This window comes from Micromonospora sp. IBSANI012 (assembly GCF_052814045.1).
The window spans coordinates 4,135,692-4,251,034 of record NZ_CP199933.1; the positions used below are offsets into that span (position 1 = coordinate 4,135,692).

The following is a 115,343-nucleotide window of genomic DNA, read 5'->3' on the forward strand; positions in this document are numbered from 1 at the left end:
GGCGGGCGATGGTTGTGCTCGCCTCAGCTGGCGGGAACAGTGTGCCGGTCATCGCCCGGCTCGTGCAGGCCGACGAGGATTCCGTTCGGCAGGTGATCCACCGGTTCAACGAGATGGGCATGGCCAGCCTGGACCCTCAGTGGGCGGGTGGCCGTCCCCGCCGAATCAGTAGCGACGACGAGGCGTTCATCGTCGCGACGGCCAACACCCGTCCCGTCAAGCTGGGACGGCCGTTCACCTGCTGGAGCGTGCGCAAGCTCGCCGAATACCTCGCTGACAACCCTGATCGGAGGGTGATCATCGGGCGGGAACGACTACGGCAGGTGCTGCGCCGCCACCAGATCACCTTCCAACGCACGAAGACGTGGAAGGAGTCCACAGACCCCCAGCGGGAGCAGAAGCTGGCCCGTATCGAGCACGTGATCGAGCACTTCCCGCACCGCACCTTCGCGTTCGATGAGTTCGGGCCGCTGACGATCCGCCCGCACGGCGGCGTCGGCTGGCAGCCCAAGAGCCGCCCACGCAGGCTCGCGGCGAACTACCACAAGCTGCACGGCGTGCGGCAGTTCCACGGCTGCTACTCGATCGGCGACGACACCCTCTGGGGTGTGGTCCGCAGACAGAAATCGGCGACGAACACCCTCGCCGCACTCAAGTCGATCCGAGCCGCCCGCCCTGACGGCGCCCCGATCTACATCATCTTGGACAACCTGTCCGCGCATAAGGGCTTCGCGATCCGACAGTGGGCGGCCCGGAACAAGGTCGAGTTGTGTTTCACCCCGACCTACGCCTCCTGGGCAAACCCGATCGAGGCGCACTTCGGGCCGCTACGCACCTTCGTCATCGCCGGCTCGGACTACCCCAACCACACCGTCCTGGCCCGCGGCCTGCACGCCTACCTGCGCTGGCGCAACGCCAACGCCCGCCACCCCGACGTCCTGGCCGCCCAACGCCGCCACCGCGCCAAGATCCGCAGCGAACGACACCGCCGCTGGGGTCAACCCGCGAGCCGAGCCGCATGACCAACCCGGCCAACGTTTGTGGTCAAGGCACTAGCCGCCCAGACCGGCGCGTTCAGGTCGACGCTCCGGTGGGGTTTGCCGTGCCGTCGGCAGCCAGCGCGAGAACATCCCGCGCCACGGGCAGCGCGGCCTCGCGGTGTGCCGGGACGAGTCCGATCCGGGTGCGTCGGTCGAGCAGGTCGTCGACGGTGAGGGCGAGTTCGTGGCGGGCGGCCCAGAGCAGTTCGGCGCCGGTGACCGGGATGTCGGGGCTGATCGGCCGGCGGAGGTCGGCCGGCGCCTCGGCCAGCACGGCGACCGCTTCGGTGCCGTACCGCTGAACAAGCCGGCGTGGCGCGGGGACCCGGGCCAACTGGGCCCTGCTCGCGGCGCCTGGCAGCGGGAGGCGGCGGGTGCGGCAGGCGCCGGCGGCGAGGCCGCGCCGGCGGACGGCGGTGTCGACGGCGTCCTCCGCCATCCGTCGGTAGGTGGTGAGCTTGCCGCCGACCACGCTGATGATCCCGTCCGGGTCGTCGATGACGGCGTGTCGTCGGGAGAGGTCGGCGGTCCGGGCGTCCGCGTCGGCGAGCAGCGGGCGGAGTCCCGCGAAGGCGCCGAGCACGTCGGCGGGTCGCAGGGGCTGGTCGAGGACGCTGTTGAGCACGTCGAGCAGGAATGCGACGTCGGCGTCGGCGGGCTCCGGCACGTCCGGCACCGGTCCGTCCACCGCTTCGTCGGTCAGTCCGGCATAGACCAGACCGTCGGTCTGGGGCAGGGCGAAGACGTAGCGGGTGAACTGCCCGGGTACCGGGATGGTCAGTCCGGTCCAGAGCCCGCCCAGGCGGGCGGCGGACAGGACGATGTGGGTGCCGCGGGACGGGCGCAGGCGTACGTGCGGCGTCAGGCTGCTCGCCCACACACCGGCGGCGTTGATCACGGAGCGCGCGGTGACGTGCAGGCGGGCCCCGGTGAGGGTGTCTTCGATGGTGGCGCCGTCGCGGTGCAGTTCGATGGCGCGACAGCGGGGCAGGATGCGGGCGGATCGTGCCGCGGCGGCGCGGGCCAGGCCGACGACCAGTCGGGCGTCGTCGCAGAGCTGGCCGTCCCAGGACAGGTGCGCTCCGCGGAGCCCGGCCGGGCGCAGCGCCGGCGCCATCGCGCTCGCCTCGGCCGCGCCGAGCCTGCGGGTGCCCGGCAGGGTCCGGCGGGATGTTCCGGCACAGGTGCGCAACAGGTCCCCGGCGCGGAGGCCGGCTGCCGCGGCGCGGTCCTGCCAACCGGTGGTGTATCCGGTCGCGGCAAGCAGCATCGGCAGGGGGCGCGTCAGGTGCGGGGCGGTGCGGGTCAGCAGGACGTGGCGTTCGACGGCGCTCTCGTAGGCGATCCCGAGCTGGCCGTGGGCGAGGTAGCGCAGGCCGCCGTGGACGAGCTTGGAACTCCACCGGGAGGTGCCGTGAGCCAGGTCGTTGGCGTCGACGGCGACCACGGACAGGCCGCGGCTGGCGGCGTCGAGCGCCACCCCGGCGCCGGTGACGCCCAGCCCGACGACGAGGACGTCGACGACGTTGCCGGCGGCCAGCTCGGTCAGGTCCCGCTCCCGGCCTGCGCCGGTCAACGATGTGCGCACACACCCTCCTTGCGCTCAAGTGACATCTGATGTAACTCTGTCACACATGGATGTACGAGGGGAAGCGTCGACCGCCGGCTGGGCCCGTTGGGGAACTGAGAAGGACGTGAAGCTGCCGGATTCCGCGTCCCGCCTGCTGGCGCAGGTGCTCGACCTGACGCCCCCAACGCCGGCCGTGCCGCTGGCAGCGGTCGCGGTGCCGGACTGCGAGCTGGACGGTGCGGTCCTCGACGCGCTGCGGCAGGTGGTCGGCGACGGGCACGTGGTCACCACCGGAGAGTGCCGGGTACGCCACGCGTCGGGGATGTCGACGCCGGACCTGTTGCGGGACCGACGCGGTGAGGTGCGCCTGGCCCCGCAGGCGGTGATCCGCCCGGCCGACCACCGTCAGGTGGTGTCCGTCCTCGACATCTGCTCCCGGTTCGGGGTGGCCGTGGTCCCCTTCGGTGGCGGCACCTCGGTGGTGGGTGGGCTGACCCCCGCCGCGGCTCAGCACGTCGCCCTCGACCTGGGACGGCTGAACCAGGTTCTCGCCGTCGACCCGGTGTCCCGGACCGCCACCCTGCAGGCGGGGCTGCGCGCCCCGCAGGCCACCGAACTGCTCGCCGAGCACGGATTCACCCTCGGCCACGTCCCCCAGTCCTACGAGTACGCCACCATCGGCGGATTCGCCGCCACCCGCTCGTCCGGCCAGGCGTCGGCCGGTTACGGCCGCTTCGACGACATGGTGATGGGGTTGACCGTCGCCACGCCCCGGGGCACCGTCCAGGTGGGCCGGGCTCCCGCCTCGGCCGCCGGTCCCGACCTGCGACAGCTCTTCCTGGGCAGCGAGGGGACGCTCGGCGTCATCACCGACGTCACCGTGCGGGTACGTCCGCTGCCCGCCCGGTCACACTACGAGGGCTGGCGGTTCGAATCGTTCGCCGACGGCCTGCACGCGGTACGGCGGCTGGCGCAGGACGGGCCGCGACCCACGCTGCTGCGGCTCTCCGACGAGATCGAGACCATGATCGGGGCCGCCGGCTCCGGACGCTCGGAGGGCGGCTGCCTGCTGATCGCCGGGTACGAGGGCGAGGAGGTCCTGCCCACCGTCGAGGCCGCCGCCGATGTGCTGGCCGCGCACGGCGGGGTGCCGCTGGGTGAGGAGGCCGGGCAACAGTGGGCACGACACCGCTTCGACGCCCCCTACCTGCGGGATGCGCTGCTGGACGCCGGGGCGTTCGCGGAGACGCTGGAGACCGCGGCGTACTGGTCGGCGCTGCCGGAGGTGCACGCCCAGGTCCGCCAGGCGATCCTCGACGCGCTGCCCGACGGGGCGCTGGTGCTGGGCCACGTCTCCCATGTCTACGAGACCGGCGCGTCGCTGTACTTCACAGTGATCTGCTCGCCCGGATCGGACCCGATCGGCCGCTGGCGGACGGCGAAGGCGGCGGCCAGCGAGGCGATCGCCGTCACCGGCGCCACGATCAGCCACCACCACGGAGTCGGCGCGGACCACCGCGCCTGGTACGCCGCCGAGATCGGAGACGTGGCCGTCGACCTGCTCCGCGCGGTCAAGCAGCAGCTGGACCCGGCCGGCATCCTGAACCCCGGCATTCTGGTGCCGTGAGGTGCGCGCCTTCACCGTGATCCTCGGGCCAGCCGCGCGCCGAGGACTGTCCCGCGTGATGCCGGTGGCCCACCAGCTCCGCGCCGCCGGCGCGCGGATCCGGGTGGAGTTCACGCAGACCGTTGAGCAGGCCCGCCACCGCGCCACCGCCGCGGTGCAGGACGACGAGGTGGTCGTCGCCGCCGGCGGTGACGGCACCATCCGGCTGCTCGCCGGCGTGGTCGCCGACCTCGGCGGCGTGCTCGGCGTCATCCCGGCCGGGCGCGGCAACGACTTCGCCCGTCAGTTGCGGTTGCCGCACTCCCCCGATGCCGTCGCCGACCTGCTGCTGCACGGCCGGCTCCGGCACCTCGACGTGCTCCGCGTCGCCGGGCAGACAGTCGTCGGCAGCGTCTACACGGGCGTCGACGCGGCCGCCAACGAGCTGGCCAACCGGTCACGCCTGCCCGCGTCGCTGGTGTATCCCACCACCGGGCTGCGGGCGCTGCTGCGGTGGCCGCGGACCCGGTACACGATCACCGTGGACGGTCGGACGGAGGAGCTGCACGCCTACACGGTGGTGGTGGCCAACTGCGGGTACTACGGCCGCGGGCTGCACATCGCCCCGACGGCGCGGCCCGACGACGGAGCGCTGGACGTCGTCGTGGTCCGACACGCTCCGAAGCTGCTGTTCCCGGTCGTGTTGCGACAGATGCGCGCCGGCTGGCACCTCGGACGCCGGCAGGTCACGACCTACCGCGGCAGCTCGGTCACGGTACGTGCCGACCGGCCGGTGGTCGCGTACGGGGACGGCGACCCGATCGGCCGGGGCGACCAGGTGCACGTCACGCTCCGCCCGCGCGCGCTGCGGATCATCTGCGGCTAGGGCCCTGTCGAAGTCGGCCACCCCACCCGTTCACGTCTCCGGCGGCCGTACTGCGGACACAGCGACTTGGACGCAGGCCTAGTCCGGCCGCAGGTAGCCGTCGACCAGCCGGGCCAGCTCCCGGTCGAACTCGGCGACCGGCACGTCATCGGCGACTGTGCGGAGGGACAGCACGAAGGACTGCGTGGTCAGGTAGACCATGCGGGCCAGCACCTCGGCCTCGTCGGCACGGACCGAGCCGTCCTCGTGGCCATCGACCAGCGCCGCCACGAGAAACCGCAGCATCTCGTCCTGGCCGTTGCCGCGCCGGTCGAGCAGGTACGGCAGCAGCACCTCCGGATCGACGTCGCGGATCTTGCACAGCAACGGGTGACTTCGTAGCACCCGGGCCGCCGCCACCACCCGCGAGACCAGGCGGGACCGGGCCGAGCCCGCACGCCCGTCGTCCGCGGCCTCCACCAGCACCTGATGCCACTCCCGGCTCATCAGGTCCCCGATCAGCGACTGCACGTCCGGCCAGCGCCGGTAAACCGTCATCCGCGAGACCCCGGCACGTCGCGCCACGTCCGTCAGCGTCGTGCGACGCACCCCGTAGGCGAGGACGCAGTCCCGGGCAGCGTCCAGGACCGCGTCGTCGACGCTGCGCTCGCCGGGCTGGCTCACCTCCACCACGCGGAATGTCTACCACGCTCCCTGCCCCGGGCACCCCGGGCGTGGACGACCATGCGATCGCGGCGACCGCGGGCCTCGTCGCATCGCCCCTCATGTGACAGGCGACGACCTACCCCCTCGCGACCGGGGGGCGGGCGTCAGCCGATGCGGTACTGGTCGCCGTAGACGGCGAAGACCAGCGGCGTGTTCAGGTTGAAGTTGCCGTTGTTGAGGAAGACCCGCTGGGCGGTGTCGACGCGGGAGGTGTCCGAGTGAGCCGCCTCCTTCCTCATCTCGGCGACCCGCTCATCAAGAAAGGCGTTCAGCCAGGTCCGCTCGTCGCCGCCCTGCGCCGGCGGCTTCGCCCGGGTGAGCGCGCGGCTGCGGATCCCCCGCATGCCCTCGTAGCCGTGCATCACCGCCGCGTCGTAGTAGGCGAACTGCCCGAGCGCCCGTACCCCGTCGGCCTTGCCGTCGCGTACCGAAGGGTTGAAGTACACCCGGTCCCGCTCGGCCTCCTGCGCGGCCCGGAACACCGGGTCCGCGGCGGCGGTCCGCCAGTCGCGGGGGAAGTACGGGTCGAGGCCGGCGTGCGAGTCGGTGCCGTCGACGGCGCGCAGGGCCGGCAGGTACCCGGCCAGCACGTTGCCGGGCTTGGTCCTCGTGTAAGCCTCCACCAGTGCGAGCATGTCGCCCGTGCCGGAGCAGAAACCGATGATGCCGGCGGTGTAGCCCCGCCCGTCGCCGATGTCCTCGATGTAGGAGAACTGCGCGCGCCAGTCGAGCGAGGAGTTCTCCGCCGCCGAGACGAGCTGCATGGCGACGTCCTTCTTCGCCGGGTCGTCGAGGGGGGCGCCGGCCGGGGCGGACGGGCTGGGCGTGGCACCGCCGCCGGGCAGGACCCACCGCTGGTTGGCGCTGCCGGAGCAGCTCCAGATCTGCAACCGGGTGCCGTTGGCCGTGCTCCAGTCCGTGGTGTCGAGGCACTTGCCCGAGCCGGTGTTGACCAGCGCACCGTTGCTGACGGCCCACTTCTGGGCGCCGGTGCCGTTGCAGTCGTGCAGCTGCACCTTGGCGCCGTCTGCGGTCGACGCGGCCGTGACGTCCAGGCACTTGCCGAGCGCGCGGACCGAGCCGTCCGCATTGCCGACCGTCCATGCCTGGGCCGCGGTGCCGTTGCAGTCCCAGAGCTGGACCGGCGTGCCGTTGGCCGGGTTGGCGCCGGCCACGTCGACGCACTTCCCCCCGAGGCCGGTGATCGGCCCGGCCGACGCGGCGCTGGCCGACGACAGGCCGTAGCCAACCGTCGCGGTGGATACCAGCAGAGCCGCTGAGAGGTGGGCGACTGTCCGCTTGCGAAGCATGGGCTCTCCTCGGATGGGGGGTGCGGGGCTACCGCCCTCCGGTTGGTGGCCTGCGCCGCTTCGGACGGTCCCGGTTACCGCCGTGACGCATTAGATAACCTTATTAACAGATACCAGTACGTCTATGTGCTGTCAATCTATCGAGGTGCCGCCGCCGGCTGTGGTGGCGTGCAGGTACCGCATGCCGATGGGCCGTCGGGGCGCGGATCGCGCCCCAACGGCCCGCCGTTGTCAGCAGTCGTCAGCCGTTGTCGATCAGGCTGGCGATCTCGTTGTAGATCAGATGCGCCTTTGCCCCCTGGTTCGAAGGGCAGCCGCCGAGGTGGTGCAGGGCGATCACCCGGTGGCTGGCGTTCAGCACCGGCGAGCCCGAGTTGCCGCCAGAGGTGTCACAGCTGTAGCTGATGTTCCAGGTGTTGTAGTTCGCGTTCCGCACGGTGCACGTCGTGCCACCTTGGGTGTTCTCGTAGATCGACAGGCGCTTCGGGCTGCCGTCACCGTGCCCCGGGATGTACATCCGCGTGCCGGTGCTGGTGGCGGTCGTCGCCAGGTACAGCGTGCCGAAGCTTTGGATGTTGGTGAAGTTGTTCACCGAGTACAGGGTGTAGTCCAGTTCGCCGGAGCCGCCGGAGCTTACCTTGTAGAGGGTGGCGCCGCTTACCTTGGTGCCGGGCCCAGGGTTCGCGCCGCCACAGGTGGCGCACTGGTAGTTGAACTGCATCTCGCTGCCGCTGACGGCGGACTGCGTCGAGAAGCAGTGCTTGTTGGTCAGCATGCGGTTGGTGTTGCCGACCCGCCAGGTGGTGCACAGCCCACCGCCGCTGATCAGCAGCCGCGCCACCGCGTTGCCGCGGGCGTACTCGCTGGGGTGGCTGCTCTGGTAGCAGACCACATCGCGGCGAGCGTCGGTGCTGCAGACGGAGAGCGTGGAGAAGTTGTGCTGCGTGATCTCCGTGCGGTCGTAGCCGCGCCAGAACCGGTCGATGATGGCGGCGCCGCCACGGGAGCGGCGGCTGCTGTGCAGCGTCACCACTGCGGTGTCACCCTCCACCGACATCGCCCAGAAGCCCGGCCGCCCGTCGATGGTGTAGTCCGAGCCGGTCGCCCGGTTCAGGTGGCGGTCGTATCGGTAGCTCTCCTCGCCGTCGGGGCTCGACACCGTGACGTATTCGCCGTGGGCCAGTCGCAGTGAGCTGAAGTGCACCTTGACGTACGCCGCGCCGGGGTGCCGAATGATCTGCGTCCGGCCGCCCCGGGCGTAGGACAGGGAGCCGTCGACGGTGCGGAGTTCACCAACCGTGGTGACGCCCTCGGCCGAGAACTGATCCGATTCGGGCGCCCGCTCGGAGTGTGGTGCGAGAGGTCGCACCGAGTACGCCTCGGCGGCGGGTACCGACAGCAGGCTCAGCCCAAGTGTGCAGGCGCCGAGCGCGACCGCCGCCGTTCGCAGGCGGCGCAGGGCATGTTTCATCGTCGCTCCTCCCCGGAACCAGCATCCGGACGTGCCTTTGAACCTTCATACACGAATTAGATTGAGACATGCAAGTGTGTGAATGTCTTTGGTTCCGCGGAGTGGGCTCGGGTCTGACGAACCCTCGAGACCCGGGTGGGCGTCGTCGCGGCGCCTGCGGCCACGGCGGCCTGGCTCCACGTGGGTGTAGCTTCGGCTCCGTGCGAAACGTCTGCGTGGTCGGGGCGGGCGCGGTCGGTGGGGTGATCGGCGCGCGCCTGGCCCTGGCCGGGCTCCCCGTGTCGGCCCTGGCCAGGAACGAAACGCTGGCCTCGTTGCGTACGCACGGCTGGTTGTTGAGCCCGCGCGACGGCGGGCCGCAGGCCGCCCCGGTGGCCGCGGCCACCGACGATGCCGCGGCACTGGGCCCACAGGACGTCGTGATCCTCGCGGTGAAGGCGCACCACCTGCCCGCGCTCGCGCCCGCGCTGGTGCCGCTGCTCACCCCGGAGACCGTGCTGGTCCCGGCGCTGAACGGGGTGCCGTGGTGGTTCTTCCACGACTTCGGCGGCCCACTGGCCGGCACCGTCCTGGACGCGGTCGATCCCGGCGGCGTCGTCTCGAAGGCGCTGCCACCTGAGCAGGTGATCGGCTGCGTGGTCCACCTCGCCGCTCGCACCCTCCGGCCCGGGCACGCCGTGCACACCGCAGGTGACCAGCTGATCATCGGCGAGCCGTCGGGCGTGGCGTCCCCGCGGGCGGCGGCGGTGGCCACGCTGCTGCGCCGCGGCGGGTTCACGGTGACGGTTTCGGAGTCGATCCAGCGGGACGTCTGGTACAAGCTCTGGGGCAACATGACCATGAACCCGATCTCCGCGCTGACCGGCGCCACCGCCGACCGCATCCTCGACGACGCGCTGGTCAACACGTTCGTACAGCGGGTCATGACGGAGGCGGCCGAGATCGGTGTGCGGATCGGCTGCCCGATCTCGCAGAGCATCGCGGAGCGCACGGAGGCCACCAGACGGCTTGGAGCCTTCAAGACCTCCATGCTCCAGGACGCCGAGGCTGGTCGCACTATCGAGCTGGACGCCCTGGTCACCGCCGTCGGTGAGATCGGCGCGCTGACCAGCGCGCCCACCCCGCACCTGGACGCGTTACTGGGTCTGACCCGCCTGGCGGCCCGCGAGCGCGGCCTCTACTGACCGAGGCCCGCGGCAAGGCACTCGCGTTCGCGGTTCAGCAGGTGCCGGATCCCGCAGCGGCACCTCCCGTCCCGTGAGTCCCGACCTCATGCTTTGCCCCTTATGTGCCGATACTCGGGTTTTGCGGGATTGCTGCTACTAGCATCGCTTTAGTCGGTTTCGCGCTGACCGACGATCCCCCTGCTGGACAGAACCGGGACCACTGAGCGCTATCGCATCGACAATCATCGATCTTGATACGGGGACCGCAAGTGCACGTGCAGACTTCGGGGAATCGGCGAGCCGGCGGGCGTCGTCGGGCGGACGCATCCGGTACGGAAGACTCCGGTCGGCACTACCGTCTCGGCGCGGGCGTCCGGCGATCGGAAAGATCGCCGGAGATCTGGGCCGGGCAGCGGGCACGGACCGCGGCATGAGCGCTCCCGCTCGGCCAGCATTCGAGACGCTCGAAACCGAGATCCGGAATCTCTCGGGCGGCAAGGTCCTACACGCCGGGCCCGGTGGACCGACCCTCGCGCCCTTCCGGCACCGGCGCGTCACCCGGGCAGCCACCTTCGTATCGGCCCTGCGCCGGCGCGACCGGGTGGCCGTCGCCGGGCTGACCGCCGGCTGGGCGACCTGCTTCGTGGCCTTCTGGCTGTGGTGGTGGCAACCCGCGCACCGCGTCGGCTGGGCGGGACTGGCCCTGAACAGTCTGCTGCTGCTGTATCTGACCGGGCTGCCCGCCTACTACCTCCTCGCCGTCTCGCGATTGCGGCAGGTCAATCCCGCGCTCGGGGTGCCGCGGCTGCGGGTGGCCTTTGTGGTGACGCGCGCACCGTCAGAACCCTGGTCGCTCGCCCACCGCACCCTCACCGCGATGCTGGCCCAGCAGTTTCCCTACCCGTACGACGTCTGGCTCTGCGACGAGGACCCGTCCGAGCAGGCCCTGCGATGGTGCGCCGCGAACGGGGTCTGGGTGTCCAGTCGACGTGGCGTCACCGCCTACCACCGGGCCACCTGGCCTCGCCGCACCCGCTGCAAGGAAGGCAACCTCGCCTACTTCTACGACCACTGGGGTTACCGGGACTACGACGTGGTCGCCCAGCTCGACTGTGATCACGTGCCCCAACCGACCTATCTTGCCGCGATCACGCGACCGTTCGCCGATCCCGCCATCGGCTACGTCGCCGCGCCGAGCGTCTGTGACGCCAACAGCGGAAACTCGTGGTCGGCGCGGGGACGGCTGCACCGCGAGGCGACCTTTCACGGCCCGGTGCAGCTGGGCCACAACCGCGGCCTGGCTCCCCTGTGCATCGGCTCGCACTACGCCGTACGGACGGAGGCGCTGCGCGACATCGGCGGTCTCGGCCCCGAACTGGCCGAGGACTTCTCCACGACGTTCCTGCTCACCTCCGCCGGCTGGCAGGGTGCCTTCGCCATCGACGCCGAGGCGCACGGCGACGGCCCGCTCACCGTCGCCGACATGCTGATCCAGGAGTTCCAGTGGTCGCGCAGCCTCACCGTGCTGCGCTACGACCTCGCGCCGGATCACCTGCGGCGGATGGGCGCCGCGTTGCGGCTGCGCTTCGCGTTTCAGCTGTCCTACTACCCGCTACTGGCGATCGCGACCGTCGTCGGCCTCGCCCTGCCGCCGTTCGCCGCGGTCACCGGGCTGCCGTGGGTCAACGTCAACTATCTGGAATTCCTGGCCCGCCTGGCTGCGGTGTCGCTGTGGCTGCCGCTACTGACTTTGCTGCTCCGCCGGCGCGGGCTGTTACGCCCCCGATCCGTGCCCGTCTTGAGCTGGGAAGGTGTCCTGTTCGCCCTGACCCGTTGGCCGTACGTCGTCTGGGGCGTCCTGGCCGCGACGCGGCTGAACGCGCGGCCCAAGCAGGTCTCGTTCAAGGTCACCCCCAAGGCGCGCACCGGCCTGGAGCCACTCCCCACCCGACTCGTCCTGCCCTATGCGGCGATCACCGTGGTGCTGTCCGCGGCCGCCCTGCTCGGCGAGCGGTCGGCACACACTCCGGGGTACGTCTTCCTCTGCATTCTCGGCGCACTCTGTTACGCGGCGGCGGGCCTCGCCGTACCCGCCCTGCATGTGGTGGAGGCAGCCCGGGCCGCCGGGCTGCGCGTACGGTCAGCCGTCTCAACCGCCGCCGGACCCCTGCTGGTCGGCGTGCTGGCGCTCCTCCCGCTCGCGGCGGCCATCGCCGACTACTCCGGCCCCGCCGTGTTGCTCCATACCCGTTAACGCCCCGCTGCGCGGACTTACTGGAAGGAAGTTCTCATGTCTGGCCCGAAGACTGTCCTGGTGACCGGCGGCGCCGGCTTCATCGGGAGCCACACCTGCGTCGAGTTGCTCGAGCATGGCTACGAGGTGTGCGTTGTCGACAACTACTCCAACAGCTCACCAGCGGCACCGGTCCGGGTCGAGAAGGTGGCGGGCCGTCCCCTGCTGAGCGTCTACGAGGCCGACGTCCGTGATCGTCAGGCGCTCTCGGCGATCTTTGCGGAGAACCCCATCGATGCGGTCATCCACTTCGCCGGGAGGAAGGCTGTCGGCGAATCGGTGTGGATCCCCGTCGACTACTACGACACGAACGTCGGTGGCACGACGAGCCTGTTGCGAAGCATGCGGGAAAACGGCGTGCACCGCCTGGTCTTCTCCTCATCCTGTTCCATCTACGGGGAGGCGGCCCGGATCCCGATCGACGAGCAGGCCCCGGCACGGCCGACGAACCCGTACGCGAGATCGAAATGGATGTGCGAACAGATCATCGCCGATGCTTGCCGGCAGCACCCGGAGCTGGCGGTCTATTCGCTGCGATACTTCAACCCGGTTGGCGCACATCCCAGCGGGTTGCTCGGCGAGGACCCCCGCGGCATCCCGCAGAACGTGATGCCCTACCTGATGCAGGTCGCAATCGGCCGGCTCGAACGGCTGAGGATCTTCGGCCGCGACTACGCCACCGCGGACGGTACGGCGGTGCGCGACTACATCCATGTCATGGACGTCGCCCAGGCGCACCGCATCGCACTGGAGCGTCTCGACGAGGTGACGGGACTGGAGACCCTCAATCTCGGCACTGGCGTCGGGACGTCAGTCCTGGAGCTCGTGCGGGCGGTCAGCGCGACCTGTGGGAAGTCCCTGCCGTACGACATCGTCGAACGGCGGCAAGGTGATGTGGCCAGACTGGTTGCCGACCCTGGCGCGGCGGCCCGGAAGTGGGGCTGGCGCACGACCCGGAACCTCGCCGCGATGTGCCGGGACGCGTGGCGCTTCCAGCTGCTGAATCCCGCCGGATTCGACGACGACCTGACGAGGTCGGCCGCCATCCCGACGGCGCGATCGCTCGATGCGGACGCGATGCCGAGATCACCTGCACCCGACCATCGTTGACCATCGCTCAACGGCGGCGATCACCGGCTACGAACGCCCCTCAGCCAAGGGTTGAATCGGCTGCCTTGGCGGCCCGCTCGATCTCCACGCGTCTGGCTTCCCAGAAGGCCGCGTCGCGCTGGGCGTTGGCGTCCCAGGCTGCTGTACCTGTCGAGCCGTCGAGCTGTTCGCGCAGGATGTCGGCGTGTCCGGCGTGCCGGCTCGTCTCGGTGAGGATGTGGACCAGGATGGTGAACAGCGTGACCTGTGGGCGCGGCCACCAGGGCACGTAGCCGGGTGAATCGATGGCCAGGGCGCTGATCGTCGCGTCTGAGTGCTCCCACACGCGACGGTAACGGTCGATGATCTCCTCGCGCGTCTCGTGCTCGGTCGCCCACATGTCGCTGGCACGCGCCTCGGCGTCGTCCCAGCGGCCCAGGGGTTCGGGAAACGGCCGCCCGAAGACCTCGCCGAAGTACATGGCCTCCCAGACCGACAGGTGCTTCACCAGGCCGAGAAGATTCGTGCCAGTCGCGGTCAGGGGGCGGCGGATGTCGTACTCGCCGAGCCCGTCGAGCTTCCAGAGGATCGCCTCGCGAATCTCCCGCAGATCGCTGTGCAGGTGCGTCTTCGCGAAGTCATCGATCATGGGGCATGAGCCTGCCACGTGCTCCCGGCGACCTCAACCTGCGACCACCACAAACGGCCAAGCCGGACCGACGTCGTTTGCCGACCGCCACGATGGGCTGACCCCCTACGCCGTCGACAACGGTGTCCCGCCGAGTGGCGAGACGTCGCTCAGGCGACGGGCTGGATGGCCCCGACGGTGCCGGCCCTGACGAGCGGCCGGCCGAGGAAGTCCACCGGTCCCGGATCGACATTGAAGCGCGACCGGAGGTTGAGGGCGCGGCCGGCCAGCGGCGAATCGCGGCGCGGCGTGAGCGCTTTCGCCCGTTGGGCCGGCGAGCCGGAGCGATCGGCCCTCCCGAAACGCGGGTCGGCGCTCGATCCGCTGACCCTCGCCCCGAGGCGTTCCTGCCCGCTCGCCGCGCGCCAATCTTCCAGGTTGCCATAGGACGCGCCGGCCCACGATACGGCCCAGGCTCCTGATTCGGCGAAGAAGTTGTTGCCCTGCAACAGGACGTTGGCCGTCGAGAACTCATCGGCGATCACGAGGTTCGTCCCGCCCGAGACGATCAGGTTGTTGCGCAGGACGACGTTGGACAGGCCACCAAAGAACTTCTGCAAGCGGACGGCCGCGGGGGCCCAGCCCTTCGCCTCCATCACCACGGTGTTGTGGTAGACCTCGGCGTTGTTGACCGACCCGGCCAGGTGGATGCCCGCGTACTCCGGCAGCTTGCGGGCGTCGTTGATGCTGATGTTGAAGCGGACGACGTTGTCGGTGTGCGCGGCGTTGGACTGGCCGCTGTAGAGCAGGTACCCGGCGCCGTCGTTGTCGTAGGACAGGTTGTACTGCAGGACCGACGAGGACACGTTCTGGTCCATGTCGAAGCCACCGCCGTCCTTCTGGCCGGCCGTGTGGTTGCGGAACGAGACATTGCGCTCCATGACCACGGCGGTCGAATCCCAGGTCCAGATGCCGACCGGCCCTTCGGGCGCCGCAGCCGACGCCCCGTTGTCGTGCGCGCTGGACCACTCGATGCGCCCGCCTCGCACACTTCCGAGCGCGATTCCGCTGCCCGTGTTACTGAAGTGATTGGTCGGGTCTCCTAAGTTGTGGTGCGCCTCGACCTCCGACACGACGACGTCCTCGTGCGCATAGCGCGGCGCTGCGGCGTCGAAGCGAGGTCCGAAGCTGATCAGTCCATTCTCCGTGTTGCCGTGCAGGTTGGCAGCACGGATCCGTACGCCACGAAAGCCGGTGGAATTCGGGCCGGCGGCGATCTGGATTCCGTTCTTGAATCCGCTCACCTCGACCCGGGAGATGTCCACGCGGTCGAGTTTCCGGCCGTCGGTCACGTCGGAGTAGAGTTCGATCCCACCGGTGGTCCTGTTGTCCGCGCCGCCGCCGACGATCACCAGATCGCGAATCTCGACGCCGGCCGTGTTGTGCACCCTGATCCCCGCGCCGCCGGCGGCCTCGATCGTGGCACGGCCGCCGTTGTACGTGCCGACGACGACCGGATTTGCCGCGTCACCCGCCTCGCCGGGCCCGAAGGTCAGGCTCCCACGAAAGTGCGCACCCCCTTCGAACAGGAGTTTGTCTCCCGGCTTGAAGGCGAAGGCGGCGGCCTTGTCCAGCGATCGCCATGCTGTGGCGGGCGAGGAGCCGTCGAGGGCATCGTCACCGGTCGGGCTGACATGGAACGTGTGGATCACGGGCGGAGCGGCTTCCCGTTTCGACCTGAGCTCGAGAACATGCGCAACCAGGGGGAGGAACACCGCCAGCGCCAGCGTCAGCACCGCGACGATTCGCCGACGTGAACGCCGGGTGGCTGGCGCGCCTGACAGGGCCTGCAGATCAACCTCGCTCTGTTGCCCATCTGTGCCGGCTAGCAAGAACTCCTACCGCCCTTCCACAAACCCCTACATACCCCCAAACGTCTTATATCGGAATTTTAGGCGACTCTGGTACTTGCTCGTCGTCATCCGCCCGGACTGCGCCGGATTCACGTACGGGCTCCTGACACACGTCCGCTCCTGGCCCGAGCACGGCTCACGCCCCGGCCCCAGGACCGGGTCGAGGTCGAGTGCCACCCGTCTCGGCAGGTGGGGCCTACCAGCCAGAACGCAAACGGTGCGCGCTGAAGTGGATCTCAGCGCGCACCGTCGGATATTCCTTTAGGTACGAGGACTGACGTCGAGCCCCGGTCGATCGCTGGTGGATCGACCGGGGCTCGACGGCTGGAGCCGGTCAGGCGAGGTCGAACCGGTCGAGTTCCATGACCTTGGTCCAGGCTGCGACGAAGTCGGCAACGAACTTGTCGCGCGCGTCCTGGCTGGCGTAGACCTCCGCGAGGGCCCGTAGCTGGGAGTTGGACCCGAAGATGAGATCTACCGCGGTGGCGGTCCACTTCACCTCATCGGTGGCCAGGTCCCGGATCTCGTATACGTGCTCGTCCGACTCCGACGCCTTCCACCGGGTGCCCGGGGAGAGCAGGTTGGCGAAGAAGTCGTTGGTGAGCACGCCGGGCCGGTCGGTGAGGACGCCGTGCCGCGTGCCGCCGACGTTGGCCCCGAGGGAGCGCAGGCCGCCGATGAGGACGGTCATCTCGGGCGCGGTCAGGCTGAGCATGTAGGCACGGTCGAGAAGCAACACCTCCGGCTGGGTCTTCTCGCCGGGACGCAGGTAGTTGCGGAACCCGTCGGCGCGCGGCTCGAGGACCCGGAAGGACTCGACGTCGGTCTGCTCCTGAGTGGCGTCGGTGCGGCCCGGGTGGAATGGCACGGTCACCTCGACGCCGGCGTCGTGCGCCGCCTTCTCGACGGCGGCCGAGCCGGCCAGCACGATCAGGTCCGCCAGCGAGATCTTCGCGCCGCCGGCGGAGTTGAACTCCCGCTGGATGCCCTCGAGGGTCTGCAGGACCGTCGTGAGCTGCTCGGGCTGGTTGACCTCCCAGCTGCGCTGCGGCTCGAGACGGAGCCGGGCGCCGTTGGCGCCGCCGCGCTTGTCGGTGGACCGGAAGCTGGCGGCGGAGGCCCAGGCGGTGGAGACCATCTGGGCGGTCGTGAGGCCGGATTCCAGGACCTTCGCCTTGAGGGCGGCGACGTCGGCGTCACCCACGAGCTCGTGGTCGACGGCCGGCACCGGGTCCTGCCACAGCTGGGGCTCCGGGACCCACGGCCCGAGGAAGCGGCTGACCGGACCCATGTCCCGGTGCAGCAGCTTGTACCAGGCCTTGGCGAACGCCAGCGCGAACTCGTCCGGGTTCTCCAAGAAGCGGCGCGAGATCTTTTCGTACGTCGGGTCGACGCGTAGCGCCAGGTCGGTCGTGAGCATCGTCGGCTTGTGCTTCTTCGACGGGTCGTGGGCGTCCGGGATGATCGCCTCGGCGTCCTTGGCAACCCACTGCTTCGCACCGCCGGGGCTCGTGGTGAGTTCCCACTCGTGGCCGAAGAGGATCTCGAAGAAGCGGTTGCTCCACTGCGTCGGCCGGTCGGTCCACGTCACCTCGAGACCGCTGGTGATCGTGTCTCCGCCCTTGCCGCTGCCGTAGGTGCTCAGCCAGCCCAGGCCCTGCGCCTCCAGCGGGGCGGCCTCGGGCTCGGGGCCCACGTGGTCGTCGGCGACGCCGGCGCCGTGGGTCTTGCCGAAGGTGTGACCACCGGCGATGAGGGCGACGGTCTCCTCGTCGTTCATCGCCATCCGGGCGAAGGTCTCGCGGATGAAGTGCGCCGCCGCAGCCGGGTCCGCGTTGCCGCGGGGGCCCTCCGGGTTGACGTAGATGAGACCCATCTCGGTCGCCCCGACCTCGGCCGCCATCTCCTTCTCGGAGACGTAGCGCTCGTCGCCGAGCCAGGCGTCCTCCGGACCCCAGAAGATCTCCTCGGGCTCCCAGACGTCCTCCCGGCCGAAGCCGAAGCCGAAGGTCTTGAAGCCCATCGACTCCAGAGCCACGTTGCCGGCGAGCACGAGCAGGTCGGCCCACGAGACCTTCTGGCCGTACTTCTGCTTGACCGGCCACAGCAGCCGGCGGGCCTTGTCGAGGTTGGCGTTGTCCGGCCAGCTGTTGAGCGGGGCGAACCGCTGACCACCGTCGCCGGCGCCGCCGCGACCGTCGTAGATGCGGTAGGTGCCTGCGGCGTGCCAGCTCATCCGGATCATCAGGCCGCCGTAGTGGCCGAAGTCGGCCGGCCACCAGTCCTGCGAGGTGGTGAGGACCTGGGTGATGTCCTGCTTGAGAGCCCCGACGTCGAGCTTGGCGAACTCCTTGGCGTAGCTGAAGCTCTCCCCCAGCGGGTTGCCCTTGGACGAATGGACATGCAGCACCGAGAGGTCGAGCTGGTTGGGCCACCAGTCCCGGTTGGTGTGCGGACGACCACCGGTCTTCGGGGTCGGCGAGTCGATCGCCGGGTTCTCGCTCTCGCTGCCGTGCGCGGTCACGGAATCGTGCGCGACCGGGCAGCCGGCCGCCGCCTTCTCGTCCACGCCCTGCGCGCTGGAGGGCCTGTTGTCCTGGGTGTCGCTCATCTACTTCCTTCCGAACTGGCGGATCACTGGGAGGTGCGTTCGGTCGCACAGTCGGGGCAGGTGCCCCAATACACAACCTCCGCCTCGTCGAGCACGAAACCGTGGTCATCCGAGGCGGTGAGACAGGGAGCCTGGCCGACAGCGCAGTCGACGTCGGCGATCGCGCCGCAGGAGCGGCACACGACATGGTGGTGGTTGTCCCCCACCCGCGACTCGTACCGGGCCGTCGCACCGGCAGGCTGGATGCGCCGCACCAGACCGGCGTCGGTGAGCGCACGAAGCACGTCGTACACCGCCTGGTGGGAGACCGTGGGCTGATCCGCCCGTACCAGCGCGATCACCGTGTCGGTGTCGACGTGCGGATGGTCGCGCAGCGCTGCGAGCACCGCCAACCGGGGCCGGGTCACGCGCAACGAGACCGCCCGCAGCTGAGTCTCGAAGCCGGACGTCATGTGACGAACATAGTCCACTTTTCTGGAACGAATCAAGTATTCGCCGGACTCCACCCGCACACTTTTCGACGCCGACCTGGTCGAGCAGACCCGAGCGGCCGGGTCGCAGCTGACCGGCGATGGCGAGCTGCTGCAGCCGCTCACGAAGCGGATCTTGGAATCAGCGCTTGAGTGCGAGCTCACCGACCACCTGGGCCATGACAAGGGCGACCCGATCCGACCCACCTCCGACGACGCCGTCCGGGAACTCGCCCAGCGGCTGCGCCGCGCAGCCCCACCGCGCTGACCACCCGCTCGACCCGGTGGCCTCTGCTGGCGCGGCTGGACCACGCGGCCGACCTCAATCGTTACCGTTGCGGCGACCGCTGGAAACCATCCCGAGCGCGGCTGCCGGAAACGTGAACGGGTTCTATGTCCGAGACCGGAGAGGCAGACCCTGCGAATGGACGAGCATCTGCGGCGCAACCAGACGTACGGGGTCGAGCCCGTGGAGTTGTTCTTCGACCTTGTGTTCGTGTTCGCAGTCTCCCAGCTCACGCACCACCTGCGGGACCACCTGTCAGCGCGCGGCGTCGCGGAGACCGCCGTGATACTGCTGGCCGTATTCACCGTTTGGTACTACACCAGCTGGGAAGCGACTCTCGTAAGGATCGAACGTAACCGCACCGTCGCCATGATGTTGACGGTGCTATTCGTCGGCCTCTTCATGAACGCGGCCGTGACCAGCGCCTTCGCCGGCTCGGGATGGACCTTCGCCGTTCCGTTCCTACTCATTCAACTCGGCCGCGGCCTGTGGACTCTACTGAACGCTCCGAACGAGATATGGCGCGACCACTACCGGCGAACGATTCTGTGGCTGCTCACCAGCTCACCCCTGTGGGTGGTCGGTGCCGCCGTGGACCCCGTACACCGGTTGTACTGGTGGGCCGCGGCCGCGGCCCTCGACCTGCTCGGCACCTGGCTCGGACACCCGGGGCCCGGGCGCAGACTCCACACGCAGAGCGTCGGGCTCGCCGAGGGTGGGCACATGCTGGAGCGATGCCGACTGTTCCTGATCATTGCCCTGGGCGAGACGATCCTGTCCACCGGGGTAGCCATCGTCGCGGTCCCGATGACGGTGATGACAGTGGCGACCGGCTCAGCTGCCCTGGTCGTCACGGCGGCCCTGTGGATGATCGCCTATGGCGGCCCCGGTCGCCTGGTCGTGCGATACGTGGAGGACACCCGTGACCCGATCCACGCCACCCGGATGGCGGGCAACGTCCTGACGGTGATGGTGGCCGGACTCATCGCCGCGGCCGCGGCCTTCGAGATGGTCATTATCCATCCCCACGGCCAGCCGTCCGCCGCACTGGGCCTGCTGCTGTTCGGCGGACCGATACTCTTCCTGCTCGCCCAAGGCTGGTACCTGTGGGCGGTGCCGAGGATCAGCCCGCGACGGTGGCTGCTCGGCAGCGCGGCGTTGGCGCTGGCCGGCGCGGCGGCGGGCGCGCTGGCACCGCCCTACGTCGCGCTCCTGGGGGCGGCGGCAGCCCTGGCTGCCGTCGCGACGGTTCTCACCCGCTTCGCGACCGGTCGCGCCTGACAGCAGCGAGCGTGCCGACGGCCGGAACGGCCTCGGACGCAGCGTCTCGACAGTCCCGGCCCTCCGCACGCTCTGCGCTGCGGTCAACCGGTCGTCGGCCGCAGCTTCCGACGGCCTCGTGCGGCTCGGCCAACCCGGCCGCGGCGAAAGGGCTGCGCAGCACCTGCTGACGCGGCATCTGAGGTTGCCATAGCTGCTCGCTGATTGACGACGTCTTGTGCCCCGCATTGCCCAGACGCGGAGCGACGCGAACGTCAGCCGTGGAGAGCCCTCAAGCTGCCCCCGGCGTCCCCGGGTACCCCAGATGCTCACCGGCCCAACCGATGCCCCCCGGTGGCTGCTTCCACTCGCTGGCGCGCCTCTTTGAGATCGACAGGTGCGGCCATCGTTTACGTGCCGCTTGCCGGCTGGCGCCTACCGCTGCTCCGAGCTCGGGATAGCCCGCACCGTACTGCACCGCTTCCTCTGCATTGGCCGATACGAGGTCCGCGAGAAGGCTGCGCATCTGCTCGCCTGCCGTCATGCGCGCGAGGTGAGTTCGCATCCTCTGCGCGGAACTCGGCTGGTGGTCTTTCCTCCGCCGGGCGTCCGCATCGACGTCATTCAGCCGCTGCGCCCAGTGAGCGGTGACAGCACTCAGTTCCCGCCGTAGTTCCTGCCGCTCGTCCGGCGTCAGATCCCGCATGACCCCACCCCCTCGCCAGTGACCTCGCCTTCAGCATCCGCTCGACAACCAAGGTTGTCAACCATTGCACGCACGTCATTGTCCCTGGTGGCCCGACCTTGCGGTGAGGAGCGAGCGACTGAACCGTGCACCTTGCGGCTGTCCCAGCAGTTCCACGCGACGGCGCGTACCTCGGATGCGGCGATCGGCGAACGCCACGGTCCGGGGCGGCGGCACGCAGCCGCCACCCCGGACCCACGTGGGTCAGGCGATCCGGTAGGCCCGCTGGATCGTCTGCGTCACCGTGTTGCCGGCGGTATCGGTGGCTGCCACGCGCAGCGAGACGAAGCCGGGCCGCCGCGGATGGCTGATGAGGGCGACGCCGCGTTGCACCGGCAACGCGACCCACGTCCGCCCGTCGTCGAACGAGGCCGAGACGTCGAGCGTCCGGCCGGGCGCGGCCGCCGAGCCCGCCAGCCGGTCCAGCGCCACGGGTACGGCCATCGTCGTGCCGGCCCGTGCCGTGTTGGTGTCGTCGAGTGCGGGCATCAGCCGCGCCGTCGTCAGGGGCAGCCGCTCCGGCGTCGACGTGTGCGCCGAGGTGAAGGTCCAGGCCACCGAGACCGATGTCGACAGCGTGTCGGGCGCGCCACGGGTGACGGTCGCCTCCAGGCGGTACGCGGCTCTGGCGGCGGGCACCGGGAACTCCGCGAACTGGCCGTCCGCGGTGCCGATCTCCTCACCGTCGCGCAACAACCGGAAGTGGACCTGCAGGTCGTCGCGGCTGGCGGGGCGGCCGGTCGCGTCGCCGAACAGGGCCGGCTGGACCGAGATGGTGTCGCCGTCGCGGCCCGCGTACGCCAGCGGCGCCAGCGCCGGTGCCCCGCCCACCGTGGGGCCGAAGGGTGCCGCGTTCCAGGTCTGGGTGTAGGTCCTGCCCGGCTGGAAGGTGTTCTCCTGCGTGGTCAGGTTGTCGCCCTCGACGAACGTGGACGTCCAGACGAGGCCGCCGTCGGTGTTGTAGTACTCGGTCGCGTGGAACGGTAGGTCGAACGACACGTTCGACCCGATCGGGCCCGGGCCGCCCTGCGACGCCGCGCGGTGGAAGCGGACGGCGGTCGCGGTGGTGGACTGGCTCCGGTAGGTCGCCTTGACGGTGGCGAGATTTCCCGGTGACAGCTTCCTGGTCAGGCCGGTGAACATGTCGCCGGGACGGACGTACGCGAGGTCGTACGTGTAGGGGCTGTTCCGGAACGTTCCGTCCGGGCCCGGACGGGCGAGCCCGATGCCCAGCGTCGCGGTGAACTCGGGGGCGGCGACGGCGGGCCCGATCCGGCCGAAGAAGACCTCCGCGAAGGACACCGCGCTGAGCTGGACACCCGGGTAGCGGAACCCGTCGTTCCAGTTCGCGCTCACGTTGATCGCGAGCGGTGCGGCGTCCCGCTGGGGCACGGTCAGCGAGACCGGCCGGGCCGTGCGGGCGTCGAGCGCCTCGGTGACCGGGCCGCGTACGTCCAGGACCGGCTGCACGAGCAGGGTCGACACGTCGCCCTCGTGGATGGTGCTGTACAGCGCGTAGCGACCCTTGGGCAGCCGCAGGGTACCGCCACCCGGTTGCCCGACGAGCTTGCTGAACTCGCCGGTGCTCAGGTTCGCCGCCACGGTCTCGTACTCCGTGGCTTGTCCGCCGTCGCGTCGGGTGTGGTCGAGCCGGACGTCGTAGCTCTCGATCTCGCGGTTGAGCGCGAACGGCGTCCGTACCCGCAGGTCCCCGGCGCCCGTGGCGATCAGCGCGCCCTGGTAGACGCCGTCGGGGGCGTCCACCCGGGTGTCCACGGTGATCGTCGCCTCGGCGCGGCCGCCGGCCGGCACCACCAGGGTGGCCGGGCTGACGGTGATCATGCCGGCTGGCGCCGGGGTGACGGCCAGGGCGAGGGTGACCGGGGCGGTGCTGGTGTTGCGGTAGCCGATGACGCGGGAGAACGGGGTGTCATCGGCGTGGGGCCAGCGCTGGACCGGGAAGTCGATCGCGCCGACCTCGGCGGCGATCGGCTGGGCGACCGCCCGGCCGATGTCCACCCGGCCCGCGCCCTGCTCGTAGAGGCTGTCGTCGCCGGCCGGCCTGGTCGAGTCCATCAGCGCGGCCTTGAGCTGCGGGCCGGACCAGTCCGGGTGCTGTCCGGCGAGGATGGCGGCCGAACCCGCCACGTGCGGGGTGGCCATCGACGTGCCCGACATGGTGTCGTAGCCGCCGCCGGGGGCAGCCGCCACGATGTCGACGCCCGGGGCGCTGATCTCGGGCTTGATGTGGTCGTCGCCGATCCGGGGACCCCTGCTGGAGAAGTACGCCCGCTGGTCGTCGGCGTCGACCGCGGCGACGGCGAGGGCGTCGTCGGCGGTGGCCGGCGAGGAGACCGACTTCGGCTTGCCCTCGTTGCCGGCGGCCACCACGAAGAGAGTGCCGTACCGGTGACTCAGGTCCTGGATCGCGGTCTCCAGCGGGTCGAGACCGGGCGCGTCCGTGCCGCCCACGCTCAGGTTGACCACCCTGGCCTGCGACGCGACCCACTGCATCCCGGCGATGATGTCCGAGTCCTGGCACTCGTAGGTGGCGCAGACCTTGCCGACGACCAGTTTCGCGCCCGGGGCCACACCGCGGTACCTGCCGCCGGAGGCGGCGCCGCTGCCGATGATGGTCGACGCCACGTGGGTGCCGTGGCCGACCGTGTCGCCGGGGTCGTTGCCGCCGGTGAAGTCCCGGACCGCGGCGAGGTGCCCGGCGAAGTCCGGGTGGGCCGCGTCGATCCCGGTGTCCAGGACGCCGACCGTGACGCCGGTGCCGTCGAAGCCGGCGTCCCAGGCCGCCGGCGCACCGATGTGCGGCACGCTGCGCTCCAGGGAGACCCGGCGCTTGCCGTCCAGCCAGACGTGGGTGATCCCGGTGGCGAACGTGCGTCCCGACGACGTGCCGCGGGTGAGTGACGCCCAGAGCGTGGCCCGGTCGTCCAGGTCCGCCCGGACGGCCAGCGCGTGGGCGGCGGACAGATCGGCCCCCACCCGCGCGGCACCCGCGACCGCGGCGGACCGCGCCTGCGCCGCCATCTGCTCCGGGTACGCGACCAGCAGCGGCAGCTCGGCCCTGCGGTCGTCGTAGCCGAACTGGCCCAGCGCCGTGAGGTCGAACAGCCGGCGGTCGAGTCGCCCGGCGCGCAGCAGCGGCACCGCGTCCACCGGGACGACGTACCGGTGGCCGCCCTCCTGGCTGCTCACGAACCGCATGCCGGCCCGCCCCGGCCCCCGCTGGATCTCCGGACGGCCGTCCGCGTCCAGCGACACCCGGTCCCCGGTGATCAGCGTGAAGGTGCCGGGCGTGCCGGGGAGCGTGGCCTGGGGCCCCTCCTGCGCGTCCGCCGGGTGAGCCGTCAGGCCCACCGCGGCCAGCGCGGTCGCGAGCAGCCCGGCTGTCAGGGCGCGTCGTTGCCGTCGTCGCACATCGTCCTCTCCGCCACGGGTCTCTCCCGGGACGGCACGATGACGCCTGGCCCGACAGGCGGGTTGATCTTCCGGAGTGTGACAACGGCCACAATCGTGACCCGTGCCGGCGCGCCCGGTTGCCCCTGCCATGTTGCATTCCCCGGTGACCGCGGGACGAGGCTTCGGGGGGCACCGGACAGATGCGTGACGCCGAGGAGTTCGACGCCTTCTACGCGGCCTGTGCGGGACGGGTGGTGGGACACGTCTACGCGCTGACCGGTAACCGCGGCGAGGCGGAGGACGCCGTCGCTGAGGCGTTCATGCGGGCCTGGCAGCGCTGGTCGACCGTGCGGGACGCGGACAGCCCGGAGGCGTGGGTCCGCCGGGTGGCCTCCCGGATCGCGGTGAGCAGCTGGCGCAAGACGATCAACCGCATCCGCGCGCACCACCGGGCCGCCGTCGACCAGAGCGTGCCCGCACTCAACGAGGACCACGTCGCCCTGCTGCAGGCGCTGCAGCGGCTGAGCGCCAACGAGCGCCGCGCCGTCGTGCTGCACCACCTGAACGATCTCAGCGTCGCCCAGGTGGCAGCCGAGATGCAGGCGCCCGTCGGGACCGTCAAGACGTACCTTGCCCGCGGCCGGAGAGCGATGGCCGGGCTGCTGACCGAGGCGCACCAGGAGGAGACCTCCCATGGCTGATCCGCACGACGCCCTCACCGCCATCGCCGACGAGGTCCGGCGAGTCACGACACTGCCCGCCGCGCAGACGTTGCGCCGCCGCAGCGACCAGCGCCGGCGACGGCGGGCGGCCGTCACCGGCGCGGGGCTGGCCGTGCTGGTCGTGACCGCCGGCGCCAGCCTGCTGCCGGCGCGGGACCACGTGGACACGCCGGACCGGGGTGTCAGCCCAGCGGGCGAGGTCCCGCCTTCGGTCGTCGCGTCCGTGACCGCCTCGGCGGGACCGCAGGAGATCCTCGGCGGCCGGCGGCAGGTCCTCATCGTGGTGCCCGGCATGGGTGGAGCCGCGCTGGCGATCGGCCGTGACGACGACCGGGTGCGGGCCACCACCGAGCGGGGCAGCAACGACCGGGCGCTGTGGGTCCTGCGCCCCGAGGGGGACAAATTCCGGATCATGCTGGCAACGCCACCCGGAGCCAGCCAGCAGTGCATGACCGTCGTGCACGACGCCGCGCCGGGCAGCGTCCGCGGCCAGGTGTGCGACCCGGCCGCGCAGACACAGCTCTTCAGGATCGAGCAGGTCGCCGGCGGGAGCTATTCGATCTTTCAGGGTCGGCGCTACGTCCAGGTGGTCGACGGCACGAATGCCCTGGTCCCTGACCTGCCCGAGGGCCTGACCACCACCTACGAGTTCGAGGACCGCGGTCCCGCCGCCGGGAGCGGTTAGACGACGGGCGCATCAGCTCCGCGGCTCATCGGCGGTCCTGCCAGCGGCTGTCGGACTTCCCCTCACCCCCTGCTGACGCCTACGGACTCCTCGCCGGCACGCCGGGTGGCATGATGTCCGCCGTGTCTGTCCCCCGTGACCCGCGCAGCGCCGACGTGGCCCCGCCCACCAGTGTGTTACCGCTGGTCCGCCCGGCCGGCAGCCGGCATCGAGCCCCGGACGACGGCCGCCGGCTGATGTGGCTGGCCACGGGGGGAGCCGCCGCCGTGATGGTGGCCGCCGTGCTGGTGGTGGTCTTCGCCGGTGGCGAGGAGGCCGGTCCCGCCACCGGTGGCACCGTGGCGATCGGCACGTCCGCGCCCGCCGAGCCCAGTGAACCCGTGACCGGCGAGGTCTCGCCCACTCCCACCAGCTCGTCATCCCCGACGTCGCCCGCTCCACGGTCGGCCAGCCCGGCGCAGCTCGTGGCGGGTCTACGGACCAGCGTCGACGGGCTCATACGGCAACGGCAGCTCTCCCGTGGCGAGGGCAACGAGCTACGGAAGCGGCTGCGTGAGGTGGCGGAGAAGATCGCCGACGGCGAGGCGGACAAGGCGCGGGAGAACCTGCGCGAGTTCGCCGAGAAGCTGGTCAACCTGCGCCGCGAAGGCAAGATCAGCGCCAGCGGTTACGAGGCCCTCGCCGCCGGGGCGACGCAGCTCGGCCAGGCGCTGCCCGGCCGCTGAGGTCGGGTCCGCCCCGCCGGCCCGCCGCCCGGTGTCTCCCGGCGCGCCGGTCGGGGCAGCGCATCGTGGATGCCGGGTCGCTGCTAGCGGAGGACCGTCGCGGCCTCGCCGCACCGCATGCCGCCCGCCGACGGCGGCCGGTGGGTGGACAACCAGCGTCGAAGAGGCTCGGGACGCCCGCAGCACACCTGCCAGCGGCAGTCGGGTACGCCGTTGCGTACTGCGGCGCCGGCCCCCCATTTTGCCGTTCGTTGCTCCAGGCCAGGGCGACGTCGGTGGTGCCCGACGATCTTGCCCCATCGCGTCCACCGATGCGGGCCGGGTCGGGGAGACTGGACCTGCGACCTGAAGGCGGCGTTCACCCGGCGGCCGGCAGATCGGCGATCCGTGTGCCGAGGTCCAGCTCCAGCGGTCCCCGGGTCTGAAAGCCCCGGCCGAACAACTCCTTCGACCGGTCCTGCACCTCTGGGGCGGCGACCAACTTTTGGAACCGGCGGCCGTCGGCGCGTACGGCCTCGGCCGGTGGCAGCGTCAGCTCGTTGATCGCCTGCTTCGTGGCCTGAATCGCCGCCGACGGAAAGGACGCGATCCGTCGGGCCAGCGCGGCCACGAACTCATCGAGCTCGGCGTCCGGCAGCGCCCGGTTGATCCACCCATATCGCTCCGCGAGGTCGGCGTCCGCGTCCTGCGCACCGAGGATCATCTCCATGGCCCGTCCTCGGCCGAGCAGGCGCGCCAGGTGCTGTAGGCCACCAGCCCCGGGTGCCACGCCGAAACCGCACTCGGGTTGGCCGAGCAACGCGTTCTCTCGCGCCGCGAAGCACATGTCGCAGGCGAGCACGAACTCGCTGCCCGCTCCCCGGGCCCGTCCGCGCAGCTTCGCGATCGTGACGACCGGCACCTCGCTCAGCTTGCGTAGCACCACCCCGAGAAAGGCGTCCTGCGGACCCCCGCCCGCCTTGGCCGCCTCGGCCGAATACTCGGCGACCTTGGTGAGATCGACGTGAGAAATGAAAAAGTCCGGGTCGGCGCTGTCGAAGACGACCACCCGCACCTCTGTGGTCCTGGTCAATCGGTCAAGCAGGGTGACCAGGTCCCGCACCAACTCCGGGCCGACCATGTTGATCGGCGGCGCGTCCAGCGTCACCGTCAGGACACCGCCGGTCAACTCAGTACGCAGGGTCTCGAACGAGGCGTTCACCCGCCTGCTCCTCTCCGTCGCGCGACCGAAGCCGCGGGCAGCGGCGGTGGGACCCGCGGGGCGCCCAGCGCCGGGGCCCCACGTCACCCGACGGGTCGGCGCCCGATGGCCGCTGTCGATCGTACGAACTGGCTCCGTCCGGCCGTGGCGCTTCGCCGGATCCCATGCGCGCACCGCGACCCTGTTCAGGCACTCGTAGAGCCAGTGCCTGTTCCGGAGCCGGCCTGTGTCTCAGGGGCGGGCGTCGAGGAGGCGGTCGAGGCTCACGGCCGTGCCGATCAACGAGAGGTGGCTGAACGCCTGCGGGAAGTTGCCGGTCTGCTCACCGGTGGGTGCGATCTCCTCGGAGTAGAGGCCGAGTGGACTGCTGTAGGTGAACATCTTCTCCAAGGTCAGCGTGGCGTCGTCGAGCCGTCCGGACTCGGCGAGGGCCCGGACGTACCAAAAGCTGCACATGGTGAAGGTGCTCTCCTGGCCGGGAAGGCCGTCGGGCGAGGCGGCCGGGTCGTACCGGTAGACCAGGCTGTCGGATACGAGGTCCGCGTCCATCGCCCGCAGCGTGGACTGCCACATCGGATCCTTTGATGAGACCAATCCGACGCCGGGCATGGCGAGCAGCGACGCGTCCAGGACGTCGGTCGCGTAGTGCTGGACAAAGGCCCCTCGTCCGGGGTGGAAGCCACGGGCCATGATCTGTTGGTAGATCAGGTCTCGGTTACGTACCCACCGGTCGGTGTCGGCCGGTCGTCCGCGGCGGTGAGCGAGTCGGACAGCCCGGTCGAGGGCTACCCAGGACATCACGCGCCCGTAGGTGAAGTCCTGGCGGCCGCCACGGGTTTCCCAGATCCCGTCTTCGGGCTGGTCCCAGTGCTTGCAGACCCAGTCCACCAGTCGCACGGTGTTCAGCCACAGCTCGTGAGAGGGCTGCAGATCATGGCTGTCGGCCTCGTGGAGGCCGTTGAGTATCTCGCCGTAGATGTCCAGTTGCAGCTGGTTCGCGGCGCCATTGCCCACCCGCACGGGCGCTGATCCGCGGTAACCCTCGAAGTGGTCGAGCACCTCCTCGGAGAGATCGGGTGAGCCGTCGACGCGGTACATGATCTGCAGCGGCCTCTCCCGTTCCTTGGCCTCCCGGACCCGGTCGTCGACCCAGTGCATGTACCGCCACGCTTCGTCGGTGAAGCCCAGCTTGAGCAGGGTGTGTACGGAGATTGACGCGTCGCGGATCCAGGTGTAGCGGTAGTCCCAGTTGCGCTGGCCGCCGATCTGCTCCGGCAGCCCGGCGGTGGGGGCGGCGATGAGCGCGCCAGTCGGCGCGTACGTCATGAGCTTGAGCGTCATCGCCGACCGCTCGACCATCTCCCGCCAACGGCCGGTGTAACGGGAACGGCCCAGCCAACGCCGCCAAAAGTCGCGGGTCTGCTCCAGCAACTCCTGCACCTCGCCCGGGGTGTAGAAGCGTGGCCGGTCAGGCGACACTCCTGTTTCCAGAACGGCACCCCCGGCCTCGCCCTCGCTCAGCGTGGCGATGGTCCATATGCCACCCTCCCTACGCTGGACTCCCTGCTCGCCGGGCCGGGTTTCGGGGTATCGAACGAGGCTCACAGCGAGGGAGAGCGCAGGGCTGCGGAAAACGTGCCCCTCCGGGTGCGCGTCGAGCTCGTGCGGATCCCGCCCATAGTTGAAGCGGGGTTGACAGTCGACCCGGAACCGCATCGTGCCCCGGACCATCCGCAGCATCCGCACCAGGCGGTGGCGGTCGGTCGCCTGGTCCCCCGCGACGGGCATGAAATCCACGAGTTCACCCACGCCGTCCGCGCTGAGAAACCGGGTGATCAGGATCGGCGTGCCGGGCAGGTACAACTGCTTGCTCACGTACTCGACGCCCTCCGGCGACACCTGAAAGTGCCCACCCCTGCGCCGATCGAGCAGCCCCCCGAACACGCTCGGCGAGTCGAACCGAGGGGCACAGAACCAGTCCAGCGTCCCGTCCATCGCCACCAGCGCCGCGGTCTGCAGATCACCGATCAAGCCGTGGGCCGCCACCGAAGGGTACGAGTCCACCCAGCCCTCCCCACCTCATCTCAGCTCCACCAGATTACCCTCTATCGGGCGAAACGTGCATAACTACTCATAACCTACAAAGCCCACGATGCTCAGGGTCGGAGCTCGAAACGCAGGGTGCGGTAGGCATGCCGCCAGCCGCTGATTGGCTCTCGACCCGGAACGGCCCGCCAGGGAGATTGCAGATCCGATGCCTACGTGAGGGAGTTGTGATGCAGGTAGCCGTGGTGACCTTCGACGGGTTCAACGAGCTCGACAGCTTCATCGCTTCCGCGCTGATCAACCGGTGCCGTAAGGACGGCTTGGAGGCCTTCATTACGACGCCGACGCCGGTGGTCACATCGATGAACGGCGTCGAGGTGACTGGGCAGCGCCCGATGGAGTTCGTGACCGAGGCCGACGTCGTGCTGATCGGTAGCGGGGTGAAGGCGCGGGACGTGGTCGCCGACGACCGGCTGCTCTCCAGGCTGCTGCTCGACCCTTCGCGACAGCTGATCGGTGCGCAGTGCTCCGGCGCGCTGGTGCTCGCCCGGCTCGGGTTGCTGGCTGGCATGCCGGCTTGCACGGACATGACGAGCCGGCCCTTTGTCGAAGCCTGCGACGTCACCGTGCTGGACGCGCCGTTCCACGCCGAGGGGAACGTCGCTACGGCGGGCGGTTGCCTGGCGTCCCAGTATCTCGCCGCGTGGGTGATCACCCGAATGCTCGGGGAGGACGCCGCGCGCGACGTCATCGACTACGTGGCTCCGGTCGGCGAAAATCAGGAGACTGTCGAGCGCGCCGTGCGTGCCGTCCACGCGGGTGAGGTTGCACTGCGCTGACGCCCCGCGATGATCCGTTCCGGGCCGCCTGCAGTCATGGCCGCGACTCCTGAGCGCATTGAGAGCGTGGCATCGTCTGAGGTACGCGCGAGCATGTTGCGGCGCCCTCGCCTGGCCGGGCCCGCGCGGCTCTCTCGCAGCCTGTCTTCACGGGCATCTCCCGTCGACACCTGAGACGGCTTGAGGGCCTGGTCCGGGGATGGAGGGCGCCCCGCCTGTTGCGAGACCCCGTCGCCGATGGCGGGTCGGAGACCGACAGGGTTGGCCAAAGTTCGGAGTCCCGGACCCGCGCGGCGTACCGGTTGGTATGCCTGTGAGGTGACGAAGCGTGCGAACCACGAGCAGCCGACGCCAGGCGGCCAGGGACCAGGAGAGGACGCGGGGTCCCAGCCATCGCCGGCGGGCCACCCGAGGGCGGGCGTGGGCTTGTTGCTGGGCGCGTTGGGGGTGGTGTACGGCGATATCGGCACGAGCCCGCTGTACGCGCTGAAGACAGTCTTCACTCTGGACCGCAGCCTGACACCGGACACTCCCGACGTGTTCGGTGTGATCTCGTGGGTCTTCTGGTCGATCATCCTGATCGTGTCGGTCAAGTACATCATCTTCATCCTGCGGGCCGACAACGAAGGCGAGGGTGGGGTGATGGCCTTGGCCGCCCTCGCCCGAAGGGCGCTGCTCAAAGTCAGTGAAAGGCGCGCCGCAACCGTGCTGGCGCTTGGGGCGCTCGGCGCCGCCCTGTTCTACGGCGACAGTGTGATCACCCCGGCGATCTCGGTGTTGTCGGCGGTGGAAGGGCTCGAGGTCATCTCCCCACGGTGGGAGGTGGTCGTGCTGCCGGCGTCGGCGGTGATCATCACGCTGCTGTTCGCCATCCAGCGCTGGGGCACCGGACGGGTCGGGGCCGTGTTCGGGCCAATCATGCTGCTCTGGTTCGCCTGCCTGGGCGTCGCCGGCGCGGCCGAGGTGATCCGTCACCCGGACGTTCTGGCCGCGCTGTCACCGACGTACGCGGCTCTGTTCGTCGTCGACCACCCGATCATCGCGTTCATCGCGATGGGCGCCGTGGTGCTGGCGATCACCGGTGCCGAAGCGCTCTACGCCGACATGGGGCACTTCGGCCGCGCCCCGATCCGCCGAGCCTGGTTCGCGATCGTCTTCCCCGCTCTGACCCTGAACTACCTCGGCCAGGGCGCACTGATCCTTCGGGCACCGGAGAGCCGGGACAATCCGTTCTTCCTGCTGCTACCAGGCTGGGCGCAACTGCCGATGGTCGTCCTGGCCACCGTGGCCACCGTGATCGCGTCCCAGTCGGTGATCTCGGGAGCGTTCTCGGTGTCCCGGGAAGCCATGCGGCTGGGCTTCCTGCCGCACCTGCGCATCCGGCAGACCTCCCGCCGCCAGTACGGACAGATCTACGCCCCAGGAGTGAACTGGAGCCTATTCGCCGCAGTCCTCGTGGTGGTGTTCGCGTTCGGCTCGTCCACGAACCTTGCCGCCGCTTACGGGGTCGCGGTCACCGGCACCTTCCTGATCACCACGACCCTGTTCCTGGTCGTCGCGCGAGCGCGGTGGCACTGGACAACCTGGCGGCTGGCGCTGTTCGGGCTCGTCTTCGGCAGCATCGAGCTGACCTTCTTCACCGCGAACCTGGCCAAGGTCACCCACGGCGGTTGGCTGACGCTGCTCATCGCGATCATCCTGTTCACGGTCCTGCTGACGTGGCGACGCGGAGCCGAACTGGTCACCGCCAGGCGGATCGAACGGGAAGGACCTCTCCGCGACTTCATCGACACCCTGCACGCCACGAACATCCCCTGGGTGCCGGGCACCGCGGTGTTTCCGCATCCGAACAAGGAGACGACGCCCCTGGCACTGCGCGCGAACGTCGCGCACTACCACGTCCGGCACGAAAGAATCGTGATCATTACGGGCCGCACCGCCAACGTCCCGCACATCCCCTGGAATCAGCGCCTCACCATCGATGACCTCGGCGACCCGAACGACGGCATCATCCACATCGACGCCATCTTCGGCTTCCAGGACCCCACCGACTTCCCCGAGGTAGTTCGCCGCGCCGCCGCCCACCCCCTCGCCGAGGGAATCAACCTCGACCTCGCCCAGGTTTCCTACTTCGTCTCAAAGATCACTCTGCGTTGCACCCGCCAGCCCGGCATGGCCATCTGGCGTAAGCGCCTGTTCATCGCCCTCGCCCACAACGCCGCCAGCCAGGCCGAGTTCCTCCACCTGCCCGAGGAACGCACCATCGTCCTCAGCGCCGAAGTCGCGGTCTGAACCTGTCTCGATCAGACTGGCTTGAGGGCCTGGCGTACAGCAGCTGAACGAGGGCCAACCCCACCCAGTGCTGCGACCTGCCGCCACCGGACAGGATTTGCCCGGCCGACAGCGGGTAGGCCCAGCCGTGGTCGGTGCGGGTCCGCCGGAAGAGCGCAGCGGGATGCGTGCCGACCATGAGCGTGCGACGGCCGCACAGTTGTCCCGTCGCTCGGCCGGGGTCCTGCGCGATCGGCTGCGCCGGGTGCGGGCCGGTGCCGGCCTGGCCGCCCAGGCCGGGCTGGCAGCGGGCCTGTCCTGGTGGACCGCCGACACCCTGCTCAACATCCCGCAGGCGTTGTTCGCGCCGATCTCGGCGGTCGTCACGTTGGCCGCGTCGGTCGGTCAGCGGCTGCGCCGGACGATCGAGCTGGTCATCGGCGTAGCGGTCGGCATCCTCATCGGCGACCTGCTGATCTACCTGCTCGGCGCGGGCCCATGGCAGCTCGGCCTGATCGTGATGCTGGCCGTCCTGGTGGCCGCGTTCGTGGGTCGCAGTCCCGCGCTGGTGGTCCAGGCAGGGGCGACGGCGGTCCTGATCGGCACGGTGACGCCTTCGGTACCGAACGTTGAGGCAGCCCGGTTCGTCGACGCGCTGATCGGCGGCGCGGTGGCCCTGGTGGTGACCGCGGTGCTGTTGCCGCTGAACCCGCTCCGGACGATCAACCGGGCCGCCGGGCCGGCACTGGACCTGCTCATCGACCAACTCGACGCCACTGCCACCGCGCTGCGGCAGCGGGACGCCGCCCAGGCGCAGGAGGCCCTCGAAAGGCTCCGGAACAACAAGAAGGAGCTCGGCTCCTTCGGCGAGGCGGCGCAGGCCGCCCGGGAGGCGACCACCCTCTCCCCGGTGTTCTGGAGCGCCCGGGAAGGACCACTCGGCCGGTACGCCCAAGCCGTGGACCCGATCGACCGGGCCATGCGGAACAGCGGCACCCTGATCCGCCGGGCCGTCACCCTGATCGAGGACGGCGAGCCGGTACCGGAGTCGATGCCGGCGGCGGTGTCGGCGCTCGCCGAGGCGACCCGGACGCTACGCCGTGAGTTCGCGCGCGGGGCGGCGGAGGCCGACCGGACTCGGGAGCGGGCGTTGCGGGCGGTGGCCGAGGCCGGGCGCGCCTACCGGAGCGGGGTGGGCTTCTCCGGATCGGTCGTGGTCGCCCAGGTCCGCACGGCGGTCAGTGACCTGCTGGTAGCCACCGACCTGGCCCAGGACGACGCGAATCAGCTGGTCCGGCAGGCCTTCGGCCCACTCACTCCGACTGGGGAACAACGTCAGGCATAGACCGGACATGTGCGGACAATCGCCGTGCGGCCTTTCCGCTACACGATGCTGACGCCCCGGCAGGCAATTTTCCTCGCATTTTCCGGACGCAGCGGGCCCGTGTGGAAACGGTGTCAAATTCGGCGGGCGTGCGTAGCAGATCTGTGAAGGTTGTCGATGGTAAACGGCCGGTGGGACTGGTATGGCCTCAAGGCGGGCCTGAGCGTGCGGGCCTCCCACTGTCGCCCGGAGGCGTGCTGTGGCTGTCGATCGACGTCAGGAAACTCCGACGGTCGGGGAGCCCCCATCGGGATCAGGATCGCGGGCGGCGCGGCGCTGGTGGTCGGGGCGGCAATACTGGGGGCGGCGGCCCTCGCACAGACCGAACTGCCCGCCCGGACCCTGCTGGTCGCCGTCGTGGTCGGCGCGTACGCGTCGGTGGTGGCCGACCTGCGGGCGGTCGCGGCGGCTCATCCACGACTGGATGCCGCGGACGCGGCCGCGACGGACCGCCTGATAGTTCGGGCGCTACCCGCTCGTGGACGGTCGGAGGCTGAGGGGGAGGTCCAGCCACGCCGGCCTTCGGCGCCGAGTCACAGCCATCCGCGGCGTTTGAAGATCAGGTAGAGAGTGCCGCAGACCAGGGCCATCAGGGCGAGGGCGAACAGGTACCCGTAGCGCCAGTTCAGTTCCGGCAGGTGGGTGAAGTTCATGCCGTACACGGTCCCGATCAGGGTCGGCGCGAACAGGATCGCCGCCCAGGAGGAAATTTTCTTGATCTCTTCGTTCTGGGCGTAGCTGGCGGCCGTGAGGCTGCGCATCTCCTCGTTCTGCGCCTGGGTCACGAGGGTGGTGTTCACGGTGAGGATGTTCTGCAGCAGGTGCCGGAACCCGTCGACACGTTCGACGACCTGGGTGAGGTGGTCGGCCACGTCGCGCAGTCGGCGGCGCAGCTCCTCGTCCGTACCGTAGGTGTCGAACCCGGCGGTGAGCGCGTCGAGCACCTTGACCAGCGGGCGGGCGGCTCGCTGGAACTCGATGACCTCGCGGCTGAGTGAGTAGATGCGACGGCTGGCGTTGGGGTCGCCACCGAAGACCTGGGTCTCGATCTCGTCGATGTCGTTCTCCAGTCCGGCGACGACGGGGGCGTAGCCGTCGACGACCTGGTCGAGGACCGCGTACAGGACAGCTTCGGGCCCGAGTGCCAGGACCTGCGGGTCGGCCTCCAGCCGGCGGCGGACGGCGGCGAGGTCGGGCGCCTCGCCGTGGCGGACGGTGATGACGAAGCCGGGTCCGATGAACAGGTGCAGCTCGCTGAACTCGACCTCCTCGCGGTCGTCGAGGTAACGCGCGGCGCGTAGGACCACGAACAGCGTGTCGCCGTAGCGTTCCAGCTTGGGCCGCTGGTGGGCGTTGATGGCGTCCTCGGCAGCCAGGTCGTGCAGCTGGAACTCCTGGGCCAGGGATCGGATCTGTCCGGTTCCCGGCCGGTAGAGGCCGATCCAGGCCATCGCCCGATCGAGTTCCTGGAGGCAGCGGTAGGTGTCGGCGAGGGTGCCAGGGGAGGCCTGGCGGCGGCCCCGGACGTAGACGGCGCTGTCGACCACTCGGCTCCGGGTCGGCTCTGGCCGCGCGTCATCCGGCTGATGCTCGTCCAGGCGGCGTCCGAAGCCTCCCGTCCGGGGAGGCCACTCCTTTTCGCCCATCGCTCTCCCGGAAGTCGTCCGCGGAGCACGACGCCGTCGCGCGGCGCTGGTGCTGCCGCCGGTTCCCCCACCCGATCGGGGTGAAACCCGGCCCGGGCGGCGCCGGCAGGCCCGGAATGGCGGCGGGAGACGGGTGTCGGTGCTGGCTGCTGGCCCGACGGTGGCGCAGCGCATACCCGCGGCGACCATGGCGAGTTCGGGAGGCACGATGAGCGTCGGCACGCGTGATCGGGCGCGGACCCGGGAGAACGTCCGCTGGGCGACTGGCTGCTGTCGGACATGTCCGCGCGGCCCGCCCAGACGGAGGGCTCGTACGCCCGGCCGCCCGAGCAGCGCCACCACTCCTGGTGGAAGGTCATGTGTCTCACCGGCGTGGACTACTTCTCCACCCTGGGCTACCAGCCAGGCATCGCCGCGCTGGCCGCCGAGGTGCTCTCCCGATTGCCACCCTGGTACTGGTGCTGCGAGATCGCCCCAGTCATCCGGGAGATCCTGCGCCGGCAGGAGCCGGACCGGTCGCGCCGACCGCACGTGCACGCTGGCTGACCCTGCCCGGCCGGACGGGCCGGATGGCCCTGCGCCGGCGCTGGCGGCCGCGCGAGGATGAGGGTGTGCGCGGAGATGTGCCGCCACGTGAGGGCGAGCGACGGAAAGGTGGAGAGCGGTGGATCCGAACCGGGGTACGGACCGACGTCACCGTCATGCCCACCGGCCGCCGGCGCTGGTCAACCGGGCGACGTTGGCGATCCTGCGCTCCCCACGCTGGCACCGGCTGTTGGACGCTCAGCTCTGCGAGTTGCGCTACCGGGCCAATGACGGTCGGGACATCAGCCTGCCGGTGCTGTACGCCGCCACCGACGACCGGTACGTGGTGCTGGTCGGCGACGCCTCCGACAAGCGCTGGTGGCACCACTTCCGGCGGCCCGGTCCGGTCGAGGTGCGTCGGGGCGGTCGGTGCCGCACCGGCCTCGGCCGGATTCTGTCGCCGGAGGATCCGACGTTCCGGGTGGCGGCGGACGTCTACGCCCGGCGGCACGGGGTGCAGGTCGGGCCGGACGACCAGCTCCTGACGGTCGAGCTGGCGCCGCAGGGACCGGCTGACCGGGAGGGGTGACGGACCCGCCGTAAACACCCGTCGTGGGGCTCGTTGCCGGTGATATCTCCGCCCCGGGCGGTCAGGGCCGGTACCGGTAGCCCATGCCCGGTTCGGTGATGAGGTGGCGGGGGCGGGCGGGGTCGTCCTCGAGCTTGCGCCGCAGTTGGGCCATGTACTGGCGTAGGTAGTTGGTTTCCTGCTGGTACTCCGGGCCCCACACGTCGTGCAGCAGCTGGCGCTGGCTGATGAGCTTGCCCGGGTGGCGCAGCAGCTTTTCCAGCATCGCCCACTGGGTGGGGGTGAGCTTGACCTCGGCGCCGTCGTCGCGGGTGACGGTCCGGTCGGCGAGGTTGATCGTGTGCCGACCGACCCGTGGAGCGACCACGGAGGCGGCGTCGGCCGGCGTGGCGGAGAGGCGACGGGTCACCGCCCGGATGCGGGCGAGGAGCTCGTCGACGCCGAAGGGCTTCGTGACGTAGTCGTCGGCCCCGGCGTCCAGGGCGGCGACCTTGTCCTCGCTGCCGGCCCGGCCGGAGAGCACGATTATCGGCACGGTGGTCCAGCCGCGCAGGCCGCGGATGACCTCGACGCCGTCGAGGTCGGGCAGCCCCAGGTCGAGCACCACCAGGTCCGGGGGGCGGGCGGCGGCGGCCTTGAGCGCCGCGGTGCCGGTGTCGGCGACCTGGACGTCGTAGCCGCGGGCGCGCAGGTTGATCCGCAGGGCGCGCAGGATCTGCGGTTCGTCGTCGACGACCAGGATGCGGGTCATTCCTGCGGTCCTTCCGTCGCGGTGTTGGTGGCGGCCGGCAGCCGCAGGACCATGGTGAGGCCGCCACCGGGCGTGGTCTCCGGGGTGATGCTGCCACCCATCGCCTCGGCGAGGCCGCGGGACAGGGCGAGGCCGAGCCCGACGCCGGTCTGGTTGTCCCGGTCGCCGAGGCGCTGGAACGGCAGGAAGACGTGCTCCCACCGGTCCTCGGGGATACCGGGGCCGGTGTCGATGACCCGCAGCTCGACCTGCCCGGCGTGGGCGCTGGCGGTGACGGTGGGTGGCTGTCCGGGCGGGCTGTGCCGCAGCGCGTTCGCGACGAGGTTGACCAGCACCCGCTCCAGCAGGCCCGGATCGGCGGTGGCGGCGGGCAGGTCGGCGGGGATGTCGGTGCTGACGTCGGCCGCCGCCGGACCGAGTTCGTCCAGGGCACGGGGTACGGCGTCCTCCAGGCCGATCGCGGCGTGGGTGACACCCAGCGCACCGGCCTGGAGGCGACTCATGTCGAGCAGGTTCGCCACCAGCCGGCCGAGCCGGTCGAGGGACTCGTCGGCGGTGGCCAGCAGTTCCTCCCGGTCGTCTGCGTCGAACTCGATGTCGGGGCTGCGCAGGCTGCTCACCGCGGCCTTCGCCGACGCCAGCGGCGTACGCAGGTCGTGGCTGACCGCGGCGAGCAGCGCCGTGCGCATCCGGTCGGCCTCGGCGAGCGGGCGGGCGGTGGCGGCTTCCTCGGCGAGGCGCTCCTGCTTGAGGGCGACGGCGGCCTGGGCGGCGAAGGCCTCGACGATGCGCCGGTCGGCGGCCTCCAGCCGCCGGCCGCTGAGCACCACGGTGAGCCGGTCGTCCACCGGTACCGTGGTCTCCCCCGCACTCGGGCTGCACGCCGGCCGGTCACCGACGCTGGCCACCACCCGCCAGGCGCCCTCGTCGCGGGCGCGGTCGGGTCGTCCCTCGGCGTCGGCGGCCAGTTCCAGGACGCTGACCGCGCGCAGTCCGAACGTCTCCCGGAGCCGGTCGAGCAGGGCCGGCAGCGGCCGTTCGCCGCGCAGCACGCCGCCGGCGACGGTGGCCAGGGTCTGTGCGTCGGCGGAGGCGCGCGCGGCCTCCCGGGTCCGCCGCGCGGCGACGTCGACGACCCAGCTGACCGCGACGGCGACGCCGACGAAGACGCCGAGGGCGAGCAGGTTGTCCGCCTCGGCGATGGTCAGCGTGTAGAAGGGCGGGGTGAAGAACCAGTTCAGCAGCAGGGAGCCGCCGAGCGCGGCGACCAGGGCGGGCCACATCCCGCCGACCAGCGCCACGCCGACGACGCCGGCGAGGAAGAGCAGGATGTCGTTGGTGAGGCTGAGGTCCGGCAGCGCCCACAACAGCAGGGTGAGCAGCGGCATGCCGAGCCCGGCCAGCGCGAAGCCGAGCAGCCGGCGTCGCCGGGACAGTGCCGCCGGTACCGCGGCGGCGCGCCGGCCCCGCCCGGCCTCCGGGTGGGTGACCAGGTGGACGTCGATCGGCCCGGACAGCGCGGTGGTGGTCACCCCGACGCCGCGCGCGAACAGTTGCGCGAAGCGGCCGCGCCGGCTGGCGCCGAGCACGAGCTGGGTGGCGTTGACGCCGCGGGCGAAGTCGAGCAGCGCGGCGGGTACGTCGGTGCCGAGGACTTGGTGGTAGGTGCCGCCGAGGCTTTCCACCAGAACCCGCTGCCGGGCGAGTTGGGCGGGGTCGGCGTCGGCCAGCCCGTCGCTGCGGGCGACGTGCACGGCGAGCAGGTTGGCGCCCTTGCTCCGGGCGGCGATCCGGGCCGCACGCCTTATCAACGTCTCGCCCTCCGGCCCGCCGGTGAGCGCGACCACCACCCGCTCACGCGCCTCCCAGGTCTCGGAAATGCCCTGCTGGGCGCGGTAGCGGTCGAGCTGGTCGTCGACCTTGTCGGCGAGCCAGAGCAGCGCCAGCTCACGCAGCGCGGTGAGGTTGCCGACCCGGAAGTAGTTGCCCAGCGCCGCGTCGATCTTGTCGGGCCGGTAGATGTTGCCATGGGCCATCCGGCGGCGCAGCGCCTCCGGCGTCATGTCGACCAGTTCCACCTGTTCGGCGGCGCGGATGATCTCGTCGGGGACGGTCTCCCGCTGGATGGTGCCGGTGATCTGGGCGACGACGTCGTTGACCGATTCCAGGTGTTGGACGTTGACGGTGGAGAGGACGCTGATGCCGGCGTCGAGGAGCTCCTGAATGTCCTGCCAGCGCTTCTCGTGCCGGGAGCCGGGGACGTTGGTGTGGGCCAGTTCGTCGACGACGGCGACCTCGGGCCGGCGGGCCAGCACGGCGTCCAGGTCCATCTCGGTGAATCCGGTGCCGCGGTAGGTGATCTCACGCCGCGGCACGACCTCCAGGTCGCCGATCATCGCGTCGGTGTGCGCGCGGCCGTGGGTCTCGACCAGGCCGACCACCACGTCGGTGCCGCGTGCGGCGCGACGCTGGGCCTCCTCCAGCATCGCGTACGTCTTGCCGACGCCGGGGGCGGCCCCCAGGTAGATCCGGAGTTCTCCTCGTGGCACGCAGAACATCCTTCCTGCTCGGGAGCCGCCACGACACCGACCTCGGTCGGTGTCGTGGCGTGGGGGGCCGGCGGCACGGGCGAGGCCGGTCGGGTCCGACCTCGCCCGTGGTGGTGGATCAGCGGGCCGGGAACTGCCGGTCGAGGGCGAGGTTGAGTTCCAGGACGTTGACGCCCGGCGCACCCATGAAGCCCAGCGACCGCCCGGTGGTGTGCTGGTCGACCAGGCGGCGGACCGCCGCCGGGTCCGCGCCCCGCTCGCGCGCGACCCGGTTGACCTGCAACTTCGCGTACGCCGGGGAGATCTGCGGGTCGAGGCCGCTGGCGCTGGCGGCGACCGCGTCGGACGGCACTGCAGGGTCGGCGGGAGCGTCACCACGCATCGGGGTGATCAGGCCGCCGGCCGCCACGTAGTCCTCGCCCGGCTTGGCCAGCTCGACCGGCACGCCCTCGTACGAGGCGACGAACGGCGTGGCCGGGGCGGTCTGGTTGACGCTGACCACCCGGGTGATCCGGCCGGTGAGGCCGTCGGCGCGGAACACCGCGAGCACCGCGCCGACCCCGTCGGACGTGCAGTACGGCCGCCGCCCGTCGACGCCCTCGAGTTCCCCGACGGCCTTGCCGCGGGCGCAGACCTGGGTGAGCAGGCTCGGGGTCGACTCGGCCGGGTCGGTGGCGATGGTGTCGACGACGCTCTCCGGGCCGAGGTTGCTGGCCGCGGTGGAGGTGGGGTCGTAGCCGTCGCCGGCCGCCGACGGCCGGGACTGGAAGTAGCGCGGGACGGGGTTGCCGTCGGCGTCGGTGAAGGACTGCCCGATCAGCGCGCTGCCGACGGTCTTCCCGTTCGCGGCGAGCAGCGAGCCGTCCGCCTTGTCGTTGAGGCCGGGCAGCCGGCCGACCGCGACCAGGGCGAGCGGGTACGCCAGCCCCAGCAGGACGGTGAAGACGAGCAGCGCGCGCAGGGCGGCGAGGTGTTGGGCGAGCCAGGTGGGTAGGCGCATCACGAGATCCCTGGGATGAACTGGATGAGCAGGTCGATGAGCTTGATGCCGATGAACGGCACGATGATGCCGCCGAGGCCGTAGACCAGCAGGTTGCGGCTGAGCAGCTTCGACGCGGCGGCGGGCCGGTAGCGCACGCCGCGCAGGGCGAGCGGGATGAGCGCGATGATCACCAGGGCGTTGAAGATGACCGCCGAGAGGATCGCCGACTCGGGGCTGGCCAGCCGCATGACGTTCAGCGCGTCCAGGCTCGGGTACAGCCCCGCGAACATGGCCGGGATGATCGCGAAGTACTTCGCGATGTCGTTGGCGATGCTGAAGGTGGTCAGCGCCCCCCGGGTGATCAGCAACTGCTTGCCGATCTCCACGATCTCGATCAGCTTGGTCGGGTCGGAGTCGAGGTCGACCATGTTGCCGGCCTCCTTGGCGGCCGACGTGCCGGTGTTCATCGCGACGCCGACGTCGGCCTGGGCCAGGGCGGGGGCGTCGTTGGTGCCGTCGCCGGTCATCGCGACCAGCCGGCCGCCCTCCTGCTCCTTACGGATCAGGGCGAGCTTGTCCTCCGGGGTGGCCTCGGCGAGGAAGTCGTCCACGCCGGCCTCGTCGGCGATCGCCTTCGCGGTACGCGGGTTGTCACCGGTGATCATCACGGTCCGGATGCCCATCCGGCGCATCTCGTCGAACCGCTCCCGCATACCCGTCTTGACGACGTCCTTGAGGTGGATGACGCCCAGGGTGCGGGCCGGCTCCCCGTCGAGGTGCTCGGCGACCACCAGCGGGGTGCCGCCGATGCCGCTGATCTCGTCGACCAGCTGGCCGACCTGCTCGGTCGGGTGACCGCCGTTCTCGCGTACCCACTTCATCACCGCGGCGGCGGCGCCCTTGCGGATCCGGCGGACCCCGCCGGCGACGCTCTCCGCGCCGAGGTCCACGCCGCTCATCCGGGTCTGCGCGGTGAACGGCACGAAGGTGGCGTGCGGCATCACGCCGGGCTCGCGCTCCCGCAGCCCGAAGTCGTTCTTCGCGAGCACCACGACCGAGCGCCCCTCCGGGGTCTCGTCGGCGAGGCTGGACAACTGGGCGGCGTCGGCGACCTGCTCGGCGGTCACGCCCTCGACGGGCAGGAACTCCGCGGCCTGCCGGTTGCCCAGGGTGATCGTGCCGGTCTTGTCGAGCAGCAGGGTGTTGACGTCCCCGGCGGCCTCGACCGCCCGGCCGCTCATCGCCAGGACGTTGCGCTGCACCAGCCGGTCCATGCCGGCGATGCCGATGGCGGAGAGCAGCGCGCCGATCGTGGTGGGGATCAGGCAGACCAGCAGCGATACCAGGACGACGCCGCTGACGCCCGCGTCGGTGATCGCGCCGCTGTCCGGCGCGGCCGCCTGGTACCCCTTGGAGAAGATCGCCAGAGGCTGGAGGGTGACCACGGCCAGCAGGAAGATGATGGTGAGCGCGGCGAGCAGGATGTTCAGCGCGATCTCGTTCGGGGTCTTCTGCCGGTTGGCGCCCTCCACCAGGGCGATCATCCGGTCGATGAAGCTCTCCCCCGGCTTCTGGGTGATCTTGACGACGATCCGGTCGGAGAGCACCTTCGTACCGCCGGTGACCGCGCTGCGGTCGCCGCCGGACTCCCGGATCACCGGGGCGGACTCGCCGGTGATGGCGGACTCGTCCACGCTGGCGATGCCCTCGACCACGTCGCCGTCACCAGGGATGATCCCGCCCGCCTCGACCAGGACGACGTCGCCCTGCTTGAGCGCGGGGGCCGGCACGGCCTCGTCGCGGTAGGTGTTCGCCGCCGCGCCGGGCGTCCAACCGATCAGCCGGGTGGCGATGGTGTCCCTCTTCGCCTGCCGCAGGGCGGCGGCCTGGGCCTTGCCCCGGCCCTCGGCCACCGCCTCGGCCAGGTTGGCGAAGAGCACGGTCAGCCAGAGCCAGACGGTGATCGCCCAGGCGAACACCGACGGTTCGGTCACCGCCAGGACGGTGGTGAACGCGGCGCCGATCTCGACGATCAGCATCACCGGGTTGCGCCACAGCGTGCGCGGGTCGAGCTTGCGCAGCGCGTCCGGCAGCGACCTGATGAGCTGCTGGGGGTCGAGCAGACCACCGCCCCGGTTGCCGTGGGTGGCCGGGGTGCCGGCGGTCGGCTGTTCTTCGGTCCCGGATGTCACTGGCGTGACGGACATGTTCTTGTTCCTCATGGTGGTCACAGCCCTTCGGCGAGGGGGCCGAGAGCGAGTGCGGGCAGGAAGGTCAGCGCGACGAGGATCAGCGTGACGCCGACGACCATTCCGACGAACAGCGGTCGGTGGGTCGGCAGGGTGCCCTCGGAGGCGGGGGTGGGTGCCTGGCGGGCGAGCGAGCCGGCCAGCGCGAGCACGAAGATGATCGGCAGGAACCGGCCGAGCAGCATGCACAGGCCCAGCGCAGTGTCCCACCAAGTGGTGTTGACCGTGATGCCGGCAAAGGCGGAGCCGTTGTTGTTGCTCGCCGAGGTGAACGCGTAGAGCACCTCGGACAGCCCGTGCTGTCCGACGTTGAGCGCCGTCGAGTTGTTTCCGGTCGCGAACGCGGCCGCGGTGCCGACCAGCACCAGCGCCGGGGTGATCAGGAAGTACAGCGAGGCGAACTTGATCTCCCGCGATCCGATCTTCTTGCCCAGGTACTCCGGGGTCCGGCCGACCATCAGGCCGGCGACGAACACGGTGATCACCGCCAGGATGAGCAGGCCGTAGAGACCGGAACCGGTGCCGCCGGGCGCGACTTCGCCGAGCATCATGTTGACCATCGTCATCATGCCGCCGAGCGAGGTGAACGAGTCGTGGAACGAGTTCACCGCACCGGTCGAGGTCAACGTGGTGGCGGCGGCGAAGGTGGCCGAGTTCGACACGTCGAACCGCACCTCCTTGCCCTCCAGCGCCGCCCCGACCGCCTGCGGCACGGTGCCGTGTCCGGCGAGCTCGAAGACGTTGGTCAGGGCGATGCTGACGAACGCCAGGATCCCCATCACGGCCGCGATCGCGTAGCCCTGCCGGTTCTGCCCGACCATCCGGCCGAAGACCCGGGGCAGGCTGAACGGGATCACCAGGAGCAGGAAGATCTCCAGCCAGTTGGTCCAGGTGGTCGGGTTCTCGAACGGGTGCGCGCTGTTGACGTTGTAGAAGCCGCCGCCGTTGGTACCGAGTTCCTTGATCGCCTCCTGGCTGGCGACCGGGCCGCCGGTGACGGTCTGGCCGCCGCCGGTCAGGGTGGTCACGTCGGTGCCGCCGGAGAGGTTCTGCACCGCGCCACCGATCATCAGGGCCAGCGTGGCCAGCACCGCGATCGGCAGCAGGATCCGCAGCACGATCCGGGTCAGGTCGACCCAGAAGTTGCCCAGCTCGCCGGTGCGGCTGCGGGCGAAGCCGCGGACCAGCGCGACCGCGACCGCGATGCCGACGGCGGCGGAGACGAAGTTCTGCACCGCCAGCCCAGCCATCTGCACCAGGTGACCCATCGTCGACTCACCCGAGTACGACTGCCAGTTGGTGTTAGTCACGAACGACACCGCGGTGTTCCAGGCGCCATGCGGCACGACCGCGGGAAACCCCAGCGACAGCCACAGGTGCTGCTGCACCCGCTGGAACGCGTACAGGAACAGGATCGAGATGGCGGAGAAGGCGAGCACGCTGCGGGCGTACACGCCCCAGGACTGCTCGGCGGCCGGGTTGACCCCGACCAGCCGGTAGATCCCCCGCTCTACCCGGGACTGCCGGGTACCGGAGACCACCCGGTACATGTAGTCGCCGAAGGGTTTGTAGACCGCGACGAGCGCCGCGATCAGGGAGAGGATGAAGATGACGCCGGCTGTTGTCGTGGTCATCAGAAGCGCTCCGGGAACAGCAGGGCGACCACCAGGAACACACCCAGGCCGATCGCCAGCACCAGGCCGACGGCGTTGACGGCGCTCACAGCTTCTCCACCGCCCTTACCACCAGGGCGAGCGCTGCGAACAGCGCCACCGTTACCAGCACGAACACCACGTCAGACACAGCTGACTCCTCATCGCGGATTCCTTCGTCACGACCGCCTTCCGGTCGCGCCGGGCAATCAAAACGCCACACCCCCTTAAAGGACAGGGGCTATAACGCGACCATGACGGGTAACCACCGTTTCTTGACGTGCTTTTGACGCAGGCCCCTAATCGGGTGACGACGGTCACCGCATGCCAGCGGTCAGCGGCACGCACCCCAGGACGGGAGGATGGGTGGCAGGTCCGCCCGGACCGCCGCCGCGCGCCGGGATGAGCCGGCGGGGGCGGCGGGGAGGGTCCGTCCGTACTGGTCCGGGACCACACCCCAACCGTGCAGCGGGTACGGCGTCCGCGACGCCGCCTCCCAGCGGTCGTCGACGCGGCGGGCGGTGCACAGGTGCGTCCAGTCCTCGCCCAGGTCGAACACGTAGGCGAACGAGGCGCCGGGGGCAGGAGGTGATCCAGGTCCCGGCGGCCGAAGGCGACGTCGATCGCCTCCGCGAGGTCGGCGAAGGTGTGCGCCGTACTGGCCGCGAAGACGCGACCCGGGCGTGGCCACCAGTCCTGGCCACGCCCGGTCACCAACTCCACGGCGATCGACAGGCCGGCGCCGGCCGCACCGGTCGTCCCGTCCTGGGCAGCCTCGGCGCGGTCACGCCGCACGAGGACCGTCCGGCGCGTCGTCCGGGGGCGCGACGACGCTGGTACGGGGCCCGACCACCGACGGATACCGAGACGCCTCCTGGCCATCGGCCGAGGCCATCGCGCGCAGGCGCCGGTAGCCGGTGCCGAGGACCGCGGCGAACGCGATCAACGCCGCGTAGGTCCAGGCGCCACCGCCACCGGTCAATTCACCGAACCGGTGCGCGAGGAACCCGACGAACGTGGCCATCGCCAGGGCCGTCACCGCGGCGACCGCCCGCAGGTCAGCGACCAGCGCCGCGTACGCCCCGGCGGCGACGGCGACGAGGAGCGCCCGGGCCGGGAGGTCCACCGGCGGGAACACGGCGGCACCCAACAGCACCGTCCCGACCATCACCGCCCAGCCCACCGCGACGCTGATCCCCGCCGGGGTCCGCTCCCCGTACGTCCCGGCTTCCTGATCTCGATCGACAGACACAGCACGCCTCCGGCGACAGCACGGGCCCGCACTTCAGGCCCGCCTCCGGCCATACCAGTCCGGCCGGCAGCCACCGTCGATGGCTTTCACACGTTCGCTACGCCCGGCGGAAGATTTTTGACATCGCTTTGACGGCCCGGCGGCAGCCACCGGGACGCCAGCCCGCGGCCGATCGTCTCGCGGTCCTGCGGCCACCCCGGTGCAACGCAAACGGTGCGCGCTGCAATGGATCGCAGCGCGCACCGTGGGGCAATTGTTTGTGTCCGAGGGGCGAGTTCGACCACAAATCCATGATCCTCGTCCGTGGTGAAATACAACTGGCAGCCGGGTGACGACAGCAGTCAATTTCGTGATGCCGCCGTCGGCGTCTACTGACTCAGGCGCGACGGCGGCATCGCCGTCGGCGCGTCAGCCCGGTTGGCTCGCAATGTCCGACTCACCACGTAGAGCGAATCGAGTTCAAGCCATAACCGGTCTCCTTGTCCAGGCTGCGCCGGCAGGGTGACCCACCCTGCCGGCGTGCCAACGTCGGCTTGCGGAATAGGAGGCGAGAGCCTCACGACCCGCACCGGCTGTCAGGGCTTGAGGATCAGCCGGATCGGGCTCCCTTCCTTCTTCACCAGCCGTTCGACGCCCCGGGGTGCCTCGGACAGCGGGAGCACATCGCTGATCGACCCGGAGAGGTCGAGGCGGTGATGCCCCACCAGGGAGACGAGCTGCTCGACGTGCTCCGGAAGGCTGCCGTAGTGCCCACGGATCTGCTGCTTCAGGTAGCTGAACAGGGTGGTCTCGTGAATGGTCAGCGGTTGGGGTGCCAGTCCGACCAGGACCAGCCGGCCCTCGTTGGCGAGGACGGTCTGGGCCTGGGTCCAGACCGGCGGGGCGCCGGCCAGGTCGAAGGCGACGTCGAGGCCGCGCCCGCCGGTGAGCCGGCGTACCTGCTCGTCGAAGTCGGCGGCGCGGGGGTCGAGGGCGTGGTCGGCACCCAGGGCGAGGGCCCGGGCCCGGGCATCCGGGATCGGATCCACGGCGACGATGGGGGCGGCCCCGACGAGACGCAGCAACTGGACGGCGTGGGCGCCGAGACCGCCCAGCCCCCACACGCCGACGGCCTGGGTGGGGCGTACCTCACCGGTGCCGACGATCGCACCCCAGGGGGTGGAGACCGCGTCGGGGATGATCGCGGCCTGCTCCAGCGGAAGGTCGTCGGGGACGCCGACCAGGGTGAAGTGCTCGGCGATGGCGTACTCGGCCCAGCCGCCGTCGTAGTCGACCCCGCGGGTCAGCGGGTGCTGGCAATGGCCGACCCGCCCCAGGAGGCAGGGTGGGCAGGCGCCGCAGGGCTGGCCGGCCTGCAGCAATACGCGCCGCCCGACCTGCCATTCGGCGGGTACCTGCGCACCGACGGTGTCGATGACGCCGGCCACCTCGTGCCCCAGGGTCACCTTGTCGACGCCGGTTTCCAGCCGCAGGCTCCCGTCGATGAGGTGGACGTCGGACAGGCAGATGCCGGCCGCGGCGACCTTGATCCTCACCTGGCCCGGTCCCGGCTGCGGGACGGGTACCTCCTCCATCGCGAACCGCCCCGTCTTGTAGTCGAGCCGGCCGGCGAGCATGGTGGACATGACATTCTCCTTGTCTCGCGGTGCGTGCGGTCGCCCCCACCGCGCGGGGCATGGGTGTCGGATGCGGCGGTCCGCGCCGCACCGTCGAACCGGCGATCAGGCGAAGACGTCCTGCTGGTAGCGCCCGTCGGCGTCGAGCTGGTCGAGCCACTTCTCGGCGTCGTCGGCACTGCCGCCCGTGTGGCTGCGGTAGATGCCGGCCAGCGCCTGGCGTACCGACGGGGCCATCCGCCGGCCGTCGCCGCAGACGTAGAGGTGGGCGCCGTTCTGGATCGCGTCCCAGATGGCGTCGCCGTCGGCGGTGATGGCGTCCTGGACGTACCTGTGCGGGTGATCGGGCACGGTGGAGAACGCCAGGTGCACCTCGGCGAGGCCGGCCTGCTGCCAGGCCTGCATCTCGTCGCGGTAGAACCAGTCGTGCTCCGGGTGCCGGCAGCCGTAGAAGACCTTCGACAGGCCGACCTCGACACCGCTGGCCTGCTGGGCGGCGCGCTCCTCGAGGAAGCCGCGCAGCGGGGCGAAGCCGGTGCCCGGACCGACGAGGATCATCGGCGTGGTCGGGTCGGCCGGCGGGTGGAACGGCGGGGCCGGGACGCGGACGTACCCGAAGAACACGTCGCCGGGCCGCAGCCGGGCCAGGTACTGGGAGGCCAGGCCGCGGTACTCCCCGTCGCCGGACAGTGCCGGACCCTCCACCAGGCCGACGGTCAGTCGCGGCCGGTTCGGCTCGACCATGGCCGCCGAGGAGATGGAGTAGAAACGCGGCCGGATCGGCCCGGCCAGCTCCAGAAAGACGGCCAGCGGCAACTCGACGGCGGGAAACCGCTCCAGCAGGGCGAGGGCCGAAACTCGCTTCGCGAGGATCTCGTCCTGGTAGCGCTGGCGCGCCTCATCGGTGTCGTCGAGGTACCCCTGGAGCTGGCCGGCGGTCCACGGGCACTGGGTGTGCTCGGCCAGCGCCCGCAGGTGGGTGCGGGTGGCCACCTCCTGCAGTTCGACGAACTCCGTCAGCAGTAGCTCCGCGGTCACAGGCACATCGATCGGCAGGTGGGTGCCAGCACTGGCGTCCTCGCGGCGCAGCCGGACCACCTGGTCGCGGGGTACCCGCAGCAGCCGCAGCGCCCGCGTCACCAGCTCAGGGTCGTTCTTGCCGAAGACGGCCAGGTGGTTGCCGGTCTCGTAGCCGACCCCGTCGGGCAGCTCGACGGTGATCGACAGCGCCTGCGGGCGAGGTGCCTCCATGCTGAAGTCCCACAGCCCGGTCGGGTCGCCGACCAGTTCCTCGCTGGCCACGACGGTGATCGGGTACGCCTTCTCGGAGACCACCGCCGGGCGCACCTGCGCCTCGGTGAGGACCTCCAGCGACAGGCGTGGACCGGTGGTGGCCGTGGTGTCCGCGCCGTACTCCGCGGCCAGCGCCGTCCACAGCGCGTCCATCCACGTGGTCGCCATGCCGTCGAAGTCGCCGTTCGCGTCGACCTCGCCGCGCGGCACGATCGGCGTGGCGCCGGCCGCCAGCAGCACCGCCTCCACCCGCTTGGGGAAGGCCTGGTAGGTGATCCAGTGCGTGTTGCCGGTGCCGAGCAGCGCGAACCGCACCTTCGACATCGATCCCGCCGTCAGGCCGCCGGCGGCGGCGAGGTCGTCGAAGCGCTGCGCGTTGTCGGGGGCCTTGCCGTTGTAGCTCGGCGTGACCACGACGAGGATCCCATCGTTGGGCGGGTTGTCGGCCAGTTCGTCCAGCGTCAGCACAGTGGTGTCGAAGCCGGACTGCTCGGCCCGGCCGGCCAGCTGCCGCGCGAGATCCTCCGACGCGCCCAGGTTCGAGCCGTACGCGACGCGCAGCGTGACGCCGACGACGTTCACCGCGGCCGCCGCCGCAGGCGACTCCGGCACCGCCCGCACCTCGCTGTCGAATCGCTCGTACGGCTGGCGGGAGCGCACCCGCAGCAGGAAGTTGTCCGGCTTGCGGGTGAGCGTCTCCTTGACCTTGATCTGGTAGTCGTTCGGGTCGGTGATCGCGAAGTTCTGCAGGACCAGGGCCAGGGCGAGCCGGGCCTCGGTGAGGGCGAACTGCCGGCCGATGCAGGCCCGCTCGCCGTTGCCGAACGGCTTGTAGGCGTGCGGGTGGTGCTGGGCGATGTTCTCCGGCAGCCACCGGTCGATGTCGAACTCGGTCGGCCGGTCCCACGCCTCGGGGTGCTTGTGCAGCGCCGGGATCACGACCATGACCTGCTGGTCCTTCGGCAGCGCGTAGCGGCCACCGAGCACGGTGTCCTCGTACGGCGCCAGGGCGATCGCCGGGATGGGGCCCCACAGGCGCAGGGTCTCGTCCAGGACCCGCGGGATCACGTTCAGCTTCATGATCGTCTCGTAGGTGGGCACCGTGTCACCGGGCAGCAGCCGGTCGACCTCCGCGTACGCCTGGGCCAGCACGTGCGGGTTGCGCAGCAGCTGGTACAGGGCGTACGACAGCAGACCGCTGGTGGTCTCGTGCCCGGCGATGAGGAACGTCACCACGTTGTTGCGGATGTTCTCGTCGGACAGCGGCTCGCCGGTCTCGGGGTCGACCGCGTTGAGCATGAGGCTGAGCAGGTCGCGGCGGTCATCGCCCCCACCCGCGCGGCGCTCGCGGATGACCTCCTCGACGAGCGAGTGCATGACGCGGACGTTCTCCTCGAACGTCCGGTTCTGCCGGCGCCGCATCGCGGTGACGAAGGGTGGCTGCTTCAGCCGCCCCATGGCCTCGTGCAGAGAGTCCGCCAGGGCCTGCAGGAACGGGTGCACCTCCTCGCTGCCGAAGGAGTCGAACCGGTAGTCGAAGCCGGTGATTCCGATCGTGTCGAGGGTCAGGCGGGTCATGTCGGCGACGACGTCGAGGTCCTTGCCCTCGTCGCGCCGCCACTTGCCGACCAGCGCATCGGCAACCTCGAGCATTTCCGGGAAGTACGACTTCATCGACCGCTGACTGAACGCGGGCATCAGGATCCGGTGCGCCTTGCCCCAGTTCGGCTCGTCCCCCCGCGCGGTGAACAGGCCGTCCCCGGCGATCGCCCGCACGTCGCTGTGCGGCTTCTCGATCGGCTTGTAGAAGCGCGACTCGTCGCACAGCTCCGCAACCAGGTCCGGGTCCGATACCAGGACGAGCTCGCGGCCGGGCAGCGCGAGCCGGTAGATGCCCTCGGGGAACTGACCGGCCGTCTCCTCGAAGAACGCCGCCGGTCCGTCGGACGGGATCTGCAGCGCGTTCCCGACGATCGGAACCCCGCGCGGGGCGGGGATGGTCGTGAGGTTGCTCGACACGTGGACTCCTTACCTGAGGTTGCCGACGGTGACCGGCCGATGGATCCGGGTGCCGGACGTCAGCCATACGCTGTATGGCTGCTGCTACCATACGGTGTATGGCTACGACTGGACAGGCCGCAGGCGGCCGGGGAGACGCACGTCTCAGCGAAAAGGGCATCTACACCGCGGCGCTCCGACTCATCGACGCCGACGGGGTGGGCGCGCTGAGCATGCGGAAGCTGGCCGCGGTGCTGGGCGTCAACCCGATGTCGCTCTATCACCACGTGCCGAACAAGGCCGCGCTGCTACGCGGCGTCAAGAACCTCGTCGCCGCGCAGTTCCAGCCCCGGGTCGACGGTGGGACCTGGCAGGAACAGCTGCACCGGTTCGCGAGTGACTTCCGAGCGCTGGCGCACCGGCACCCCAACCTGATCGTGCACAGCCTGGCCAGCCCGGACTTCATCGAGCCGGAAGACCCGTTCTGGACCGGGCTGACCGGCGTCCTCACCAGCGCAGGCGTGCCTGCCACGGAGGTCGCCCCCGTCGGAGCGGTCCTCGCCAGCCTCTTCTCGGGCTTCCTCCTCGCCGAGGGCAACGGAACCCTGGGTCGCCTCGCTGCGCTGCAACCCACGCCCGCAGCAGGGCCGGCCACCGCGTCGACCGCAGACGCAGGCGGCGACCGCAGCTTCACGTTGGCGATCCAGACCCTCATCGCGGGCATCGAGGCTCACCTTCCCCGATGACCTCCCGCTGAGCTGGACCGCGCGTGCCAAGGTCCCATCCCCGCCAACGTCCCGGCGGGCAGGTGTGCGCCTAGCACTTCATCCTGGCCAGGGCCATGTTCGGCTCAGGGCGCGGACCGTGCGGTGCTGGGCGTTGAGGACTTTCTCTAAGGCCAGCAGCGCGCTGCCTCACCGAGAGAACCGCTACTCGACCGCAGCAGGCGCCTGGGACGAGTCTTCACGGACGCGGTGAACCCCGCTCGACCAGGGTTTCGAACGGAGCGCGACACGGTGCCGGTGCAGCGTCCATGAGTTGATCGAGGGTCATCGCGGCCCTGATCAGTGCGAGGTGGCTGAAGGCTTGGGGAAAGTTGCCGAGCTGGTCGCCGGTCGGGCCGATCTCCTCCGCGAAGAGACCGAGGTGGGTGCTGTAGGTGAGCATCTTCTCGAAAGTGATCAGCGCGTCGTTCAGCCGTCCCGAGCGGGCCAGGGCTTCGACGTACCAGAAGGTGCACATGCTGAAGGTGCCCTCGTTGCCGGGCAGGCCGTCGGGCGATGCGGTGGGGTTGTACCGGTAGACGAGGCTGTCCGAAACGAGTTCGTCGTCCATCGCCCGCAGTGTGGACTGCCACATCGGATCGTCGGGCGCGATGAACCCCACGCTCGGCATGGTGAGCAGCGCCGCGTCCAGGACGTCGCTGTCGTAGTGCTGCACAAACGCCCGGCGCGCGGGGTGGTAACCCCGGTTCATGATCTGGTGGTAGATCCGGCCGCGCTCGGTGCTCCAGCGGTCGATCTCGCCGGGTACCCCGTACCGCTGAGCGAGGCGGATGGCCCGATCGACAGCCACCCAGGACATGACGCGGCCGAAGGTGAAGTCCTGGCGGCCGCCCCGGGTCTCCCAGATCCCTTCATCTGGTCTGTCCCAGTGCTCACAGAGCCAGTCGATGGACTTCACTGTGTTCAGCCACGCCTGATAAGAGCTGCGCAGTCCGTACGAGTCGGCGAAGTAGATGGCGCTCAGCGCTTCGCCGTAGATATCAAGCTGGAGCTGGTCGGCAGCGGCGTTGCCGATCCGCACCGGGCGGGAGCGTCGATAGCCCTCCAGGTGATCGAGGAGTTCCTCGTCGAGGGCGGTCGAGCCGTCGACGCGGTACATGTGGTGCAGCGGCGTCGCCCGGTCGGCCGCCTCGCAGATCCGATCGTTGAGCCACAGCAGGTATCGGCGCGCTTCCTCGGTGAAGCCGAGACCGAGCAGGGCGTAGACCGAAGCTGAGCCGTCGCGGATCCAGGCGTAGCGGTAGTCCCAGTTCCGCGTCCCGCCGATCTGCTCCGGCAGGCCCGCGGTCGGAGCGGCGATCAGGGCGCCGGTCGGCGCGTACGTGAGCAGTTTCAACGTCAGGGCGGAGCGCTCCACCGCTTCCCGCCACCGTCCTCGATAGCAGGAGCCGCTGAGCCAGGTCCGCCAATAGTCCCGGGTCTGCTTGTACAAGGCCCGTATTTCCTCAGGCCCGATGAGCCGGGGTGGCTCACCGGAGCCGGTTTCGACGAGGAACCCGCCGGTGGCACCCTCGCGAAAGGTGGCGAAGGCGCGCACCCCGTCGCCGTCGCGTTCGATCTCGATTTCGTCCGGGGGCTGGTCGGCGGGGCGGACCCGATGCACCGTCATACTGAGCGTCGGGCTGCGGAAAACGGTGCCGTCGGCGTACATCTCGATCTCGTGCCGGTCGCGCCCATAGTTGAATCGCGGCTGGCAATCGACCCGGAACCGGATGGTGCCCCGCACCACGTTGACGAGCCGGACGAGGCGATGACGATCGGTCGGCGTGTCGCCGGCGACCGGCATGAAGTCGATGACTTCACCCACGCCGCCGGACGTCAGGAACCGAGTGATCAGGATCGGTGTCCCCGGCAGGTACAACTGCTCCTTTCTGACGTTCTCGGCGCCATCGGGTGCGATACGGAAATACCCGCCCCTCTTGTGGTCGAGCAGTCCGGCGAACAGGCTGGGCGAGTCGAACCGCGGCGCGCAGAACCAGTCAAGGGTGCCGTCGTCCGCGATCAGCGCCGCTGTCTGCAGGTCCCCGATCAGGCCATGTGACTCGATGATCGGATACGACTCCACTCACCGGCCTCCTGCCCGGACACCTGCAACTGCTCTCACCGTAAGTGCTGGCGGGAGTTCAGCGGCGCACATTGGTCAGGACCAGCGCGAGGTCGGACGGCGGGCAGGGTTCGACGCCTCGCGTCGAGCCCGTTCACCTGACGGCACGCCCAGAGATCGAAACTGCTCCGATGGTGTTTCGGGTGTTTCGCGGAGGGTAGCCGCGCCGGATGAGCAACGCCGACGACCGGTCCACGGCCCGCCAGGCGCTGATTGTCATCGGACTGGTCCTCGCCACCCTGGTCGGGCTGGCGATGGTGTGGGAGACCCGGCGGGTGTTGATCTGGGTGGTGGTGGCCGCGTTCTTCGCGGTGGCCCTGAATCCCCTGGTGGACCGGGTGCAACGACGGATCGTCCGGCGTCGGGCGGCGGCCACGCTGTTGGTGTTCCTGGCCGCCTTCGTGGCTCTCGCCGCGCTCGGCGTACTCATCGTGGTGCCCCTGCTGGACGAGCTGGCGCGGTTCGCGGACCGGGCGCCGGACCTGTTGCGCGAGGCGCGGGCCGGGCGCGGGCCGGTCGGTGAGCTGCTGGAGCGGTTCCACCTGCGGCGGCAGGCCGAGGCCCATGTCGACCAGATCCAGCGCTTCGGCGGCCAACTCGGCCGGTCGACGGTCGGCTTGGTCCGTGGGACGGTTCAGGGCGTCGCCGGAGTGTTGACCGTGGTGGTGCTGGCGTACCTGATGGTGGTGCAGGGGCCGCGGATCACCGCCGGGACGCTGGCCCTGGCCGGCGACGCCCGGGCCGAGCGGCTACGCCGCATCGGCCGGGCGTCGGCGCGCACCATCACCGGCTACCTGAGCGGAAACCTCCTGATCAGCCTCATCTGTGGCCTGGCGACCTTCGTGGTGCTCGCGCTCACCGGCGTGCCGTTCGCCGCCGTGATCGCCCTGTTGGTCGCCATCGCGGACCTGATCCCGCTGGTGGGGGCGACCCTCGGCGCCATCGTCGCGGGCGGCGCGGGCTTCCTGCACTCGCCCACCGCCGGGGTCGTCGTGCTGGTCTTCTTCGTGATCTACCAGCAGGTCGAGAACCACCTGCTGCAACCGGTCATCATGTCCCGCGCCGTCCAGCTGAACCCACTGACCGTGCTGGTCAGCGTGCTGCTCGCCGCGGAGCTGGGCGGCCTCCTGGGAGCCCTGCTGGCCATCCCGGCCGCCGGCATCGCGCAGATTCTGCTGCGTGAGTTCGTCCCCGCCAACCGGCGGGCCGGCTCCGTGCCGGCAGCGACCGGCCCCACGGACCGCGCGGGGGGCGGCGGCCCGGATCAGCCGGCGGGCGACCACCCGAGGGACGGTGGGACGGCCGGCAGCCGGCACTCCGGTCACCGGGACCGGCCACGGGCCGCCGACTGACCGGGCTGACCGGCGCGTGCCGCCAGCTCAGGCGCGCGCTCGGTCCACGTGGAAGCGCTGGGCAGAAACGGCAGAAATGGGCGACCGATGACGACCGGTAGGGCGGAGCAGCTGCTGCGAAAACCCGAGCAGGGGCGGTCGGCGTTCCTGGAACTCTTCTTCGACCTGGTGTTCGTCCTCGCGTTCTTCCGCCTCTCGCAGGAGCTGGTGGAGCAGCTGAGTTGGACCGGCGCGTTCCAGACACTGGTGTTGCTGCTCGCCGTGCTGCATGTCTGGGCCTATGCGGCGAGGTTCACCGACCTGTTCGACCCGCGGCATCCGCTGATACAGCTGCTGGTCATCTCGATGATGTTCGGCGTCCTCGTGATGGCGGCTGCGGCGCCTGAGGCCTTCGGCCGCAACGGCCTGGTGTTCGCAGGTGCCTACGTCACCGTCCGGGTTGGTGTCCTCGCTGTCGGGGTGCTTCTGCTGCGTGGCCACGAGGGACAGCGCAACGCCGTGCGGCTACTGTTCTGGGTCGGCGTGGCTGCGGTGCCATGGGTGACCGGTGCGTTCCTACCCGGTGGGGCACGTGGAGCGCTGTGGATGACGGCGGCGGCCGTGGAGTACGTGGGGATCGCACTCGGCTTCCGCACGCCGGGGCTGGGCCGCGCGGGTACCCGTCGTCGAGCCGACATCGTGGTCGTCGAGGAGCACGTGGCCGAGCGGTACCAGCAGTTCTTCATCATCGCGCTCGGCGAGCCGATTCTGGTGACCGGACTGGCGCTCGGTGCCGGTGAGTTCACGGCCGACCGCAGCGCCGCGACCCTGGTGGCGTTCGCCACCACAGCGCTGCTGTGGCGCATCTACATCCACCGCGCCGGAGCACTGCTGGCCGACGCCATGGGGGCGGCCCCCGACCCGCGCCGTGTCGCCGTCCTGACGATCTACTCCCACGTGATCATGGTCGCCGGCATCGTCGTTGTCGCCGTCGGCGACGTGCTTGTCATCCAGCATCCGCTCGGCCACACCGACCCGGCCTGGCTCCCCGCCATCCTCGGCGGACCCGCCCTGTTCCTCGCCGGACGGGCCACCTTCGAGTACGCGGTGTTCGGGCGCGTGTCTCTCCCCCGCGTGATCGGCGCGCTCGCCCTCGTCGCCCTCACCCCAGCGATGAGGCCGATGCCGCCCCTCGCGGTAGCCACCGCCGCCGCACTCGTCCTGGCCAGCGTCGCCGTAGCCGACGCCGCCCGCACTCGAAGACTCCCATCCGAGCCGCCGTCACCACCCGGCTGAAACGAGCGGTCCCCCCTGGTTCTGGTGCTGCCGCAACGGCTCGGCCCGGCATCGTGGATGACCTGAGGGGGTCGCTGTCGGCTACAGCCTGCCCGCCGTCGCCGAGCGCATGGCCACGGGAGCGGATGCAGCCGAATCGCCTCGACAGGGAGAACGGGTCGCAGGTTTGTGCGGGTCCGGCGGGGTAACCCCCGCCATGGCCGCTGACCGGAGCCCCCTGCCCCGCCCTGAGGAGGTGGTCGAGCAGGCCAGAGACCTGGCGACGCAGGCGGCCCGCCGCGGTGGTAAGGCCGGCAGGCTGCGGCTGCGTCAAGTCGAGATCATCCTGGTCATCGCGGCTCAGTGCGGGCTCGCCGCCACCCTGGCCTGGGGGCTCGCTCACGAGGTGGCGGGGCGTCCCGCGCCGGTCTTCGCGCCCAGCGCGGCCGTCGGCACGATCGTCGCCGCGCTCGGACAGCGCGCCCGACGTACCGCCGAACTGATGCTCGGCGTCGGGCTGGGCCTGCTCATCAGCGACCTTTTACTCCGTTACGTCGGGTTCGGGGCCTGGCAGATCGGGGTGGTGGTAGCGCTGGCCATCGCCGTCGCCCTGCTGATGACCGGGCACAGCGGCGCGCTGGTCGCTCAGGCCGGCAGCACCGCCGTGCTGCTCGCCACGCTGTCACCGGTTCAGCGCAACCTCGAATGGGAGCGGATCGTCGAAGCCGGGTCGGGTGCGGTCGTCGGGCTGGCGGTGGTCGCGTTGCTGGTGCCCATCGACCCGATGCGCACTCTCCAGCGCGCCGCCGCACCGCTGACCGAGACACTCACATCGCAGCTTCGGGAGGTCGCACACGCGCTGAGACAGCGGGACGCGGACCGCGCGGTGCGGGCACTCGACCGGCTTCGCGGTATGGACGGCGACCTCAACCGGCTGCACGAGGCCCTGGGTGGCGCCGAGGAGGTGACGATGATCTCGCCGGTCCGGTGGCGGCGGCGCCGCGATGTCGAGCGCTACCAGCGCGGCATCCAGTACATGGATCGGGTGGCCCTCGAGTGCCGGGGGATAGCCCGCTGGGCGGCGACCTCGCTGCAGTACGACGAGCCGGTGCCGGAGGAACTCATTGCCGCCGTGGACCGGCTCGCCGAGACGATCGGGGTGCTGCAGCGGGAGGCACGAAAGGCTGGGCCCTTGGAGCAGACCCGCCAAGGGGTACTGGACATCGCGCGGCTGGTCGGCCAGGCATGTCGAAAAGGCCTGAAGTCGTACGGGAGCGCCATGGTGGTCCAGCTCCGCACGGCGGCGAGTGACCTGCTCCGGGCGACCGGGTACGAGCCGGAGACGGCCAACCGGATGGTGCGCGAGGCCGTCAACCTCTAGGCCGCCGAGGGCCCTCTCGGCCAGGACGGGCAGAAACGGCAGAAGCGGGCGACGATGACGACAGGTAGAGCGGGCGTACTGCTGCGAAGACCCGAACAGGCGCGGCCGGCATTCCTGGAACTGTTCTTCGACCTGGCGTTCGTCCTCGTGTTCTTTCAGCTTTCGCAGCACCTGCTCGATCAGCTGAGCTGGACTGGCACGTTCCAGACACTGGTGCTGCTGTTCGCCGTGATGCACCTCTGGTCCGCTACGACGAGGTTTCTGGACGCGTTCGATCCGCGACATCCGCTGGTACAACTGCTGATCATGCCGATCATTCTCGGCACCCTCGTGCTGGCGGCCGCGACGCCTGAGGCGTTCGGCCGCAACGGCCTGGTCTTCGCCGGTGCGTACGCCACCATCCGGCTTGTTGGCCTCGCTATGGCCGTCTTCTTTCTGCATGGCCACGAGGCGCAGGCCAGCGCGGTGCGGCTGCTGTTCTGGGTCGGCATGTCCACGGTGCCCTGGATCGCGGGTGCGCTCCTGCCCGTCCCAGCGCGCGCGGCGCTGTGGATGACGGCGACGGTCGGGGAGTACGTGGCGTTCACCCTCGGCTTCCCCACGCCGCGGCTGGGCCGCCACGGCAAGCGTCGACAGGAGATCGTGGTCTCCGAGGAGCACACTGCCGAGCGGTACCAGCAGTTCTTCATCGTCGCGCTCGGCGAGCCGATCCTGGTGACCGGACTGACGTTCGGAACCGGCGATTTCACGGCCGACCGCAGCGCCGCGACCCTGGTGGCGTTCGCCACCACGGTACTGCTGTGGCGCATCTACATCCACCGCGCCGGAGCACTGCTGGCCGACGCCATGACCGCGGCCCGCGACCCACGCCCCATCGCTATCCTGACGGCCTACTCCTACGTGATCATGGTCGCCGGCATCGTCGTTGTCGCCGTCGGCGACGAACTCGTCATCCAGCATCCGCTCGGCCACACCGACCCGGCCTGGCTCCCCGCCATCCTCGGCGGACCCGCCCTGTTCCTCGCCGGACGGGCCACCTTCGAGTACGCGGTGTTCGGGCGCGTGTCTCTCCCCCGCGTGATCGGCGCGCTCGCCCTCGTCGCCCTCACCCCAGCGATGAGGCCGATGCCGCCCCTCGCGGTAGCCACCGCCGCCGCACTCGTCCTGGCCAGCGTCGCCGTAGCCGACGCCGCCCGCACTCGAAGACTCCCATCCGAGCCGCCGTCGCCGCCCCGTTAGACGATCGCTGGCGGGCAGCGGCAGGAAGGGTCGGAGGTTTGTGAGGGGCGGGTCGGGTAACCCGAGCCATGGCTGGTGACCGGCGAGTCGGGTCTCGCCCCAACGCCGCTGCCGGGCGCGCCAAGGACTTGACGGCGGAGGCCCGGCGTCGCGGTGGTGAGGCAGGCCGGCTGAGGCTGCGGCTGTTCACGATCATCCTGTTCGTCGCAGCGCAATGTGGGCTTGCCGCGACATTGTCCTGGGGGCTGGCGCACGACGTCCTGGGTCGCCCCTCCCCGATCTTCGCGCCCAGCGCGGCCGTCGGCACGATCGTCGCCGCGCTCGGGCAGCGCGCCCTACGTACCGCCGAGCTGATCCTCGGCGTGGGGCTGGGCCTGCTTGTCAGTGATCTTCTCATGCGATCTCTCGGGTTCGGGCCCTGGCAGATCGGCCTGGTGGTGATGCTGGCCATCGCCGTCGCCCTGTTGATGACGGGGCGCAGCGGTGCGCTGGTCGCTCAGGCGGGCAGTACCGCTGTACTGATCGCCACGCTCTCCCACGTGGAGCAGGGCCTCGAATGGGCGCGGATCGTTGACGCGGGAGTGGGCGGCGCCATCGGCCTGGCGGTGGTGGCGTTGCTGCTACCGATCAACCCGATGCGCATTCTCGACCGCGCCACCGCTCCGGTCGCCGCGACCCTCCACACGCAGCTCCGAGAGGTTGCCCACGCACTCGCCCGGCGTGACCCGGACCGCGCGACACGGGCGCTGGATCAGCTGAGCGGGATGGAACCCGATCTCGCCCGGATGCACGAGGCGCTGGGTGGCGCCGAGGAGGTGACGACCATTGCGCCGGCCCGCTGGCGACGCCGGGTCGATGTCGAGCACTACCGGCGCGGCATCGAGCACATCGATCGGGTGGTTCTCGGGGGCCGGGCGCTGGCCCGCTGGGCCGCGACCACGCTGCAGTACGACGAGCCGGTGCCGGAGGAACTCCCCGGCGCCGTGGACAGGTTCGCCGAGGCGATCCAGTTGCTGAGGCAGGAGGGGCGGGCGGGTGGGCCGTTCGACCAGACCCGCAACGCGGTGTTGGACGGGGCGCGCCTGGCCGGCCAGGCGTACCACAAGGGCGTCAAGCCCTTCTCGGATGCCATCGTGATCCAGCTGCGCACCATGGCGAGCGACCTGCTCCGCGCGACCGGGTACGAGCCGGAGACGGCCAACCGGATGGTGCGCGAGGCGGCCGCTGCCTAGACCGGCCGGCGGCCCCGCTCGGGCGGATGGATATCGGTCTTACGGGCGGACACCGTCGAGCGCGGGTAACGGCCGCAGGCAGATCTCGTGCGCGTCGTCGGGCGGCAGGCCGAGCATGCGCAGCACGTCCTCGGTGACCTGGTCGGTGGCTGCGGCGTCGTCGCGCTCGGGGTGATCGTGCAGCAGTTGCCCGAGGACCAACGCGGCCCCGGCGATGATCACCATCGCGAGTTCGGGGTCGCGCACGTTGAACCGCCCGGCACGGACGCCGTCTTCAATGTCGCGCCGGGCTCGCGGCGCGAGTCCCTTGTCGGAACCAGCCAGGGCCAGGCCGTTGCTGAGCAGCACCTTGCTCAGCTCGGGACTCCGGCGGTGGAGACGTCCGGTCAGCCGGAAGCTCTGCGCGAAGACATGGGCCGGGTCGTCCAGGCCCACTGTCAGCTCGTCGAGCAGGGCGCCGTAGCGCTCGAGGGCGTCCTCCACCGCGGCCTGGTAGAGCTGCTCCCTGCTGTCGAAGTGGTTGTAGAACGACCCCATCCCCACGTCGGCGGCCTGAGTGAGCTCGAGGATCGGGACGTTCTGCTTGCCGGCCGCGATGAAGGTCTGGGCGGCGCGAACGAGCGCCGATCGGGTGTGCGCCTTCCGCCGTTCCAGGCGGTTAGGGGCATGCCTGGCCTGTTGCGCCATGCCTACTTGTTCACCTCTCCCAGGTCGGTCTGCGCCTACCTTAACCCCGGCGACCCTCAGACATGACGGAATCGTCATCTGCTCTTGACTGACGCTACAGTCGTAAGTGACGATTTCGTCAACGCCTTGGAAGGAGCGGGACATGGTCGAGCGGCACGACCCGCACACGGGTCTGCACAGCGAGCAGGGTGCCCTGCCGGGCGAGCACCCGGGGAGAGTGCGGAACCCGCTTGTCAAGGTGCACGACCTGGCCTGGCTGGAGTTCGAGAAGCCCGATCTTGAGCGGGCTGAGTTGTTCGCCCGGGCCTTCGGCTTCACGACGTCGTCGCGTACCGCCGACGAGCTGCACCTGCGGGGCACGGACCCGGGTTCGCCCTGCGTGCTCATCCGCCGGGGCCCCCGGTCACGGTTCATCGGCCCCGCCTTCCGGGCTGCCGAGCCGCAGGACGTGCTGCGGCTCGCGGATGCGACCGGCACGACGATCGCCCCGCTGCCGGAGAGCCTGGGCGGGGTGACGGTGGATCTGGTCGATCCGAGCGGAGCGCGGGTACGCGTGGTCGCGGACACGCACGAACTTCCCGCGCTGCCCACCCAGGTGCCCCTGACGTTCAACGTCGGGCACGACGTGGCGCGGACGAACGCCACCCAGCGGCCACCGCAGGAGCCGGCCAAGGTGCAGCGGCTCGGTCACGTCGTGCTGCAGACGACCCGGTACCAGGAGACGCTCAACTGGTATCTCCAGCACCTGGGCCTGATCGTCAGCGACTTCCTCTACCACCAGGGGCAGCGCGAGCGCGGCCCGGTGATGAGCTTCATCCGCTGCGACCGCGGCAGCACGCCCACCGACCATCACACCCTCGCGATGACCCTCGGCCCGGCCAACCGGTACGTGCACTCGGCCTACCAGGTCCCGGACCTCGACTCGCTGGCCGCCGGCGGGGAGCACCTGCTCGACCGGGGCTACCAGCGGTCCTGGGGAATCGGCCGGCACATCCAGGGCAGCCAGATCTTCGACTACTGGCGCGACCCGGACGACTTCCTGGTCGAGCATTTCACCGACGGCGACCTGTTCGACTCCACGCTCGAGCCCGGCTGGGCCCCGATGAGCGCCTCGGGGCTCGCCCAGTGGGGTCCGCCCGCCACCAAGGACTTTCTCGGCATGAGACCCGGCCGGGAATCGCTTCGCGAGCTGCGCGCGGTCATCGGCGCGCTGCGCGAGGACAACGAATTCGACCTCCACCGCCTCCGCGGCCTGATGAAAGCGTTCACCTCATGAGCACCTCGGTCCTGCGCACCGCCGACGCCTGGTGGGTGCTCACCCCCACCGGCGCCGCCAAGGTCGACACCAGCGCCACCACCACCGCCGAACTGCTGGCGGACCGGCCGGCCATCGACGCGGCCACGACGAGCACGGACACCGTCCCGGTCGACGACCTCGCCCTGGTCTCCCCGGTGACGGCGCCCTGCCGCGTCGTCGCCCAGATGACCAACTTCGTCTCCCACGTCAAGGACACCAACGGCAATCCCGAGACCGTCCCGCTGACGTTCTTCCGCAAGACCTCGGGCTCGATCAGCGGCCCGTTCGCCGACGTGGTCCGGCCCGGCCATGTGACGTTGCTGGACTACGAAGTGGAGATCGGGCTCGTCTTCGGCCGCGAGATGCCCGTCGGCACCACCATCACCGCGGACAACGTCGCCGAGTACATCGCGGGCCTGGTGGTCACCAACGACGTTTCCGCCCGTGACGTCCAGCTGCCCAAGACCCAGTTCTACGAGGCCAAGTCCTACCCGACCTTCACCCCGGTCGGCCCCGCGCTGGTGCTGCTCGACGCCGACGAACTCAAGCGGTTCACCGACCTGCGGCTCAAGCTGTGGGTCAACGGCGAACTCCGGCAGGACATGCTCGCCACCGACATGATCTACACGCCGGTCCAGGCGCTGCAGACGCTGACCCGCTTCCAGCGGATCGACCCGGGTGACCTGCTGCTGACCGGGACGCCCGTCGGGACGGCCCTGAGCGCGCCGCCGAAGCCGGTCATGTTCCTCGTCTCCCTGCTGCCGCCCGCGGTGAAGTGGAAGATGTTCTTCAAGGGCCAGCTTCAGAACCCCAGGTACCTCAAGGACGGCGACGTCGTCGAGGCCACCATCGCCACCGACGACGGCGCAATCGACCTGGGCCGGCAGCGTACGGTCGTGAGGTACGCCTGATGACCGGGCCCCTGCTGTGGCCGGACTACGCCACGCCCAGCGACCTGGCCGCGATCGAGGCCGTGCCGCTCGCGGCGCGGGGCCTGCCCGAATCGACGTACGGGCTGCTCGCCCGAGCAGCCACGCGCTGGCCGGACCGCACGGCGCTCACCGTCCTGCCCGACGCCGCCCATTGGCGGGAGCCGCTGCGCCGGACCTTCGCCGAACTCCTGGCCGACGTCCACCGGGTCGCGAACCTGCTCCACGACCTCGGGGTGCGGCGGGGTGACGCGGTCGCCCTGATGTCGCCCAACTGCGCCGAGCTGATCACCGCAACGCTGGCCGCGCAGCTGGCCGGGATCGCGGCCCCCCTGGGCAGTGGACTGTCGCGGCCACACCTCACCGAACTCCTCCGACGCTCCGGCGCGCGCGTGCTGGTCACGGCCGGGCCCGACCTCGCGCCGGACACGTGGAACACCGCGCAGGCGCTCGCCTGCGACGGCCTGCTCGACGCGATCCTCGTGCTCCGTCCCACCGGGGCGGCGGGCACCTCCGAGCCGCTGCCCGCCATCGACGGCGTCCGCATCGGCTACCTCGGCGAGCTGGCCGCCGCCATGGAACCGTCCGCGTTCCACGGTGAGGCGCCCGGCCCGGGCGACCTGGCCGCGATGTTCCACACCGGCGGCACCACCGGCGCCCCGAAACTGGCCGCGCACACGCACGCCAACGAGGTCGCCGACGCGTGGATGCTGTCCGCCAGCAACCTGTTCGACGAACGGACCGTGGTCTTCGCGGCGCTTCCGTTGTTCCACGTGAACGCGCTTGTCGTCACGCTGCTGGCACCCCTGTTCAAGGGGCAGACCGTGGTGTGGGCCGGTCCGCTCGGCTACCGCGACCCCGCGCTGTACGGCGCATTCTGGAAGATCGTCGAGCACTACCGGATCGCCGCCATGAGCGCGGTGCCCACCGTGTACGCCACGCTGGCGCAGTGCCCCGTCGACGCCGACATCAGTAGTCTGCGGTTCCCGATGGTGGGTGCCTCACCGCTGCCCGCCGCGGTCCGGGACACCTTCCAGGCCCACACCGGGACAGCCCTGATCGAGGGCTACGGGCTGACCGAGGCCACCTGCGCCAGCGCGCGCAGCTTCCCCGACGTGTCGCGGCCGGGCTCGGTCGGGCAGCGCCTGCCCTACCAGCGGATGCGGGTGGTCCGCACGGACGGCACCTGGGAGGACGTACCCGCTGGTGGAACGGGCCTGCTGGCGATCAGCGGCCCGACCGTCTTCCCCGGCTACGTCACCGACCGCGACGAGAACGGCCCCGTCCTGGACGGCCTCGGCAAGCTCGTCGACGGCTGGCTGGACACGGGCGACCTCGCCCGCATCGACGAGGAGGGCTTCGTCTGCCTCGTCGGCCGGGCCAAGGACCTCATCATCCGCGGCGGGCACAACATCGACCCCGCCGTCATCGAGGACGCCCTGCTGGCCCACCCGCAGGTCACCGGGGCCACCGCGGTCGGGCGTCCCGACATCCACGCCGGCGAGGTACCCGTCGCCTACGTCACCCTCGCACCCGGCGCCACGATGACCGAGGACGACCTGCGCGACTGGGCGAGCGAACGGGTGCCCGACCGCACCGCCGCGCCCAAGACCGTGACGGTCCTCGACGAACTGCCCGTCACCGCCGTGGGCAAGCTCTACAAGCCCGCGCTGCGCACGGACGCCATCCGTCGGGAAATCCGCGCCGCGCTCGACAAGGTCCCGGAGGTCCACCACATCGGGGCCACGACCGAGGGTAGCTCCATCGTGGCTACCGTCACCGTTTCTCCGTCCGCCGACCAGGCGGCCATCAAGGCCATCCTGGGCCGTTATGCCATTGAATGGCGATTGGTTGTCATGTCATGACGCTCGCTGCTGCCATCCTCGCGGTGCTGCTCGCCCTGATCTTCATCGCTCTCGGCACGGCCAAGATCCTCGCCCTGCCGCGCATGCGTGAGCTGGCCACCGAGGCCGGTTTCTCCGTCGCCGCCTATCGCCGGATCGGCCTGCTCGAGGTCGCCGGGGCGGCCGGGCTGCTCATCGGCCTGGCCGTGCCGCTGATCGGCGCCCTCGCCGGCGCCGGGCTGCTGCTCCTGCTCGCCGGAGCCGTCTTCGTCCACCTGCGCAAGGGAGACGGCCCCCAGAAGTACGCCCCGGCCGTAGTCTGCGGACTCCTCGTCGCCGTCTACCTCGCCCTCCACCTGGTATCGGCCCAATGAGGACGGTTCCCGTGGTGATCGTCGGCGCGGGCCCCACCGGGCTCACCGCCGCGACGCTGCTCGCCCAGTACGGCGTCGAGTGCCTGATCCTCGAGCGCTGGGAGTCGATCTATCCCCAGCCCCGCGCCGTCGCCCTCGACGACGAGGTCCACCGCATCCTGGCGCGACTCGGCCTCCGGGACGAGTTCGCCGCGATCTCCCGGCCGCACCACGGTCTGCGCCTCCTCGACCGGGACATGCGGGTGCTGGCCGAGTTCCGGCGCGACACGGCGCCGGGCCCGCACGGCTTCCCCCAGGGGAGCATGTTCGACCAACCGGAACTGGAGACGATCCTCCGCCGAAATCTCCAGCAGCACGGCACCGTCACGTTCCGTGGCAACGTCGAGGTCACCGGGCTGACCCAGGACGCCAGCGGGGTGCGGGTCGACGTCACCGACACCGCCACGGGAGAGCACGAGTCCGTCCGGGCGGCGTACGTCCTGGGGTGCGACGGTGCGAACAGCCTGTCCAGGGCCTCGATCGGCGCCGCCATGCAGGGCCTGGGCTTCACGCAACGCTGGCTCGTCATCGACGTGGTGACGGAGGCCGACCTCGGCCAGTGGGAGGGCGTGCACCAACTCGCCGACCCGGCCCGCGCCGGCACCTACATGCGGGTCGGGAAGACCCGCTACCGCTGGGAGTTCCAGCTGACGCCCGGCGAGACCGCCGACGACTACCGCGACCTGGCCCGGCTGCATCCGTTAATCTCGCGGTGGACCGGAGACATCCCCGTCGCGGAGCTGGAGATCATCCGCGTCGCCGAGTACACCTTCCGCGCGCAGCTCGCCGACCGGTGGCGCGACCGGCGGGTGTTCCTGCTCGGCGACGCCGCCCACCTCACCCCACCGTTCATCGGCCAGGGCATGTGTGCCGGGCTGCGCGACGCGATGAACCTGGCCTGGAAGCTCGCCGGCGTGCTCGACGGGACCCTGGCCGAGACCGTGCTCGACACGTACGAGATCGAACGCAGGCACCACGCCCGCGCCATGATCAAGCTGGCGAAGTTCATCGGTACCGCAATGACGGCCGGCGGCGAGTTCGGCAACGTCATCCGTCGTGCCGTGGCGCCGCGGCTGCACCTCGTGCCCGGCCTCACGGACCTGGCCACGGACAGCCGGACACCCCCGCTGCACCGCTCCGACCTCGTGGTGCGGCCACGGCTTCGCCGCGGCCTCGCGGGCAGGCTGTGCCCAAACGCGATCGTCGACGGCCAGCGACGTTTCGACGACCTGGCCGCTGGCCGGTTCGCGATCGTGACGTCCATCGAGCCGTCCGCCGCGCAACGCGCCGATATCGAGCGGCGTGGAGCATTTCTGGTCGTTGCCCACCCGGGCAGCGAACTGCACCGATGGTTGCGGACAGGCGCTGCTCGCGCAGCCGTCGTCCGCCCCGACGGCACCGTTCTCCATGCCAGCCGCCGACTGCTTCCCCAGACGATCGATGCTGTCCGCCCGGGTGGCGGGTGACCGAGGCCGGCGTCGCTGTTGCTGTCAGAGTCGGCCGTGAGCAATCCCGCACTGCTCGGACGGCAGGCCGTCACGATCGCTGAGACACCCCGGAGCTTCGCGGCCAGCAGGCCGCTCGTCATCCGCAAGGAGCAGGGCGGAGGTCGAGGTAGGCGTCCAATGCGGCGGCGCCGGCGAGCATGGCGCGGCTCCTGGCCGACAGACGGGCGCGCCAGTCGCGCAGCATCGACTCCAGCGGTGCGACGCCTCCGGCGGAGCGGACCTGGGCGATCAGCGGGGCGATCTGCTCCAACAGGTAGCCACCCCGTCTGAGCTGGTGGGCCAGCAGGGCGTCGCGGACGTCCGCCTCGCTGTAGACCCGGTAGCCCGTCCGCGGGTCGCGGCGCGGCTGGACCAGGCCGGCGCGTTCCCATTTGCGTAGGGTGGCCGGTCGGATGCCGAGCCGCCGCGACAGCGGGCCGACGAACGTGTCACCGCGCTCCCGCGGTACGGGATCGAGGTCGCGAAGCGCGGCTTCGACGGCCTGGAGGGTGCGGCGGTCGTCGAGCAGCTGGGCGTGGCTCTCGTCGATGAGCCGGAGCGCGTCCTCGGTCGCGTCCCGGTTGATCGCCTGCATGATCGACGTGGCCGTCTGGTGGCCGTGTCCGGGCACGAGCGCGAGAAAGGTGCGGAGTGCCTGCGCGTGCAGCGGCGTGTAGGTGCGGTATCCGTGCAGGGTGCGTTCGGCGCCCGGAAGGATGCCGGCCGCCTCGTAGTTCCTGATCGCCTGGGTGGACAGACCGTGCCCGCGCGCGAGGTCGACCGGCCTGAGCCGTCCACCGCCTTGAAGGTTTCGCCCCACTGCCCTGTCAACATCGCGGAGAAGTTTCAACCGAAGGTTCAACGATACCGTTGAGGGCATGATTGCTGGTACCAAGGACACCGCCCATGCTGTCGAGGCCGCGACCGTCATGCGGCTGCTCCCGACCCGGCCGCGGCTGCTCGCCCTGGGCGAGCCCACCCACGGCGAGGACGTTCTGCTCGAGGTGCGGAACGAGATCTTCCGGCAACTCGTCGAGCAGGAGGGCTACCGGACGATCGCCATCGAGAGCGACTGCATGATGGGCCTGCTCGTGGACGACTACGTCACCTCGGGCACCGGCATCCTCGACGAGGTCATGGAGCGCGGCTTCAGCCACGAGTGGGGCGCCTTCGCGGCCAACCGCGAGCTGGTGCGCTGGATGCGCGCGTACAACGACGGCCGGCCCGGGTCAGAGCAGCTCCGCTTCGCCGGTTTCGACGGCCCGCTGGAGATCACCGGTGCCGCGAGCCCTCGGCAGGCCCTCACCGCACTCCACGGCTACCTCACCGCCTGGGTTGACGCCGCCCTGCTTCCCTGCACCGCGGAAACGCTCGACCGCCTGCTTGGCGCTGACGACCGGTGGACCAATCCCGCCGCGATGATGGACCCGTCCCAGTCCGTGGGGCAGACGCCCGAGGCCAACCAGCTGCGGCTGCTCGCCGATGATCTGGTGGCCCTGCTCGACGCGCAGACGCCACACCTGATCGCGGCGTCCTCACGGGAGGACTGGCGCCGGGCAGGCCTGTACGGTCGTACCGCCACCGGCTTGCTGCGGTACCACTTCTGGATGGCCGACACGTCACCGAGCCGCATGGCGCGGCTGGTGGGCCTGCGGGATTCGATGATGGCCGCCAACCTGCTCGCCCTCGCTGAACGGGGCCCGACGCTGGTGAACGCCCACAACGGCCACCTCCAGCGGAACAAGAGCACGATGCGGATGGGCGACCTGCCGCTGGAATGGTGGAGCGCCGGCGCGATCGTCAGCGCCCACCTGGGCGAGGGATACGCCTTCCTCGCCACAGCCCTCGGCACGATCCGCCACCACGGGGTGGACGCCCCGCCTCCGGACACCATCGAGGGGCTGCTGTACGCGCTCCCGGAGGAGCGTTACATCGTCGACGCCCGCCGACTGGCCACTGCCCTCGCCCACGTGACGCCCGCTGCCCGGGTGTCCCCCTGGTTCGGTTACTCCCCGCTTGATCCGGCCCACGTGGCCAGCACCGACGGGATCGTGTTCGTCAAGGATGCCCGGCGGAGCTAGTCGGCCGGCCCCGGCGGCGCCTCCGCTCGATGTCTTCCTGGGCCTCCAGGATCCCAGAGGGAAGGTTCCAGTCCTCGGGCTGCGGCTCCGCAGATTGCGGCAGCTCTGCGATCTGCGCGCCGCTCTGCTGCTGTCCCCGCGAGGATCATCTGCACTTGGCGGCCGGCACCGAGGCGTGCACCGCAACCGGCCGTGCCCCACCGTGGACCCGGACACCCGCGAGACGGTTCACCCTGGCTCAGCTACGAGAAAAATTTCGGACGGCCATGTCGAGAACTGGTGACTGGGTCCGTCCCCGCGGTGAAGGTGACCAAGATGGGTCGCACCAGCAGAGGAGAGACACGATGGCGAAGTACTTGCTGCTCAAGCACTACCGCGGCGCTCCGGCTCCGGTCAACGACGTGCCCATGGACCAGTGGACGCCGGAGGAGATCTCGGCGCACATGCAGTACATGCACGACTTCGCGGCCCGGCTCGAGGGGACCGGCGAGTTCGTCGACGGTCAGGCGCTCGCCCCCGAGGGGACGTTCGTCCGGTACGACGGCGAGGGGCGCCCGCCGGTCACCGACGGCCCGTTCGCCGAGACCAAGGACCTCATCGCCGGCTGGATGGTGATCGACGTGGACAGCTACGAGCGCGCCGTCGAGCTGGCCGGGGAGCTGTCGGCCGCCCCCGGGGCGGGCGGGAAGCCGATCCACGAGTGGCTCGAGGTGCGCCCGTTCCTGACCGCGCCGCCCACCATCACGGAGTGACCTCTCCGATGAACGAGGCCCTGCTCCGGAGCCTCACGCCGAGCGTGCTCGGGATCCTCGTCCGCCGCGGAGCCGACTTCGCGGCGGCCGAGGACGCCGTGCAGGACGCGCTGGTCGAGGCGGTCCGCGTCTGGCCGGCCGACCCGCCGCGGGACCCGAAGGGCTGGCTGGTCACCGTGGCTTGGCGCCGGTTCCTCGACACGACCCGCGCGGACGCCGCCCGCCGCCGGCGTGAGGACCTCGTCGACGAGGAGCCGGCGCCCGGGCCCGCGCCCACGGTGGACGACACGCTCCAGCTCTACTTCCTGTGCGCCCACCCGTCGCTGACGCCGTCGTCCGCGGTCGCGCTCACGCTGCGCGCCGTCGGCGGGCTGACCACCCGCCAGATCGCCCACGCCTACCTGGTGCCCGAGGCGACCATGGCGCAGCGCATCAGCCGGGCCAAGCGCACCGTCTCCGGAGTGCGGTTCGACCAGCCCGGCGACGTCGCCACCGTGCTGCGCGTCCTCTACCTGGTTTTCAACGAGGGCTACTCCGGTGACGTCGACCTCGCCGCCGAGGCCATCCGACTCACCCGGCAGCTCGCGGCCGCGATCGACCACCCCGAGGTGGCGGGGCTGCTCGCCCTCATGCTGCTGCACCACGCCCGGCGCGCCACCCGGACCGCGCCCGACGGCAGCCTGGTGCCGCTCGCCCGGCAGGACCGCGGCCGATGGGACACCACGTCGATCGCCGAGGGCGTCGAGATCCTCCAGGCGGCCCTCGCCCGCGACCGGCTGGGCGAGTTCCAGGCCCAGGCCGCGATCGCGGCACTCCACGCTGACGCGCCCACCGCCGAGGAGACTGACTGGGTGCAGATCGTCGAGTGGTACGACGAGCTCGCCCGCCTGACCGACAGCCCGGTCGTCCGGCTCAACCGCGCAGTGGCCGTCGGCGAGGCCGACGGAGCGCGCGCCGGGCTGGCGGCGCTCGCGGCGCTGAACGACTCACTGCCCCGCCACGCGGCCGTGGCGGCGTACCTCCACGAGCGCGACGGCGACCTGGCGACGGCGGCACGGCTGTACGCCGAGGCGGCCCTAAAGGCCCCCAACCTCGCCGAGCGCGACCACCTGACGCGCCAGGCCGCCCGGCTCAACGCCCGCCGGTGTCGCTGACCTGCACAAGCAGCAGGGTGTAGGCCGGGGCGTACCAGAGCACGGCCGGCCGGGCACATCGGCAGCACGGCGACACTGCTCAGCCTCTCCCCCGAGCAACAGGCGTTGGACGTCGCGATCGGGCTGCGTGTCCACGCCACCCCCGCGCAGCGCCCCGGGACGCTGCGGTCGGCCAGCACCCACATGACTACCGCCCTCGATGACGAGAACGAGGTGTTCCGAACGGTCCTGGGGACCTGCCTCGAAAGGCTCCGTTCCCGCGTGTCAGCCGCGCAGCAGGACCGCTGAGAAGGTCGACCGGCGCCCTGACCAGCGAGGCGGCAGGGCGTCGCTTGCCGACGAGGCCGCACCGGCCCCGACGGAAAACCAACGATCCGGCCACAACTCTTGACTGCGGTATCCGTTGCGGTTCTATTCTCTCGCCAACGAATCCGTAGCCACTGGCTGCTCGGGTCCGCTGGATCCGTTGAAGAGTGGGAGCCTGTCGCCGTGTCGGAACCCGCGATCCGCCTGACCGGTCTGCGCAAGTCGTTCGACGCCGTGGAGGCTGTCGCCGGCATCGACCTGGAGATCGCCGACGGCGAGTTCTTCTCCATGCTGGGGCCGTCGGGCTCGGGCAAGACGACCGTGCTGCGGATGATCGCGGGATTCGAGCTGCCGACCGGCGGCACGATCACCCTGGCCGGCCGCGACGTCACCCGGCTCGCTCCGTTCGACCGGGACGTCAACACCGTCTTCCAGGACTACGCGCTCTTCCCGCACATGACCGTCCAGCAGAACGTCGAGTACGGCCTGCGGGTGCGCAAGGTCCCCCGCGCCGAACGCCGTGAGCGCGCGGCGGCCGCGCTGCGGACGGTCCGCCTCGAGGGGTACGGGGAGCGCCGGCCCAGCGCGCTGTCCGGCGGGCAGCGCCAGCGCGTCGCGCTGGCCCGCGCCCTGGTCAACCGCCCGGCCGTGCTGCTGCTCGACGAACCGTTCGGCGCGCTGGACCTGAAGCTGCGCGAGGAAATGCAGGTCGAGTTGAAGGCGATCCAGCGCGAGGTCGGCATCACCTTCGTCTTCGTGACCCACGACCAGCAGGAGGCGCTGACGATGAGCGACCGGGTGGCGGTGTTCCACCAGGGCCGCATCGAGCAGGTCGATACGCCGGCCGAGGTGTACGAGCGCCCCCGGACCCCGTTCGTCGCCGGCTTCGTGGGCACGTCGAACCTGTTCGAGGGCGAGGCGGCCCGGGCGGTGCTCGGCCGCGACGGCGTGTTCTCCGTACGCCCGGAGAAGATTCGACTCGGCGGCGCGTCCGCGTCCGCCGAGGAGATCAGCGCGGCGGGCCAGGTCGTCGAGGTGATCTACGCCGGAGCGGCCACCCGCTTCGTGGTCGACCTCGACGCCGGGGCCCGGGTGGTGGCGATGCAGCAGAACCAACAGACCTCCCCCACCGACGTGGCGGCCCTGCGCGGCAAGCCGATCCGGCTGAGCTGGCGGGCGGAACACGTCGTCGCGGTTCCCGTCACCCCCCGTTGAAGCACCCACCCGAGTCGAAGGAGAGCGCAGATGCGCACCACCCGAGTCTTCACCGCGGTCGCCGCGGCCGGCCTGCTCGCGCTGGCCGGATGCGGCGACGGCGGCGGCGCCACCAGCGGCTCCGGCCCCGGCGGCATCAAGCCACCCAAGATCGACAAGCTGGCGTCGCTCGGGGCCGGCGAGGGCCAGGTCAACGTCGTCGCCTGGGCCGGGTACGTCGAGAACGGCTCCACCGACCCGAAGGTCGACTGGGTCACCGGCTTCGAGAAGGAGACCGGCTGCAAGGTCAACGTGAAGGTCGCCGGCACCTCCGACGAGATGGTGACGCTGATGAAGACCGGCGACTACGACGTGGTCTCGGCCTCCGGCGACGCCTCCCTTCGGCTGATCTACGGCGGTGAGGTGGCCCCGGTCAACACCGACCTGGTGCCCAACTACAAGGACGTCTTCGACGGCCTCAAGCTCAAGCAGTGGAACTCCGTCGACGGGGTGGCGTACGGCATCCCGCACGGCCGCGGGGCCAACCTGCTCATGTACCGCACCGACAAGGTCACCCCGGCGCCGACCTCCTGGAGCGTGGTGTTCGATGCGAACTCCCCGTACAAGGGCACGGTGACGGCGTACGACTCGCCGATCTACATCGCCGACGCGGCGCTCTACCTGATGAAGCACCAGCCGGAACTGGGCATCAAGAACCCGTACGCGCTGGACGACAAGCAGTTCGCCGCCGCCGTAGACCTGCTGAAGAAGCAGAACGCGCTGATCGGTGAGTACTGGTCGGACTACACCAAGGAGGTCCAGGCCTTCAAGTCCGGCAACTCCGTCGTGGGCACCAGCTGGCAGGTCATCGTCAACCTCGCCAAGGCCGACGGCGCTCCCGTCGAGGCCGTCCTGCCGGAGGAGGGCGCGACCGGCTGGTCCGACACCTGGATGGTCTCCGCCAAGGCCAAGCACCCGAACTGCGGCTATCTCTGGATGAACCACATCATCGACCCCACGGCGAACGCCGCGGTGGCGGAGTGGTTCGGCGAGGCCCCGGCGAACAAGCTCGCCTGCGACAAGACGGCGGACAAGAACCACTGCGCCACGTTCCACGCCGCCGACGAGGCGTACTTCGACAAGGTCTGGTTCTGGAACACTCCGGTGGCGCAGTGCCTCGACGGCCGCACGGACGTCACGTGCAAGGACTACGCGGCCTGGACCCAGGCCTGGACCACGATCAAGGGCTGAGATACATGACGGCCCTCTCCACCGTGGACCGGCCCACGGGCGATGACACCATCTCCCGTGGGCCGGTCCGCCGGCTCTCGTCCTGGCTGCACCGCCACAGCGGGATCCGCCTCGCGGGGCTGCTCTCGGCGCCGCTGCTCTGGCTGCTCGTGGCGTACCTCGGCTCGCTGGCCGTGCTCTTCGTCTCGGCGTTCTGGACGGTCAACAGCTTCACCGGCGACCTGGTCCGCCAACCCACGCTCGCGAACTTCCGCACCATCCTCACCGAAGAGGTCTATCGCACCGTCGCCCTGCGCAGCCTCGGCGTCGCCGCCGCCGTCACCGTCATCGACGTGCTCATCGCGCTACCGATGGCGTTCTTCATGGCAAAGGTCGCCTCACCACGCAGCCGCCGGATCCTGGTCATCGCGATCCTCACCCCGCTGTGGGCGAGCTACCTGGTCAAGGCGTACGCCTGGCGGGTGATGCTCGCCAATGGCGGCCCGGTGGACTGGCTCTTCGGCGGCCCCGGCAACGGGCCCGGCTACGGCCTGCCCGCGATCGTCCTGGTGCTGAGCTACCTGTGGCTGCCGTACATGATCCTGCCCATCTACGCGGGGCTGGAACGGCTGCCCGACTCGCTGCTGGAGGCGTCGGCGGACCTCGGTGGCCGGGCCCGGCGCACCTTCCGCTCGGTGGTGCTGCCGATGATCGTGCCGTCGGTCATCGCCGGCACGATCTTCACGTTCTCCCTGTCGCTGGGTGACTACATCACCGTGCAGATCGTGGGCGGCAAGACCCAACTCATCGGCAACCTCGTGTACGCCAACATCGGCGCGGCGAACAACCTGCCGTTCTCGGCGGCGCTCGCCACGATCCCCGTACTCATCATGGTCGTCTATCTGTTCGCGGTGCGCCGGTCCGGCGCGTTGGAGGAGCTGTGACGCTGTCGCGCGGAGGGCGCTGGCTGCTGCGCGCGGCCATGGCGCTGGGCCTGGCCTTCGTCTACGTGCCGCTGGCCATCGTGCTGGTCAACTCGTTCAACTCCGACCGCACCTTCGCCTGGCCGCCGCCGCGCTGGACCACCGACTGGTGGGTGCGGGCATGGGAGAACGCGGGCGCGCGCGAGGCGCTGTGGACCTCGGTGAAAGCCGGGCTGGGCGCCACCGCCGTCGCGCTGCTGCTCGGCAGCCTGGTCGCCTTCGCGGTACAGCGCTACCGGTTCTTCGGGCGCGACGCCGTGTCACTGCTCGTGGTGCTGCCGATCGCGCTGCCCGGCATCGTCACCGGGATCGCGCTGGACACCGCCTTCCGCTCGCTGATCGAGCCGCTGGGGGTGGGCAAGGGGTTGTTCTCGGTGGTCGTCGGGCACGCGACGTTCTGCGTGGTGGTGGTCTACAACAACGTGCTGGCCCGGCTGCGCCGGCTCGGCGGCAACCTGGAGGATGCGAGCGCGGACCTCGGCGCGGACACCTTCCAGACCTTCCGCTACGTCACGTTCCCGCTGCTGCGATCGGCGCTGTTCGCCGGCGGGCTGCTGGCCTTCGCGCTCTCCTTCGACGAGATCATCGTGACGACCTTCACGGCCGGGCCGGGCGTGCAGACCCTGCCCATCTGGATCTTCAACAACCTGTTCCGGCCGAACCAGGCGCCGGTCATCAACGTCGTCGCGGCCGTGCTGATCGTGCTCTCCATCGTGCCGATCTACCTCGCCCAGCGCATCTCCGACACCGCTGCCGGCGGTCGCCTCTGACCCGCCCGCCCCCATCCGTGCCAGGATCTGATCATGGGTCAACGCGGCGCTCGAAACTCGGTTTCAGCTACGCGGCCGGGGAGTATCCGTTAAGGATCTTTGGTCAGGGCCGACCGGCCTCGGCCGACCGGGTGCTCGACCGACGCCGGACGGTCTCCGAGCCCGGTCGCGGGTCAGCGTCGTCCCACCGGCGCTGCCGCGGTCGCGACGCTGATCGTTGCTCGGTGGCCTCTTCCCCGGCGCCGGGGGCCGCGACGGGTGGTGTGGTACGGCTCGCCGCAGTGTCCACCAGGTCCGGCAGGTTCCGCCCGGCCACCAGGGGTAGCTCTCGCGTGACTGCCGCGATCGGCCCCGGCTGGCCCGCCGGGTCGGCGACTCGGGCGACACGTGCCCGTCCCGTCGCGGCCTGCGGCATCGGTGCCGCGCTGCGGGTCGTCGCCCGCGGCGCGGTGTCGGCCGGCTCCACGACGGAGCCTGGCGTGTCCATGGTCGACGGCGCCTCCGCCCGGCTGGTGGCCGACCGGCCGGCTGTGTTGCGTGGCGTTCGGCGCGGTGCGGCTGCCGGCAGGAGCGGGGCGATTTCCGCGTGCAGCGCCGCCCAGTCGGAGGCGCGGGGCGGGTCGGGCTGATCCGTGGTCGAGGTGAGCTGGCCCGTGCTCTCGGACCGCTCCAACTGCCGGTCGGTACGGTCCGGCGTCGCCGCCCGGGACCGCTCCGATCCCGGTCGCTCGGCACCGTCTCCCGCCTGCTCGGCGGCATTCTCCTGCTGAACGGCCTCCCCGGCCGACTCTGGCCGCGCTGAGCCGCTGGAGGCCCCGTCCGCCGCGGGGGCTACGGGGGCCGCGTCCGGCCCGGGGGCCGCATCCGTGAGCGGCTCGGGGGCGTGGGCGAGCAGCCGCTCCGGGGCGTCGGCGAGCAGCCGCGCGGCCGAGGCTAGTGCGACGGGGTCGGGTTGACCGGTCCGACGCCACCACCGGCGGCGGCCCGCCGGCAGGTTCCCGGCCAGCACGCGCGCAGGTGCCAGGTCGGCGGCGATCAGCGCGGTGAGCCCGTCATAGTCCGCCTGCTCGGCCAGGCGTCGGGCGATCTCGTTGAGGTCGTACACCGCCACGGCGATGTCCGCGGTGGTGGGGTCGAGTGCTCGGCTGATCTTGCGATGCAACACCTTGCTGAGCGCCGCCTGCCGCCGCTCGGCGCGAATCTGCGCCCGGGCGGCGTCGAGCGAGCCGTACAGCCCGAGGCCGGGGTCGGCCTTGGCCAGCGAGCGGGCACGGCGGGTCAGCCACGGCTGTCGCAACCAGTGCCCGACCGGTTCGTACGCCGGCGTCGTGGGTGGCAGCTGCTGCTTGGCGCGCAGCCGGTCCCGCCGCTGGTTCTCGGTGTTCATCAGCCACACCAGATAACCGAGCAGGGACATGCCCGCGTAGAAACCGCCTTCGAGGTGGTTGCTGTGAGCCAGCCAGTTGAAGGCGACCGCAGCAGTGGCGATAGCGGCCGACAGCACGCGGGACAAGAGCGCCGATTCGCCTAGTCGACGGCGTACGTCGGCGTTCGCCAGCACCACGACGCCGCCCAGCTCCAACGCCCCGACGGCGGGAAGGGCGACGTACCACGGCATGCCGAGCCGTTCCACCGCCCCGGACACCTGGCCGCCGAGCGCGATCAGCAGCACGACGACGTAGAACCCGGTGCGCAGCACGGCGATCTGCCGCACGGCCTTGGCCAGCTCCGCGTCCCACGCCTCAGGCGGATCGGCGCCTGGCGCCCCGCCAATTGAGTTTCCGCCGGTCACCCGGGTCCGGTCCGGTTCCTGGAACACGCCGAGCAGGTTCCTCTCTCATTCCGGCCCCGGCCTGACCGGCGCTGCGGCCGCCCGACCCGGCGGTGCCGCCCGCCGAGTCGTACCAGAGCTGCGCTCCGGCTGCCGGCCGTCGTCCGCCGCATGCTACAAGGTTGCGGGCCGAATTGGAGATCTCAGATGCCACGCTGGGCGCATCGGGTCGCCCCTCCCGCGGCGGCGACCCGCAGTAAAGGGAGACCGTTTCAGCTCCGCAGCCCCGTATGACGGAATTCGGCCGGGGCGTCGCCTTGAAGGGGGACTGGCGTTGCCGAGGCGGTCTCCGGCCGGGGCGGGAGTGCGCCTCCCCAGAGAGTCGCCTCCAACCCACCCCGGCACCAACCCCACTGCCACCAGGTGGGAACGCGGCCGATGGCGTCATCACCCGCAGCCCGCACAAGCCACCGGACGGTGCCGGCCGTCCGGACGCCGGCTGAGATCGTTTGCCCTCGAAAGCTCCGGGAAGACGATGGGCGACAGTGGTGCGGAGCCGCCCGCGCCACCTCACCACGGGGAGGTCGAGATGGGTGACCGGGATCGGCTGCACGAACTTCGCCAGCAGGCGCACAACGCGGGCATCGAGGGCAACTCCAAAATGACCGAGGAGCAGTTGCGCGAGGCGCTGCGCAGGGTCGCCAAGGGTGAGCAGCCCCAGATGGCCAAGCACGAGGCCAAACGGTGACACCGTGAGCAGGCAGGCGCCGGCCGTGGTGGCCGGCGTCGGCCCCGCCGTCAGGTGATGGTGGCGAGCAGGTCCCGGCAGGCTCGCTCGCCGGCGCGACACGCGTCGGCGCAGATCCGGCAGTGCTCGTGCTTCGTCCTTCGAGCCGGTCCTGCCGCCGTTGCTGCCCGAACCCAGCGCGGGCGCGTCAGCCGTAGCGGCACGTGGCAGTCTCCCCGGCACCGGTACAGGTCTTCGTCGCCGTACACGTCGCATCGCCCGGCCCCGGTACGGCTCCGGGCGGATGCGGCCACCCCGCCAGCGAAGGTTTGCCGGGAAATCAGGCGTCGCGGACCGGCCCAAGTGAGCCGGCGGGATCGACGAGGACGCCGGGGTTGAGGATCCAGGACGGGTCGAGCGCGCTCTTGGCGGCGCGCATGGCGAGCGCGACCGGGTCCGGCCGCTGCTGGTCGTACCACGGTCGGTGGTCGCGGCCGACGGCGTGGTGGTGGGTGATGGTGCCGCCGGCCGCGAGCAGCGCGTCGGAGACGGCATGCTTGATCTGGTCCCACTGGTCGACGGTGGCGCCCCAGCGGCCGGTGGCGTACACGCCGAAGTAGGGGGCGGGGCCGTCCGGGTAGACATGGGTGAAGCGGCAGGTGACCACGCCGGTCGCGGCGACGGCGCGGAGCGCGTCGTTGGCCGCGTCGAGCACGGCGGCGCGTAAGGTGGGGAATCGGTCCCACGTGCAGGCGGTCTCGAACGTCTCCACGATCATCGACCGGGCGGCGAGTGCGTCGCGCTGGTACGGCATCCGCAGGAACGCTGACCGCCAGGCGTCGGCGGCGGTCCGCTGCCGTGGGCCGGACAAGTCGTCGCCGCGGGGCGGCTCCGGCAGGGTTCCCCCGTGGTCGCGGCACAGCTCGACGGCGCGGTCCAACCACGGTGTGACCGGATGGTCGGCGGACTCGAATCCCAGGACGAGCACGCCGCCGGTCGTGGCGGCACCGGCGTTGAGGAGCGCCTCGGCGGGATCGAGCAGCCGGCAGTTGCTCGGGTGCAGCGCGGACTGGGCGATGGCCCGGGTGGCTTCGACCGCCAGGTCGTAGTCGGTGAAGTGCACCGAGGCGCCCGCCCGCCAGCGCGGCCGGTCCTGCAGCCGCATCCATGCCTCGGTGATGACGCCGAGCACGCCCTCCGAGCCGAGGAACAGCCGGTCCGGGGATGGCCCGGCGCCGGAGCCGGGCAGCCGGCGCGACTGGCTGGTGCCCGCCGGGGTGACCACCCGCAACGATTCCACCAGGTCGTCGATATGGGTCAGGACGGTGGCGTAGTGACCGCCGGCGCGGGTGGCCAACCAGCCACCCAGGGTGGAGAACTCGAACGACTGCGGGAAGTGCCGCAGCGTGAGGTCGTGCCGCCGGAGCTGGTCCTCCAGCGCCGGGCCGAACACGCCGGCCTGGATGCGGGCCGCCCGGCTGGTCGGGTCCACCTCCAGCACTCGGTCGAGGCGCCCGAGGTCGAGACTGACGGCCGCGGGATACGCGTCGTCCAGCCGCGGCTCCACGCCGCCGACCACTGACGAGCCGCCGCCGTAGGGGATCACCGCGATGTCCCGGCCCGCGCACCAGTCCAGCACGTCGACGACGTCCTGCTCGGTCGCCGGCCGGACCACCAGGTCCGGCGGGTCGTGAACCTCCCCGTGCAGGTTTCGGACGACGTCCCGGAACGCCTTGCCGTGGGTGTGCGCCGCCCGGTCGGCCGGGTCCGTCGAGCACAGCCGGGCGAGTGACGTCGGCGGATCGACCCGCGGCGGGCGCAGGTCGAGTTCGGCCACCGGCGGCGCGACGTGCTCGGTCAGGTCGACGTCGGGCAGCAGGGTACGCACCCGGTCGGTCAACGCCGTGGCCTCCGCGCCGGTCACTGCATCCTCGACGTGCCCCCAGCCCCACCACGAACGGTGTTTCCCGGCCATGCGACCTCCCCGCCGTCCACGATCGCCAGATCTACTCGCCGGTAACGTACTCGACGGTTGGCACCCCGTCGATGCCGTCGTGGTTGGCGTGGACTGCCTGCGCCGCGAACCAGTATGGGGCTGGCCTTCCCCGGACGGTCACCGCCCAGGCCGGCGCCCTTAGCATGGGCCAGATGATCCACTCCTGGCTGCGCGGTGTTCCTGCGGATCCTGCTGTGAGGCGCCGAGCGGTAGGCATCATCGCCCTGGTCACACTGTCGGTGTCCCAAGTCGGCTGCTCCCGGCCGTTCAACTGCCCAGCGCCGGCGGTGACGGTTGACACGTCCGTTCACACCGAAACCGTGCCAATCGAACGGGAGCTGGAGCCGCTGGGACGGGTGCTGGAGGTCCACTGGCGGGAGTGGACCGAGAGCGGCCGCTGCGACTTCAACATCGGCGACCTCATCCTGCAGCGGGAGGGCGCGGCCCGGCTTGCGCCCGCCGACGTCGCCAGGCTGACCCTGCTGACGACATCCGACGCCGCGGAACTCCCCAATCCAGACTCCCGGCTGTCGTCCTGGCTGCCGTCCGCACCGGACTGGCGTAGTGGGACGGGCCTGGACTGGCGCGACGGTGAGGAAGGCGCCTTCGTGTCAGCCTCGTATTGGCTGGACCCGGCCAGCGGCGTCGTCTACTTCCAATCCGACGCCGACTACGACCCGGCGGCCACTGCGACCGCCTCACCCTCCTGACGCCGTCGCCGGCGACCCACCCTCACTGGCTGCAGCATCCTCCTGAACCCGCCGGGAGCGGCCGGCGGCGGTCGCTGGCCGCGGCAACGCCGCCAGCGGGGAGAGGGCGAACCAGCGGGGTGTCGCCCGGCGCAGCGCCTCCGGGCCCTGCAACTCGACTGTGCCGCCCCGCAGCACGTCGGCCCAGGTGGAGTCGCCGCGCCAGACCTCGACCAGGGCGCGCAGGCTGGCGCGAACGCTGACCCCCGGCGGGAAGCCCGGGTCCGCGTCGCAGACATCGGCCTCCGTTGGTGTGAGCACCAGCCACCACTGGCGCCGGGCCGACGGCACGTCGGTGAAATGGAAGTGGACTACGGTGCGACCGACGGGCAGCGCCGTATGGTCGACGTTCCGGTGCATGTCCCACAGCAGCAGCTTCGGATCCAGGTCCTCGTCGCCAATCTCTCCGATCCAGCGGACCCCCCACCCGCCGAGCGCCTCGACGATGGGACGGAGCTCTCGGCCGGCGGCGGTCAGCACGTACCGGACGTCCGCGCCGTCGGCCTCCCGCCGGACGATGCCGGCGGTGGTGAGCTCGTGCAGCCGCCGGGAGAGCAGCGCCGGAGAGAGCCGGGGCAGGCCGCGGCGGAGTTCATTGAAGCGCTCGCTGCCGCTGGTCAGCTCGCGGACGATCAGCATCGTCCACCGCCCGTCGAGCAGCTCCATCGCCTTGGCGACGGGGCAGAACTGGTAATACGACGATCCCATGGACGAAGGCTAGTGGCCATCCGGTAGGCCCTCCAGTACAGATCGTGTACTAGGCGAGTCGGATTGCCCTGCCTAGCGTCACTGTCAGGAGCAGGACAAGCGAGAGGCGACAGGCCATGACGACACGATTCGACCCGGCGGCGGACGAGGCCCTCAAGGCCCGGCATCGCGCGATGTGGGCCCTGGGCGACTATCCGGCTGTGGCCACCGGCGTCATCGCCGAGCTTGGGCCGATCCTGGTCGAGGCCTGCGGGGTACGCCCCGGCGACCGGGTGCTCGACGTCGCCGCCGGATCGGGGAACGCGGCGATACCGGCCGCGCTGGCGGGCGGGCGGGTCACCGCCAGCGACCTGACCCCGGAGCTGCTCGACGCGGGCCGGCGGCTGGCCGCCGATCGGGGTCTGGACCTGGCGTGGCGGCAGGCCGACGCCGAGGCGCTGCCCTTCGCCGACGGGGAGTTCGACAGGGTGCTGTCCTGCGTCGGAGTCATGTTCGCCCCGCACCACCAGGCCGCCGCGGACGAGTTGGTCCGGGTCTGCCGCCCAGGCGGCACCATCGGCCTGCTCAGCTGGACTCCGGAGGGATTCATCGGCCAGCTGCTCGGTACGCTGCGGCCGTACGTGGCGCCGCCGCCTCCGGGCGCGCAGCCACCGCCGCTGTGGGGCGACGAACAGCATGTCCGGGCCCTGTTCAGCGACCGGGTGACCGACGTGGTGGCGCACCGGCAGGTGCTGCGCGTCGAGGCGTTCGCCAACCCGCAGGCGTTCCGGGACTTCTTCAAGGCCAATTACGGCCCCACGGTCTCGGCGTACCGGGGCATCGCCGACAACCCGCAGCGGACCACCGCGCTCGATCACGACCTGATGGAGCTCGCGCGCCGGAACGAGCTCGGGTCGGGCCCGACGGTCCTGGAATGGGAGTACCTCCTGCTCACCGCCCGCCGCGTCAGTTGACCGCCCAAGTCGGTCCGGGAGGAACCCCAAACCTGAATTTCCGAACCGTGATTCGCCGGTCAATCTTGGTTCGAGTGGTGCGGTACAGAGTGGAGTGCGAACGCGGCACGGACCAGCATGGATCGCCGTTCGGGGCGGGGTCCGGCGATCTGGGGCGGGTGTACGACAGGAGCCGACTTGCGTCGTAGGCTGCATCCCGCACGTGATGGACAGGAGGTCGAGGTGGCCGAGACGACGCCGACCGAGGCGATGGTGGCCGAGGTGATGGCCGAGCTGGCCGCGCTCGAGGACCCGAAGATACGCGAGGTGAACGAGAAGCACGGTGACGATCACGGTGTGAACCTCAGCAAGCTGCGCGCGCTCGCGAAGCAGCTGAAGACGCAGCAGGAACTCGCGTGCCAGCTCTGGAAGACGGGTGACACCGCGGCGAGACTGCTGGCGATCCTGATCTGCCGCCCGAAGGCGTTCGAGCGCGACGAGTTGGACGTCATGTTGCGCGAGGCGCGCACACCCAAGGTGCACGACTGGCTCGTGAACTACGTGGTGAAGAAGAACCCGCACTCCGAAGAGCTGCGCCTGGCCTGGTCCGCCGATCCGGATCCAGTGGTCGCGAGTGCCGGCTGGGCGCTGACCACCGAACGCGTGGCGAAGAAGCCCGAGGGCCTGGACCTCGCAGGACTGCTCGACGTCATCGAGGCGGAGATGAAAGACGCCCCGGATCGCCTGCAGTGGGCGATGAACCACTGCCTGGCTCAGATCGGGATCGAGCACGCCGAGCACCGTGCCCGTGCAATCAACATCGGCGAGCGCCTGGAGGTGCTCAAGGACTACCCGACTTCCCCGGGCTGCACGTCTCCGTTCGCGCCCACCTGGATCACCGAAATGGTGCGCCGACAGCACGACAAGTAGGAAGGCTCGCGCTCACACTCGTGCCGCTACTCCCTCAGAACGCGGCACCCGATACGAGCCGGCCGTGAGGGGCCTCACGCCGCCTACGGCTGGAGAGCACACCGGCCCCGCCCGAGTCAGCGGGTGAGATGTCGGGCACCCAACCGCTGGACCGCTTCGTCCCGAACGCCGGTGCGGCGCAGCGTCGGCTGCGGTCGGTTGTCATCCCGTACGCTCAGCTCGCCTACCACGCCGCCTGCTGTCGTGACGTGTCGGCCACCGGCGGCACGTTCGATGCTTCCTCGCTGCTTCCGCGCGGGCGGTCGCTCAGTCGGAGATGCCGGTGTGCCCGACGACCTTTTCCACGGTCAGGCGCACCAGCAGCTCGCCCGGCACGGCGTTGCGCGCCCCGTATGCCTCGGCCAGGTCCGGCCCCATGTAGCGCTCGGCGATGCGGATCGCCCACCGCCGCATCTCGGGCAGGTCCTCGGTGATCGTCGCGCGCCCACGCACCGTCACGAACGCGTACGGCGGCTTCTCGTCGTCGACGCACAGCACGGCCCTGCCGTCGCGGGCGAGGTTGCGGCCCTTCACCGAGGTCTTGCCGGTGTTGAACAGCACGTCGTCGCCGTCGAGTACGAACCACACTGGGACAACGTGCGGCGAGCCGTCGGCCCGTGTCGTCGCGAGCTTGCCGGTGCGGGTGCCGTACGAGACGAACTGCTGCCACTGTCCGTCGATCATCGACTTCGCCATCCGGCCATTATGGTGCCGTCCGGCGTCGCAACCATCGCGGACTGCTGCTGCTGCCTCGCCGCCGCCGTTCACCGTTCACCCGCTGCGCCTGCCAAGTATTTGTTGACCGGTCGTCACGGCGTCGGTACGGTCATGACGCCATCTGCGGCGTCGCGAGGGAAACCGGTGGGAATCCGGTGCGGTCGCGCCACTGTGAGCGGCCTTCGTTTCGGTGATAGGGACGAGGCTGCGAGTCAGGACGCTCCTTCGTCGCAGTCCTTTCGTAGGGGACGCGCCATCCCCAGAGGAGGTCGACTCATCATGTCCAGTGCCACTCCGGCTCGCCCGCTGACTCATCCTGCCGTCTCCCCCCGGATGGTGTGGGCGGTGCTGACCATGGTCGCCGTCCTGCTGCTCTTGACGTACCTCGTGGCGTTTGACCAGGGGGTCGTTTCTCGCAGTGGCATGTACTTGCACGAACTGATGCACGATGGCCGGCACCTGCTCGGCGTCCCGTGCCACTGAGCGCCGCCGCGATGCCTACCTTCAGATCCGTGCTGTTGCGTGGTCTCCTTGCGGGGTTGATCGCCGGCCTGCTCGCCGGGGCCTTCGCCTATTTCGCCGGTGAACCTCGCGTCGAGGCGGCGATCGCTATCGAGGAACAGGCCGTTCACGCCGATCCGGCGACCGGCGCCGAGCACCACGCCGACGAGTTGGTCAGCCGCGAAGGCCAGCGTGGTGGACTGTTCCTCGCCACCGGATTGTTCGGCGTCGCCATGGGCGGTTTGTTGTCCATCGCGTACGCACTGCTACGGCGTCGGCTGCGCATCCGCCACGACGCCCACGCCGCCCTCGCTCTGGCCGGTGCGGCGCTGCTCGGTGCTGTGATCGTGCCATTCGGTAAATATCCGGCCAATCCACCTGCGGTTGGTAACCCCGACACGATCAACCAGCGCACCGGCAGCTACCTGGCAATGGTGATCCTCGGCCTGGTCGCCGTGTGGGCCGGCGCCCTCGCCTACCGATCCATGCGAGCCGGCACACCACAATGGTCCCGCTGTGCCGCCGCTCTCGCTGGCTTCTTGGCCACCGTGGCGGTCGGCTACCTCCTCCTGCCATCGTTCAACGAGGTGCCCGCCGACTTCCCGGCGGAACTGCTGTGGGACTTCCGTCTCGCCTCCCTTGGCACTCAACTGGTGATGTGGGCCGGCATCGGGCTTGCCTTCGCCGCGCTGCTGCACCGTCGACACATGAGGCCCACCGGTAGCGAACCCTCACCTGAGGCGATCGTTCCTGCCCGATCGTGACCACGACCCGGCTTCAACTGGTCGCCCACGCGCCCACCCGTGCCCTACGACTGGTCACCTTTGGCGGCGGAAACGTGGACTTGGACGAGGGCGGCCGACGTGCCGCCCTCGCCCTGGCCAACCAGGCCCCCGCCCGCTGGGGCGAGAGCTGCTGCGTGAGCAGCCCCGCCGAAGCGGCTGTTCAGACCGCTGGGGCATGGGGGTTGCGACCTGCGATCGAACCCGCGATCGCCGATTGCGACTACGGAGACTGGACCGGCCGCACGCTCGACGAGGTCGCCGCGACAAACCCCGACGGCCTGCAGGGATGGCTCACCGACCCTGATGCCGCACCACACGGCGGAGAGAAGCTCACCGCACTCATCGACCGCATCGGCCACTGGCTTCACGCACAGACCGCAGGGTGCGAGCGAATCACCGCGATCACCCACGCGGCAGTGATCCGAGCCGCGCTGGTCAACGTGCTGCAAGCACCGCCCACGGCCTTCTGGCAACTCGACGTCGCACCGCTATCGGTCCTGCACCTACGAGCAGGCAACCGGGGATGGAGAGTTCACCTGGAGGCGGCAGGACCAATGGATGCCGGCAGACTTTGAAGCGGAACTTCTCGCCACTGCCTCGCCACCAGCGGGAACGGCAGCCTATCCGCGGCAGCGGTGAGCTTCCACCGCTACCGACCCGTTCGCGGCAGATGCCGCGGGTCCGGCGGGGTGGGCAGGCCGGCCGGTCCGTGGCATGTGAGGATGCGGCGCATGCGTGCCGTGGTCTTTGACGAGTTCGGTGCCCGACCCGAGGTCCGCGACGTCCGGGACCCGGTGCCACCGTCGGGAGGCGCGGTCATCCGCGTCGAGGCGACCGGGTTGTGCCGCAGCGACTGGCACGGTTGGCAGGGACACGATCCCGACATCCGCCTGCCACACGTCCCCGGCCACGAGTACGCCGGCGTCGTCACGGCGGTCGGGGCCGGCGTACGCGGCTGGCAGCCCGGCGATCGGGTCACCGCGCCCTTCGTCTGCGCCTGTGGGCAGTGCCCCGCCTGCCTCGCCGGGGACCAGCAGGTGTGCGAGCGGCAGACGCAGCCAGGCTTCACCCACTGGGGCTCGTTCGCGGAGTACGTGGCGGTGCAGAACGCCGACGTCAACCTGGTCAGGCTCCCCGACGACCTGGACTACCCGGCCGCGGCGGCCCTCGGCTGCCGCTTCGCCACGGCGTTCCGGGCCGTGGTCAGTCAGGGGCGGGCCGCCGCGGGCGAGTGGGTGGCGGTACACGGCTGCGGCGGAGTGGGGCTGTCCGCGGTGATGATCGCGGCGGCGTGCGGCGCGCAGGTCGTGGCGGTGGACGTTGCCCCCGGTGCGCTCGAGCTGGCCAGGAGCTGCGGGGCCTCGATATGTCTGGACGGTAGTGCCCTCACCGGACCCGGCGAGGTGGCCGCGGCCGTCCGGGAGGCGACCGGCGGCGGCGCCCACCTGTCGCTCGACGCGTTGGGCAGTCACGCCACCTGCACCGCCTCAATCGAAAGCCTCCGGCGGCGCGGACGTCACGTGCAGGTCGGACTCCTTCCCGCCGTCCAGGGCCGCCCGGCCCTGCCGATGGAGCTCGTGATCGCGTTCGAGCTGGAGCTGCGGGGCAGTCACGGCATGCCCGCGCACGCCTATCCGGAGCTGCTCCGGCTGGTCACCGCCGGCGTACTGCGCCCCGCCGAGCTGATCACCCGCACCATCGGCCTCGCCGAGGTGCCCCACGCGTTGGCCACGATGGACCGGGGCACGCCCGGCGGAATGTGCCTCATCAACCCCCGGTAAGTCGCGTACCTCCGACGGGTTGAGCGGACTGCGACACCTCATCGACGACGACCTGGCCACGCGCTTGCACCGGTGTCCACGAAGTAACGATGAGCGGCTGTCACAGGTTGTGGCGGTCGTCCGCCGGCAGGCGGGGTGGCTCTGGTGGCTCGGAGGGCTGGTCGGGCTGACCAAGCTGCGTGACCTGCGTCGGGTCGAGGACCCGAGAGAGGAACGAGCGGGTCCGTTCGTGCCGCGGCGCGCCGAGCACCTCCTGCGGCGGCCCCTGCTCGACCACCACGCCGCCGTCCATGAACACGACCCGGTCGGCGACGTCCCGGGCGAACGCCATCTCGTGGGTGACCACCATCATCGTCATGCCGTCCTCGGCCAGCTTGCGCATGACGGTGAGCACGTCGCCGACCAGTTCCGGATCGAGCGCGGAGGTCGGCTCGTCGAAGAGCATCAGCTTGGGCTCCATCGACAGCGATCGGGCGATCGCCGCCCGCTGCTGCTGCCCACCGGAGAGCTGCGTCGGGAACGCTTGGGCCTTGTCGGTCAGGCCGACCCGCTCCAGGTTGTCCCGCGCGATCCGCTCGGCCTCGGCGCGGCGACGCCGCAGCACACGGCGCTGGGCGATGGTGAGGTTGTCCAGCACGGTCAGATGCGGGAAGAGGTTGAACGACTGGAAGACCATGCCGATGCCGCGGCGTACCGAATCGATCTCGACATCCGGGTCGGTCATCTCGATCCCGTTCACCCAGATCTTGCCGGCGGTCGGCTCCTCCAGCAGGTTGACGCACCGCAGCAGCGTCGATTTGCCGGACCCGGACGGCCCGATGACGCAGACCACCTCGCCGTGGCCGACCTCGAAGTCGATGCCCTTGAGCACTTCGAGCGGCCCGAAGGACTTGTGCAGGTCGCGGATCTCGACGGCGGGCCGGGGTGGGGTGGTCGTCATATGGGTCACCGAGCCTTGGCGTAGCGGAGTTCGAGGCGGCGTACCACCTGGGAGAGGGGCAGGGTGATCGCCAGGTAGGTGAGGCCGGCCACCAGCAGCGGGGTGGCGTTCACCCGGTCGTTCAGCGTGTCCCGACCGAATTTGGTGACCTCGATGGTTTGCGCCGTCACGCCGAGAACGTAGGCGAGCGACGAGTCCTTGGTGAGCAGGATGAGTTCGTTCGTCAGCGGCGGGATCACGATCCGGAACGCCTGCGGGATGACGATGGTGCGCATCGCGGTGAAGTGCGACATGCCGAGGGTGCGCGCCGCCTCCATCTGTCCCTTCGGCACGGCCTGGATGCCAGCCCGGATGGTCTCGGCCATGTACGCCGCAGCGGTCAACCCGAGACCGATCGCGATCGAACCGAACACGCCGCCGGGAATCTCCCGCTCCGGGAAGGCGATGGGAATGCCGTAGCCCACGAGGAAGAGCACCAGCAGCGCGGGCAGACCCCGGAACAGCTCGATGTACGCCGTCGCCACCCAGCGGTACGGAACCACCCGGGACAGCCGCATCAGCGCGAGGACGGTGCCGAACACGAGGCCGAAGGCGAACGCACCCAGCGTGTAGAGGATCGTGTTGCGCAGCGCGACGGTGATGATCGTCGGGAACATCGACTCGATGATGTCGACGCGGAAGAACGCCTCCCTCAGCCTGCCCCAGTCCGCGGCGAAGATCACCACGGCGATGATGGCGATGAAGGCCAGGTACTGGAGCCAGAGGGACAGCCGCTCTCGCTGGCGGCGTCGCAGCTTCACGGTTCGAGACGCTCCTTGCCTACGGGGAGGTTGCGTACGCGGAGGGCGCGCTCGGCGCGCGCCCTCCCGCCACGAGCTTCAATCACGCGTTCGGCTGCTTGCCGATCCACTTCTCGTAGATCTTGTCGTAGATGCCGTCCTGCTTGGCCTTGGCCAGCACCTCGTTGATCTTCTTGAGCAGTTCCGGGTTGCTGTCCTTCTTCACCGAGAACCCGTACTGCTCGCCGGTGTCGAACTCGGCGGTCACCTCGAACCCGCCCGGGTGCTCCTTGATGTACTCGGTCCAGACCGGCAGGTCGTTGATGGCGGCCTCCACCTGGCCGTTGGCGAGGGCCTGCTGCAGGGCGGCGAGATCCTCGAACTCGACGAGTTGCAGGCCCTTCTCCTTCTCAAACTTCCGGGCGTAGTCACGGCCCGTGGTCGCCGCCTGGACGCCGAGCTTCTTGCCCTTGAGGTCGTCGAGCGACTTGTACGGCTTGCCGGTCTTGACCAACATTGCCTGGGTCGCGTCGAAGTACGGATCGGAGAAGTTCATCACCTTCTGCCGTTCCTCGGTGATCGTCATGCCGGCGGCGGCCGCGTCGCACTTGCCCGTGTTCAGATCCTGGCCGGACTTGATGCCCTCGAACGGCGTGTCGACGATCGTCTGCTCGACGCCCAGATCCTTGGCGACCAGGTCCATCACGTCGACGTCGAACCCGATCACCTTGCCGCTGGCATCCTTCGACTGGAAGGGCGCGTACGGCAGGTGGGTGCAGACGGTCAGCTTGCCCTTCTCGATGAGCTTGACCCCGTTCGCCTGGACCTCGCTCTCGTCCTTCTTGGCGCATCCCGCGCTCACCGCGAGGGCGGCGATCGCCACGACGAGGCCAGCCTTGCGGACTGCGCTATCGAACCTCACGGCTGTGTCCCTCCGATTCGGCCCCCCGTGTGACGGGCAGCCAGGGTTGGTACGAAGACGGTGTAACAGGGGACGGTACCTGATCTGACGAGCCGTACCTAGATCACGCCGAGTCGTTGAGTCGATGCTGTAACCGTCACGGTCAGTAAATCCGGCACTCGGCAAGCAACCGGACGGCGGGACGCGACACCAGCAGCCCTGGCAGTCGCGGCCAGGAACGATGACGGGTTCTGGATTCCATCGATCGCTGCCACCGCGATGATCCCTTCGACCACCGACATGGTCACCTGGCCCTGATCCAGAGCCTGCCTGCGCCTGACCCGCTTGGAGGGACCGGGATCAGGACGCGGCCACGTGTGGCCGCAGTGACTGTGACGGTGAACTGTTGGCGCTTTGCGGAGCCGTGCATCTAGGCACCTCGTGTCGGGTTCGGCAGCGGCGGGGTGGCGATGATGCTGTCGGCCTCAGGCGAGCAGCGGTTCGAAGATGTCGCGGCCGAGCGTGACGGCCTGGTCCTGGTCGAGAACAGTGGCGGCCAGGTTGGGATGGTCCGTGATCCACGCCCGAGCGTTGGATGCGCTCGTGAAGAAGTTGATGATGGAACAGCAGGTGTCCACGGAGCGACCAGCGTCTCCGGTGGCCGCGTACACGACCACCGCTTCCGCCGGCCGGTACCTCGCGGCTCCGTTGGTGATGGTCACGCGGACCAGTTGGCCAGTGTGGGGATCGGAGGAGGTGATCATCGCGTCGGCGCCGAGCATGAACGGCATGCCCAACGCGTCGATGGCACACATCGCGAACACCTCGACATCGCCGAATGACACGACGTGCGGCGTTGGCGTTGGCGAGAACGGGTAGGCCGCAACCAGACGCCCGGCGCTGTCGACGGCGACAAGATCTTCCCGGGCAAGTTCCCGCAGCGCCTTCGCGGTGTCCAGGTCCGGCGCGCTGACGCCAGCGCGGATGTCGACGTCAGTGGGGGCAGCCCCGGTGGCGGCGAAGTGACGCAGGATCGCCCGATGCACCTGCCGGAGGCTGTCGGGGAGCTGCTCGGCGCGGCGAGGCCGATCTGTCCGGATCGCATTGCCCAGCTGCTCGCAGCAATCCACCCGGCTCTGCTCCATCGCGGCGGTAGCGGGTTCGGCGGCTATCGCCTGGCGCAGGGCAGCACGGATACGCTCGCCAGTGGGGAGATCTAGGCGACAGGCCGCCGAATCGTCGCCGATGCCGCCCATCACGTCCACACCGTTGACCAGGATCGACGGCGACGGATAGTCCCCCACGACCTCGGTGACCACCGCGAGGGGCAGCCCGAGGTCGGCCAGCGCGGCGCGCAGCTCGTGCCGAGCAGGGGCGAGGTTCGGACAGTCGGGCACGGAACGAAGCTCAACAGCCACCCGGCTCGCTGCTGCACTCTCTGCTGCTGCGGTCATCACAGCCCCTTCCCGCTAGGTGACCGGTGGCATGACGCACACCGCCTGGCCGTCACGGCTCTACCGGTACCAGACTGGACCTTCCAGTGCAGGGGAAGGTCAAGGCGCGACAGCAGGAGGTCACCGGATGCGGATCGGAGAACTCGCCGAGGCAACCGGCACCACCACCAAGACCCTGCGCTTCTACGAAGCCAGCGGCCTGCTCCCACCTCCCACCCGCACCACCGCCGGCTACCGCGACTACGGCGACGAAACGATTGCCCGGCTCGACTTCATCCGCCGGGGCCGTGCCGCCGGACTCACCCTCGCCCAGATCCGCGACATCCTCACCGTTCGCGACACCGGTCACGCTCCATGCGGACACGTGCGCCAGCTGCTCGCGCAGCAGCTCGATGCCATAGACGCTCAACTCGCCGACCTGCACGCCCTGCGGGCCACCGTGGCCCAACTTCACGATTCCGCAGCCAACGCCGAACCCGACACCTGTCCACCGGAGCAGGTCTGCCGTTACCTATAGCCCCTCACCGCAGGCAACTGTCGGACGTTGAAGCGGAACTTGGAGCCGCTCTCCGTCGACCAGCGGGAACGCAGCTCCGCCCCTGCTCAGACGGCGTCGACGCCTGCCATGGCTGCTCGCTGGTTGAGGGCATCTGACGCTGTCTTGTGCCCCCTGTGTGCCCCACACTGCCAGGGGGCTCTCTCGAATCGCCCTGGCCTGCGGTGGTCGTGACCTGCGGGCAGGCGGTCACTCTCCCCGCCAGTCCCCGGCAACCCTCCTCCACTGGGCGGGGCTTGCATCCGGTACCTAGGTACAGGCTTACCGTCGGAGTATGAGCGACCAACACGTCACGACGGATGACTCCTGGGTGCCCGATGTGTGCACCCTGCCGACGGCCGAACGGCCGCTTCGACTCGCCGAGTTCGATCAGTTCTTTCGGGATGCGGTCCGGGGTGCCGACCGACTGTCAACGCAGCATCTCCGGTTGCACCTGGACGGCGCGGAGCAGGTGGAGGAGACTGCGCGGGATCTCACGGCCCGTGAGTCGTCTTGCTGCTCGTTCTTCGCTTTCGACATCGCGCGACGCAGCCCGGACTCGCTGACGCTGGACGTTCGGGTGCCGACGGCACACGTCGACGTGCTCGATGCCCTCGCCGAGCGGGCGATCTCTGCCCGGGTTCAGCGATGACCGCATCGGGGCTGCGCAGCGGCCAACTGGCCGACGCTGCCGGGGTCAACTTGCAGACGCTGCGCTACTACGAGCGCCGGGGACTGCTCGCCGCACCGCAGCGATCGCCGGGCGGGCATCGGCTCTACCCGTCCGACACCGTCACCCTGCTGCGGGTCATCAAGACCGCGCAGCGCCTCGGCTTCACTCTCAACGAGGTCGCGGACCTGCTCGACGCCGGCCGACACCAGCACAGCCGACCCGACAACGGCCTCCAGGCACGAGCCAAGGAAAAGCTCGTCGAGGTGGAGCAGAGGTTGGCCGACCTGACCGTCATCCGGGACACCCTGCGCGCCGCCATCTCGGCAGGCTGTGACGACCTGGTCGCCTGCGCCGGCAGCTCCTGCTGCCCCCTGCCCTTCGCTGAACTCGCCGAAAGGAACGACCGTGCCGAAACCTGCTAACCGGCTTCGCCGCCTCCTCCCCTCCGGCATGACCGGACTAGCAGGAGCCGCCTGTGCCGCCTGCTGCGTTCTGCCGCCGCTGCTAGCCGCCGGGGTCCTCGGCGGCGCCGGCTGGGCCGCCGCCAACCGCTTCCTGCCCGGCGTCGCCGTCGCCTTGGCCGTACTCGCCGGCCTGTCCTGGTGGTGGGCCAGCAAGCGCCGCCACGCCAGCGGCTGCGCCGGCGGCAACTGCTCGTGCGGTCAGTCCGACCAGCATGACCGCCAGGTGGTCACGCTACGGTCCGACGCATGACGGTGGCCCGCTCGATCCTGCTGTTCCTCCTCGCCGCGCTCGCCGAAATCGGTGGTGCCTGGCTGGTGTGGCAGTGCTGGCGGGAGAACCGAGGGTTGCTCTGGATCGCGGCCGGGGTCATCGCGCTCGGGTTCTACGGCTTCGTCGCTACCTTCCAACCCGACCAGAACTTCGGCCGCATCCTCGCCGCCTACGGTGGTGTCTTCGTCGCCGGCTCCCTCGCCTGGGGCATGGTTGTTGACAAGTTCCGACCCGACCGCTACGACGTCATCGGGGCGGCCATCTGCCTCGTCGGCGTCGCCGTCATCATGTACGCCCCACGCAGCGGTCAGCAGTAGCGCTGCCATCAGCCGGCAGCGGGTGAGCAGCTGGTGGCATGGCTGCTCCGGGTCCACGAGATACCCTCGGTGCCGTGCTGCTCGTGCTCTTCCGCCGTCGCCGCGTGGTGCTCCAGACCCCGCGCGACTAACCCAGCAACATGGGCAGGGGTGGCTTCGAGGCCGGCCACCCCTGCCATTCCCGCCGCAGTTGGGACAGAACGACCCCGCTGAGGATTCGGTAGATGTCCTTCAGGCAGGTGTCCTGCACCACGTCCCAGTCCACGCGTAAGACCCCTCTTGCTGACTGCTCTCCGGTGACGGTTCAAGACGGCCCAGACACGGGCCAAGAGGCGTTGTCGCTCCGCATCTCGGCCGGACACCGTCAGGCGCTGCAAGGCACACCGGCGGCCCTGATCTTGTTCTTGTCCGGGGGCTGTCGCTCTCGCTCTGACCTGATCATTAAGGCTAGGCTCCCGCGGTGAGCGGCGTCGAAGACCACGGATCGGATCTCAGCGAACCTTCACCTGAGGTGCGCATCGGCACACCGGAACGTCGGGCAGCCGAGGTTGCACTCGAGGTCCACCTGAGCGAGAAGCGACTGGACTCCGACGAGTTCGAGCGGCGGATAGAGGCGTGCGAGCAGGCGAGCAACCAGGCGGAGCTGCTACGGATATTCGCTGACCTTCCGGCGCCCCACCCCGAGATGCCGTCCTCTGCCGCTCCCCCGACCGAGCTTGAAGACGACATCCCACCGGTTGCGGTAGCGGGCTGCCTGGCGTTGGGGCTGGGGCTGCCGGTGGCCATCGTGCTCGGGTGGGTTTATGGCACCTGGTGGGCCCTCGCCGTTCCAGTAGCGGCAACTGTGGCGATGGCCTACATCGAGCACCTACGTAAGCCACCACGTAGCCCCATCGAGAGCCGCGACCCGCAGCCTTCCGACTGACCGGTAACCCACGACTCCGTCACCCCTGCTGCCTTGCCACCAGCGGAAACGGCAGCGACGCCTGCTCACACGGCGTGCGGGCCGCCATCATTGAGGGCTAGTTCACGACGTGTCGTGGCTAATTGTCCCGCGAGGACCCCACCACGCCGGCTCCAGCGCCACACGGTTTTGGAAGTGTGGACACGGCCGCAAGTTGCCCGGCAATCACCTGGCCTGACCTACGCCGCCATGCTGGCGGCCAAATCCAGAAGCTGACCGCCGTTGACCGTCAGCTCCCACGCCAACGGGCACGCAACGGGCACGGGTGACCGAGGAATTATGAGATCAAACTGCTCGTCCCGCCGACCTTGGCGCATGGTCAGCTAGCAGCGGAAATGCCTTCCGTCATCTCTCACCGCTCCCCCACCGTCCGTGGACCTCTTGCGGGCTGGATGCGGACGGTTCCGCAATCGGGGCTAGCAGGCAGACTGCTGGACAAAGGTCTCGCGTTCCCCGGTGTCCGGGTCGTCAAGAGCCTCGATGCGAACCGGCCAGACTGCGGGCCAGGCAAGGGCTCCTAGCAACGCCGGCAGGCAGCTTGGACACGATGTGCGAGAACTCCGGAGACTCAGGGGGTCTTCACCGCCGCGGCTCCTGGCCAGTGTCGTCAGGACCACGCGGGCCAGGGGCTGAGGTGGATCAGCTGGCGACGGCCGACTGGGTCGCAAGACCGGCTGCGGCTCAACCCGGAGCCCGGTTGCGGCGGTCGTGAACCGGCCGGGCCAGCTCGTCCACAATGACGTCGGTCAAGGCCTGCCGGTGAAGGCGACAGGTCAGCGTCTCCGTGGCGCGGAAGCTTCCGTGCTCGGTGAACCGGTTGGACTGAAACGCCGCGCCGCAGACCGGGAAATAGCCGCACACCTCCCGGCAGCGGTTCCGTCCTACCGCGATGTCGCGGTGCAGCCGCTGGAACGCGACGCCTCGCGCGACCTGGGTGGGCGTGTCGGTCACGACATTGCCCAGCACGAACGCCCCGTACTCCGGACTCGGCGTGGAGGCCAGTTCGGGAGAGAAGGTGCCGATGGCACCGTCGCGGCGAATGGTGAGGATCCGGAAGGGCACGGTCTCCGCCGGCTCTCGGACGAAGGAAGCGTCCTGGCGCAGCCTCACGAGGCAGCCCAACAGCTGGTGGAACTCCCGGATCTCGATGGCGCACCGATCGCTCCACCATCTTTGCCAGATGCGTCTCATGAACGCCACGTAGGACTGACGGATATCACCGGGCCTCGCTCGGAGCAGCTCCGAACGGAGGTACACGCCCTCGGACTCCTCGACGTTGAAGGCGACCGACGCGAAGCCGGCCTCGACGAAGAAGTCGTAGATCCGATCCGGGAACTCGAACGATCCGCGCCTCAGCACGCATATCGCACCCGGCGAGATCCCATGATCCCGCAGGAGGCGGTAACCCGCCATCACCCGGGCGTGAGTTCCTCTGCCCGACAGGGTTCGTCGGCTCCGGTCGTGGAGGTCGGCGGGGCCGTCGACGCTGAGCCCGACCTGGACCCGGTACTCGGCCAGGAGTTCGCACCACCTGCGGGTGAGGAGCGTGCCGTTGGTCTGGATGGTGTGACGCAACCGCACGTGGGGTGGAGCGCGTTCGGCGAGCACGGCGAACGCCCGCTCGTAGAACGCGAGACCGGCCGCCAGCGGTTCACCCGCATGCCAGTGGAACTCGATCTCACCGGGCGGAAGGTGACATCCGAAGATGAATTCCGCACTCGCGTCGAGGACGTCGGCGGTCATCACGGTCCGGTCGCGGCGGTCCGGTACGTAGCAATAGGCGCAGTCGAGATTGCAGAGCGCGGTCGGCTGGACAACCACGGTCCGTGGCTCCACGCGCGGCACGGCAGGACTCATCGACATCCTAGTTGTCGCCGGCGCCGGTGGTCAGCTCCACTTTGCCCGATCGGAGCCGGCGGCTCTCCGACGCCAGCTCGCCGACGACGACGTCGGCCAGCGTCTGCCGGTGGAGCCGGCAGGTCAGCGTCTCCGTGGCGTGGAAGCTCCCGTGCTCGGTGAACCGGTTCGACTGGAACCCGCCGCCACACAGCGCGTAGTATTCGCAGCCGCTTCGGCAACGATCCTGCCCGATCGCCACGTCACGTCGCAGTCGCCCGAACTCCGCGCCCCGCGCCACCTCAGAAGGCGTGTCGACGAGGACGTTGCCCACGATGAAGTTCCCGTACTCCCCGCTCGGCGTCGATGCCAGTTCCGGCGAGAAGGTACTCAGCTGCCCGTCGCGACGGATCGTGAGGATCGAGAACGGAACGGCTTCCAGCGGTTCACGGACGCACTCGGCTTCCTGCCGCACCCGCATGATGCCGCCCAGCATCTCGTGGAACTCTCGTATGATCATCTCCGAGCCGTCGGCCCGCCATCGCTGCCACATCCTCCGCATGAACGAGTCATAGGACGCCCGGATCTGGTCCGCGTCCATGTCCCGGAGTCGTGAGTGGCGGTACACGCCCTCGGACTCCTCCACGTTGAAGCCGACGGAGCGAAATCCCGCGTCCCGAAAGAACTCGTACATCCGGTCGGGCCATCTGAGCGACTCGGACGTCAGGACGGACAGCGCCCCGGGTGACAGCCCGTTCCGACGGAGCAGGTGGTAGCTCTTCATGACCTTGGCGTGGGTCGCCCGACCGGACCAGGTTCTCCGGTTCGCGTCATGGATCTCCGCCGGGCCGTCCACGCTCAGGCCCGTTTCCACCTGGTACCTCACGAAGAGGTCACACCAGGCCTGGTTCAGGAGTGTGCCGTTCATCTGGAGGATGTGTCGCACCCGCAACCCCGCCGGGGCACGTTCTGCGATCAAGGCGAAGGCCCGCTCGTAGAAGGCCAATCCTGCGGCCAGCGGTTCCCCGGCATGCCACAGAAACTCGATCCCGTCGCCTGAGAGGTCGCACGCGAACACGAACGAGGCGGCGGCGTCCAGCACCTCATCGCTCATGAGCCCCCGGTCCCGTCGATCCGGGAGGTAGCAGTAGCTGCAGTTCAAGTTGCACCGGGCGGTCGGCTGGAGGATCACCAACGAGGGCCTGACGGACGGCATGCCGAGAACCATGCGGGTCCTTTCGTTCGGGGTTGGCCGTCGCCCTATTGCGGAGGGGGAGACTGGCCCCAGGTGTTGGTCCAGGTGCCGCCGTCGGTGAAGGCGTTGTTCCAACTCGACTGGTTCCAGCCCGCCAGAACCGCCAGGTCCGACGCGGGTATCGACGACTCGGCATGCGCGGCGGACAGAGCCCTCGCCGCGTCCGGATTGCCGCTGGCCACCACCACCAGCAGTTCGGAGTCGATCTCCTCTAGCCGCTCCCGCAGGTCCCTGCCCACGGCGCTCCCGATGGCACGCACCCGGCCGAACGGCGCTTCTTCGCTTTCCTGCGCGGTCACTTTCCCTCCACTGGCAATCGGGACACCGCAACGACGCGGGAATCCGCCCCGAGGGCGGTGTCGATCAATGTGAGAGGCGAGGTCTCCTCCGGAGCCATCGCGGACCCCCTCCGGGGTCATCTCATGCTACCGACGGGATGTGCGTTGACGTGCGGAAACGGCCGGAACGGGTGGTTCGTGGCGGGCGGAGCAGAGCGGTACCTCGGCGTCACGAATGTCTGGTATTATCCCTGGGGTCCGTATCGCCGCTTTCCGTGCTTCAATCCCCTGGTAAGACTGACTTGCTCCTACCTCCGGTGGACAGCACGCGCCCTGTCGACACGCTAGGAGCGCCCATGGACATCGAGCCGGCCATGGCCGAGCGTGCCAACGCCGAAGGACTGACCCTGGTCGTCGGTTCGGGGTCGGTCGCCGCGGCGAATCTGGGCGGGCTGGCGTACGAACTCGGCCGGGCTCAGCCCGGACCGGTCGTCGTCGTCCTCACGGCGGCGGCTCGTCGGTTCGTCGCGCCGACCGCCGTACGGCATCTCGGCGGGTGCCCGGTCCTTGGTGACGACTCCGCCGGTGGGCACCTCGAACCCCTGCACGTATGGCTCACCGACGTGACGAAACGGGTGCTGGTGTACCCGGCCTCAGCGGGCTTCGTGGCCCGGATGGCCACGGGCATGGCCAACGACCTAGCCGCCGTGACGATGCTGTGTGCCACCGGCATTCCCACCCTCGTCGTACCCGCCATGCACCGTCGCATGTGGACGAACTGTCAAGTGCAGCGCAACGTGCGGAGCCTCCGCCGGGCCGGCATGCACGTGCTGGACTGCCCCGACGGAACGCCGCCGCCCGTCACCGACGTGGTGGCCACCCTGATCGATCTCCCTCACCTCGGTGCTCCGAGGAGCGAATACCCGCACAGCAACCATCTGGAAAGGGTGTAGAGATGACCACGACGGATGCTGGGACGACCAACGTCATCCAGATCGAGGTACTGGTGCCCGTCGCCGTCGCCGACCAGGATCGCGCACGGTTCGAACAGGCGATGGTCGACTTCCTCTTCGGCTCCGATCAGGTCCGCCCCGAGCTGCGTGAAGAGCTCGCCAGAGCCGGCGTGGACCTCAACAGCCTGGCAGCGCTCTGCCTGCCGGCGCGCCTCGGCGTGTGTCCCACAGCCGGTGCGCTCGAGTTCGTCCCGAGCGAGAAGCTCATGACGGTCTGCAAGCGGCACGGCATCGATCTCGCCGCCGGCGGGGCGGTCATGGTCGCGTTCGACTACGACGCGTACGCGAGCAAGCCGAAACCGCCGGATCGGCTCGAGGTCAACCTGCTGGTGCCGGACGCGGTCACGGACGTCGTCGCGGACTCGGCCGAGCTGACGGCCGACATCAGCGAGGCGCTCTTCGGCGACTGCACGCTTCCCCCGGCGGCGCAGGCGTACCTGCGGGCGTACGGCGTCGACCTGGCCGACGTCGCGGCGCGGAGCGTCGATCGGCTGGGCGGACCTGACGTGCCCTTCACCTCACGAGTGAGCCCGCTGGTGCACAGATACCTGACCGAGAAGGGGTTCAACGTCGACCAGTACGGCCGGTTCGAGGTCAGCAGGGTCGGCCGGGCCGGCCTGCCGGACGGAGGCCTCATGTGGGAGAAGGCCACATGCTGCTGACGGGCGCACGATGAGGTACACCGTCGCGCCGTTGGGCGACTGGCAGGGGCTCGACCGGGCCGACCTGATCCAAGTCGCCCGCCACCACCGGATGCCCGCCGAGGGCACCGACCTGTTGCTGCTGCCGCACGGCCGGCCCGGCTGGCTGCGCGTGCCCTCCTCGGTCGACGCGTTGCTGCCGCTGCTCGACGGCGCCGAGGTCGGCACGCTGGTGGACTGGTCGGAGTTCCCGCAGGTGGCCGACGTCGTGCGGGCACTCTACGACAGCGGCCTGCTCTTCATCGGCGGTCGCAGCGGAATGCGGGCAGTGCCGGCCGCAGGCGATGCCGACCCGGCCGGGCCGCCCACGTCGCTGCTGCTCAAACTCACCGGCGCCTGCGACATGGCCTGTGGATACTGCTACGACTACGACGAACGGCGCTGGCCGGCCCGGATGAGCACGGACCTCGCCCGCCGCCTCATCACCGAATGCCTGCTCCCGGGCAGGCTGCTGACCCTCATGTTTCACGGCGGCGAGCCGATGTTGCGGTTCACGCAGATCCGGGAGCTCGTCGCGTTCGCCACCGATCGGGCGGCGCGGACGGGTGGATCGGTCCGGTTCAGCATCCAGACCAACGGCCTGCACCTCACCCGCGACGCCGTCGAGTTCTTCCGCGCGCACCGGTTCACCGTCGGCGTCTCCCTCGACGGGCCCCGCCCGGTCAACGACCGCTACCGCGTCGACCACGCCGGCCGCTCGACGTTCGACCGGATCACGGAGAACTTCCGCGTCTTCCCCGACTTCATGCGCAACGAGGTCGGCTACATCAGCGTGGTGAGCCATGACACCACTCGGGAGGAACTCGACGCCACCTGGCGGTACTTCCGCGAGCTCGGCGTACGGAGCTGGAAGCTCCTGCCGGCCGAGGCGGAGGGCCGGGCGAGTGATCATCGTGAGAGCGCGGAGTTCCACCGGGTCTTCATCGACTTCCTCGCCACGCGGCTCGACGCGCTGCTCGACGGCGCCGAGGAGGAGCCGCTGATCGTCAATCTCGTCCAGCTGATCGAACCGCTGGTGTCGCTGCACCGCACCAACATGTGCATGAAGATGCCCTGCGGCGCCGCCGAGGACCTGCTCGTCCTCGACGCGACGGGTGGGGTGCGGGCCTGCGACAGCAGCAACCACCCCGTGTTCCAACTGCTGTCCGGAGACCAGACAGCTCCGCGGCAGCGCCGCTCGCTGCCCCTGGTCGCCGTCGGTGGCGGCCGAAGCGCGCCGGCGCCCGAGGCGACGCCCGCGGTGGCCGAGGGCGAGAGCCTCGTCGCCGCCGGCCGTGCCACCGGCTCAGCGCGCGACCTGCGGGATCGCGAACGGTGGCTGCTCACCGAGGCGCCCTGTGCCTCCTGCGCCTGGCTGCACCACTGTGCGGGCACCTGCCCGGCCCGGGCGCTGATCCGCAATGGCTCGCTGAGGTCGGTTGATGATCTCGAATGCGCCACCCGACTCGAACTCTTCCCGCGCATCCTGGCCGACGTGAGCCGCCCCCGCTCGCGGCTCCGCGACTACTACCGCCGTGCCGTCGACGGCTGCGTGGCGCCCACGGCGAGTGGGCTCGGATGACCATCAGCGTCGTCGGGTCCAACTGGGACGCCGCCATACTGGCGGCACTGGCCGCCACACCGCCGCCGACGGCCTCCCCCGACGAACGCCGCCTGCACGCCCTGCGGGTCCTGGTCGATGTCATCGGGGACGACCTGCGGACCTTCCTGCGGTGCCACGCGCACAAGTACGTCCCGTACTGGCACGGACCCGGCGACCCGATCGCCGGCCTCGTCGGCTGGCTGGCGGACTACTTCCTCCACCTGCACGACGTCCTCAGCGGCGGCCACGACGCCATCGTGAACTGGCCGGACGCCGTGCGCGCGGCCGAGGCCCTCGGCGAGTCGACACGGCTCGTCGTCACGATGCAACTCGGGTACAGCCTGCTGGTGCCGCTGCTCGTGGAGCAGGCGACCGGCCGACCGGCGTACCCCCTGGTGCACGATCGGAATCCCGCGGTGCTGGACCTGTATCGTGACCGCCTACGGGGTCGCCCGCTTCTGCTCACCACGTTGAGTGCGGGCGACATCCGGCGATGGCTGGACTCGGACGCCATCATCGTGGCCAATGTCGACACCAGCTATCCGGGCACCCGGCAAGTCCGCACACTGCCGTTCCTGAACGGCCGGTTGGCCGTACCCTTCGGGCTGCTGAGCATGGCCACCAGGCGCCGGATCGAGGTCCGGGCGGTCGCCGCCCCCGGAAGCGGCGGGCATCTCGTCATCGGGACCAGCTCGCCGTTGCCCGACGACCCGGACGGCGCCCTGCGCGCTATCGGAAGTCAGTTCGAACGGTGGATCGGCGCGCACCCGGAGCAGTGGATGGCGTGGGGCAGTCTGGTCTCCGCCCGGGACGGCCCGTCGGCGGCGGCGTCAGCCACGCGTGCCGCAGCCCCCGGGTGAGCAGCAGCGTCGTGGCCAGCGACAGGCCCGCCAGCAGCGCCACCGCGCGGTGCGCCGGCAGCACGTGGGCGGCCGCCCAGCCCAGCGCCGCGAAGACCGCCTGCCCGGTCATCATCCCGTTCTGGTGCAGGCGCCAAGTTCTGGCTGCAGGTCCTCACCGAGCTGAAGAATCGCGGCGTCGCCGACGCCTGCATGGTGGTCTGCGACGGGCTCAAGGGTTTGCCCGACGCGATCGGTGAGGTGTGGCCCGAAGCGGTGGTGCAAACCTGTGTGATCCACCTGCTGCGCGCCAGCTTCCGGTATGCCGGCCGGCAGCACTGGGATGCCATCGCCAAAGCATTGCGACCGGTCTACACCGCGCCCACTGAAGCCGCCGCCCGAGCCCGCTTCGCCGAGTTCACCGAGGCCTGGGGCGGGAAGTATCCGGCGATCGTCCGGTTGTGGGAGCAGGCGTGGGCGGAGTTCGTGCCGTTCCTGGCCTTCGACGCAGAGATCCGCACCGTCGTCTGCTCCACCAACGCCATCGAGTCGGTCAACGCCCGCATCCGCCGGGCCGTGCGAGCCCGCGGCCACTTCCCCAACGAGGCCGCCGCGCTGAAATGTGTCTACCTCGCGGTGATGAGCCTCGACCCCACCGGGCAGGGCCGCCGGCGGTGGACCATGCGCTGGAAACCCGCCCTCAACGCCTTCGACATCGCCTTCGAAGGACGCCTGTCCGCAGGCCGAAAGTAGCCGTCAACAACCCGAGTTACACCGTTCGTTTGACAGACCCGTTTAGCCGTTGTTGGCCTGCTGCTCTGGTTCTGGCAGCCGGTGACTAGATCGAGGTCCACCCGCGGGGCGTGTACCGAGCCGGTGCGGCTGCACGTCAACTCGGCGAACCCGACGATCTCCACGGCGTCGGCGGGTTTCCTGCGGGCCGCCGAGGGGGCCGGCGGCTGGGAGGACGAGATCTGGGACGTCGAGATCGAGGTAGCCGGAACCACACTCGACACCCTGGTCGCGGCGCACGGCGTGCCGGGCTTCGTGAAGATCGACGTGGAGGGGTTCGAGCACGCCGTGCTTGCCGGGTTGAGCCTCCCCCTGCCGGCACTGTCCTTCGAGTTCACCACCATCGAACGGGACCTGGCCGCGCACTGCCTGGACCGGCTCACCCGGCTGGGCTTCACCAGGTTCACCGTGGCGCTCGGCGACAAGATGGCGTTCGCCCTTGATGGGTGGCGGCCGGCCGGCGAGGTGGCGGCGTACCTGCGGGCGCTGCCCCACGAGGCCAACTCGGGCGACGTCTACGCCCGCGCCCGGCCCGCCTGACCCGCCTGGCGGACGTCAGGCGGCGGCGAAGGCGGCGAGCCGGTCCAGGCCGGCCGGTTCGGTCATCGGATCACGGTAGGCGCCGGCACGCCCCGCGGACGACCCGGTTTCCTCGCATCGACGCTGGTCACACCCTGGATCGGCCGCGCTGCCCCGAGGCAGTTTTTTCAGGTTTCGAACTTAGCCATGTTTCGTTACCCGCCCGTTATTGACGTGACCTCCGCCACTTCGGTTGACTGCGACGGAACCGCTTCCGCAACCGGTTCCGAAACAACGCCTCACCCCTTCGACCCGGGAGCGTCACGTGCCGATCACCATCGCCGACGTCGCCACCCGCGCCGGGGTGAGCAAGACGACGGTCTCCCGGGTACTCAACGGCAAGGGCGAGGTGCACGTCCGCACCGCCGACCGGGTCCGCGCGGTCATCAACGCCCTCGGGTACGTGCCGAGCGCCCGCGCGGTCGGCCTGGCCCGCGGGCGTACCCGGGTGGTCGGCATGCTGGTGCCCGCCCTGACCTGGCCCTGGATGGGCGAGGTGCTCCAGGGCGCGGCCGACGTGGTCGAGGCCGAGGGGTATGGCATGCTGCTGTTCACCTGCACCCAGGGCGACGAGTCGATGCGGCGGTTCGCCTCCCAGGTCTCCGCGAAGTCCTTCGACGGCCTGCTCGTGGTCGAGCCGGAGGGCACCCTCGACTACATCACCGAGCTGCACGAGCGCGGCCTGCCGGTCATCCTCATCGACGACCGCGGCCACCAGCCCGGCTTTCCGTCGGTGCGCACCACCAACGAGTCCGGCGCGCGAGCCGCGGCGGCGCACCTGCTGGCGCACGGGCGGAAGCGGCCGCTGGTCGTCACCGGCCTGAGCCGCTTCGGCTGCACCCGGGAGCGGCTGGCCGGCTTCGCGGATGGCTACGCCGACGCCGGCCTGCCCATCGACCCCGCCCTCGTCGTGGAGGGCGACTTCACCTTCGAGTGCGGGCGGGTCGCGGTGGAACGCCTGCTCGCCGACGGCGTGCCGTTCGACGCCGTCTTCGCGCACAACGACCTCTCCGCCGCCGGGGCGCTCCAGGCGCTGCGCGACGCCGGCCGGCGGGTCCCGGACGACGTGGCGGTGGTCGGCTTCGACGACCTGCCCCTGGCCGGGCACACCCACCCACCGCTGAGCTCGGTCCGCCAGCCGTTGCGGGAGATGGGGGCGGCCGCCGCCCGCACCCTCATCGCCCACCTCGCCGGCACGCCGCTACCCGACACCCCGACCGTCATTCCCACCAGCTTCACCGTCCGCGCCTCGACCGGCACCACCTGACCTCTCCACCGCTGTATCCACCACCCACACCGGCGGGAGCACCGCGCCCACCGGTGGCAACACCGCACACCCTCCATCCACCACATCCCGCTCGAGGATTGCGGGAGCACCGAGGGAGACCTCCATGAGAAGAAGGCAGTTCCTCGCCGTCGCGCTGGCCGGCGCGATGGCCACCGGCGTCGCCGCGTGCGGCGACAGCCCGAACGCGAACAAGAAGAACGGCCAGGCGGCCACGGTGCTGAACGTCGGCATGCCGAACGGCCCGCAGGCCGAGAACAACAACCCGTTCCTCACCACGTCCGCCGCAGCCTCGCTGGGCTACCGCTGGCAGATCTTCGAGCCGCTGATGATGTGGAACCCGGTGAAGCCGGCCGACCCGTTCAAGCCGTGGCTGGCGACCAAGGCCGAGTGGTCGTCGGACTACACCTCGGTCAAGGTCACCATCCGCGACAACGCCACCTGGTCGGACGGGCAGAAGGTCACCGCCGAGGACGTCGCCTTCACCTACAACCTGGTCAAGAAGTACCCGGCGCTCAACGACCAGGGCGTGCCCTACACGGACGCGACCGCCAGCGGCAACGAGGTCACCATCAAGATGGCCAGCCCACAGTTCGTCAACCAGCAGAAGGTGCTGTGGCGGGTGCCGATCGTGCCCAAGCACCTCTGGGAGAAGATCAGCGACCCGACGACCGACGCCGTCAAGCAGCCGGTCGGCAGCGGCCCGTACACCCTGAAGTCGTTCACCCCGGCCAGCACGACCCTGACGGTGCGCGACAGCGGCTACTGGCAGGACCTGCCGAAGGTCAAGGAGTTGCGCTTCACGTCGTACACCGACAACAGCGCGCAGACCACCGCGCTGGCCAACGGCGAGTCGGAGTGGAGCTTCGTCTTCATCCCCAACTACCAGACCGTCTTCGTGGCCAAGGACCAGGAGCACCACAAGATGTGGGCGCCCGCGATCCTGGGCATCCACGGCCTCTACCTCAACACCACGAAGAAGCCGTTCGACGACCCGACGCTGCGCCGGGCCATGAACATGGTCATCGACCGCCAGGACATCTTCACCACGGCCGAGGCCGGGTACTTCCACCCGCTGGTGAAGAGCGTGACCGGCCTGCCCAGCCCGGCCGGTGACGCGTTCATCGCCTCGGAGTTCAAGGGCCAGGAGCACAAGGTCGACGTCGACGGCGCCAAGGCGCTGCTCACCGGCGCCGGCTACAAGCTCGACGGCAACACCCTCAAGGACAAGACCGGCAAGGCCGTCACGATCAAGCTGACCGACCCGGCCGGGTGGTCCGACTACCAGACCAGCCTCGAGATCGTGAAGGACAACCTGTCGAAGATCGGCATCGCCGCGACGGTCGACAAGGCCAACCAGGACGCCTGGTTCCGCAACGTCGAGCAGGGCAACTTCGAGGCGACCTTCCGGTGGACCGAGGGCGGCGCCACGCCGTACGACATCTACCGGACGATCATGGACGGCCGGCAGCTCAAGCCGATCGGCACCGCCTCCCCGGCGGGCAACTTCGGCCGCTTCAACAACAAGCAGGCGACCGACGCACTGGTCGCCTACGCGAACGCCACCGACGAGGCGGCCCGCACCGCCGCGATGAGCACGCTGCAGAAGGTCTTCGTCGACCAGATGCCGATGATCCCGGTCGGCGCGGACAACATCGGCGGCGCGTACAGCACGAAGAACTGGACCGGCTGGCCCGACGACTCGGACCCGTACGGCGCCATGCAGCCCACGCAGCCCAACGCGCTGGACGTGGTCCTGCACCTGAAGCCCGCCGGTAGCTGACCCCCGGCACCGCCTCCCCGGTCGGCCCCGGCCAGCCGGGGAGGCGGCACCAGATGTTCGTGACCTCGCGATCCCAGACAGGAACTCGGCATGACGTTGAGCGAGAGCGCGGCGGCGCCGGCCGACGAGGTGGTGCTGGAGGCCGTCGGCCTGACCAAGCACTTCCCCGTCCGCAGGCGGCTGCGTGACCTCTTCTCCCGGACGCCGGCAGTCGTGCACGCCGTCGACGACGTATCGTTCGCGCTGCGTCGCGGCCGGGTGACCGCGCTGGTCGGGGAGTCCGGCTCCGGCAAGTCCACCGTGGCCCGGCTACTGGCCCAGCTCTACCCCCGCACCGCCGGCGACCTCCGCCTGCACGGCACGTCGACCAGGGTGCGCGGCGGTCGTCCGTTCCGGTCGTACGTGCGGCGGGTCCAGCTGATCCTGCAGGACCCGTTCGCGTCGTTGAACCCGGTGCACACCGTCCGCTACCACCTCACCCGATCGCTGCGGATCCACGGCAACGCCGGGCGCAGCGCCGAGGACCTGGAGGCGGCCCTCGGCAAGCTGCTCACCCGGGTCAGCCTCACCCCGCCCGAGCGCTACCTGGACGCCTTCCCGCACGAGCTCTCCGGCGGCCAGCGGCAGCGGGTCGCCATCGCCCGGGCGCTCGGCGCCGACCCGGAGGTGCTCCTCGCCGACGAGCCGGTCTCCATGCTCGACGTCTCGATCCGCCTCGGCGTGCTCAACCTGCTGCAGGACCTCAAGCAGCGGCTCAACATTGCCATCCTCTACATCACGCACGACATCGCCTCGGCCCGCTACTTCGCCGACGAGACGATCGTGATGTACGCCGGCCGCATGGTCGAGGGCGGCGACAGTGAGACCGTCACCCAGAACCCGGCCCACCCGTACACCCGGCTGCTCACCGATTCGGCGCCGGACCCCGAGCGCATCACCGGCGACGGCGCCGGCGTCGACGCGGCCGCCGGGGAGGACCGCGGTCAGGGCGAGCCGCCGAGCCTGATAACCCCGCCCGCCGGCTGCCGGTTCCACCCCCGGTGCCCGCACGCCATGCGGCGCTGCACGGCCGACCTGCCGCCGCGGCTGAGCATCGGCGATCGGCCCGGCCACTGGGCGGCCTGCTGGCTCTACGACCCGGCCACCGTCGCCGCCGACACCCCCGGCTCCGCCGCGCCCGACGCCGACCCGACCGTGCCACCGCCCCCGGCGGCGGTCAAGCGGGACGACATCGCCACCCTGGGGGAGACACGATGAGATTCCTCCTACAGCGCACGGCCTTCTACCTGTTCACGGCGTGGGCGGCGATCACGCTCAACTTCTTCATTCCGCGGATGGTCCCGGGCGACCCGGTCCAGTCCCTCATCTCGCGCAACCAGGGCCGGATCAGCGCCGACGCCATCCAGTCGTTGCGCGTGCTGTTCGGGCTGGACGAGAACGAGAACGTCTGGGAGCAGTACCTCGACTACTGGGGGCAACTCCTCCACGGTGACCTGGGGCTGTCCTTCACCTTCTTCCCGGCGCCGGTGTCGACGGTGATCGGCGACAGCCTGCCGTGGACCGTCGGCCTGGTCGGCATCACCACGATCATCAGTTTCCTGCTCGGCACCGCGCTCGGCGTCGGCGCCGGCTGGCGGCGCGGCTCGTGGGTCGACGGGCTGCTGCCGGCCACGACGTTCCTGTCCTCGATCCCGTACTTCTGGTTGGGCCTCGTCGCCATCGCCCTGTTCGCCGGCCCGGGGAGCTTCTTCCCGTCCTCCGGCGGCTACGAGCCGGGTCTCGTGCCGGCGTTCGACCAGTACTTCATCCCGAGCGCGATCCAGCACAGCATCCTGCCTGCCGCCACCATCCTGGTTTCCTCGATGAGCGGATGGATCCTCAGCATGCGCAACATGATGGTCACCGTCTCGTCGGAGGACTACATCACGGTCGCCCACGCGAAGGGGCTGTCGGAGCGTCGGGTGGCCCTCAGCTACGCCGCCCGCAACGCGCTGCTGCCCAACGTCTCGGGCTTCGCCCTGTCGCTCGGGTTCATCGTCGGCGGCACGCTGCTGGTGGAGATCGTCTTCTCCTACCCGGGCCTCGGCTACCAGCTCTTTCAGGCGGTGGGCGCCAAGGACTACCCGCTGATGCAGGGGATCTTCCTGATCATCACGATCTCCGTGCTGGTGGCGAACCTGCTCGCCGATGTCGCGTACCTGCTTCTCGACCCGCGGACCCGAAAGAGCTGAGCGATGACAATCTCACCGTCGAGCATCGAGCAGGTCATCCCCGGTCAGGGGGCGATGGCCCAGCCGTCGGCCGCGCCGGGCCGGGCGAAGCGGCGCCGCTTCCGGTTCATCGCCAATGCCAAGGCCGCCACCGGGCTTGTCATCCTGGGCATCTACTGCCTCTTCGCGGTGATCGGGCCGTGGGTGGCGCCGTACAACCCGGACGCGCGCAGCGGCGACGTGCTCCAGGCGCCGTCGCTGCGGCACTGGTTCGGCACCACTCACCTCGGTCAGGACATCTTCAGCCAGATCCTGGTCGGCGCGCGCAGCGTCATCGTGGTGGGACTGGTCGCCGGCGTGCTGGCGACGATCCTGTCCATCCTCATCGGCGTGACCGCCGGCTACATCGGCGGCGCGGCCGACGAGGGCCTGTCGGCCCTGTCCAACGTGTTCCTGGTCATCCCCGCGCTGCCGCTGATCATCATCGTGACGTCGATCGTCGAGCAGGCCAGCGACACGCTGGTCGCGCTCATCATCGGCTGCACCTCGTGGGCGTGGGGCGCCCGGGTGCTACGCGCCCAGACATTGTCCCTGCGGCGCCGCGACTACGTCGAGGCGGCCCGGGCCACCGGCGAGCGGACGTGGCGCATCATCCTGTTCGAGATCCTGCCCAACCTCACCGCGATCATCGCGTCCGGCTTCGTCGGCACCGTCATCTTCGCCGTCATGTCGGAGATCACCCTGGCCTTCATCGGCATCTCGTCAATCTCGTCCTGGAACTGGGGCACCATCCTGTTCTGGGCCCAGGGCCAGCAGGCCCTCGCGCAGGGCGCCTGGTGGTGGTTCGTCCCGGCCGGGCTGGCCATCGCGCTGCTCGGCACCGCCCTCGCCCTGATCAACTTCGGCATCGACGAGTTCGTCAGCCCCCGGCTGCGCAGCGCCGGCAAGAGCCGGATCCGCACCGCCGACGGCCGCAGCGTGCGAATGCGGGTCGGCTTCACCCCCGTGCTGGCCCCGACCCCGTCCGTCCCGACGCCACGGGCTGCCACCACCCGAGAGGACGTTGTGCGATGAGCGATCCGGTGCTGGAGATCCGCGGGCTGCGCGTCGACTACGGGCTCGGCGACGCGGCGGTGCACGCCGTCCGCGACGTCGACCTGATTCTGCACCGGGGCGAGGTACTGGGGCTGGCCGGGGAGAGCGGCAGCGGCAAGTCCACCCTGGCGTACGGGCTGACCAGGCTGCTGCCGCCGCCCGGCGTGGTCAGCGGCGGCCAGGTCGTCTACCACCCGGTCGACGGCCCGCCGGTCGACGTGCTGACCCTCAGCCCGGCCCAGCTGCGGCAGTTCCGCTGGGCGGAGACCTCGATCGTGTTCCAGGGCGCGATGAACTCGCTGAATCCGGTGCACAAGGTCTCCACCCAGCTGCTCGACGTGATCAAGGCGCACGAGCCGCGGAGCACGGCGGCGAGTCGGCTGGCCCGGGCCCGGGACCTGCTCCGCCTGGTCGGCATCGCCGCCGACCGGCTGGACAGCTACCCGCACCAGCTCTCCGGCGGGATGCGGCAGCGGGTCATGATCGCCATGGCGCTGGCGCTGGAGCCGCAGGTGGTCATCATGGACGAGCCGACCACCGCGCTGGACGTGGTGATGCAGCGGCAGATCCTCGGCCAGCTCGCCGAGCTGCGGGAGCGGCTGGGCTTCGCGGTGCTGTTCATCACCCACGACCTGTCGCTGCTGGTCGAGTTCTCCGACCGGATCGCCATCATGTACGGCGGCCGGATCGTCGAGGAGGCACCCGCCGCGCAGCTGTACAGGCGGGCCCTGCACCCGTACACCGAGGGGTTGCTGCACTCCTTCCCGGCGCTGCGCGGCCCGCGCCGCGAGCTGACCGGCATCCCCGGCTCCCCGCCGGACCTACGGGCCATGCCGGAGGGCTGCGCGTTCCACCCGCGCTGTCCGAAAGCGTTCGACCCGTGCGACAAGAAGGTGCCGGCACTGGGCGCGCCCGGCGGCGACCCAGGCCGGGCCGTCGCCTGCTGGCTGCACCCCGCCGCCACGCCGGTCCCCCACTGACCTCCCTCCGTCCGACCGAACCACCCGCTACCGCGAGGAGAACCATGGACATCGACCTCACCCGCCCGACCACCACCGGGCAGGCCGACCCGATCGGCACCCTCCCGCCGACGTTCCGGTGGGGGGTGGCCACCTCCTCGTACCAGATCGAGGGCGCGGTGGCCGAGGACGGTCGGACGCCGTCGATCTGGGACACCTTCTGCCGCGTCCCCGGGGCGGTGGCCAACGGCGACCACGGCGACGTGGCCTGCGACCACTACCACCGGATGCCGCAGGACGTCGCGCTCATCGCCGACCTGGGCCTGGACACCTACCGCTTCTCGGTGGCCTGGCCGCGGGTGCAGCCGGGCGGGCGCGGACCGGCGAACCCGGCCGGACTGGCCTTCTACGACCGCCTCGTGGACGAGCTGCTCGGCCGCGGAATCGACCCGTGGGTGACGCTCTACCACTGGGACCTGCCGCAGGAGCTGGAGGACGCGGGCGGCTGGCCGAACCGGGACACCGCCTACCGGTTCGCCGACTACGCGGAGCTGGTCTTCGGCGCCCTCGGCGACCGGGTGAAGACCTGGACCACGCTGAACGAGCCGTGGTGCTCGGCGATGCTCGGGTACGCGTACGGCAACCACGCCCCGGGCCGGCGGAACCTGGGCGACGGGATCGCCGCGGCGCACCACCTGCTGCTCGGGCACGGGCTGGTGGTGCAGCGGCTGCGTGCGGCGGCGGCCACCCCGATCGAGCTTGGCCTGACCGTCAACCTGTCCACCGCCGACCCGGCCACCGACAGCGCGGCCGACCGGGACGCCGCCCGGGCCGCCGACGGGCTGGGCAACCGGCTCTACCTCGATCCGGTGTTCCGTGGCTCCTACCCGGAGGACGTGGTGGCCGACCTGGCCGCCGAGGGGGTCCGCGTCCCGGTGCAGGAGGGCGACCTGGAGGTCATTTCGGCCCCGATCGACGTGCTCGGCGTGAACTTCTACTTCGGGCAGGTCCACTCCGGGGTGGACGAGCAGGGCCGGGACCGGGACGAGGACGGCAAGCCGGTGCGCCGGGTGATCCGCCGCGACCTGCCGCGCACCGCGATGGACTGGGAGATCGTGCCGGAGTCCTTCACCGAGCTGCTGGTCCGGCTGCACCGGGACTACCCGGGCGTGCCGCTGGTGATCACCGAGAACGGGGCGGCCTTCGACGACAAGCCGGACGCCGACGGGTTCGTGGCCGATGACGACCGGGTGGCGTACCTGACCGAGCACCTGCGGGCGGTGGCCCGGGCCCGGCAGGCCGGCGCGGACGTGCGCGGCTACTTCGCCTGGTCGCTGCTGGACAACTTCGAGTGGGCGTACGGCTACGACAAGCGGTTCGGCATCGTCCGGGTGGACTACGACACCCAGCGGCGTACGCCGAAGCGCAGCGCGCAGTGGTACCGCGACACCGTCCGGCGGGTGCGCGGGGAGCGCTGACCCGGCCGCTCGGGCGGCCGCGCGGGATCTCCCGGGCGGCCGCACTGGCGTCCACCGCACTCGCGAAACTCGTGTCGTTGCCGATCGTCATGTTGTCCGGTGTGCAGCTTCGGCACAACTACCGCGTCTACCCGACCCTGTGCAGCAGCAGGCGTTGGCGCGGGCGTTCGGATGTGCTCGGGTGGTGTTCAACGACGGGCTGCGCGCGCGGCGGGAGGCCCGGGTGGCGGGGTTGCCTGACGTCTGGGACGGGGATCTGTCGAAGCGGGTCATCACGCAGGCCAAGCGCACTCCCGAGAGGGCGTGGCTGGGTGAGGTGTCGACGGTCGTTCTGCAGCAGGCCCTCGCGGGGAAGAAGCAGAAATCCAGCCGATGGTTGCGCGCTACCACGCTCGCAGCCGGAAGGAATCTCCGTACTTCATCGCGGAGAGAACGTCAAACGATCGAGTACCACACAAGCGTTCCTCGGGCACCTGACGACACTTCCGGCACCGGAGGCAGCTCCGACGCTCGCCCGATTGATCAGAGCGCCCGAGTATCGCAGCCCGGACCCATCCAGAGGTGCTGCTTGCGCAATATCGACAGTGCAGCCAGTCGGTGAGAAGGTGGCCTTCCCACCACTCCTTTGCCCCGCCGAGGGCATGGAAGACGCAGATCTGGAGCTGCACCAGCGGGGCCAACCAGAAGTGGACCCTCCCGTCCTGAGCCGGGGCCGGGCCAGCGGCACTCCCGCCGCCGGCCCGGTGGCTCAGCGGGTCCGCGACCGGGGCCGCCGCGCCGGCCGCGCCGGCGCCAAGATCACCCGGGCGGCCGGCTCGCGCGGCACGCCGCCGTCGCGCAGCAGCCGGGCCATTGGCAGGGTGGCCGCGCCCATCGCGACCGCGTCCGGTCCGAGCCGGCACAGCTCGATCGAGGTCTGGGCGTACGGCTGGCGCAGCGCGTGCCGCGCGGTGACCTCGCGGATCTGCGGCAGGTAGCGCTCGCCCAGGGCCAGGCCGGCCCAGCCGCCCAGCACCACCCGCTCGGGGTTGAACAGGTTCACCAGGTTCGCCACCCCGGCGCCGAGGTAGCCGACCGTCTCGTCGAGCACCTTGGCGGCGGTGCGGCTGGTGGCGCGCAGCAGCTCGCCGAAGGCGGTCTCCTCGTCGCCGCCGGTCGCCGGGCGACCGCGGTTGGCCTGGCGGAACCGGTCGAGCACCCCTTCCGCCCCGACGTACGCCTCGAGGCAGCCGAGGTTGCCGCAGCGGCAGCGACGGCCCCCGTACACGATGGTGGTGTGCCCCCACTCGCCGGCGCTGCTGTGCGCGCCGCGGTAGCCCACGCCGTCGGCCACCACGCAGGCCCCGACGCCGGAGCCGACCAGGGCAACGACCGCGTGCCGGACGCCCCGGCCGGCGCCGAACCACATCTCGGCCTGGCCGAGGGTCTTCGCGCCGTTGTCGATGTGCACCGGGATGTCGGTGCCGGCGCGCAGCATGGCGCCGAGTGGCACGCCGTCCCAGCCGAGGGTCTGCGCGTGCACCACGGCGTCGGCGGCGCGCTCGACGGTGCCGGAGACGGCGACGCCGAAGCCGAGGACCGCCGCCGGGTCGATGCCGGCCTGCTCGATCACCGCGGTGAGACCGTGCAGCAGGTGGTCGGTGACCTGCCGGGGGTCGGGCTCGGCGGCGGCGATCGGGTACTCCGCCTTGGCGAGGGCGGTCATCGCCAGGTCGAAGAGTTCGACCTGCACCCGGGTCTCGCCGACGTCGGCGCCGACCAGGTAGCCGTAGCCGGGGGCGACCCGCAGCAGCACCCGCGGGCGGCCGCCGTCGGACTCGACCAAGCCGGCCTCCTCGACCAGGCCCTCGGCGATCATCTCGCCGACCAGGTTGCTCACGCTGGCCAGGCTCAGCGCAGTGGACTGCCCCAGCTCGTGCCGGCTCAGCGGGCCGTCCAGCCAGATCCGGGTGAGCAGGACGGACCGGTTGGCACGACGCATGTCGCGCACGGTGGTGCGTTTGGCGTCCACGTCCGCCGCCATCCTCTCCCGGCCGCCCCCGGCGGCCTGCTTCACGCCGTGAACCAAGTGCTGACAGACTACTGCGCGTTCACATTTAACAAAGTTAACTGCTAGCGTCCGGCGCATTGATGAGGAGGTATGTCATGCGACTCAGACGTGGGTTGACCGCCGCGCTCGGCGGCGTCGCGCTGCTCGCCGCCACCGGGCTCGCCGCCACGCAGACCGCCCTGGTGGCCCGCTCCGCGCCGGACTGGCCGAGGGCGTCACCTGGACCGCCGGCAGCCGGGCCACCTACGCCGGCCGCCTCGGCCGCCGACCCGGCCGTGGTCGCCGGCTGGATCGCCGAAACCCAGGCCGAACGCCGACGCGCCGAACAACACCACACGCCAGTCGAAGAAAAGACCGACGTCCCTCCTCCAGGTAACCACCGGCGCCGAGCTACGCCCTTGGGAATCGTTCGTTGCACGATGATCGACACGAACGAATTCCCCACACGGGCTACGCATTCTCGGCGAATCCCTTGTTGCCCAGCCAGTTTGTCGGGGCCGTATCGGCCGGCTGGAGCCGGGTGAGCGGCAGCCGCCGCACCGGCACGACCACCCGTACCTGGTGGTGGCGATCCAGGGCGCGAAGAACGTGGTGCAGACCGTGTACGGCAACCGCATCGACGCCGACGAGCCGACCGGCAGCCTCGTCTACCGCGACCCGGGCACCGTCCACAGGCTCACCAATGTGGGCGGATCGCGCGCCTGGTCGAACTGAAGTAACCGCTGGCACGGCGGTCCGACGTTGAATCCGGCATTCCGGCGG

Annotated in this window: 97 protein-coding genes, 4 pseudogenes and 1 riboswitch (1 of these 102 only partly in view); of the genes and pseudogenes, 63 read left to right on the forward strand and 38 right to left on the reverse strand. The window is 70.3% G+C overall.

The features are described 5' to 3' along the window. A protein-coding gene (locus ACTWM8_RS19100) for an IS630 family transposase (RefSeq protein ID WP_446210232.1) crosses the window boundary here: on the forward strand, positions 1–1,022 show its 3' portion. The gene continues 97 nt to the left of window position 1, outside the view; the window shows 1,022 of its 1,119 coding nt (coding positions 98–1,119); the start codon falls outside the window, past its left edge; it ends in the stop codon at positions 1,020–1,022. Between the two features lie 52 nt (positions 1,023–1,074). Here ACTWM8_RS19100 and ACTWM8_RS19105 read toward each other — a convergent pair whose 3' ends face one another. Beyond that, a complete protein-coding gene (locus ACTWM8_RS19105; protein WP_446210233.1) occupies positions 1,075–2,628 on the reverse strand; it encodes a glycerol-3-phosphate dehydrogenase/oxidase in 1,554 nt (517 codons plus the stop codon). A 46-nt stretch (positions 2,629–2,674) separates the two neighbouring features. On the opposite strand from ACTWM8_RS19105, the gene ACTWM8_RS19110 reads away from it, so the two are divergent. Together ACTWM8_RS19110 and ACTWM8_RS19115 are read left to right on the forward strand one after the other, a co-directional pair. Continuing rightward, entirely contained in the window at positions 2,675–4,237 is a 1,563-nt protein-coding gene (locus ACTWM8_RS19110) for an FAD-binding oxidoreductase (protein WP_446210234.1), read from the forward strand. Between the two features lies 1 nt (position 4,238). Next, positions 4,239–5,102, forward strand: coding sequence for a diacylglycerol/lipid kinase family protein (locus ACTWM8_RS19115; protein WP_446210235.1), 864 nt, complete (start codon positions 4,239–4,241; stop codon positions 5,100–5,102). A gap of 78 nt (positions 5,103–5,180) precedes the next feature. Here ACTWM8_RS19115 and ACTWM8_RS19120 read toward each other — a convergent pair whose 3' ends face one another. The 3 genes from ACTWM8_RS19120 to ACTWM8_RS19130 all read right to left on the reverse strand — a co-directional run bounded on the left by ACTWM8_RS19120 (position 5,181) and on the right by ACTWM8_RS19130 (position 8,588). Further along, positions 5,181–5,774 (reverse strand): TetR/AcrR family transcriptional regulator, encoded by a 594-nt coding sequence (locus ACTWM8_RS19120; RefSeq protein WP_446210236.1) that lies wholly within the window; start codon positions 5,772–5,774, stop codon positions 5,181–5,183. A gap of 137 nt (positions 5,775–5,911) precedes the next feature. After that, entirely contained in the window at positions 5,912–7,117 is a 1,206-nt protein-coding gene (locus tag ACTWM8_RS19125; protein WP_446210237.1) for a chitosanase, read from the reverse strand. A gap of 241 nt (positions 7,118–7,358) precedes the next feature. Beyond that, positions 7,359–8,588: a trypsin-like serine peptidase gene (locus ACTWM8_RS19130; RefSeq protein WP_446210238.1), complete on the reverse strand. Its 1,230-nt coding sequence runs from the start codon at positions 8,586–8,588 to the stop codon at positions 7,359–7,361. Between the two features lie 200 nt (positions 8,589–8,788). Here ACTWM8_RS19130 and ACTWM8_RS19135 point away from each other — a divergent pair, with 200 nt between their 5' ends. The 3 genes from ACTWM8_RS19135 (at position 8,789) to galE (ending at position 13,157) form a co-directional block, all read left to right on the forward strand. Further along, positions 8,789–9,772: a 2-dehydropantoate 2-reductase gene (locus ACTWM8_RS19135; RefSeq protein WP_446210239.1), complete on the forward strand. Its 984-nt coding sequence runs from the start codon at positions 8,789–8,791 to the stop codon at positions 9,770–9,772. 412 nt (positions 9,773–10,184) lie between these two features. Continuing rightward, positions 10,185–12,008 carry a glycosyltransferase family 2 protein gene (locus ACTWM8_RS19140; RefSeq protein ID WP_446210240.1) on the forward strand — a complete coding sequence of 608 codons (1,824 nt, stop codon included), beginning with the start codon at positions 10,185–10,187 and terminating at the stop codon, positions 12,006–12,008. Positions 12,009–12,068: 60 nt separating this feature from the next. After that, positions 12,069–13,157, forward strand: coding sequence for a UDP-glucose 4-epimerase GalE (galE, locus tag ACTWM8_RS19145; protein WP_446210241.1), 1,089 nt, complete (start codon positions 12,069–12,071; stop codon positions 13,155–13,157). A 40-nt stretch (positions 13,158–13,197) separates the two neighbouring features. Here the strand turns inward: galE and ACTWM8_RS19150 are convergent, their stop codons facing one another. The 4 genes from ACTWM8_RS19150 to ACTWM8_RS19165 all read right to left on the reverse strand — a co-directional run bounded on the left by ACTWM8_RS19150 (position 13,198) and on the right by ACTWM8_RS19165 (position 18,740). After that, complete coding sequence (locus tag ACTWM8_RS19150; protein WP_446210242.1) at positions 13,198–13,785, reverse strand: DinB family protein; 588 nt, start codon at positions 13,783–13,785, stop codon at positions 13,198–13,200. 149 nt (positions 13,786–13,934) lie between these two features. Then, a complete protein-coding gene (locus ACTWM8_RS19155) occupies positions 13,935–15,560 on the reverse strand; it encodes a right-handed parallel beta-helix repeat-containing protein (protein WP_446210243.1) in 1,626 nt (541 codons plus the stop codon). A 451-nt stretch (positions 15,561–16,011) separates the two neighbouring features. Then, positions 16,012–18,288, reverse strand: coding sequence for a catalase/peroxidase HPI (gene katG, locus ACTWM8_RS19160; protein WP_446210244.1), 2,277 nt, complete (start codon positions 18,286–18,288; stop codon positions 16,012–16,014). A gap of 23 nt (positions 18,289–18,311) precedes the next feature. Then, positions 18,312–18,740, reverse strand: a complete 429-nt coding sequence (locus tag ACTWM8_RS19165; RefSeq protein ID WP_446210245.1) for a Fur family transcriptional regulator — start codon at positions 18,738–18,740, stop codon at positions 18,312–18,314. 70 nt (positions 18,741–18,810) lie between these two features. On the opposite strand from ACTWM8_RS19165, the pseudogene ACTWM8_RS19170 reads away from it, so the two are divergent. Then, positions 18,811–18,954: pseudogene (locus ACTWM8_RS19170) on the forward strand (IS256 family transposase); the annotation flags it as partial. Between the two features lie 228 nt (positions 18,955–19,182). Continuing rightward, positions 19,183–20,325, forward strand: coding sequence for a low temperature requirement protein A (locus ACTWM8_RS19175; RefSeq protein ID WP_446210246.1), 1,143 nt, complete (start codon positions 19,183–19,185; stop codon positions 20,323–20,325). 271 nt (positions 20,326–20,596) lie between these two features. Here the strand turns inward: ACTWM8_RS19175 and ACTWM8_RS19180 are convergent, their stop codons facing one another. Further along, the gene (locus tag ACTWM8_RS19180) at positions 20,597–21,010 is read right to left on the reverse strand and encodes a hypothetical protein (protein ID WP_446210247.1); all 414 of its coding nucleotides are present in this window, start codon (positions 21,008–21,010) and stop codon (positions 20,597–20,599) included. Between the two features lie 243 nt (positions 21,011–21,253). Then, positions 21,254–24,481, reverse strand: a complete 3,228-nt coding sequence (locus tag ACTWM8_RS19185) for a S8 family peptidase (RefSeq protein ID WP_446210248.1) — start codon at positions 24,479–24,481, stop codon at positions 21,254–21,256. Positions 24,482–24,663: 182 nt separating this feature from the next. Between ACTWM8_RS19185 and ACTWM8_RS19190 the strand changes: the two genes are divergently transcribed. From ACTWM8_RS19190 to ACTWM8_RS19200, 3 genes are all read left to right on the forward strand, one after another. Continuing rightward, on the forward strand, positions 24,664–25,164 hold the full coding sequence (locus ACTWM8_RS19190) for a SigE family RNA polymerase sigma factor (RefSeq protein WP_238447430.1): 501 nt from the start codon (positions 24,664–24,666) through the stop codon (positions 25,162–25,164). Continuing rightward, positions 25,157–25,870, forward strand: coding sequence for a hypothetical protein (locus tag ACTWM8_RS19195; RefSeq protein ID WP_446210249.1), 714 nt, complete (start codon positions 25,157–25,159; stop codon positions 25,868–25,870). Before ACTWM8_RS19190 ends, ACTWM8_RS19195 begins: the two co-directional genes overlap by 8 nt. A gap of 122 nt (positions 25,871–25,992) precedes the next feature. Next, complete coding sequence (locus ACTWM8_RS19200; protein ID WP_446210250.1) at positions 25,993–26,595, forward strand: FIMAH domain-containing protein; 603 nt, start codon at positions 25,993–25,995, stop codon at positions 26,593–26,595. A gap of 358 nt (positions 26,596–26,953) precedes the next feature. Here the strand turns inward: ACTWM8_RS19200 and ACTWM8_RS19205 are convergent, their stop codons facing one another. Next, complete coding sequence (locus tag ACTWM8_RS19205; protein ID WP_446210251.1) at positions 26,954–27,796, reverse strand: enoyl-CoA hydratase/isomerase family protein; 843 nt, start codon at positions 27,794–27,796, stop codon at positions 26,954–26,956. A 231-nt stretch (positions 27,797–28,027) separates the two neighbouring features. Continuing rightward, a complete protein-coding gene (locus ACTWM8_RS19210) occupies positions 28,028–29,860 on the reverse strand; it encodes a glycoside hydrolase family 15 protein (protein ID WP_446210252.1) in 1,833 nt (610 codons plus the stop codon). Positions 29,861–30,072: 212 nt separating this feature from the next. Here ACTWM8_RS19210 and ACTWM8_RS19215 point away from each other — a divergent pair, with 212 nt between their 5' ends. From ACTWM8_RS19215 to ACTWM8_RS19225, 3 genes are all read left to right on the forward strand, one after another. Continuing rightward, complete coding sequence (locus tag ACTWM8_RS19215; protein WP_446210253.1) at positions 30,073–30,681, forward strand: DJ-1/PfpI family protein; 609 nt, start codon at positions 30,073–30,075, stop codon at positions 30,679–30,681. Between the two features lie 420 nt (positions 30,682–31,101). Beyond that, a complete protein-coding gene (locus tag ACTWM8_RS19220; RefSeq protein WP_446210254.1) occupies positions 31,102–32,973 on the forward strand; it encodes a potassium transporter Kup in 1,872 nt (623 codons plus the stop codon). Positions 32,974–33,136: 163 nt separating this feature from the next. Next, a complete protein-coding gene (locus ACTWM8_RS19225; RefSeq protein WP_446210255.1) occupies positions 33,137–34,297 on the forward strand; it encodes an FUSC family protein in 1,161 nt (386 codons plus the stop codon). A gap of 572 nt (positions 34,298–34,869) precedes the next feature. On the opposite strand, the gene corA is transcribed toward ACTWM8_RS19225, so the two are convergent. Continuing rightward, positions 34,870–35,883, reverse strand: coding sequence for a magnesium/cobalt transporter CorA (gene corA / locus ACTWM8_RS19230; protein ID WP_446210256.1), 1,014 nt, complete (start codon positions 35,881–35,883; stop codon positions 34,870–34,872). A 378-nt stretch (positions 35,884–36,261) separates the two neighbouring features. On the opposite strand from corA, the gene ACTWM8_RS19235 reads away from it, so the two are divergent. Beyond that, the gene (locus ACTWM8_RS19235; RefSeq protein ID WP_446210257.1) at positions 36,262–36,528 is read left to right on the forward strand and encodes a hypothetical protein; all 267 of its coding nucleotides are present in this window, start codon (positions 36,262–36,264) and stop codon (positions 36,526–36,528) included. 118 nt (positions 36,529–36,646) lie between these two features. Then, positions 36,647–37,096, forward strand: coding sequence for a hypothetical protein (locus ACTWM8_RS19240; protein ID WP_446210258.1), 450 nt, complete (start codon positions 36,647–36,649; stop codon positions 37,094–37,096). A gap of 61 nt (positions 37,097–37,157) precedes the next feature. Here ACTWM8_RS19240 and ACTWM8_RS19245 read toward each other — a convergent pair whose 3' ends face one another. From ACTWM8_RS19245 to ACTWM8_RS19290, 10 genes are all read right to left on the reverse strand, one after another. After that, a complete protein-coding gene (locus ACTWM8_RS19245) occupies positions 37,158–37,847 on the reverse strand; it encodes a response regulator (protein WP_446210259.1) in 690 nt (229 codons plus the stop codon). Beyond that, positions 37,844–40,396: a DUF4118 domain-containing protein gene (locus ACTWM8_RS19250; RefSeq protein WP_446210260.1), complete on the reverse strand. Its 2,553-nt coding sequence runs from the start codon at positions 40,394–40,396 to the stop codon at positions 37,844–37,846. The genes ACTWM8_RS19245 and ACTWM8_RS19250 overlap by 4 nt, the downstream gene beginning before the upstream one ends. A 118-nt stretch (positions 40,397–40,514) precedes the next feature. Continuing rightward, complete coding sequence (locus tag ACTWM8_RS19255; RefSeq protein WP_446210261.1) at positions 40,515–41,396, reverse strand: potassium-transporting ATPase subunit C; 882 nt, start codon at positions 41,394–41,396, stop codon at positions 40,515–40,517. Beyond that, positions 41,396–43,585: a potassium-transporting ATPase subunit KdpB gene (gene kdpB, locus ACTWM8_RS19260; RefSeq protein ID WP_446210262.1), complete on the reverse strand. Its 2,190-nt coding sequence runs from the start codon at positions 43,583–43,585 to the stop codon at positions 41,396–41,398. Before kdpB ends, ACTWM8_RS19255 begins: the two co-directional genes overlap by 1 nt. 20 nt (positions 43,586–43,605) lie before the next feature. Next, positions 43,606–45,261: a potassium-transporting ATPase subunit KdpA gene (kdpA, locus tag ACTWM8_RS19265; protein ID WP_446210263.1), complete on the reverse strand. Its 1,656-nt coding sequence runs from the start codon at positions 45,259–45,261 to the stop codon at positions 43,606–43,608. Continuing rightward, entirely contained in the window at positions 45,261–45,350 is a 90-nt protein-coding gene (kdpF, locus tag ACTWM8_RS19270; protein ID WP_036343797.1) for a K(+)-transporting ATPase subunit F, read from the reverse strand. The genes kdpA and kdpF overlap by 1 nt, the downstream gene beginning before the upstream one ends. A 263-nt stretch (positions 45,351–45,613) precedes the next feature. Then, the gene (locus ACTWM8_RS19275; protein WP_446210264.1) at positions 45,614–45,838 is read right to left on the reverse strand and encodes a hypothetical protein; all 225 of its coding nucleotides are present in this window, start codon (positions 45,836–45,838) and stop codon (positions 45,614–45,616) included. Positions 45,839–46,063: 225 nt separating this feature from the next. After that, on the reverse strand, positions 46,064–46,531 hold the full coding sequence (locus ACTWM8_RS19280) for a hypothetical protein (protein ID WP_446210265.1): 468 nt from the start codon (positions 46,529–46,531) through the stop codon (positions 46,064–46,066). Positions 46,532–47,106: 575 nt separating this feature from the next. After that, a complete protein-coding gene (locus ACTWM8_RS19285) occupies positions 47,107–48,156 on the reverse strand; it encodes a zinc-binding dehydrogenase (RefSeq protein ID WP_446210266.1) in 1,050 nt (349 codons plus the stop codon). A gap of 96 nt (positions 48,157–48,252) precedes the next feature. Then, the gene (locus tag ACTWM8_RS19290; RefSeq protein ID WP_446210267.1) at positions 48,253–51,459 is read right to left on the reverse strand and encodes a bifunctional cytochrome P450/NADPH--P450 reductase; all 3,207 of its coding nucleotides are present in this window, start codon (positions 51,457–51,459) and stop codon (positions 48,253–48,255) included. A 98-nt stretch (positions 51,460–51,557) separates the two neighbouring features. Between ACTWM8_RS19290 and ACTWM8_RS19295 the strand changes: the two genes are divergently transcribed. Beyond that, complete coding sequence (locus ACTWM8_RS19295) at positions 51,558–52,184, forward strand: TetR/AcrR family transcriptional regulator (RefSeq protein WP_446210268.1); 627 nt, start codon at positions 51,558–51,560, stop codon at positions 52,182–52,184. A 217-nt stretch (positions 52,185–52,401) separates the two neighbouring features. Here ACTWM8_RS19295 and ACTWM8_RS19300 read toward each other — a convergent pair whose 3' ends face one another. Next, complete coding sequence (locus ACTWM8_RS19300; RefSeq protein ID WP_446210269.1) at positions 52,402–54,288, reverse strand: glycoside hydrolase family 15 protein; 1,887 nt, start codon at positions 54,286–54,288, stop codon at positions 52,402–52,404. A gap of 209 nt (positions 54,289–54,497) precedes the next feature. On the opposite strand from ACTWM8_RS19300, the gene ACTWM8_RS19305 reads away from it, so the two are divergent. The 5 genes from ACTWM8_RS19305 to ACTWM8_RS19325 all read left to right on the forward strand — a co-directional run bounded on the left by ACTWM8_RS19305 (position 54,498) and on the right by ACTWM8_RS19325 (position 60,785). After that, positions 54,498–55,679: an AI-2E family transporter gene (locus ACTWM8_RS19305; RefSeq protein WP_446210270.1), complete on the forward strand. Its 1,182-nt coding sequence runs from the start codon at positions 54,498–54,500 to the stop codon at positions 55,677–55,679. A gap of 87 nt (positions 55,680–55,766) precedes the next feature. Beyond that, complete coding sequence (locus tag ACTWM8_RS19310) at positions 55,767–56,954, forward strand: low temperature requirement protein A (protein ID WP_446210271.1); 1,188 nt, start codon at positions 55,767–55,769, stop codon at positions 56,952–56,954. A gap of 196 nt (positions 56,955–57,150) precedes the next feature. Then, positions 57,151–58,314 (forward strand): FUSC family protein, encoded by a 1,164-nt coding sequence (locus ACTWM8_RS19315; protein ID WP_446210272.1) that lies wholly within the window; start codon positions 57,151–57,153, stop codon positions 58,312–58,314. A 54-nt stretch (positions 58,315–58,368) separates the two neighbouring features. After that, positions 58,369–59,553 carry a low temperature requirement protein A gene (locus tag ACTWM8_RS19320; protein WP_446210273.1) on the forward strand — a complete coding sequence of 395 codons (1,185 nt, stop codon included), beginning with the start codon at positions 58,369–58,371 and terminating at the stop codon, positions 59,551–59,553. Between the two features lie 128 nt (positions 59,554–59,681). Beyond that, positions 59,682–60,785, forward strand: coding sequence for an FUSC family protein (locus ACTWM8_RS19325; RefSeq protein ID WP_446210274.1), 1,104 nt, complete (start codon positions 59,682–59,684; stop codon positions 60,783–60,785). Positions 60,786–60,824: 39 nt separating this feature from the next. Here ACTWM8_RS19325 and ACTWM8_RS19330 read toward each other — a convergent pair whose 3' ends face one another. Further along, complete coding sequence (locus ACTWM8_RS19330; protein ID WP_446210275.1) at positions 60,825–61,472, reverse strand: TetR/AcrR family transcriptional regulator; 648 nt, start codon at positions 61,470–61,472, stop codon at positions 60,825–60,827. A 142-nt stretch (positions 61,473–61,614) separates the two neighbouring features. Between ACTWM8_RS19330 and ACTWM8_RS19335 the strand changes: the two genes are divergently transcribed. From ACTWM8_RS19335 to mhpA, 5 genes are read left to right on the forward strand one after another with little or no spacing between them, the layout of a single operon-like run. After that, positions 61,615–62,748 (forward strand): VOC family protein, encoded by a 1,134-nt coding sequence (locus ACTWM8_RS19335; protein ID WP_446210276.1) that lies wholly within the window; start codon positions 61,615–61,617, stop codon positions 62,746–62,748. Continuing rightward, positions 62,745–63,680 (forward strand): fumarylacetoacetate hydrolase family protein, encoded by a 936-nt coding sequence (locus tag ACTWM8_RS19340; protein WP_446210277.1) that lies wholly within the window; start codon positions 62,745–62,747, stop codon positions 63,678–63,680. The genes ACTWM8_RS19335 and ACTWM8_RS19340 overlap by 4 nt, the downstream gene beginning before the upstream one ends. Beyond that, positions 63,680–65,563 carry an acyl-CoA synthetase gene (locus tag ACTWM8_RS19345; protein ID WP_446210278.1) on the forward strand — a complete coding sequence of 628 codons (1,884 nt, stop codon included), beginning with the start codon at positions 63,680–63,682 and terminating at the stop codon, positions 65,561–65,563. The genes ACTWM8_RS19340 and ACTWM8_RS19345 overlap by 1 nt, the downstream gene beginning before the upstream one ends. After that, the gene (locus ACTWM8_RS19350) at positions 65,560–65,916 is read left to right on the forward strand and encodes a DoxX family protein (protein ID WP_446210279.1); all 357 of its coding nucleotides are present in this window, start codon (positions 65,560–65,562) and stop codon (positions 65,914–65,916) included. Before ACTWM8_RS19345 ends, ACTWM8_RS19350 begins: the two co-directional genes overlap by 4 nt. Continuing rightward, on the forward strand, positions 65,913–67,421 hold the full coding sequence (mhpA, locus tag ACTWM8_RS19355) for a bifunctional 3-(3-hydroxy-phenyl)propionate/3-hydroxycinnamic acid hydroxylase MhpA (RefSeq protein WP_446210280.1): 1,509 nt from the start codon (positions 65,913–65,915) through the stop codon (positions 67,419–67,421). Before ACTWM8_RS19350 ends, mhpA begins: the two co-directional genes overlap by 4 nt. Positions 67,422–67,539: 118 nt before the next feature. On the opposite strand, the gene ACTWM8_RS19360 is transcribed toward mhpA, so the two are convergent. Then, positions 67,540–68,292 carry a TioE family transcriptional regulator gene (locus ACTWM8_RS19360; protein ID WP_446210281.1) on the reverse strand — a complete coding sequence of 251 codons (753 nt, stop codon included), beginning with the start codon at positions 68,290–68,292 and terminating at the stop codon, positions 67,540–67,542. 28 nt (positions 68,293–68,320) lie between these two features. Here ACTWM8_RS19360 and ACTWM8_RS19365 point away from each other — a divergent pair, with 28 nt between their 5' ends. From ACTWM8_RS19365 to ACTWM8_RS19395, 7 genes are all read left to right on the forward strand, one after another. Continuing rightward, positions 68,321–69,523: an erythromycin esterase family protein gene (locus ACTWM8_RS19365; RefSeq protein ID WP_446210282.1), complete on the forward strand. Its 1,203-nt coding sequence runs from the start codon at positions 68,321–68,323 to the stop codon at positions 69,521–69,523. Positions 69,524–69,867: 344 nt separating this feature from the next. Then, positions 69,868–70,275: a YciI family protein gene (locus ACTWM8_RS19370; protein ID WP_446210283.1), complete on the forward strand. Its 408-nt coding sequence runs from the start codon at positions 69,868–69,870 to the stop codon at positions 70,273–70,275. A gap of 8 nt (positions 70,276–70,283) precedes the next feature. Then, positions 70,284–71,429: an RNA polymerase sigma factor gene (locus tag ACTWM8_RS19375; RefSeq protein ID WP_446214597.1), complete on the forward strand. Its 1,146-nt coding sequence runs from the start codon at positions 70,284–70,286 to the stop codon at positions 71,427–71,429. A 489-nt stretch (positions 71,430–71,918) separates the two neighbouring features. Next, positions 71,919–72,950 (forward strand): ABC transporter ATP-binding protein, encoded by a 1,032-nt coding sequence (locus ACTWM8_RS19380; RefSeq protein WP_446210284.1) that lies wholly within the window; start codon positions 71,919–71,921, stop codon positions 72,948–72,950. Between the two features lie 30 nt (positions 72,951–72,980). Next, positions 72,981–74,180: an ABC transporter substrate-binding protein gene (locus tag ACTWM8_RS19385; protein ID WP_446210285.1), complete on the forward strand. Its 1,200-nt coding sequence runs from the start codon at positions 72,981–72,983 to the stop codon at positions 74,178–74,180. Positions 74,181–74,185: 5 nt separating this feature from the next. After that, positions 74,186–75,103 (forward strand): ABC transporter permease, encoded by a 918-nt coding sequence (locus ACTWM8_RS19390; RefSeq protein ID WP_446210286.1) that lies wholly within the window; start codon positions 74,186–74,188, stop codon positions 75,101–75,103. Further along, positions 75,100–75,912 (forward strand): ABC transporter permease, encoded by an 813-nt coding sequence (locus tag ACTWM8_RS19395; protein ID WP_446210287.1) that lies wholly within the window; start codon positions 75,100–75,102, stop codon positions 75,910–75,912. Before ACTWM8_RS19390 ends, ACTWM8_RS19395 begins: the two co-directional genes overlap by 4 nt. Positions 75,913–76,015: 103 nt before the next feature. Here ACTWM8_RS19395 and ACTWM8_RS19400 read toward each other — a convergent pair whose 3' ends face one another. Beyond that, on the reverse strand, positions 76,016–77,731 hold the full coding sequence (locus ACTWM8_RS19400; protein ID WP_446210288.1) for a hypothetical protein: 1,716 nt from the start codon (positions 77,729–77,731) through the stop codon (positions 76,016–76,018). Between the two features lie 541 nt (positions 77,732–78,272). Here ACTWM8_RS19400 and ACTWM8_RS19405 point away from each other — a divergent pair. Next, complete coding sequence (locus tag ACTWM8_RS19405; protein WP_446210289.1) at positions 78,273–78,431, forward strand: hypothetical protein; 159 nt, start codon at positions 78,273–78,275, stop codon at positions 78,429–78,431. Between the two features lie 319 nt (positions 78,432–78,750). Here ACTWM8_RS19405 and ACTWM8_RS19410 read toward each other — a convergent pair whose 3' ends face one another. Next, positions 78,751–80,385: an FAD-binding oxidoreductase gene (locus ACTWM8_RS19410; protein ID WP_446210290.1), complete on the reverse strand. Its 1,635-nt coding sequence runs from the start codon at positions 80,383–80,385 to the stop codon at positions 78,751–78,753. A 173-nt stretch (positions 80,386–80,558) separates the two neighbouring features. On the opposite strand from ACTWM8_RS19410, the gene ACTWM8_RS19415 reads away from it, so the two are divergent. Continuing rightward, the gene (locus ACTWM8_RS19415; protein WP_446210291.1) at positions 80,559–81,116 is read left to right on the forward strand and encodes a hypothetical protein; all 558 of its coding nucleotides are present in this window, start codon (positions 80,559–80,561) and stop codon (positions 81,114–81,116) included. Here the strand turns inward: ACTWM8_RS19415 and ACTWM8_RS19420 are convergent. After that, positions 81,105–81,863, reverse strand: coding sequence for a winged helix-turn-helix transcriptional regulator (locus ACTWM8_RS19420; protein ID WP_446210292.1), 759 nt, complete (start codon positions 81,861–81,863; stop codon positions 81,105–81,107). The two genes, ACTWM8_RS19415 and ACTWM8_RS19420, sit on opposite strands and share 12 nt — an antisense overlap. A gap of 116 nt (positions 81,864–81,979) precedes the next feature. Here ACTWM8_RS19420 and ACTWM8_RS19425 point away from each other — a divergent pair, with 116 nt between their 5' ends. Together ACTWM8_RS19425 and ACTWM8_RS19430 are read left to right on the forward strand one after the other, a co-directional pair. Then, positions 81,980–82,816, forward strand: coding sequence for a class I SAM-dependent methyltransferase (locus tag ACTWM8_RS19425; protein ID WP_446210293.1), 837 nt, complete (start codon positions 81,980–81,982; stop codon positions 82,814–82,816). Between the two features lie 222 nt (positions 82,817–83,038). After that, positions 83,039–83,725: a DNA alkylation repair protein gene (locus ACTWM8_RS19430; protein ID WP_446210294.1), complete on the forward strand. Its 687-nt coding sequence runs from the start codon at positions 83,039–83,041 to the stop codon at positions 83,723–83,725. A 306-nt stretch (positions 83,726–84,031) separates the two neighbouring features. Here the strand turns inward: ACTWM8_RS19430 and ACTWM8_RS19435 are convergent, their stop codons facing one another. Beyond that, positions 84,032–84,532 (reverse strand): PPOX class F420-dependent oxidoreductase, encoded by a 501-nt coding sequence (locus tag ACTWM8_RS19435; RefSeq protein WP_446210295.1) that lies wholly within the window; start codon positions 84,530–84,532, stop codon positions 84,032–84,034. A 38-nt stretch (positions 84,533–84,570) separates the two neighbouring features. Then, positions 84,571–84,720: riboswitch (cobalamin riboswitch) on the forward strand. 115 nt (positions 84,721–84,835) lie between these two features. Here ACTWM8_RS19435 and ACTWM8_RS19440 point away from each other — a divergent pair. The 4 genes from ACTWM8_RS19440 to ACTWM8_RS19455 all read left to right on the forward strand — a co-directional run bounded on the left by ACTWM8_RS19440 (position 84,836) and on the right by ACTWM8_RS19455 (position 87,548). Continuing rightward, positions 84,836–84,964 carry a CbtB domain-containing protein gene (locus ACTWM8_RS19440; protein ID WP_446214598.1) on the forward strand — a complete coding sequence of 43 codons (129 nt, stop codon included), beginning with the start codon at positions 84,836–84,838 and terminating at the stop codon, positions 84,962–84,964. A 29-nt stretch (positions 84,965–84,993) separates the two neighbouring features. Further along, a complete protein-coding gene (locus ACTWM8_RS19445) occupies positions 84,994–85,746 on the forward strand; it encodes a CbtA family protein (protein ID WP_446210296.1) in 753 nt (250 codons plus the stop codon). Further along, a complete protein-coding gene (locus ACTWM8_RS19450; protein WP_446210297.1) occupies positions 85,743–86,342 on the forward strand; it encodes a histidine phosphatase family protein in 600 nt (199 codons plus the stop codon). Before ACTWM8_RS19445 ends, ACTWM8_RS19450 begins: the two co-directional genes overlap by 4 nt. A 156-nt stretch (positions 86,343–86,498) precedes the next feature. Beyond that, entirely contained in the window at positions 86,499–87,548 is a 1,050-nt protein-coding gene (locus ACTWM8_RS19455; RefSeq protein WP_446210298.1) for a zinc-dependent alcohol dehydrogenase family protein, read from the forward strand. 100 nt (positions 87,549–87,648) lie between these two features. Here ACTWM8_RS19455 and ACTWM8_RS19460 read toward each other — a convergent pair whose 3' ends face one another. From ACTWM8_RS19460 to ACTWM8_RS19475, 4 genes are all read right to left on the reverse strand, one after another. Continuing rightward, on the reverse strand, positions 87,649–88,488 hold the full coding sequence (locus ACTWM8_RS19460) for an amino acid ABC transporter ATP-binding protein (RefSeq protein WP_446210299.1): 840 nt from the start codon (positions 88,486–88,488) through the stop codon (positions 87,649–87,651). A 5-nt stretch (positions 88,489–88,493) separates the two neighbouring features. Beyond that, positions 88,494–89,288 (reverse strand): amino acid ABC transporter permease, encoded by a 795-nt coding sequence (locus tag ACTWM8_RS19465; protein WP_334523720.1) that lies wholly within the window; start codon positions 89,286–89,288, stop codon positions 88,494–88,496. An 82-nt stretch (positions 89,289–89,370) separates the two neighbouring features. Next, the gene (locus ACTWM8_RS19470; RefSeq protein WP_446210300.1) at positions 89,371–90,150 is read right to left on the reverse strand and encodes a basic amino acid ABC transporter substrate-binding protein; all 780 of its coding nucleotides are present in this window, start codon (positions 90,148–90,150) and stop codon (positions 89,371–89,373) included. Between the two features lie 503 nt (positions 90,151–90,653). Next, positions 90,654–91,622 carry an alkylmercury lyase family protein gene (locus tag ACTWM8_RS19475; protein WP_446210301.1) on the reverse strand — a complete coding sequence of 323 codons (969 nt, stop codon included), beginning with the start codon at positions 91,620–91,622 and terminating at the stop codon, positions 90,654–90,656. A gap of 127 nt (positions 91,623–91,749) precedes the next feature. Here ACTWM8_RS19475 and ACTWM8_RS19480 point away from each other — a divergent pair, with 127 nt between their 5' ends. The 6 genes from ACTWM8_RS19480 (at position 91,750) to ACTWM8_RS19505 (ending at position 94,807) form a co-directional block, all read left to right on the forward strand. Further along, positions 91,750–92,139 (forward strand): heavy metal-responsive transcriptional regulator, encoded by a 390-nt coding sequence (locus ACTWM8_RS19480; protein WP_446210302.1) that lies wholly within the window; start codon positions 91,750–91,752, stop codon positions 92,137–92,139. Positions 92,140–92,452: 313 nt separating this feature from the next. Continuing rightward, positions 92,453–92,809 (forward strand): hypothetical protein, encoded by a 357-nt coding sequence (locus ACTWM8_RS19485; RefSeq protein ID WP_446210303.1) that lies wholly within the window; start codon positions 92,453–92,455, stop codon positions 92,807–92,809. Continuing rightward, on the forward strand, positions 92,806–93,252 hold the full coding sequence (locus ACTWM8_RS19490) for a MerR family transcriptional regulator (protein WP_446210304.1): 447 nt from the start codon (positions 92,806–92,808) through the stop codon (positions 93,250–93,252). The genes ACTWM8_RS19485 and ACTWM8_RS19490 overlap by 4 nt, the downstream gene beginning before the upstream one ends. Positions 93,253–93,280: 28 nt before the next feature. Next, positions 93,281–93,544 (forward strand): hypothetical protein, encoded by a 264-nt coding sequence (locus ACTWM8_RS19495; protein WP_446210305.1) that lies wholly within the window; start codon positions 93,281–93,283, stop codon positions 93,542–93,544. Further along, positions 93,541–93,882 (forward strand): YnfA family protein, encoded by a 342-nt coding sequence (locus tag ACTWM8_RS19500; RefSeq protein WP_446210306.1) that lies wholly within the window; start codon positions 93,541–93,543, stop codon positions 93,880–93,882. Before ACTWM8_RS19495 ends, ACTWM8_RS19500 begins: the two co-directional genes overlap by 4 nt. A 460-nt stretch (positions 93,883–94,342) precedes the next feature. Beyond that, entirely contained in the window at positions 94,343–94,807 is a 465-nt protein-coding gene (locus tag ACTWM8_RS19505; protein WP_446210307.1) for a DUF1707 SHOCT-like domain-containing protein, read from the forward strand. A gap of 720 nt (positions 94,808–95,527) precedes the next feature. Here the strand turns inward: ACTWM8_RS19505 and grrM (ACTWM8_RS19510) are convergent. The 3 genes from grrM (ACTWM8_RS19510) to ACTWM8_RS19520 are packed head-to-tail and all read right to left on the reverse strand — an operon-like array spanning position 95,528 to position 98,236. Continuing rightward, a complete protein-coding gene (grrM, locus tag ACTWM8_RS19510; protein ID WP_446210308.1) occupies positions 95,528–96,703 on the reverse strand; it encodes a cyclophane-forming radical SAM/SPASM peptide maturase GrrM/OscB in 1,176 nt (391 codons plus the stop codon). 7 nt (positions 96,704–96,710) lie between these two features. After that, on the reverse strand, positions 96,711–97,910 hold the full coding sequence (gene grrM / locus ACTWM8_RS19515) for a cyclophane-forming radical SAM/SPASM peptide maturase GrrM/OscB (RefSeq protein WP_446210309.1): 1,200 nt from the start codon (positions 97,908–97,910) through the stop codon (positions 96,711–96,713). Between the two features lie 32 nt (positions 97,911–97,942). Continuing rightward, positions 97,943–98,236: a hypothetical protein gene (locus ACTWM8_RS19520; protein WP_446210310.1), complete on the reverse strand. Its 294-nt coding sequence runs from the start codon at positions 98,234–98,236 to the stop codon at positions 97,943–97,945. Between the two features lie 335 nt (positions 98,237–98,571). Here ACTWM8_RS19520 and ACTWM8_RS19525 point away from each other — a divergent pair, with 335 nt between their 5' ends. The 14 genes and pseudogenes from ACTWM8_RS19525 to ACTWM8_RS19590 all read left to right on the forward strand — a co-directional run bounded on the left by ACTWM8_RS19525 (position 98,572) and on the right by ACTWM8_RS19590 (position 113,132). Next, entirely contained in the window at positions 98,572–99,168 is a 597-nt protein-coding gene (locus ACTWM8_RS19525; RefSeq protein WP_446210311.1) for a flavoprotein, read from the forward strand. Positions 99,169–99,170: 2 nt separating this feature from the next. Further along, entirely contained in the window at positions 99,171–99,890 is a 720-nt protein-coding gene (locus tag ACTWM8_RS19530) for a hypothetical protein (protein WP_446210312.1), read from the forward strand. A 10-nt stretch (positions 99,891–99,900) separates the two neighbouring features. Continuing rightward, positions 99,901–101,490: a radical SAM protein gene (locus tag ACTWM8_RS19535; RefSeq protein ID WP_446210313.1), complete on the forward strand. Its 1,590-nt coding sequence runs from the start codon at positions 99,901–99,903 to the stop codon at positions 101,488–101,490. Continuing rightward, on the forward strand, positions 101,487–102,371 hold the full coding sequence (locus tag ACTWM8_RS19540) for a hypothetical protein (protein ID WP_446210314.1): 885 nt from the start codon (positions 101,487–101,489) through the stop codon (positions 102,369–102,371). The genes ACTWM8_RS19535 and ACTWM8_RS19540 overlap by 4 nt, the downstream gene beginning before the upstream one ends. 123 nt (positions 102,372–102,494) lie before the next feature. Next, a pseudogene (locus ACTWM8_RS19545) lies at positions 102,495–103,103 on the forward strand (IS256 family transposase); the annotation flags it as partial. 105 nt (positions 103,104–103,208) lie between these two features. Continuing rightward, positions 103,209–103,682: pseudogene (locus ACTWM8_RS19550) on the forward strand (FkbM family methyltransferase); the annotation flags it as partial. A 304-nt stretch (positions 103,683–103,986) separates the two neighbouring features. Continuing rightward, entirely contained in the window at positions 103,987–104,988 is a 1,002-nt protein-coding gene (locus ACTWM8_RS19555; protein WP_446210315.1) for a LacI family DNA-binding transcriptional regulator, read from the forward strand. Positions 104,989–105,112: 124 nt separating this feature from the next. Continuing rightward, on the forward strand, positions 105,113–106,789 hold the full coding sequence (locus tag ACTWM8_RS19560; RefSeq protein ID WP_446210316.1) for an ABC transporter substrate-binding protein: 1,677 nt from the start codon (positions 105,113–105,115) through the stop codon (positions 106,787–106,789). A gap of 90 nt (positions 106,790–106,879) precedes the next feature. Continuing rightward, on the forward strand, positions 106,880–108,046 hold the full coding sequence (locus ACTWM8_RS19565; RefSeq protein ID WP_446210317.1) for an ABC transporter ATP-binding protein: 1,167 nt from the start codon (positions 106,880–106,882) through the stop codon (positions 108,044–108,046). After that, positions 108,043–109,020, forward strand: a complete 978-nt coding sequence (locus ACTWM8_RS19570) for an ABC transporter permease (RefSeq protein WP_446210318.1) — start codon at positions 108,043–108,045, stop codon at positions 109,018–109,020. The genes ACTWM8_RS19565 and ACTWM8_RS19570 overlap by 4 nt, the downstream gene beginning before the upstream one ends. Before the next feature lie 3 nt (positions 109,021–109,023). Beyond that, positions 109,024–110,073, forward strand: coding sequence for an ABC transporter permease (locus ACTWM8_RS19575; RefSeq protein ID WP_446210319.1), 1,050 nt, complete (start codon positions 109,024–109,026; stop codon positions 110,071–110,073). Continuing rightward, positions 110,070–111,074 carry an ABC transporter ATP-binding protein gene (locus ACTWM8_RS19580; RefSeq protein WP_446210320.1) on the forward strand — a complete coding sequence of 335 codons (1,005 nt, stop codon included), beginning with the start codon at positions 110,070–110,072 and terminating at the stop codon, positions 111,072–111,074. The genes ACTWM8_RS19575 and ACTWM8_RS19580 overlap by 4 nt, the downstream gene beginning before the upstream one ends. 44 nt (positions 111,075–111,118) lie before the next feature. After that, the gene (locus ACTWM8_RS19585) at positions 111,119–112,531 is read left to right on the forward strand and encodes a GH1 family beta-glucosidase (RefSeq protein WP_446210321.1); all 1,413 of its coding nucleotides are present in this window, start codon (positions 111,119–111,121) and stop codon (positions 112,529–112,531) included. 139 nt (positions 112,532–112,670) lie between these two features. Next, complete coding sequence (locus ACTWM8_RS19590; RefSeq protein WP_446210322.1) at positions 112,671–113,132, forward strand: helix-turn-helix domain-containing protein; 462 nt, start codon at positions 112,671–112,673, stop codon at positions 113,130–113,132. A gap of 147 nt (positions 113,133–113,279) precedes the next feature. On the opposite strand, the gene ACTWM8_RS19595 is transcribed toward ACTWM8_RS19590, so the two are convergent. Then, positions 113,280–114,599 (reverse strand): ROK family transcriptional regulator, encoded by a 1,320-nt coding sequence (locus tag ACTWM8_RS19595; RefSeq protein ID WP_446210323.1) that lies wholly within the window; start codon positions 114,597–114,599, stop codon positions 113,280–113,282. Between the two features lie 489 nt (positions 114,600–115,088). On the opposite strand from ACTWM8_RS19595, the pseudogene ACTWM8_RS19600 reads away from it, so the two are divergent. Then, positions 115,089–115,300: pseudogene (locus ACTWM8_RS19600) on the forward strand (cupin); the annotation flags it as partial. Between the last annotated feature and the right edge of the window lie 43 nt (positions 115,301–115,343).

Bases quoted from the DNA above. Each gene is read 5' to 3' on its own strand.
- ACTWM8_RS19485 (WP_446210303.1), top strand. From the start codon at position 92,453: ATGAGCGACCAACACGTCACGACGGATGACTCCTGGGTGCCCGATGTG.
- kdpA (WP_446210263.1), bottom strand. From the start codon at position 45,261: ATGACCACGACAACAGCCGGCGTCATCTTCATCCTCTCCCTGATCGCG.
- ACTWM8_RS19150 (WP_446210242.1), bottom strand. From the start codon at position 13,785: ATGATCGATGACTTCGCGAAGACGCACCTGCACAGCGATCTGCGGGAG.
- ACTWM8_RS19295 (WP_446210268.1), top strand. From the start codon at position 51,558: ATGGCTACGACTGGACAGGCCGCAGGCGGCCGGGGAGACGCACGTCTC.
- ACTWM8_RS19560 (WP_446210316.1), top strand. From the start codon at position 105,113: ATGAGAAGAAGGCAGTTCCTCGCCGTCGCGCTGGCCGGCGCGATGGCC.
- mhpA (WP_446210280.1), top strand. From the start codon at position 65,913: ATGAGGACGGTTCCCGTGGTGATCGTCGGCGCGGGCCCCACCGGGCTC.
- ACTWM8_RS19125 (WP_446210237.1), bottom strand. From the start codon at position 7,117: ATGCTTCGCAAGCGGACAGTCGCCCACCTCTCAGCGGCTCTGCTGGTA.
- grrM (WP_446210308.1), bottom strand. From the start codon at position 96,703: ATGAGTCCTGCCGTGCCGCGCGTGGAGCCACGGACCGTGGTTGTCCAG.
- ACTWM8_RS19500 (WP_446210306.1), top strand. From the start codon at position 93,541: ATGACGGTGGCCCGCTCGATCCTGCTGTTCCTCCTCGCCGCGCTCGCC.
- ACTWM8_RS19405 (WP_446210289.1), top strand. From the start codon at position 78,273: ATGGGTGACCGGGATCGGCTGCACGAACTTCGCCAGCAGGCGCACAAC.
- ACTWM8_RS19350 (WP_446210279.1), top strand. From the start codon at position 65,560: ATGACGCTCGCTGCTGCCATCCTCGCGGTGCTGCTCGCCCTGATCTTC.
- ACTWM8_RS19575 (WP_446210319.1), top strand. From the start codon at position 109,024: ATGACAATCTCACCGTCGAGCATCGAGCAGGTCATCCCCGGTCAGGGG.
- ACTWM8_RS19585 (WP_446210321.1), top strand. From the start codon at position 111,119: ATGGACATCGACCTCACCCGCCCGACCACCACCGGGCAGGCCGACCCG.
- ACTWM8_RS19385 (WP_446210285.1), top strand. From the start codon at position 72,981: ATGCGCACCACCCGAGTCTTCACCGCGGTCGCCGCGGCCGGCCTGCTC.
- ACTWM8_RS19255 (WP_446210261.1), bottom strand. From the start codon at position 41,396: ATGCGCCTACCCACCTGGCTCGCCCAACACCTCGCCGCCCTGCGCGCG.
- ACTWM8_RS19285 (WP_446210266.1), bottom strand. From the start codon at position 48,156: ATGTCCACCATGCTCGCCGGCCGGCTCGACTACAAGACGGGGCGGTTC.
- ACTWM8_RS19415 (WP_446210291.1), top strand. From the start codon at position 80,559: ATGATCCACTCCTGGCTGCGCGGTGTTCCTGCGGATCCTGCTGTGAGG.
- katG (WP_446210244.1), bottom strand. From the start codon at position 18,288: ATGAGCGACACCCAGGACAACAGGCCCTCCAGCGCGCAGGGCGTGGAC.
- ACTWM8_RS19570 (WP_446210318.1), top strand. From the start codon at position 108,043: ATGAGATTCCTCCTACAGCGCACGGCCTTCTACCTGTTCACGGCGTGG.
- ACTWM8_RS19330 (WP_446210275.1), bottom strand. From the start codon at position 61,472: ATGGCGCAACAGGCCAGGCATGCCCCTAACCGCCTGGAACGGCGGAAG.
- ACTWM8_RS19175 (WP_446210246.1), top strand. From the start codon at position 19,183: ATGGACGAGCATCTGCGGCGCAACCAGACGTACGGGGTCGAGCCCGTG.
- ACTWM8_RS19375 (WP_446214597.1), top strand. From the start codon at position 70,284: ATGAACGAGGCCCTGCTCCGGAGCCTCACGCCGAGCGTGCTCGGGATC.
- ACTWM8_RS19215 (WP_446210253.1), top strand. From the start codon at position 30,073: ATGCAGGTAGCCGTGGTGACCTTCGACGGGTTCAACGAGCTCGACAGC.
- ACTWM8_RS19340 (WP_446210277.1), top strand. From the start codon at position 62,745: ATGAGCACCTCGGTCCTGCGCACCGCCGACGCCTGGTGGGTGCTCACC.
- ACTWM8_RS19535 (WP_446210313.1), top strand. From the start codon at position 99,901: ATGAGGTACACCGTCGCGCCGTTGGGCGACTGGCAGGGGCTCGACCGG.
- ACTWM8_RS19530 (WP_446210312.1), top strand. From the start codon at position 99,171: ATGACCACGACGGATGCTGGGACGACCAACGTCATCCAGATCGAGGTA.
- ACTWM8_RS19370 (WP_446210283.1), top strand. From the start codon at position 69,868: ATGGCGAAGTACTTGCTGCTCAAGCACTACCGCGGCGCTCCGGCTCCG.
- ACTWM8_RS19365 (WP_446210282.1), top strand. From the start codon at position 68,321: ATGATTGCTGGTACCAAGGACACCGCCCATGCTGTCGAGGCCGCGACC.
- ACTWM8_RS19140 (WP_446210240.1), top strand. From the start codon at position 10,185: ATGAGCGCTCCCGCTCGGCCAGCATTCGAGACGCTCGAAACCGAGATC.
- ACTWM8_RS19310 (WP_446210271.1), top strand. From the start codon at position 55,767: ATGACGACCGGTAGGGCGGAGCAGCTGCTGCGAAAACCCGAGCAGGGG.
- ACTWM8_RS19335 (WP_446210276.1), top strand. From the start codon at position 61,615: ATGGTCGAGCGGCACGACCCGCACACGGGTCTGCACAGCGAGCAGGGT.
- ACTWM8_RS19225 (WP_446210255.1), top strand. From the start codon at position 33,137: ATGCGTGCCGACCATGAGCGTGCGACGGCCGCACAGTTGTCCCGTCGC.
- ACTWM8_RS19425 (WP_446210293.1), top strand. From the start codon at position 81,980: ATGACGACACGATTCGACCCGGCGGCGGACGAGGCCCTCAAGGCCCGG.
- ACTWM8_RS19345 (WP_446210278.1), top strand. From the start codon at position 63,680: ATGACCGGGCCCCTGCTGTGGCCGGACTACGCCACGCCCAGCGACCTG.
- ACTWM8_RS19490 (WP_446210304.1), top strand. From the start codon at position 92,806: ATGACCGCATCGGGGCTGCGCAGCGGCCAACTGGCCGACGCTGCCGGG.
- ACTWM8_RS19130 (WP_446210238.1), bottom strand. From the start codon at position 8,588: ATGAAACATGCCCTGCGCCGCCTGCGAACGGCGGCGGTCGCGCTCGGC.
- ACTWM8_RS19525 (WP_446210311.1), top strand. From the start codon at position 98,572: ATGGACATCGAGCCGGCCATGGCCGAGCGTGCCAACGCCGAAGGACTG.
- ACTWM8_RS19580 (WP_446210320.1), top strand. From the start codon at position 110,070: ATGAGCGATCCGGTGCTGGAGATCCGCGGGCTGCGCGTCGACTACGGG.
- ACTWM8_RS19390 (WP_446210286.1), top strand. From the start codon at position 74,186: ATGACGGCCCTCTCCACCGTGGACCGGCCCACGGGCGATGACACCATC.
- ACTWM8_RS19420 (WP_446210292.1), bottom strand. From the start codon at position 81,863: ATGGGATCGTCGTATTACCAGTTCTGCCCCGTCGCCAAGGCGATGGAG.
- ACTWM8_RS19195 (WP_446210249.1), top strand. From the start codon at position 25,157: ATGGCTGATCCGCACGACGCCCTCACCGCCATCGCCGACGAGGTCCGG.
- ACTWM8_RS19565 (WP_446210317.1), top strand. From the start codon at position 106,880: ATGACGTTGAGCGAGAGCGCGGCGGCGCCGGCCGACGAGGTGGTGCTG.
- kdpB (WP_446210262.1), bottom strand. From the start codon at position 43,585: ATGTCCGTCACGCCAGTGACATCCGGGACCGAAGAACAGCCGACCGCC.
- ACTWM8_RS19110 (WP_446210234.1), top strand. From the start codon at position 2,675: ATGGATGTACGAGGGGAAGCGTCGACCGCCGGCTGGGCCCGTTGGGGA.
- ACTWM8_RS19460 (WP_446210299.1), bottom strand. From the start codon at position 88,488: ATGACGACCACCCCACCCCGGCCCGCCGTCGAGATCCGCGACCTGCAC.
- ACTWM8_RS19540 (WP_446210314.1), top strand. From the start codon at position 101,487: ATGACCATCAGCGTCGTCGGGTCCAACTGGGACGCCGCCATACTGGCG.
- ACTWM8_RS19165 (WP_446210245.1), bottom strand. From the start codon at position 18,740: ATGACGTCCGGCTTCGAGACTCAGCTGCGGGCGGTCTCGTTGCGCGTG.
- ACTWM8_RS19315 (WP_446210272.1), top strand. From the start codon at position 57,151: ATGGCCGCTGACCGGAGCCCCCTGCCCCGCCCTGAGGAGGTGGTCGAG.
- ACTWM8_RS19305 (WP_446210270.1), top strand. From the start codon at position 54,498: ATGAGCAACGCCGACGACCGGTCCACGGCCCGCCAGGCGCTGATTGTC.
- ACTWM8_RS19190 (WP_238447430.1), top strand. From the start codon at position 24,664: ATGCGTGACGCCGAGGAGTTCGACGCCTTCTACGCGGCCTGTGCGGGA.
- ACTWM8_RS19180 (WP_446210247.1), bottom strand. From the start codon at position 21,010: ATGCGGGATCTGACGCCGGACGAGCGGCAGGAACTACGGCGGGAACTG.
- ACTWM8_RS19455 (WP_446210298.1), top strand. From the start codon at position 86,499: ATGCGTGCCGTGGTCTTTGACGAGTTCGGTGCCCGACCCGAGGTCCGC.
- ACTWM8_RS19480 (WP_446210302.1), top strand. From the start codon at position 91,750: ATGCGGATCGGAGAACTCGCCGAGGCAACCGGCACCACCACCAAGACC.
- ACTWM8_RS19440 (WP_446214598.1), top strand. From the start codon at position 84,836: ATGGTCGCCGTCCTGCTGCTCTTGACGTACCTCGTGGCGTTTGACCAG.
- grrM (WP_446210309.1), bottom strand. From the start codon at position 97,910: ATGGTTCTCGGCATGCCGTCCGTCAGGCCCTCGTTGGTGATCCTCCAG.
- ACTWM8_RS19495 (WP_446210305.1), top strand. From the start codon at position 93,281: ATGACCGGACTAGCAGGAGCCGCCTGTGCCGCCTGCTGCGTTCTGCCG.
- ACTWM8_RS19235 (WP_446210257.1), top strand. From the start codon at position 36,262: ATGTCCGCGCGGCCCGCCCAGACGGAGGGCTCGTACGCCCGGCCGCCC.
- ACTWM8_RS19475 (WP_446210301.1), bottom strand. From the start codon at position 91,622: ATGACCGCAGCAGCAGAGAGTGCAGCAGCGAGCCGGGTGGCTGTTGAG.
- ACTWM8_RS19245 (WP_446210259.1), bottom strand. From the start codon at position 37,847: ATGACCCGCATCCTGGTCGTCGACGACGAACCGCAGATCCTGCGCGCC.
- ACTWM8_RS19410 (WP_446210290.1), bottom strand. From the start codon at position 80,385: ATGGCCGGGAAACACCGTTCGTGGTGGGGCTGGGGGCACGTCGAGGAT.
- ACTWM8_RS19320 (WP_446210273.1), top strand. From the start codon at position 58,369: ATGACGACAGGTAGAGCGGGCGTACTGCTGCGAAGACCCGAACAGGCG.